100 protein-coding genes, 3 tRNA genes and 1 pseudogene (2 of these 104 cut by a window edge) are annotated in these 113,031 nt (G+C 67.5%); 49 read left to right on the top strand and 55 right to left on the bottom strand.

Annotation, left to right across the window (positions count from 1 at the left end):
* From ACFC4D_RS36255 to ACFC4D_RS36245, 3 genes are all read left to right on the top strand, one after another.
* Window positions 1-491 carry the 3' portion of an MAB_1171c family putative transporter gene (locus tag ACFC4D_RS36255; RefSeq protein WP_376070154.1) on the top strand. It extends 751 nt beyond the left edge of the window, so the window shows 491 of its 1,242 coding nt (coding positions 752-1,242); its start codon lies off the left edge, out of view; the stop codon is at window positions 489-491.
* 283 nt (window positions 492-774) lie between these two features.
* Entirely contained in the window at window positions 775-2,394 is a 1,620-nt protein-coding gene (locus tag ACFC4D_RS36250; RefSeq protein ID WP_376070152.1) for a hypothetical protein, read from the top strand.
* 236 nt (window positions 2,395-2,630) lie between these two features.
* On the top strand, window positions 2,631-3,602 hold the full coding sequence (locus tag ACFC4D_RS36245; protein ID WP_376070407.1) for an alpha/beta hydrolase: 972 nt from the start codon (window positions 2,631-2,633) through the stop codon (window positions 3,600-3,602).
* Here the strand turns inward: ACFC4D_RS36245 and ACFC4D_RS36240 are convergent.
* Both ACFC4D_RS36240 and ACFC4D_RS36235 read right to left on the bottom strand, forming a co-directional pair.
* Window positions 3,599-4,588, bottom strand: coding sequence for an isopenicillin N synthase family dioxygenase (locus ACFC4D_RS36240; protein WP_376070149.1), 990 nt, complete (start codon window positions 4,586-4,588; stop codon window positions 3,599-3,601). The genes ACFC4D_RS36245 and ACFC4D_RS36240 overlap by 4 nt on opposite strands.
* 11 nt (window positions 4,589-4,599) lie before the next feature.
* Window positions 4,600-6,015 carry an MFS transporter gene (locus ACFC4D_RS36235; protein ID WP_376070146.1) on the bottom strand — a complete coding sequence of 472 codons (1,416 nt, stop codon included), beginning with the start codon at window positions 6,013-6,015 and terminating at the stop codon, window positions 4,600-4,602.
* 96 nt (window positions 6,016-6,111) lie between these two features.
* On the opposite strand from ACFC4D_RS36235, the gene ACFC4D_RS36230 reads away from it, so the two are divergent.
* On the top strand, window positions 6,112-7,194 hold the full coding sequence (locus ACFC4D_RS36230; protein WP_376070144.1) for an Lrp/AsnC family transcriptional regulator: 1,083 nt from the start codon (window positions 6,112-6,114) through the stop codon (window positions 7,192-7,194).
* A gap of 24 nt (window positions 7,195-7,218) precedes the next feature.
* On the opposite strand, the gene ACFC4D_RS36225 is transcribed toward ACFC4D_RS36230, so the two are convergent.
* A complete protein-coding gene (locus ACFC4D_RS36225; protein WP_364629083.1) occupies window positions 7,219-7,734 on the bottom strand; it encodes a TrmH family RNA methyltransferase in 516 nt (171 codons plus the stop codon).
* A 107-nt stretch (window positions 7,735-7,841) separates the two neighbouring features.
* Window positions 7,842-8,438, bottom strand: coding sequence for a phosphoribosylanthranilate isomerase (locus ACFC4D_RS36220; RefSeq protein WP_376070141.1), 597 nt, complete (start codon window positions 8,436-8,438; stop codon window positions 7,842-7,844).
* Between the two features lie 109 nt (window positions 8,439-8,547).
* On the opposite strand from ACFC4D_RS36220, the gene ACFC4D_RS36215 reads away from it, so the two are divergent.
* Window positions 8,548-10,296, top strand: coding sequence for a hypothetical protein (locus ACFC4D_RS36215; protein WP_376070138.1), 1,749 nt, complete (start codon window positions 8,548-8,550; stop codon window positions 10,294-10,296).
* A 7-nt stretch (window positions 10,297-10,303) separates the two neighbouring features.
* Here ACFC4D_RS36215 and ACFC4D_RS36210 read toward each other — a convergent pair whose 3' ends face one another.
* Entirely contained in the window at window positions 10,304-11,362 is a 1,059-nt protein-coding gene (locus tag ACFC4D_RS36210; protein WP_376070135.1) for a zinc-dependent dehydrogenase, read from the bottom strand.
* 195 nt (window positions 11,363-11,557) lie between these two features.
* On the opposite strand from ACFC4D_RS36210, the gene ACFC4D_RS36205 reads away from it, so the two are divergent.
* Entirely contained in the window at window positions 11,558-13,513 is a 1,956-nt protein-coding gene (locus ACFC4D_RS36205; RefSeq protein WP_376070132.1) for a PTS mannitol transporter subunit IICBA, read from the top strand.
* Window positions 13,514-13,558: 45 nt separating this feature from the next.
* On the opposite strand, the gene ACFC4D_RS36200 is transcribed toward ACFC4D_RS36205, so the two are convergent.
* Window positions 13,559-15,247 (bottom strand): phosphoenolpyruvate--protein phosphotransferase, encoded by a 1,689-nt coding sequence (locus ACFC4D_RS36200; protein WP_376070130.1) that lies wholly within the window; start codon window positions 15,245-15,247, stop codon window positions 13,559-13,561.
* A gap of 145 nt (window positions 15,248-15,392) precedes the next feature.
* Here ACFC4D_RS36200 and ACFC4D_RS36195 point away from each other — a divergent pair, with 145 nt between their 5' ends.
* From ACFC4D_RS36195 to ACFC4D_RS36185, 3 genes are read left to right on the top strand one after another with little or no spacing between them, the layout of a single operon-like run.
* Window positions 15,393-16,160: a DeoR/GlpR family DNA-binding transcription regulator gene (locus ACFC4D_RS36195; RefSeq protein WP_375955524.1), complete on the top strand. Its 768-nt coding sequence runs from the start codon at window positions 15,393-15,395 to the stop codon at window positions 16,158-16,160.
* Complete coding sequence (locus ACFC4D_RS36190; protein WP_376070128.1) at window positions 16,157-17,107, top strand: 1-phosphofructokinase family hexose kinase; 951 nt, start codon at window positions 16,157-16,159, stop codon at window positions 17,105-17,107. The genes ACFC4D_RS36195 and ACFC4D_RS36190 overlap by 4 nt, the downstream gene beginning before the upstream one ends.
* 37 nt (window positions 17,108-17,144) lie before the next feature.
* Window positions 17,145-17,402, top strand: coding sequence for an HPr family phosphocarrier protein (locus ACFC4D_RS36185; RefSeq protein WP_375955520.1), 258 nt, complete (start codon window positions 17,145-17,147; stop codon window positions 17,400-17,402).
* 133 nt (window positions 17,403-17,535) lie between these two features.
* On the opposite strand, the gene ACFC4D_RS36180 is transcribed toward ACFC4D_RS36185, so the two are convergent.
* Window positions 17,536-17,617: transfer RNA gene (locus tag ACFC4D_RS36180), tRNA-Leu, on the bottom strand.
* A 389-nt stretch (window positions 17,618-18,006) separates the two neighbouring features.
* Between ACFC4D_RS36180 and ACFC4D_RS36175 the strand changes: the two genes are divergently transcribed.
* A complete protein-coding gene (locus ACFC4D_RS36175; protein ID WP_376070125.1) occupies window positions 18,007-27,327 on the top strand; it encodes a fatty acid synthase subunit beta domain-containing protein in 9,321 nt (3,106 codons plus the stop codon).
* Between the two features lie 122 nt (window positions 27,328-27,449).
* A complete protein-coding gene (locus ACFC4D_RS36170) occupies window positions 27,450-27,872 on the top strand; it encodes a holo-ACP synthase (RefSeq protein WP_309231616.1) in 423 nt (140 codons plus the stop codon).
* Here ACFC4D_RS36170 and ACFC4D_RS36165 read toward each other — a convergent pair.
* On the bottom strand, window positions 27,849-28,496 hold the full coding sequence (locus ACFC4D_RS36165) for a TetR/AcrR family transcriptional regulator (protein ID WP_364632705.1): 648 nt from the start codon (window positions 28,494-28,496) through the stop codon (window positions 27,849-27,851). The two genes, ACFC4D_RS36170 and ACFC4D_RS36165, sit on opposite strands and share 24 nt — an antisense overlap.
* 310 nt (window positions 28,497-28,806) lie before the next feature.
* Between ACFC4D_RS36165 and ACFC4D_RS36160 the strand changes: the two genes are divergently transcribed.
* Entirely contained in the window at window positions 28,807-30,132 is a 1,326-nt protein-coding gene (locus tag ACFC4D_RS36160) for a hypothetical protein (protein WP_376070122.1), read from the top strand.
* A 97-nt stretch (window positions 30,133-30,229) separates the two neighbouring features.
* On the opposite strand, the gene bcp is transcribed toward ACFC4D_RS36160, so the two are convergent.
* The gene (bcp, locus tag ACFC4D_RS36155) at window positions 30,230-30,703 is read right to left on the bottom strand and encodes a thioredoxin-dependent thiol peroxidase (protein ID WP_376070119.1); all 474 of its coding nucleotides are present in this window, start codon (window positions 30,701-30,703) and stop codon (window positions 30,230-30,232) included.
* A 130-nt stretch (window positions 30,704-30,833) separates the two neighbouring features.
* Here bcp and ACFC4D_RS36150 point away from each other — a divergent pair, with 130 nt between their 5' ends.
* Complete coding sequence (locus ACFC4D_RS36150) at window positions 30,834-31,055, top strand: DUF3618 domain-containing protein (protein WP_067574554.1); 222 nt, start codon at window positions 30,834-30,836, stop codon at window positions 31,053-31,055.
* A 73-nt stretch (window positions 31,056-31,128) separates the two neighbouring features.
* On the opposite strand, the gene ACFC4D_RS36145 is transcribed toward ACFC4D_RS36150, so the two are convergent.
* On the bottom strand, window positions 31,129-31,431 hold the full coding sequence (locus ACFC4D_RS36145; protein ID WP_364629103.1) for an excalibur calcium-binding domain-containing protein: 303 nt from the start codon (window positions 31,429-31,431) through the stop codon (window positions 31,129-31,131).
* 387 nt (window positions 31,432-31,818) lie between these two features.
* Here ACFC4D_RS36145 and ACFC4D_RS36140 point away from each other — a divergent pair, with 387 nt between their 5' ends.
* On the top strand, window positions 31,819-32,283 hold the full coding sequence (locus ACFC4D_RS36140) for a MarR family winged helix-turn-helix transcriptional regulator (protein WP_364629106.1): 465 nt from the start codon (window positions 31,819-31,821) through the stop codon (window positions 32,281-32,283).
* Between the two features lie 9 nt (window positions 32,284-32,292).
* Here the strand turns inward: ACFC4D_RS36140 and ACFC4D_RS36135 are convergent, their stop codons facing one another.
* Together ACFC4D_RS36135 and ACFC4D_RS36130 are read right to left on the bottom strand one after the other, a co-directional pair.
* Complete coding sequence (locus ACFC4D_RS36135; RefSeq protein WP_375955509.1) at window positions 32,293-33,351, bottom strand: crotonase/enoyl-CoA hydratase family protein; 1,059 nt, start codon at window positions 33,349-33,351, stop codon at window positions 32,293-32,295.
* 68 nt (window positions 33,352-33,419) lie between these two features.
* Window positions 33,420-33,737, bottom strand: coding sequence for a hypothetical protein (locus tag ACFC4D_RS36130; protein WP_375955507.1), 318 nt, complete (start codon window positions 33,735-33,737; stop codon window positions 33,420-33,422).
* 124 nt (window positions 33,738-33,861) lie between these two features.
* Between ACFC4D_RS36130 and ACFC4D_RS36125 the strand changes: the two genes are divergently transcribed.
* Complete coding sequence (locus tag ACFC4D_RS36125) at window positions 33,862-34,710, top strand: GNAT family N-acetyltransferase (protein WP_376070116.1); 849 nt, start codon at window positions 33,862-33,864, stop codon at window positions 34,708-34,710.
* Here the strand turns inward: ACFC4D_RS36125 and ACFC4D_RS36120 are convergent, their stop codons facing one another.
* Both ACFC4D_RS36120 and ACFC4D_RS36115 read right to left on the bottom strand, forming a co-directional pair.
* Window positions 34,711-35,337 carry an APA family fibronectin-binding glycoprotein gene (locus ACFC4D_RS36120; RefSeq protein ID WP_376070114.1) on the bottom strand — a complete coding sequence of 209 codons (627 nt, stop codon included), beginning with the start codon at window positions 35,335-35,337 and terminating at the stop codon, window positions 34,711-34,713.
* 89 nt (window positions 35,338-35,426) lie between these two features.
* On the bottom strand, window positions 35,427-35,867 hold the full coding sequence (locus ACFC4D_RS36115) for a MarR family winged helix-turn-helix transcriptional regulator (protein ID WP_376070112.1): 441 nt from the start codon (window positions 35,865-35,867) through the stop codon (window positions 35,427-35,429).
* Between the two features lie 80 nt (window positions 35,868-35,947).
* Here ACFC4D_RS36115 and ACFC4D_RS36110 point away from each other — a divergent pair, with 80 nt between their 5' ends.
* Window positions 35,948-36,319: a cupin domain-containing protein gene (locus tag ACFC4D_RS36110; RefSeq protein ID WP_376070109.1), complete on the top strand. Its 372-nt coding sequence runs from the start codon at window positions 35,948-35,950 to the stop codon at window positions 36,317-36,319.
* An 18-nt stretch (window positions 36,320-36,337) separates the two neighbouring features.
* On the opposite strand, the gene ACFC4D_RS36105 is transcribed toward ACFC4D_RS36110, so the two are convergent.
* On the bottom strand, window positions 36,338-36,709 hold the full coding sequence (locus ACFC4D_RS36105) for a MerR family transcriptional regulator (protein ID WP_375955500.1): 372 nt from the start codon (window positions 36,707-36,709) through the stop codon (window positions 36,338-36,340).
* Window positions 36,710-36,774: 65 nt separating this feature from the next.
* Here ACFC4D_RS36105 and ACFC4D_RS36100 point away from each other — a divergent pair, with 65 nt between their 5' ends.
* The gene (locus ACFC4D_RS36100) at window positions 36,775-37,890 is read left to right on the top strand and encodes an alkene reductase (RefSeq protein ID WP_376070106.1); all 1,116 of its coding nucleotides are present in this window, start codon (window positions 36,775-36,777) and stop codon (window positions 37,888-37,890) included.
* Here ACFC4D_RS36100 and ACFC4D_RS36095 read toward each other — a convergent pair whose 3' ends face one another.
* Both ACFC4D_RS36095 and ACFC4D_RS36090 read right to left on the bottom strand, forming a co-directional pair.
* On the bottom strand, window positions 37,891-39,102 hold the full coding sequence (locus ACFC4D_RS36095; protein WP_376070103.1) for an MFS transporter: 1,212 nt from the start codon (window positions 39,100-39,102) through the stop codon (window positions 37,891-37,893).
* A 78-nt stretch (window positions 39,103-39,180) separates the two neighbouring features.
* Window positions 39,181-40,863 (bottom strand): ABC-F family ATP-binding cassette domain-containing protein, encoded by a 1,683-nt coding sequence (locus ACFC4D_RS36090; protein WP_376070100.1) that lies wholly within the window; start codon window positions 40,861-40,863, stop codon window positions 39,181-39,183.
* 118 nt (window positions 40,864-40,981) lie between these two features.
* On the opposite strand from ACFC4D_RS36090, the gene ACFC4D_RS36085 reads away from it, so the two are divergent.
* From ACFC4D_RS36085 to ACFC4D_RS36070, 4 genes and pseudogenes are all read left to right on the top strand, one after another.
* Window positions 40,982-41,629, top strand: a complete 648-nt coding sequence (locus ACFC4D_RS36085; protein WP_376070097.1) for an NUDIX hydrolase — start codon at window positions 40,982-40,984, stop codon at window positions 41,627-41,629.
* A gap of 81 nt (window positions 41,630-41,710) precedes the next feature.
* Window positions 41,711-42,079: a hypothetical protein gene (locus ACFC4D_RS36080; RefSeq protein ID WP_375955491.1), complete on the top strand. Its 369-nt coding sequence runs from the start codon at window positions 41,711-41,713 to the stop codon at window positions 42,077-42,079.
* Between the two features lie 117 nt (window positions 42,080-42,196).
* Window positions 42,197-42,391: an RGCVC family protein gene (locus ACFC4D_RS36075; RefSeq protein ID WP_375955489.1), complete on the top strand. Its 195-nt coding sequence runs from the start codon at window positions 42,197-42,199 to the stop codon at window positions 42,389-42,391.
* Window positions 42,340-42,486, top strand: a pseudogene (locus ACFC4D_RS36070) (hypothetical protein); the annotation flags it as partial. The gene ACFC4D_RS36075 and the pseudogene ACFC4D_RS36070, both read left to right, overlap by 52 nt.
* Here the strand turns inward: ACFC4D_RS36070 and ACFC4D_RS36065 are convergent.
* Window positions 42,420-43,667: a fatty acid desaturase family protein gene (locus ACFC4D_RS36065; protein ID WP_376070095.1), complete on the bottom strand. Its 1,248-nt coding sequence runs from the start codon at window positions 43,665-43,667 to the stop codon at window positions 42,420-42,422. The pseudogene ACFC4D_RS36070 and the gene ACFC4D_RS36065 sit on opposite strands and share 67 nt — an antisense overlap.
* Window positions 43,668-43,724: 57 nt before the next feature.
* Entirely contained in the window at window positions 43,725-44,450 is a 726-nt protein-coding gene (locus ACFC4D_RS36060) for a TetR/AcrR family transcriptional regulator C-terminal domain-containing protein (RefSeq protein WP_375955485.1), read from the bottom strand.
* 204 nt (window positions 44,451-44,654) lie between these two features.
* Between ACFC4D_RS36060 and ACFC4D_RS36055 the strand changes: the two genes are divergently transcribed.
* Both ACFC4D_RS36055 and ACFC4D_RS36050 read left to right on the top strand, forming a co-directional pair.
* On the top strand, window positions 44,655-46,109 hold the full coding sequence (locus ACFC4D_RS36055; RefSeq protein ID WP_376070092.1) for an aldehyde dehydrogenase: 1,455 nt from the start codon (window positions 44,655-44,657) through the stop codon (window positions 46,107-46,109).
* 172 nt (window positions 46,110-46,281) lie between these two features.
* Complete coding sequence (locus ACFC4D_RS36050) at window positions 46,282-47,883, top strand: ABC-F family ATP-binding cassette domain-containing protein (protein ID WP_376070089.1); 1,602 nt, start codon at window positions 46,282-46,284, stop codon at window positions 47,881-47,883.
* A gap of 46 nt (window positions 47,884-47,929) precedes the next feature.
* Here the strand turns inward: ACFC4D_RS36050 and ACFC4D_RS36045 are convergent, their stop codons facing one another.
* Both ACFC4D_RS36045 and ACFC4D_RS36040 read right to left on the bottom strand, forming a co-directional pair.
* Entirely contained in the window at window positions 47,930-48,964 is a 1,035-nt protein-coding gene (locus ACFC4D_RS36045) for an alpha/beta hydrolase (RefSeq protein WP_364629151.1), read from the bottom strand.
* A 72-nt stretch (window positions 48,965-49,036) separates the two neighbouring features.
* Complete coding sequence (locus ACFC4D_RS36040; protein ID WP_376070085.1) at window positions 49,037-51,751, bottom strand: AAA family ATPase; 2,715 nt, start codon at window positions 51,749-51,751, stop codon at window positions 49,037-49,039.
* A 123-nt stretch (window positions 51,752-51,874) separates the two neighbouring features.
* Between ACFC4D_RS36040 and ACFC4D_RS36035 the strand changes: the two genes are divergently transcribed.
* The 3 genes from ACFC4D_RS36035 (at window position 51,875) to ACFC4D_RS36025 (ending at window position 54,386) form a co-directional block, all read left to right on the top strand.
* Window positions 51,875-52,303 carry a hypothetical protein gene (locus ACFC4D_RS36035; RefSeq protein ID WP_376070082.1) on the top strand — a complete coding sequence of 143 codons (429 nt, stop codon included), beginning with the start codon at window positions 51,875-51,877 and terminating at the stop codon, window positions 52,301-52,303.
* Complete coding sequence (locus ACFC4D_RS36030) at window positions 52,303-52,425, top strand: hypothetical protein (protein WP_376070079.1); 123 nt, start codon at window positions 52,303-52,305, stop codon at window positions 52,423-52,425. The genes ACFC4D_RS36035 and ACFC4D_RS36030 overlap by 1 nt, the downstream gene beginning before the upstream one ends.
* A 101-nt stretch (window positions 52,426-52,526) precedes the next feature.
* Window positions 52,527-54,386: a glycosyl transferase gene (locus ACFC4D_RS36025; protein ID WP_376070076.1), complete on the top strand. Its 1,860-nt coding sequence runs from the start codon at window positions 52,527-52,529 to the stop codon at window positions 54,384-54,386.
* A gap of 103 nt (window positions 54,387-54,489) precedes the next feature.
* Here ACFC4D_RS36025 and ACFC4D_RS36020 read toward each other — a convergent pair.
* Window positions 54,490-54,565: transfer RNA gene (locus ACFC4D_RS36020), tRNA-Lys, on the bottom strand.
* Between the two features lie 342 nt (window positions 54,566-54,907).
* Between ACFC4D_RS36020 and ACFC4D_RS36015 the strand changes: the two genes are divergently transcribed.
* Window positions 54,908-56,119 (top strand): Ig-like domain-containing protein, encoded by a 1,212-nt coding sequence (locus ACFC4D_RS36015; protein ID WP_376070074.1) that lies wholly within the window; start codon window positions 54,908-54,910, stop codon window positions 56,117-56,119.
* Between the two features lie 77 nt (window positions 56,120-56,196).
* Here ACFC4D_RS36015 and ACFC4D_RS36010 read toward each other — a convergent pair whose 3' ends face one another.
* The 3 genes from ACFC4D_RS36010 to ACFC4D_RS36000 form a co-directional block, all read right to left on the bottom strand.
* Window positions 56,197-56,562: a hypothetical protein gene (locus ACFC4D_RS36010; RefSeq protein WP_376070071.1), complete on the bottom strand. Its 366-nt coding sequence runs from the start codon at window positions 56,560-56,562 to the stop codon at window positions 56,197-56,199.
* Between the two features lie 135 nt (window positions 56,563-56,697).
* Entirely contained in the window at window positions 56,698-57,342 is a 645-nt protein-coding gene (locus ACFC4D_RS36005; RefSeq protein ID WP_376070068.1) for a cyclase family protein, read from the bottom strand.
* 23 nt (window positions 57,343-57,365) lie between these two features.
* Window positions 57,366-58,841 (bottom strand): FAD-dependent monooxygenase, encoded by a 1,476-nt coding sequence (locus tag ACFC4D_RS36000; RefSeq protein WP_376070065.1) that lies wholly within the window; start codon window positions 58,839-58,841, stop codon window positions 57,366-57,368.
* A gap of 70 nt (window positions 58,842-58,911) precedes the next feature.
* Between ACFC4D_RS36000 and ACFC4D_RS35995 the strand changes: the two genes are divergently transcribed.
* Complete coding sequence (locus ACFC4D_RS35995; RefSeq protein ID WP_375955464.1) at window positions 58,912-59,565, top strand: TetR/AcrR family transcriptional regulator C-terminal domain-containing protein; 654 nt, start codon at window positions 58,912-58,914, stop codon at window positions 59,563-59,565.
* Between the two features lie 97 nt (window positions 59,566-59,662).
* Here the strand turns inward: ACFC4D_RS35995 and ACFC4D_RS35990 are convergent, their stop codons facing one another.
* The 6 genes from ACFC4D_RS35990 to ACFC4D_RS35965 all read right to left on the bottom strand — a co-directional run bounded on the left by ACFC4D_RS35990 (window position 59,663) and on the right by ACFC4D_RS35965 (window position 67,971).
* The gene (locus tag ACFC4D_RS35990; RefSeq protein ID WP_375955463.1) at window positions 59,663-60,031 is read right to left on the bottom strand and encodes a YbjQ family protein; all 369 of its coding nucleotides are present in this window, start codon (window positions 60,029-60,031) and stop codon (window positions 59,663-59,665) included.
* Between the two features lie 167 nt (window positions 60,032-60,198).
* Window positions 60,199-61,689 carry an amino acid permease gene (locus tag ACFC4D_RS35985; protein ID WP_376070062.1) on the bottom strand — a complete coding sequence of 497 codons (1,491 nt, stop codon included), beginning with the start codon at window positions 61,687-61,689 and terminating at the stop codon, window positions 60,199-60,201.
* 34 nt (window positions 61,690-61,723) lie between these two features.
* Window positions 61,724-62,794: a Glu/Leu/Phe/Val dehydrogenase gene (locus tag ACFC4D_RS35980; RefSeq protein ID WP_376070059.1), complete on the bottom strand. Its 1,071-nt coding sequence runs from the start codon at window positions 62,792-62,794 to the stop codon at window positions 61,724-61,726.
* Between the two features lie 375 nt (window positions 62,795-63,169).
* Window positions 63,170-66,640 (bottom strand): indolepyruvate ferredoxin oxidoreductase family protein, encoded by a 3,471-nt coding sequence (locus ACFC4D_RS35975; protein WP_376070056.1) that lies wholly within the window; start codon window positions 66,638-66,640, stop codon window positions 63,170-63,172.
* A 199-nt stretch (window positions 66,641-66,839) separates the two neighbouring features.
* Window positions 66,840-67,325, bottom strand: coding sequence for an Lrp/AsnC family transcriptional regulator (locus ACFC4D_RS35970; RefSeq protein WP_375955457.1), 486 nt, complete (start codon window positions 67,323-67,325; stop codon window positions 66,840-66,842).
* Window positions 67,326-67,428: 103 nt separating this feature from the next.
* Window positions 67,429-67,971 carry a hypothetical protein gene (locus ACFC4D_RS35965; RefSeq protein ID WP_376070053.1) on the bottom strand — a complete coding sequence of 181 codons (543 nt, stop codon included), beginning with the start codon at window positions 67,969-67,971 and terminating at the stop codon, window positions 67,429-67,431.
* Between the two features lie 182 nt (window positions 67,972-68,153).
* Between ACFC4D_RS35965 and ACFC4D_RS35960 the strand changes: the two genes are divergently transcribed.
* Window positions 68,154-68,870 (top strand): GNAT family N-acetyltransferase, encoded by a 717-nt coding sequence (locus ACFC4D_RS35960; protein WP_375955454.1) that lies wholly within the window; start codon window positions 68,154-68,156, stop codon window positions 68,868-68,870.
* A 60-nt stretch (window positions 68,871-68,930) separates the two neighbouring features.
* Here ACFC4D_RS35960 and ACFC4D_RS35955 read toward each other — a convergent pair.
* Together ACFC4D_RS35955 and orn are read right to left on the bottom strand one after the other, a co-directional pair.
* Window positions 68,931-69,003: transfer RNA gene (locus ACFC4D_RS35955), tRNA-His, on the bottom strand.
* Window positions 69,004-69,069: 66 nt separating this feature from the next.
* A complete protein-coding gene (gene orn, locus ACFC4D_RS35950; RefSeq protein ID WP_376070051.1) occupies window positions 69,070-69,687 on the bottom strand; it encodes an oligoribonuclease in 618 nt (205 codons plus the stop codon).
* Window positions 69,688-69,830: 143 nt separating this feature from the next.
* Between orn and ACFC4D_RS35945 the strand changes: the two genes are divergently transcribed.
* Window positions 69,831-71,579, top strand: coding sequence for a helicase HerA-like domain-containing protein (locus ACFC4D_RS35945; RefSeq protein ID WP_376070048.1), 1,749 nt, complete (start codon window positions 69,831-69,833; stop codon window positions 71,577-71,579).
* Window positions 71,580-71,600: 21 nt separating this feature from the next.
* Here ACFC4D_RS35945 and lysA read toward each other — a convergent pair whose 3' ends face one another.
* The 6 genes from lysA to ACFC4D_RS35915 all read right to left on the bottom strand — a co-directional run bounded on the left by lysA (window position 71,601) and on the right by ACFC4D_RS35915 (window position 78,720).
* Complete coding sequence (gene lysA / locus ACFC4D_RS35940) at window positions 71,601-72,947, bottom strand: diaminopimelate decarboxylase (protein WP_376070045.1); 1,347 nt, start codon at window positions 72,945-72,947, stop codon at window positions 71,601-71,603.
* Window positions 72,948-73,076: 129 nt separating this feature from the next.
* The gene (gene cmrA / locus ACFC4D_RS35935) at window positions 73,077-73,871 is read right to left on the bottom strand and encodes a mycolate reductase (protein WP_364629215.1); all 795 of its coding nucleotides are present in this window, start codon (window positions 73,869-73,871) and stop codon (window positions 73,077-73,079) included.
* Between the two features lie 37 nt (window positions 73,872-73,908).
* Window positions 73,909-74,541: a hypothetical protein gene (locus ACFC4D_RS35930; protein WP_376070042.1), complete on the bottom strand. Its 633-nt coding sequence runs from the start codon at window positions 74,539-74,541 to the stop codon at window positions 73,909-73,911.
* Window positions 74,541-76,568 (bottom strand): FAD-dependent oxidoreductase, encoded by a 2,028-nt coding sequence (locus ACFC4D_RS35925; RefSeq protein WP_375955444.1) that lies wholly within the window; start codon window positions 76,566-76,568, stop codon window positions 74,541-74,543. The genes ACFC4D_RS35930 and ACFC4D_RS35925 overlap by 1 nt, the downstream gene beginning before the upstream one ends.
* On the bottom strand, window positions 76,565-77,158 hold the full coding sequence (locus ACFC4D_RS35920; RefSeq protein ID WP_375955442.1) for a PadR family transcriptional regulator: 594 nt from the start codon (window positions 77,156-77,158) through the stop codon (window positions 76,565-76,567). The genes ACFC4D_RS35925 and ACFC4D_RS35920 overlap by 4 nt, the downstream gene beginning before the upstream one ends.
* A 134-nt stretch (window positions 77,159-77,292) precedes the next feature.
* Window positions 77,293-78,720, bottom strand: coding sequence for an MFS transporter (locus ACFC4D_RS35915; protein ID WP_376070039.1), 1,428 nt, complete (start codon window positions 78,718-78,720; stop codon window positions 77,293-77,295).
* 338 nt (window positions 78,721-79,058) lie between these two features.
* On the opposite strand from ACFC4D_RS35915, the gene ACFC4D_RS35910 reads away from it, so the two are divergent.
* Both ACFC4D_RS35910 and ACFC4D_RS35905 read left to right on the top strand, forming a co-directional pair.
* The gene (locus ACFC4D_RS35910) at window positions 79,059-79,994 is read left to right on the top strand and encodes a helix-turn-helix transcriptional regulator (RefSeq protein WP_376070036.1); all 936 of its coding nucleotides are present in this window, start codon (window positions 79,059-79,061) and stop codon (window positions 79,992-79,994) included.
* A gap of 19 nt (window positions 79,995-80,013) precedes the next feature.
* On the top strand, window positions 80,014-81,333 hold the full coding sequence (locus ACFC4D_RS35905; protein ID WP_376070033.1) for an MFS transporter: 1,320 nt from the start codon (window positions 80,014-80,016) through the stop codon (window positions 81,331-81,333).
* Here ACFC4D_RS35905 and ACFC4D_RS35900 read toward each other — a convergent pair whose 3' ends face one another.
* On the bottom strand, window positions 81,334-81,972 hold the full coding sequence (locus tag ACFC4D_RS35900; protein ID WP_375956095.1) for a TetR family transcriptional regulator: 639 nt from the start codon (window positions 81,970-81,972) through the stop codon (window positions 81,334-81,336).
* 189 nt (window positions 81,973-82,161) lie between these two features.
* Here ACFC4D_RS35900 and ACFC4D_RS35895 point away from each other — a divergent pair, with 189 nt between their 5' ends.
* Genes ACFC4D_RS35895 through ACFC4D_RS35885 form a run of 3 tightly spaced genes read left to right on the top strand, consistent with a single transcriptional unit; the run spans window position 82,162 to window position 84,742 of the window.
* Window positions 82,162-83,223, top strand: a complete 1,062-nt coding sequence (locus tag ACFC4D_RS35895; RefSeq protein ID WP_364629242.1) for a ferredoxin reductase — start codon at window positions 82,162-82,164, stop codon at window positions 83,221-83,223.
* A 13-nt stretch (window positions 83,224-83,236) separates the two neighbouring features.
* The gene (locus ACFC4D_RS35890; RefSeq protein WP_375955436.1) at window positions 83,237-84,385 is read left to right on the top strand and encodes a fatty acid desaturase family protein; all 1,149 of its coding nucleotides are present in this window, start codon (window positions 83,237-83,239) and stop codon (window positions 84,383-84,385) included.
* Window positions 84,386-84,742 (top strand): hypothetical protein, encoded by a 357-nt coding sequence (locus tag ACFC4D_RS35885; protein WP_376070031.1) that lies wholly within the window; start codon window positions 84,386-84,388, stop codon window positions 84,740-84,742.
* On the opposite strand, the gene ACFC4D_RS35880 is transcribed toward ACFC4D_RS35885, so the two are convergent.
* Window positions 84,736-85,296 carry a DUF4254 domain-containing protein gene (locus ACFC4D_RS35880; protein WP_376070029.1) on the bottom strand — a complete coding sequence of 187 codons (561 nt, stop codon included), beginning with the start codon at window positions 85,294-85,296 and terminating at the stop codon, window positions 84,736-84,738. The two genes, ACFC4D_RS35885 and ACFC4D_RS35880, sit on opposite strands and share 7 nt — an antisense overlap.
* Window positions 85,297-85,811: 515 nt before the next feature.
* Here ACFC4D_RS35880 and ACFC4D_RS35875 point away from each other — a divergent pair.
* Complete coding sequence (locus tag ACFC4D_RS35875; RefSeq protein WP_364629254.1) at window positions 85,812-86,132, top strand: hypothetical protein; 321 nt, start codon at window positions 85,812-85,814, stop codon at window positions 86,130-86,132.
* A 348-nt stretch (window positions 86,133-86,480) separates the two neighbouring features.
* Here the strand turns inward: ACFC4D_RS35875 and ACFC4D_RS35870 are convergent, their stop codons facing one another.
* From ACFC4D_RS35870 to ACFC4D_RS35840, 7 genes are all read right to left on the bottom strand, one after another.
* The gene (locus ACFC4D_RS35870; RefSeq protein ID WP_364632711.1) at window positions 86,481-87,080 is read right to left on the bottom strand and encodes an ATP/GTP-binding protein; all 600 of its coding nucleotides are present in this window, start codon (window positions 87,078-87,080) and stop codon (window positions 86,481-86,483) included.
* A complete protein-coding gene (locus ACFC4D_RS35865) occupies window positions 87,061-87,489 on the bottom strand; it encodes a DUF742 domain-containing protein (protein ID WP_364629257.1) in 429 nt (142 codons plus the stop codon). The genes ACFC4D_RS35870 and ACFC4D_RS35865 overlap by 20 nt, the downstream gene beginning before the upstream one ends.
* A complete protein-coding gene (locus tag ACFC4D_RS35860; protein ID WP_364629260.1) occupies window positions 87,486-87,914 on the bottom strand; it encodes a roadblock/LC7 domain-containing protein in 429 nt (142 codons plus the stop codon). Before ACFC4D_RS35860 ends, ACFC4D_RS35865 begins: the two co-directional genes overlap by 4 nt.
* Window positions 87,911-90,673: a nitrate- and nitrite sensing domain-containing protein gene (locus ACFC4D_RS35855; RefSeq protein WP_376070403.1), complete on the bottom strand. Its 2,763-nt coding sequence runs from the start codon at window positions 90,671-90,673 to the stop codon at window positions 87,911-87,913. The genes ACFC4D_RS35860 and ACFC4D_RS35855 overlap by 4 nt, the downstream gene beginning before the upstream one ends.
* Window positions 90,674-90,863: 190 nt before the next feature.
* Entirely contained in the window at window positions 90,864-91,847 is a 984-nt protein-coding gene (locus ACFC4D_RS35850; protein ID WP_376070026.1) for an ATP-binding cassette domain-containing protein, read from the bottom strand.
* A complete protein-coding gene (locus ACFC4D_RS35845; protein WP_375955431.1) occupies window positions 91,844-92,662 on the bottom strand; it encodes an ABC transporter permease in 819 nt (272 codons plus the stop codon). Before ACFC4D_RS35845 ends, ACFC4D_RS35850 begins: the two co-directional genes overlap by 4 nt.
* Window positions 92,655-93,458 carry an ABC transporter permease gene (locus ACFC4D_RS35840; protein ID WP_376070024.1) on the bottom strand — a complete coding sequence of 268 codons (804 nt, stop codon included), beginning with the start codon at window positions 93,456-93,458 and terminating at the stop codon, window positions 92,655-92,657. The genes ACFC4D_RS35845 and ACFC4D_RS35840 overlap by 8 nt, the downstream gene beginning before the upstream one ends.
* A 319-nt stretch (window positions 93,459-93,777) precedes the next feature.
* Between ACFC4D_RS35840 and ectB the strand changes: the two genes are divergently transcribed.
* Window positions 93,778-95,040: a diaminobutyrate--2-oxoglutarate transaminase gene (ectB, locus tag ACFC4D_RS35835; RefSeq protein WP_376070023.1), complete on the top strand. Its 1,263-nt coding sequence runs from the start codon at window positions 93,778-93,780 to the stop codon at window positions 95,038-95,040.
* Between the two features lie 145 nt (window positions 95,041-95,185).
* Here the strand turns inward: ectB and ACFC4D_RS35830 are convergent, their stop codons facing one another.
* Together ACFC4D_RS35830 and ACFC4D_RS35825 are read right to left on the bottom strand one after the other, a co-directional pair.
* Window positions 95,186-97,294 carry a protein kinase gene (locus ACFC4D_RS35830; RefSeq protein WP_376070022.1) on the bottom strand — a complete coding sequence of 703 codons (2,109 nt, stop codon included), beginning with the start codon at window positions 97,292-97,294 and terminating at the stop codon, window positions 95,186-95,188.
* Window positions 97,295-97,301: 7 nt separating this feature from the next.
* Window positions 97,302-99,278: a serine/threonine-protein kinase gene (locus tag ACFC4D_RS35825; RefSeq protein ID WP_376070020.1), complete on the bottom strand. Its 1,977-nt coding sequence runs from the start codon at window positions 99,276-99,278 to the stop codon at window positions 97,302-97,304.
* Between the two features lie 172 nt (window positions 99,279-99,450).
* Here ACFC4D_RS35825 and ACFC4D_RS35820 point away from each other — a divergent pair, with 172 nt between their 5' ends.
* Genes ACFC4D_RS35820 through ACFC4D_RS35805 form a run of 4 tightly spaced genes read left to right on the top strand, consistent with a single transcriptional unit; the run spans window position 99,451 to window position 103,138 of the window.
* Window positions 99,451-100,272 (top strand): ABC transporter permease, encoded by an 822-nt coding sequence (locus tag ACFC4D_RS35820; protein WP_376070017.1) that lies wholly within the window; start codon window positions 99,451-99,453, stop codon window positions 100,270-100,272.
* Window positions 100,248-100,985: an ABC transporter ATP-binding protein gene (locus ACFC4D_RS35815; protein ID WP_376070014.1), complete on the top strand. Its 738-nt coding sequence runs from the start codon at window positions 100,248-100,250 to the stop codon at window positions 100,983-100,985. The genes ACFC4D_RS35820 and ACFC4D_RS35815 overlap by 25 nt, the downstream gene beginning before the upstream one ends.
* Entirely contained in the window at window positions 100,982-101,983 is a 1,002-nt protein-coding gene (locus tag ACFC4D_RS35810; RefSeq protein WP_364629284.1) for an ABC transporter substrate-binding protein, read from the top strand. Before ACFC4D_RS35815 ends, ACFC4D_RS35810 begins: the two co-directional genes overlap by 4 nt.
* 9 nt (window positions 101,984-101,992) lie before the next feature.
* A complete protein-coding gene (locus ACFC4D_RS35805) occupies window positions 101,993-103,138 on the top strand; it encodes an LLM class flavin-dependent oxidoreductase (RefSeq protein ID WP_376070011.1) in 1,146 nt (381 codons plus the stop codon).
* Here the strand turns inward: ACFC4D_RS35805 and ACFC4D_RS35800 are convergent.
* Window positions 103,135-104,415, bottom strand: a complete 1,281-nt coding sequence (locus tag ACFC4D_RS35800; protein WP_376070009.1) for an oxygenase MpaB family protein — start codon at window positions 104,413-104,415, stop codon at window positions 103,135-103,137. The two genes, ACFC4D_RS35805 and ACFC4D_RS35800, sit on opposite strands and share 4 nt — an antisense overlap.
* A gap of 62 nt (window positions 104,416-104,477) precedes the next feature.
* On the opposite strand from ACFC4D_RS35800, the gene ACFC4D_RS35795 reads away from it, so the two are divergent.
* Window positions 104,478-105,092 (top strand): TetR/AcrR family transcriptional regulator, encoded by a 615-nt coding sequence (locus tag ACFC4D_RS35795; protein WP_376070006.1) that lies wholly within the window; start codon window positions 104,478-104,480, stop codon window positions 105,090-105,092.
* A gap of 98 nt (window positions 105,093-105,190) precedes the next feature.
* Here the strand turns inward: ACFC4D_RS35795 and ACFC4D_RS35790 are convergent, their stop codons facing one another.
* On the bottom strand, window positions 105,191-105,745 hold the full coding sequence (locus ACFC4D_RS35790; protein ID WP_376070004.1) for an HD domain-containing protein: 555 nt from the start codon (window positions 105,743-105,745) through the stop codon (window positions 105,191-105,193).
* Between the two features lie 113 nt (window positions 105,746-105,858).
* On the opposite strand from ACFC4D_RS35790, the gene ACFC4D_RS35785 reads away from it, so the two are divergent.
* Together ACFC4D_RS35785 and ACFC4D_RS35780 are read left to right on the top strand one after the other, a co-directional pair.
* Window positions 105,859-106,767, top strand: coding sequence for a LysR family transcriptional regulator (locus ACFC4D_RS35785; protein ID WP_376070002.1), 909 nt, complete (start codon window positions 105,859-105,861; stop codon window positions 106,765-106,767).
* A gap of 97 nt (window positions 106,768-106,864) precedes the next feature.
* Window positions 106,865-107,140 carry a hypothetical protein gene (locus tag ACFC4D_RS35780; RefSeq protein ID WP_364629302.1) on the top strand — a complete coding sequence of 92 codons (276 nt, stop codon included), beginning with the start codon at window positions 106,865-106,867 and terminating at the stop codon, window positions 107,138-107,140.
* A gap of 31 nt (window positions 107,141-107,171) precedes the next feature.
* On the opposite strand, the gene ACFC4D_RS35775 is transcribed toward ACFC4D_RS35780, so the two are convergent.
* On the bottom strand, window positions 107,172-107,762 hold the full coding sequence (locus ACFC4D_RS35775; RefSeq protein ID WP_364629305.1) for a hypothetical protein: 591 nt from the start codon (window positions 107,760-107,762) through the stop codon (window positions 107,172-107,174).
* A gap of 326 nt (window positions 107,763-108,088) precedes the next feature.
* Here ACFC4D_RS35775 and ACFC4D_RS35770 point away from each other — a divergent pair, with 326 nt between their 5' ends.
* From ACFC4D_RS35770 to ACFC4D_RS35760, 3 genes are all read left to right on the top strand, one after another.
* Window positions 108,089-108,583 carry a hypothetical protein gene (locus tag ACFC4D_RS35770; RefSeq protein WP_376069999.1) on the top strand — a complete coding sequence of 165 codons (495 nt, stop codon included), beginning with the start codon at window positions 108,089-108,091 and terminating at the stop codon, window positions 108,581-108,583.
* A 153-nt stretch (window positions 108,584-108,736) separates the two neighbouring features.
* The gene (locus ACFC4D_RS35765) at window positions 108,737-109,516 is read left to right on the top strand and encodes an ANTAR domain-containing protein (protein ID WP_376069997.1); all 780 of its coding nucleotides are present in this window, start codon (window positions 108,737-108,739) and stop codon (window positions 109,514-109,516) included.
* A 53-nt stretch (window positions 109,517-109,569) separates the two neighbouring features.
* Window positions 109,570-110,307, top strand: a complete 738-nt coding sequence (locus tag ACFC4D_RS35760; RefSeq protein WP_376069995.1) for a GAF and ANTAR domain-containing protein — start codon at window positions 109,570-109,572, stop codon at window positions 110,305-110,307.
* Between the two features lie 227 nt (window positions 110,308-110,534).
* Here ACFC4D_RS35760 and ACFC4D_RS35755 read toward each other — a convergent pair whose 3' ends face one another.
* Window positions 110,535-110,885: a hypothetical protein gene (locus ACFC4D_RS35755; RefSeq protein ID WP_376069992.1), complete on the bottom strand. Its 351-nt coding sequence runs from the start codon at window positions 110,883-110,885 to the stop codon at window positions 110,535-110,537.
* Between the two features lie 394 nt (window positions 110,886-111,279).
* On the opposite strand from ACFC4D_RS35755, the gene ACFC4D_RS35750 reads away from it, so the two are divergent.
* Together ACFC4D_RS35750 and ACFC4D_RS35745 are read left to right on the top strand one after the other, a co-directional pair.
* Entirely contained in the window at window positions 111,280-111,711 is a 432-nt protein-coding gene (locus ACFC4D_RS35750) for a hypothetical protein (RefSeq protein WP_376069989.1), read from the top strand.
* 45 nt (window positions 111,712-111,756) lie between these two features.
* Entirely contained in the window at window positions 111,757-112,455 is a 699-nt protein-coding gene (locus ACFC4D_RS35745; protein WP_376069987.1) for a TetR/AcrR family transcriptional regulator, read from the top strand.
* Here ACFC4D_RS35745 and ACFC4D_RS35740 read toward each other — a convergent pair.
* On the bottom strand, window positions 112,452-113,031 hold the 3' portion of the coding sequence (locus ACFC4D_RS35740) for a TetR/AcrR family transcriptional regulator (protein WP_364629325.1). The gene runs 2 nt beyond the window's last position; only the last 580 of its 582 coding nucleotides appear in the window; only part of the start codon is in view: it crosses the right edge, with 1 base visible at window position 113,031; the stop codon is at window positions 112,452-112,454. The two genes, ACFC4D_RS35745 and ACFC4D_RS35740, sit on opposite strands and share 4 nt — an antisense overlap.

The raw sequence follows: 113,031 nt of genomic DNA, 5'->3' as shown, positions 1-113,031 counted from the left end.
TGCTCCTCGGTTATCTATGCCCCTCACTGCTGCCGCAGGCGATGGCGGCGATCCAGCGGGCGCGGGCGCTGCCCCGGCTGCGTCCGCTGTGGCTGGCGTTGCGAGCGGCGGCTCCCGAGGTGGCGGCGGCCGCACCGGTGACCCGGCGCGCGGCGCGGGACCGGCTGTATCGCCGGGTCATCGAGATCCGGGACGGCCTGCTGCTGTTGCAACCGCACCTGAGTCCCGAAATCACCGCGCGCGCAATCGAAATCGTGGACGGCCTGCACGTGCGAAGCGCGGATCGCGAGGCGGCCGTCGAGGCGGCGCGCATCGCCCTCGCGCTCGATGCGTTCGGGCGTGGGGATACCCCGATCGATCGCGGTGAGATCTTTCGTCGGCCCGCCAAGCCCACCTTCCTGGGGGAAATCACCTGGTTGGGGGCGGTTTCGGAGGCATACCGCAAATATCCTGTCGCCGCAGCGGCCGTGGGCGACGCAACTCGCACCTGACGAAATCGCCTGTTACCGCTATCCTTTCCGGTGCGGGCGTGATGTTCGGTATCCCCTTCTCGAACATCACGCCCGTCCAAATGCTTTGACCCGCAGTGTGTTCCGAATATTCGACCGCCACCGCCGAGTTCTCGTAGCCGGGCTGCGGGCCGGTTGCGGCGCTGTGCCCGCATTTGTGCACGGGCACGGTAGCGCACCTGTTCTCCTGGCAATCTGCCCGATGACCGTGCACTCGGGGCCTGGAAGTGTGCAGTGCAATACCGCGCCACACCACCGGAGCACAATGAAGAATCGCACCCCCGCCCGCATCTGCGCGCTCGCCCTGCTCGCCTGTGCGCCGCACGTGGCGGGAATCGCTCAGGCGCAACCGGATTCGGCGACATGGTACGTCAGCGCGGCCGCCGCACCGGGCGGCACCGGCACCGTGGACGCGCCGTTCGATTCGCTGGCGGCCGTCGAGGCGGCTGCGGGGCCCGGGGACACCATTGTCGTTCAGCCGGTCGCCACCGGCGTGCGTCCGTTGGACGGCGGTATCACGCTGAAACCCGCTCAGCGGCTCATCGGCGGCGGTGACGCGGTCATCGGCGCGGCGAATGACGCTCCGCTGCCGCGCATTACGAACAGCACCGGCGCGCATGACGGTGACGCGGTGCGCCTGGCTCCCGGTGCACAGGTGCGCAACCTCGTCATCGACGGGGCGCGGCGGGGCGGTATCTACGGCAGCGATGCCGCCGATGTGGTGATCAGCGGCAACAGCGTGTCCGCCACCAATCAGCAGTGCGCGGACGGGTTCATGATCGGCCCGTTCAGTCTGCCGCCGACCATTCCGCTCGGGGTCGCCATCGATCCGCTGCCGGACTTCATCACGCTGAACAACGGCTGGGCGGGCATCATGACCGATTTCGCCACGGCGGCGGGCACCGTGCGCATCGAGGGAAATACCGTGCACGACACCGCCTGCGGGGACGGCATCGATATTCGCGCCCACGGCGTCAGCCGGGTGACCGCACAGGTAATCGGCAATACCACCCGCGATATCAACCTCGGATTGGCGAAACTGTCCGTCCTCGCGCTGGGGTTGCAGGCCGATGATGACGCGCGGCTCACCGCCGAACTGTCGGGGAACAGACAGCTCGATATCGCGCCGCCGAGTTCACCGCTCAACCACCTCGCCGACAGCGAAGGGGTGTTCATCAATCCGCTCGGTCGCGCGCGGCTGGATGTCACCGTCGACCGCAATGAGTTCCGCGATGGCGACGGCAATTTCTCCGCCAACGGACTCGAATACGTCACCACGAGCGGTGCGCCCGAGAGCCGGGTGACCGTCACCGACAGCACTTTCGACAATGTCAGCGGTGACGTGATCGAGAACTACAACCTCAGCCCAGGCGGCGCTCGCCAATCGCTGACCCTCGACGGTGTGCGCGCCCGGCACTCGTCATTTCCGGGGGCGGCGCTCAATCCGCTGATCCCCGCCAATCTCGGCACCTGCCTGGTGACCACCAACTTCGGCCGCACCGCGCACACCGATCTCACCGTCACCGATTCCGAATTCGGTCAGTGCAGCGCCGATGGGATCGGCCTGATCGGCTACACCCCGACCGGTCCCGGCCCGGCCACCGCCGAACTGGTCTTCGATATTCGGGAGAGTTCCATCAGCGGTACGGCGGCCAATGGCCTCGCCATCATCAATATCGGTGACACCGATATGCGCGGCAGCGTCACCCGCACCGCCATCGCCGGGGCGGGCGGCTCGCTCATCCACGCCCGCAACAGCGGCGGAAACACCCGTCCGGCGGTGCGATTCGGGCCGGGCACGCTGGACGGCATCGCCCAGCCCTGCCTCGCCGCCGGCGGTCCCCGCATCGATCTCGCCGCCATCCCGGTGAACTGTCAGCCCTGAGACCTCCGCGCGTCCCCTGCCCGACAGCCCTCCGAAACCTGCCGTTGGCCACGGGGTGCCAGACTCGCCGCGCCACCGCCCGTACCGCTCCCATCGCGGTGCGGGCGGCGGCGGCAATCGGTGGTTTCACCGCGGCGCTTCCGAGTGCGGCGGCGCAGTAGAAATAGGGCTCGAACGTGCGTATTCGCTGGATAATTCGGGGCGCGGCCGTACTCCTGGCCGTAGCCGTCGCCGCGATGACGCCGCAGTCGATCGCACCGCTGCCCGTGGCCGCCGCCGATCCGGAGACGAACGCGCCCGGTGATTCGCACGTGGTGAGCATTCACGTCGACGATGTCCGGCACTGGGTCATCACCGTCTTCTCCGCCTCGATGGACAGTGAATTCACCGTCGAGGTGCAGCGCCCCTCCGACACGTCCGTACCGCGCCCGGTGCTGTATCTGCTCAGTGGCGGCAGCGGCGGCGTCGGGCCCGGCTCCTGGGATCGGCAGACCCACGCGACGGATTTCCTGGCCGATAAGCAGGTCAATGTCGTGCAGCCCATCGGCGGCGCGGCATCCTATTACGCGGACTGGCGGAATCCGGATCCTCGGCTGGGCATCGTCAAATGGAAAACCTTCCTCACCGATGAACTCCCGCCGCTGCTCGATACCGCCCTGGGCGCGAACGGCCGCAATGCCATTGCGGGCGTATCGATGTCGGGCACCTCGGTGCTGCAACTCCCCATCGCCCGCCCCGGCCTGTATCGGGCCGTCGCCGCCTACAGCGGCTGCGCCCAGATCTCGGACCCCCTCGGCCAGGCGTACGTTCGCCTCACCGTCGCCTACAGCGCCGGTGACGCCGCCAATATGTACGGCCCGCCCGGCGACCCCATGTGGGCCGCCAACGACCCCTACCTCAACGCCGAATCCCTGCGCGGCCTCGATCTCTACCTCTCCAGCGGCAACGGCCTGCCCGGCCCCTACGACAAATCCGGCGGCCGCGGCCTGGTCGGCGCGGGCCCGGGCGCGCTGGTGAACCAGGTCCTGGTCGGCGGCATCATCGAAGCCGCCACCGACCAGTGCACCCGAATCCTCGCCGACCGCCTCACCTCCCTGAACATCCCCGCCACCGTCAACCTCCGCCCCTACGGCACCCACTCCTGGGGCTACTGGGACGACGAACTGAAAGCCTCCTGGCCGGTGCTGGCCCACGGCCTCGGCCTCTAGCTGAAGGTCTGCCGCATCTTGCGTGAAATCCACTGTCCGGCAGTGGATGTTCCGTGCGGCTCGGAAGCCGCGCCCGCGGCGAAGCCCGAGACGGCATCGAGCGGGGCGTCGTGGTTGGGGAGGTAGAAGAACGGAATCGACAGGCGGGCAGCGGTATTGCCGGATTCGGGGTTGACGACCCGATGCATGGTGGAGACCCAGTGCCCCGCGGTCCACAGTGACATCAGGTCACCGATATTGACGATGAAGCCGCCGGGAATCATCGGTACGTCCCGCCATTCGCCGGTTTCGGTCTGTACCTGCAGGCCGTCGATATCGGTGTCCTGGTACAGGATGGTGAGGCTGCCCCAATCGGTGTGCGCGCCGCGGCGGAGCTGACCGGGCAGCGGGGTGCGGTGCTGAGGGTAGTAGTGGTTTACCGCGATCGACGAGACGTGACGATCGAATTTGTCCTCGAAGAATTGCTCGGGTAGGTCCAAAGCCAGTGCGAACAGGCGCATTACGTCGGCTGACAGGTCGGTGAGGGCAGCCATGTAATCGTGCCAGATCGCCTCGAACGCGGGTGGATTGTGCGGCCAGATATTGGCCAGCTTCCAGGACGCCCAATAGTCGCCCAGTAGAGCGCGTTCGGGTTCGGTCAGATCGCCGGTCACGTGCGCGGAGAAGACCTCGCAGAGATCGGGCGGGGTCTGGTGACCGAGGCTTTGCGCGGTCGCGCCGCCCATGCGCCGGAAGCCGGAGACGCCGGGCCGGTGCGCCACCAGGTCTTTCTCGTGATCGGGCAGGCTGAAGAATTCACGGGTGGTGGTGGCCATTCGGTCGATGAGGTCGGCGGGGATGCCGTGGCCGACGATGCTGAAGAAGCCCGAGGTTCGGCAGGCTCGGTCGATGGCGGTGGCGATGGCTCGCCGGCCGGGTTCGGTATGCCGGTTCGAGAGATCGATGACCGGGACGAAACCGGCTGCCGGGGTGACGGTTCGGTTCATGGTGGGAATCCCTACTGTGCGTCGGCGAGTTCGGTTGCGGTGCTGGCGGATTCGTTTGCCGGGTGTCGCGGGCGGCGCATCAGGAAGGGGACCAGGAGTGCGCCGAGTAGGGCGATCGCGCCACTGACCGCGAGGGTGAGTTGGACTCCGGCGGCGGTGGTGGTGGGGTTGTCCAGGATGTGGTGGGTGCGGTGGGTGAAGAGGCCGCCGAGGGCCGCTATGCCTAGGGCGAAGCTGAGTTGCTGTGCGGTATTGAGTGCGCCCGTTGCCATTCCGGCGCGATGCCAGGGGACCGCGGACATGGCTGCCGAGCTGAGGGTGGCGGTGGCGAGGCCGACGCCCGCGCCTACCAGCAGGGAGCCGGGGATGAGAGCGGGCCAGCTCGCATCGCCGTGCACGAGTAGGGCTCCGATCGCGCCGCCGAGGGCGATCAGGGCCAGGCCCGCGCCGATGATCCGGCCGGGATTGTCGCCGTGCAGGTATTTGCCGAGGGAGCCCGAGACCAGGAATGCCATGAGGGACAGGGGGAGTCCCACCGCGCCCGCGGCGATGGGGGTCAGGCCGAGGCTGGATTGCATCCAGATCTGGGTGTACATCAGGGCGGCGAAGGCGGCGAAATAGAGGGTCGCGCCCGCGATGAGCACGCCGGTGAAGAAGCGGTCGCGGAGCAGGGTGAGATCCAATATCGGTTGCTCCGTGCGGATTTCGATCGCGACGAAGGCCGCGAGGGCGATGGCCGAGCCGAGCAGCAGCCACCAGGTGAGCGCGTTGGTCCAGCCGTGCTCATTGGCGCGGATGAGGGCGTAGGTCGCGGTGGCGGCGCTCGCGGTGAAGATCGCCATTCCTGCCAAGTCGATCCGGTTGCGCTGTGCGCGTTCACCTTCGGTGAGCACCAGCAGGCACAGCGCGATGGCGAGCACGCTGAACGGCAGATTCACGAAGAAGATCCAGCGCCAGGACGCGATCTCGGTGAGCAGACCGCCTATGATCGGGCCGATGGCCGAGGACGCACCCGCCACCGCACCCCACATGCCATATGCCGCACCGCGATCCCGGCCCGCGTAAGCGGCGTTCAACAGCGCGAACGTGGTGCAGGACATGATGGCCGCGCCGATGCCCTGCACGATCCGCGCGGCGATGAGCACCGTGGGATTCGGGGCCAGCCCGCAGATCAGGGACGCGGTCGCGAACAGGGCCAGCCCGGCCAGATAGGTGCGGCGATGTCCGGCCAGATCGGCGATCGCACCCGCGCCGAGCATGAGCGCCGCCATGGCGAGGGCGTAACCGTCGACCACCCATTGCAGTGCACCGAAGGAGGCGTCCAGATCGGTCCGCATATCGGGTAGCGCGACGTTCACGATGGTGACGTCGATCAGCAGCATGAAGGTGCCCAGGCACACCGTCAGCAGCGGTAACCATTTACGCAATGTCGTTGTCCTCTCGAAGCATTGATGAGGCGTCGAGTATCGGAATCGAGGACGCATTCGGTCGCCCGGCAGTGGATTCGGCGTACATTTCGTGCTGTGACAGCCGCTCCGACGCCTGAAACCGCCATGCTGGACACGCTGGATGCGCGAATCGTGCATGCCCTCCAGCTGGAACCCCGTATCCCGTTCGCACATATCGCCGCCGGGCTGGGCGTCGCCGAACAGACCGTCGCCCGGCGCTACCGGCGGCTGCGGCGGGACGGCATAGTCCGGGTGATCGGTGCGGTCGACGCCCGTGCGCTCGGCGAGAGCGACTGGATCATTCGCCTGCACTGCCGCCCGGACGGCGCGCTCGCGGTGGCCGAGGCACTTGCCCAGCGTGATGACGCGGCCTGGATCAGCATCGCCGACGCGGGGGCGGAGATCGTCTTCTCACTGCACCCGCGCAGTCAGCGGGACCGTGACGATCTCCTGGTGCAGCGGTTGCAGCGTAGCGCCCCGGTGCACGACATCACCGCCGCGATGATCCTGCACCGCTTCGTGCGCGGCGATGTAATCGACTGGCGTGGACGCCAATTCGCCGCGAACGCTGGCGTGGGCGGCGAGTCGATTCCAGGCGCTGACGGCGAATCCAGTTACAGCGCAGCGGAATACGCCGAGGCCGAACTCCGTATCGGAGAGTCGGATCACGTCCTGCTCGAACTGCTGGCCCGCGACGGCCGCACCAGCTACACCGTGCTGGCCCGGGCCACCGGGATGAGCATCGGCCGCGTCACCCGCCGCATAGCCGCGCTGCGGGCGGGCGGCGTGCTGTACTTCGATCTCGATATCGCACCCGCCGTGGCCGGTTCGGGCACCGCGGCGTTCCTGTGGCTGCGCGTCGCTCCCGCGCACCTCGAGGCGGTCGGCCGCGCCATCGCCGAACACGACGAAATCACCTATGCCGCAGCCATATCCGGTTCATTCAATATCTTCGCCGTACTCCAGACGGACAGCACCACCGCGCTCTACCGGTACGTGACCACCGAAATGTCAGCGCTGGAGGGCATTCACGGTTTCGAGCTCTCCCCGGTCCTGCACCGCCTGAAGCAGGCCGGGGCCCGCACCACCGGCGGCAAGCTGGCGCATCCGAAACCACTTTCCGCCCGCCCGGCCCGCACCCGTTCCGCCGCGAAATGAGCGACATACAAAAAACGCTGCGCCTCAACACAGTCCGGCGAGTTTGTAGAGCACCAGTGAACCCGCCACCGCCACATTGAGACTCGATCCGGTGCCCACCATCGGAATCTCCACCGCCACGTGCAGCAGCTCCAAACCCTCCGGCGGAATCCCGTCTCCCTCATTGCCCAGCACCATCACGGTCCGCCGCCGCGCCACCGGCAGATCCGCCAGCCGAATCGATTCATCGGTGAGCTCCACCCCGACCACCGCGGACCCCGCCCGCTGCCGTTCCAGCCAGCGATCCACCCGGCCGTCGACCCAGTGCACACACTGGTGATGCCGCAGGGTGTTGCCGCGGCTCAAAGCCTCGGGCACCCAAGGTAATCGGGGCACCGCCAAACAGGCTCCCACCGCATCGCAGGTGCGCAGCAGCGTGCCCAGGTTCACCCCGTGCTTGGGCCACAGCGGGGCGGCGATCAGATGATTCCAGCAACCGTGCGCACCCGGCCGCCGCTGTCTGCGCAACTCACCTCGCGACCGCAGTCGCGCGGCGGTCATCGGCGGGAGGGAACGCTCTTCCCCTGGGAGAAAACAAGTTTCATAGGAACGATGCTTGGCGGCGCATCGGGGCCATCGTCGAGAACAATCGGTGCGTCCACGATACCTCAGGAACCGGCGCGGGCCGCCGCGACGAATTCGCGCATGCGGCCGTGATCCTTCACACCGCGACTGGACTCGACACCGCTCGACACATCCACACCCCACGGTTGTGCGGCGGCGATGGCCTCGGCCACATTCGACGGGGACAGCCCGCCCGCGAGCAGCCATTGCCCGCTGGGCCGGGTCCGCTCCAGCGCGCCGAGATCCCAGCGCTCGCCGGAACCCGCCTGCGGTGAGTCCAGTAGCAGCCACTCCTCGCCGTACGCGCCGGTGCGCACATCGGTATCGGCGGTCAGCGCGGTCGCGCGCAACAGCCGGAAATCGGAGAGTTCGGCGAAGGCGGCCGCATCGTACGACCCGTGCAGTTGCAGGGCGTCCACACCCGCCGAACGCGCCAGCTCGCCCGCCTCCGCCGCCGAGATACCGTGTACGACACCGACGGACAGCACATGCGCGGGCACCCCGGTCAGCAGCTTGCGCACCTGCTCCACCTCGACCTGGCGTGGGCTCGCGGTGAAGACGAACCCCACCGCATCGGCTCCGGCCGTCACGGCGGTGACCACATCGGCCTCGGTGCGCAGACCACACAGCTTCACGAACATGCCGAAAACCGTATCCCGGCGCGAGTTGGGCACTGTGCCGGGTGCCGCGGGGTGTTTCTCGGGGGATTCCCCATGGCGGCCGCCCGAATTCGTTGGCAGCGTGCAACACATGAACAAAGTTGTTCGGCGCGTGCGTATTTCGGCGGGCGCGCTGATGGCGGTGCTGCTGGCGGCGGGCGGGGTCACCGGCGTTGCCGCCGCCGATCCGGAACCGGTGAGCGCGGCGACCGATCGGCAGGAACAGGAGCTGTCCACGCGGGACGGCATCGTCACCTCCTACGTGAGCTTCGCGCTCCCGCTGCCCGCCGACGCGCCCGCGCATCCGGCGAGCTGTGACCGGGTCGGATTCCTGCGCTATCGCCCGGCGGACGGTTCGACGGACCCGGTCGACGCCGCGCGCGTGGTGATCCAGCAGCAGGGGTTGCACGGCGGTGCGGTCAATTCCGACAGCGTGGCCTTCAACACCGTGCATTCGGCGATCGCGCAGGGGCAGCGCATCGAATACTGGGCGCTGGCCCGGCGCAGCGCCTGCCTCGACGAAACCCGCGGCTTCGATTACGCGCTGCGCACCGGCAATTACCTCGACGCCGTCGACTACTACTTCAACGGCCTGCCCATCGACGGTGAACGCTTCGCGGGCTTCCGCACCTCCGCGGATCTGCCCGTGCTCGATTACATGGGCCTGGACCGCGTCCTGCGCGACCAGTACGAGGTCATGCTGCACGAGATCCCCGCCCTGGCCGATCGGCAGCGCAAATTCGTCTGCACCGGAATCTCACTGGGCGGCTTGGTCACCGGCTTCTTCTCCGATTGGGATTTCGACGGCCGTCCCGGCGCGGATCAATGCGCCGCCTTCGCCGCGCAGGACTCCATGGTCTCCTCGGACCCGGTCGCGCTGCAGAACACCCCGATCCTGCACGACATCACCAATGCCCTTGTCGGCCCGCTGGATTCGATCCTGCAGGGCGGATTCAAGGTCAATGTCCTGCCTCGTATCTTCGGCCCCGTCCCCGGCCTGGGCACCCGCGCCTTCTTCCTGCTCCGCCTGGCCGGACTCGCCGCGCACCTGGACCCCGACGGCGAAAGCCAACTGCTGTCCCATCTTCCGCACGATGCGGATATCGACGGCACCTTGAATCTGCTCGGTGCTCCCACCTGGTCGGCCTTCGCCACCGGCGGTGCGGACGGCTCCGGCACCCTGCGCGACTACCGCTTCACCAATACCGCACTGCTCGGCGTGCTGATCGACAACAACTCTTCCAACTTCTCCCTCTTCCAACAGGGCGTGGGCGCACTGGCGGGCGGGCCGGTTCAGGACAAGACGTTCCCGAATCCGGGTGAGTTGACCCAACTTCCGCTGCTGGGCAACTACCTGCGCATCACCGCCGGAATCCAGCATCGCGTCGCCCCTGCCGACCGCGGCGCTCTCTACACCTGGCGCAACTACAACGATGTCGCCGGCGTGCCCTACACCGCTCCCGGCCATGAAGTGGCCGATATCCGTGACGTGGCAAGGCAATTGGCCTCCGGCTCCCCGGGCGGCTACTGGGAGACCTACTTCCCGCTGCGCGTGATCACCGATATCGCTGCCGGTTACGGTGGCGCTCGCAGCGGCGACCGCGCCGTCCTGCGGTACCACGGCATGAGCCGCCTCAAGCCCAATTTCGTTGCCTGGGCGGGCGACAGCCCCGTCCCGCCCGCCACCGGAACCCTCTTTCCCACCCCGGCCCTGGCCACCGTGGTAACCCTCCCCGGCTACAACCACGTCGACACCATCGGCGCGGCCCTCACCCAGAACGACGGCCAACCCGATCACAGCGCCTGGCAGCTGGCCCTGTTCATCCGCGGCCTCGGCTGACCCGGTTTCAGGGCTCGACGGTGACCTTGATGGCCGCGCCGCTCTCGACGATCGTGAATGCGTCGAGCACCTCGCCGAGCGGGATGCGATCGGTGATGAGGTCCGCGACCGGCACCTGACCCGTGGAGATATAGGTGAGGGCGCGCCGATTGTGCTCGGGCGCGGATCCATTGGCCCCGTGGATGTGCAGCTGGCGGTAGTGCACCACATTGGAATCGCAGCTGATGACCGGATTGGTCTTGGGCAGCCCGCCGAAGAAGGAGATGCGGCCGTTGCGCGCGGCCATGGCGATGGCCTGCTCCTGCGTGATGTTGGCGGCGGTCGCGGTGATGATGACATCCGCGCCGCGGCCGCCGGTCAGTTCCATGACCCGGGCGACGGGGTCTACGTCGGCGGCGTTGATCACTTCGTCGGGCCGCACCGCGGCCGCTGACAGGGCCAGTCGCTGCGCGTTCACATCGACCAGATAGACCGGGCCGCAACGATGTACGCCGCGCGCGATGCGAATGTGCATACAGCCGATCGGACCCGCGCCGAAGACCACGACGGTATCGCCCGGTTCGATGCCGAGCAGCTCCTGCGCGTTGATCGCACAGGCCAGCGGTTCGGCCGCGGACGCCTCCGGGAATCCGACGTTCTCCGGAATGCGGTTGAGACCGTCGACCCGCAGCACCTGACTGGGCACGATCATGAACTCGGCGAATCCGCCGTCGTACTGGTATCCGACCGAGGTCTGGTTCTGGCAGACCGCCATCCAGCCCTTCTCGCATTCGTGGCACTTACCGCACGGCACGGCCGCGATGACCTGCGCGCGATCGCCGATCCGCCATTCGGTTCCGTACAGCTCGTTCACCGCCGCGCCCACCTCGACGATCTCGCCCGCGATCTCATGTCCGAGAGTGCGTGGGGGAGTGAGGTTCTGGTGCCCGTTGTGCCGGATCTTCACATCGGTTCCGCAGGTCGAACAGTTGCGCACCCGGAGTTTGATCTCATCCGGACCGCATTCGGGCTCGGCGATGTCCTCGAGGCGGATGTCCTCGGGTGCGTAAAAGCGCAGGGCCTTCATGAGGCTCTCTTCCTTCCCACCATTGCTGTGAGCTGACCGCTCGAGTCCACCGTAACGGTCATGCGGGCGCAAAGCCACACGGATTTGTGCCCATTTATGCCCGTTCTCTTGTCATTGTGCCCGATTATGCGGTCTACTACCACAAGAGATGTGGCCCGGGTCACATGCTCGGTCGAGTTGTTCAGAGGAAGTCTTATGTCTATCTCCCCACCGGCCACCCGCGGCGGCGCCCGAGTGCGCGTGCAGCGGGTCGGCACATTCCTGTCCAGCATGGTGATGCCGAATATCGGCGCCTTCATCGCCTGGGGCCTGCTCACCGCCCTGTTCATCGAGAAGGGCTGGATCCGGTCCGTCACCGATCAGTGGGGCGCGGGCAGTTGGGTCGCGCATATCGGCGGCTGGGGCGACTACGCCAGCGGCGGCATAGTCGCTCCCACCATCACCTATCTGCTGCCGATCCTGATCGGCGCGACCGGCGGCCGCATCGTCTACGACACCCGGGGCGCGGTGGTCGGCGCGATCGCCACCATGGGCGTGATCGCGGGCGCGGATGTGCCCATGTTCATGGGCGCGATGATCATGGGGCCGTTCGGCGGCTGGGTCATCAAGAAGCTGGATGCGCTGTGGGAGGGCAAGATTCGCCCCGGCTTCGAGATGCTGGTGAACAATTTCTCGGCGGGCATCGCGGGTGCGGCGCTGGCGGTCGTCGGCTTCTTCGGCATCGGCCCGCTGGTATCCGCGTTCAGCCGGCTGGCCAGCAATGTCGTGAACTTCCTGGTGAATCACGATCTGCTGCCGCTGACTTCGCTGTTCATCGAACCGGCGAAGGTGCTGTTCCTCAATAACGCGGTCAATCACGGCATCCTGACACCGCTGGGCACCAGCCAGGCCGCCGCCAACGGCAAATCGATTCTCTTTCTGCTGGAAGCCAATCCGGGTCCGGGTCTCGGACTGCTGGTGGCCTTCGCACTGTTCGGCAAGGGTGCGGCGAAACTGTCCGCGCCCGGCGCGATCATCATTCACTTCCTCGGCGGCATCCACGAGATCTACTTCCCGTACGTGCTGATGAAGCCGAAGCTCATCCTCGCCACCATCGCGGGCGGTATGACCGGGGTGCTGATCAATGTGGTGTTCAGCTCCGGGCTGCGCGCCCCGGCCGCGCCGGGATCGATCATCGCGGTGTACGCGCAGACCGCCGGCGACAGCTATCTCGGCGTGACGCTGTCCGTACTCGGCGCCGCCGGAGTGTCTTTCGCGGTCGCGGCGCTGCTGCTGCGGACCGACCGCGGCGACAGCGATCAGGATCTGGCCGGAGCCACCGCCGCCATGGAGGCGCTCAAGGGTAAGCGCTCCATTGCCTCTTCCGTCCTGACGGCACCCGCCAAGATCTCCACCATTGTGTTCGCCTGCGATGCGGGCATGGGGTCCTCCGCCATGGGAGCCTCGGTGCTGCGCAGGAAGATTCGGGACGCGGGCTTCGCCGATGTCAGCGTCGTCAACCAGGCGATCGCGAATCTCACCGACAGCTACGACCTCGTCGTCACCCATACCGATCTGGCCGAGCGGGCGCGCGAGCGGACACCGTCCGCCATCCACGTGGCCGTGGACGATTTCATGAACAGTCCGGAGTACGACGAGATCGTCGGATTGGTCAGCCGGGCCGGGAAATCCGTCGCCCCGAAGACGCCGGAACCGATTGCGCAGGAAGCTGATTCGGACGGTGAGATGCTCGCCCTCGATTCCATCGTGCTGTCCGGTGTCGCCCGCAGCAGTGCCGAGGCCATCGACGAGGCCGGTGGATTACTGGTCGCGGCGGGCGCGGTCGACGCCGCCTATGTCGAGGCGATGCACGAGCGGGAGCGTTCCGTCTCGACCTTCATGGGCAACGGTCTCGCCATTCCGCACGGCACCAACGAGGCGAAGACGGGTATCCGGCACACCGGGATCTCGGTGGTGCGCTATCCGCAGCCCATCGACTGGAACGGTAAGCCGGTCGAATTCGTCATCGGCATCGCCGGAGCCGGGGACGATCATCTGGCGCTGCTCACCCGCATCGCCCAGATATTCGTGAACAAGGAACAGATCGAGCGGCTGCGGACGGCGAGCACACCCGCCGAGATCCAGGCGGTGCTCGGCAGCGTGCGCGTCTGAGCGCGCCCACTGTGGCCGGTGGCAGTCGCCACCGGCCACATCCGTTCAGAGCGGGATGATCGCGGCGGCGGCCGCGCGGGCGGCCCGCGGATCGGCCGTAGAGAGCACGGCCGCGGCGGCGCGGCGGCAGTCGTCCATGGTGACGGCCGCCAGCGCGGCCCCCACGGCACTCACCGCCGAAGCCGCCGCCGACAGCGAGGTGATGCCGAAACCCGCCAGCACACCGGCCAGCAGCGGATCGGCCGCGGCCTCGCCGCAGACGCCCACCGGCTTGCCGAGCCGCTGACCGGCGGCCGCGGTCTGCGCGACCAGGCGCAGCACCGCGGGCTGCCAGGGATCGGTGAATCCGGCCAGCTGCGGGGACATGCGATCGGCGGCCATGGTGTACTGCGCCAGGTCATTGGTGCCGATCGAGGCGAAGTCGACCTCGGCGAGGATCGCCTCGGCCAGCAGCGCGGCGGCCGGGACCTCGATCATCACCCCGGGGATCAGGCCGCGGTCCCGGACCTCGGCCGCGAACGATTTCGCCTCCGCCACGGTCGAGATCATCGGGGCCATCACCCACGGGATACGGTCACGCCCCTGCGCCGTCACCGCGATGGCATCGAGCTGGCGATCCATGATGCCGCTGTCCCGCACCGTGATTCGAATGCCGCGCACGCCAAGCGCGGGGTTGGCCTCCGCCGGATGGGTGACGAAGCGCAGTGGCTTGTCCGAACCCGCGTCGAGGGTGCGGACCACCACCTTGCCGTCCGGATACGCGTCCAGGACCTGCCGGTACAGCTGCGCCTGCTCGGTCACCGACGGCTCGGATTCCCGGTCCAGGAAACACAATTCGGTGCGGAACAGGCCGATGCCCTCGGCCGGGCTGCCGGTGGCGGCGCGTGCTCCGGCACCGTCCTGCACATTCGCCAGCACCTCGACGCGCTGTCCGTCCGCGGTCGCGCCGGGGCCGGACCATTGCGCGGCGCGGGCCGTCGAGACCTGATATTCGGCGACGGCCGTGGCGACCTGCTCGGCATCGGGATGCAGGATGACCCGGCCCTGGGTGCCGTCGACCAGCATGTCGGTCCCGGCGGGCACCTCATCGAGGCCCTCGACCGCGACCACGCACGGAATCCCCAACTGACGGGCGATGATGGCGGTGTGGCCGGTCGGCCCGCCCAGCGACATGGCAAGTCCGACAATCAGTTTCGGGTCGAGCCCGGCGGTATCGGCGGGTGCGAGGTCGGTGGCCAGCAGAATCGCGGGCTCGGCCGGGGTGGGAATCCCGGGTTCGGGCGCGCCCAGCAGTTCGGCCACCACGCGGTCGCGGACATCGCGCAGATCCGTCACCCGCTCCGCCATCAGACCGCCGAGCTTGGTGAACAGCGCCGCGAATTGTTCGGTCGCGGTGATCGCGGCAGCGGCGGCGGGCGTGCCCGTGGCGATCAGTTTCTCGGCCGCGCCCAGCCAGCCGCGGTCGGTGGCCATGGCGGCATTCGCGCTCAGCACCTCCGCGGCCGCACCCGAGGCCGCGCCCGCGCGCAGTCGCAGGCGCTCGGCGACGGTGTCGGCGGCCTGCCGCAGGGTTTCGGCCTGTGCTGCCCGTTCGGACTCCGCCAGCGGTTCGGACCCGATCTCCGGGCGCACCCGGGGCGTGGGCCGCACCGCGAGCCCCGCGACCACCCCGGGCACCGCCGGTGTGCCGTGCAACACCGTCGAACCGTCGTTTTCCTGCAATGATCGCGTCATGATCGGTCTCCTCCACGCCATTCGCGAGCCCGATCCGGCCACGCCATCGGCCCGATCGGTGTGACCCAGGTTACTCGCGGCACTTGACAAAGCAACACGTTCGGGCATAAAACAACACTAAACAACAACGCCATCGGAGGTTCGGATGTACGCCGAGGAGCGGCAGGAGGCGATCGCCGCGCTGGTCGTCCAGCGCGGCCGGGTATCGGTCACCGAACTCTCGGAACAGTTCGACGTGACCACCGAAACCGTGCGCCGCGATCTGGCCGCACTCGACCGCGCGGGCGTGCTCCGCCGCGTGCACGGCGGGGCCATGCCGGCCGCTGCGCTCACCGCGGTCGAGCTCGGCACCGGCGAGCGCGAGCACACCCGCGCGGCCGAGAAGGACCGGATCGCCAAGGCCGCCTTGGCTTTCCTGCCGCCCACCGGCGGCAGCATCCTGCTCGACGCGGGCACCACGACCTCCCGGATCGCCGCCCAGCTGCCCGCCGATCGCGAACTCGTCGCGGTCACCAATTGCGTTCCCATCGCCGCGCGGCTGTGCGGCTATCCGGGCGTCCGGCTGCATCTGCTCGGCGGGCGGGTGCGCGGGGTCACCCAGGCCGCGGTCGGCGCGGAAACCCTGCGCGCGCTCGGCGATCTGCGGGTCGACGTGGCGTTCATCGGCGCCAACGCGTTCACCATCGCCCACGGGCTATCCACCCCCGATCCGGACGAGGCGGCGGTCAAGCGCGCCATGGTGGCCGGTGCGCACCGGGTGGTGGTGGTCGCGGACTCCGCCAAGGCCGGACGCGAGGACCTGATGCGGTTCGCGCCCATCACCGATATCGACGTGCTGATCACCGATGACGAACTGCGGCCCGCGCTGCGCGATGGACTGTCCGAGAGCGGGATCGAAGTGGTGATCGCATGATCGTCACGCTCACCGCCAATCCCAGCATCGACCACACCGTCGCACTGGCGGAGCCGCTGCGCCGCGGTGACCTGCAGCGCGCCCGCGCGGCCACCTCGTATCCGGGTGGTAAGGGCGTCAACGTCTCTCGCGTGGTCGCCGCGGCCGGGGTGGCCACCATCGCGGTACTGCCCGGCAGTCCCGGCGATCCGCTGCTGCGGGCGCTGACCGAGACCGGGCTCGACTTTCGCGCGGTGCCGTGTGGCGGCCCGGCCCGCACCAATCTGACCCTCACCGAAACCGACGGCACCACAACGAAAATCAACGAACCGGGCACCCCGCTGGCCGAGGGCGAGCGGAATGCCCTGGCCGATACGCTCATCGGCCTGGCTCACGATGCCGACTGGGTCGTGCTGTCCGGCTCGCTGCCGCCGCTGGTGCCGCCGGACTGGTACGTCGAACTGCTGCGGCGGCTGCCCGGAACCCGGGTCGCCGTGGATACCTCGGACGCGCCGCTGCTGGCCCTGGCCGAGCATTTCGATTCCGCCGCACCGCGATTGCTCAAGCCCAATGCCGAGGAACTGGCCCAGCTCACCGGGGCCGACCCTGGCGAACTGCACGATCCGGCGGCCGCCGCCCGCGCGGCCGGGGCGCTGGTGGCGCGCGGTGTGGACGCCGTACTCGCCACGCTCGGCGCGGCCGGAGCCGTCCTGGTCACCGTCGAAGGGGCCTGGTACGCAACCGCTCCCGCGATCACCGCCCGCAGCACCGTGGGCGCGGGTGACTCCGCCCTCGCGGGATACCTGCTCGCGGATCTCGACGGCGCGACCCCCGCGGATCGCCTGCGCCGCGCCGTGGCCTGCGGCACCGCCGCCGCGGCCCTGCCCGGCACCGGCCTGCCCGGCCCGCACCACCTCGATCCGGCCGCCGTGACCGTCACGGCCCTGAACCTCCAGCCACATCGCTGACAGACGCCGTAATCACCTGTCACACAAAGGAGTCGAAATGCCCAGCAAAACCGTCGAGGTGGGTTCCGCGGTCGGCCTGCACGCCCGCCCGGCCAATATCATCGCCGAAACCGTCCAGGCCACGGGCATTCCCGTCACCCTCGCCGTGGCCGGGGGCGACCCGGTGGACGCGGGCTCCGCCCTCATGATCATGACCCTGGGCGCGGCCAAGGGCACTGCCGTCACCGTCGCCAGTGACGACGAGCCCACCCTGGACCGCATCGCCGAACTGGTCGCCACCGACCTCGACGCCTGACCGAATCGTCCGATACCCAAAGCGAAGTCGCATTTGCCTGAAGATTGCAGGCGAGCGTCGAGGGCGGCTGGCAACCGGTCTGAAATGGGAAATCCCGGCTACTGCCCGATGGGCGGTATGCCGGGATTTCTTGTGCGCGAGGCGGGACTTGAACCCGCACGTCCGTGGACACCAGAACCTAAATCTGGCGCGTATGCCAATTTCGCCACTCGCGCTAACGGTACGACCGTCCAAACTTTACCGGGCGAAACGAGGATCGCGAAGCATCGGGTCGGTGTGGCGTACTGGTCGGTAACCCTACCAGGGATTATAACGATTTGATAAATGGCAATGTGAGGAGCCCTCATATTTCCTACACGGGTGTAACCGGCCTCACCAGCGGGTTCAAACATGAGGGAGGGTCATGTTTGCGGGCGTTCTGGTACGACCGTGCCGAAATACTCGAGGGTAGGTCTTGGGGCGGTAACCAAACATGAGGAGAACCTCATGATTTTGTGGAATCCTCGGCGTCTACCAGGGCCAGTTGGCCGGAGGAACACCTGCGCACCGTGAGCGCGGCCCAGTCCTGTGGGGACGGGGACGCCAGGAGAAGGAAGTCGAAGTCTTGACGATCAACGAGAGCACCGGAACCGGATCGAAGGCCGAACGGGCCCGACAGAACCGGGATAGTGGAGTCAGGTCGTCGCTGCTCGATCGGTTGCTGGGGGGTGCGCCCTACGCGCTGGCCTTCGGTGGACAGGGCGCCGCCTGGCTCACCGAGCTCGAGGAAATCGGGCGGGACAGTGCGCTCGAGCCCGAATTGACCGCACTGGTCAACGAGGCCGCCGCCAAACTGGAACCGGTTGCCGCGCAACTGCTCGTGGTGCGCCCGGTCGGTTTCGACCCCGTCGGCTGGATGCTCGAGGAAGAGCTCGCCGACCCGGATCAGGGGGAGGTGTCGGCGGCGCCCTCCGCGCAGGTGTTGCGTTCCGCCGCGGTCTCCATGCCCGGTGTGTTCCTCACCCAGATCGCCGCACTGCGGGCGCTGCGCCTGCAGGGCCTCGATATCGTCACCCAGGCTCCGGCCGCAGTTATCGGGCACTCACAGGGCCGGATTGCCGCCACCGCCGCGCAGGCGCACGGACAGCGCGATGCCGAACTGCTGGCCATCGCCCAATTGATCGGCGCCGCAGCCGGACTGGTTGCCCGTCGTCGCGGTCTCATGCCGATCGGCGACCGCTCGCCCATGGTCGCGGTCTCCAATGTCGACCCCGAGCGTTTGCAGGCCGTCGTTGACGAGGTCTCGCGCGGAGTGGACGCCGAGAAGGCCGCCGTACTCTCCATCCGCAACGGCCGTCGCCGCGCCGTGCTGAGCGGTCCGGTCGCCCAGCTCGATCGAGTTCGCCGCCGCGCCGCCGAGATTCACGATGAGCAGTCCGCCGAGCGCGATGCCAAGAAGCGCGGCGGTTCGGTCTTCGCCCCGGTCTTCGAGGACATTCCGGTCGAGGTCGCCTTCCATCACCCCGCGCTCGCCGAGACCGTCGATCTGGTCACCGGCTGGGCCGGGCAGTGCGGCCTGGACGCCGAACTGGCCGGTGCCCTCGCGCAGGAAGTGCTCGTCGATCCCATCGACTGGGTCGCCATCGTCGATGACACCGTCGCCCAGGGCGCGCAGTGGATTCTGGACCTCGGCCCGGGCGATCTGCTCACCCGCCTCACCGCCGGATCGCTCAAGGGCACAGGCGTCGGCGTGCTCGCCGCCTCCACCCGCCCGGGCCAGCGCAGCCTGTTCACCCCCGGCGCGGCCCCCGAAATCGCCCCCGCCTGGGCCGAATTCGCGCCCAAGCCGGTCCGCCTGCCCAATGGCCGGGTGGTCGTGGAGACCGCGTTCACCAAGCTCACCGGTCGCTCGCCGATCCTGCTCGCGGGCATGACCCCCACCACCGTCGACGCGAAAATCGTTGCGGCGGCGGCCAATGCGGGCCACTGGGCCGAGCTGGCCGGTGGCGGTCAGGTCACCGAGCAGATCTTCGCCGACCGCGTGGCCGAGCTGAAGACGCTGCTGCATCCGGGCCGCTCGGTGCAGTTCAACTCGCTGTTCCTGGACCCGTACCTGTGGAAGCTGCAGCTGGGCGGAAAGCGCCTGGTGCAGAAGGCCCGTAGCGCGGGCGCGCCGTTCGACGGCGTCATCGTCACCGCCGGTATTCCGGAGCTGGACGAGGCCGTCGCCCTCATCGAGGAGCTGACCGAGGTCGGCATCACGCACGTCGCGTTCAAGCCGGGCACCGTGGCGCAGATCCGCGCCGTGCTCCGAATCGCCGACGCCGCACCGGATTACGCGGTCATCATGCATATCGAGGGCGGCCGCGCCGGTGGCCACCACTCCTGGGAGGACCTCGACGACCTCCTGCTCGAGACCTACGGCGAACTGCGCGGCCGCGCCAATGTGATCGTCTGCGTCGGCGGCGGCATCGGCACCCCCGAGCGCGCCACCCAGTACCTCACCGGCTCCTGGTCGCAGGGCTACGGCTACCCGGTCATGCCGCTGGACGGCGTGCTGGTCGGCACCGCCGCCATGGCCGCCCTGGAGGCCACCACCACCCCCGAGGTCAAGCAGCTGCTGGTCGATACGCCCGGCACCCCCGATTGGGTCGGCGCGGGCACCGCCATCGGCGGAATGGCTTCCGGCCGCAGCCAATTGGGCGCGGACATCCACGAGATCGACAACTCCGCCTCGCGCACCGGCCGCCTGCTGGACGAGGTCGCCGGTGACGCCGACGCCGTGGCCGCGCGCCGCGACGAGATCATCACCGCCCTCAACGGCACCGCCAAGCCGTACTTCGGCGATGTCGCCACCATGACCTACCTGGAATGGCTGGAGCGCTACGTCGAGCTCGCCGTCGGCCTGGACCGGCGCAGGGATTTCGACTGCGGCGGCGATTTCGCCTCCGCCATCGCCGACGCCACCGCCTCGGTCTGGCTGGACATCACCTGGCGCGACCGGTTCGCGGAAATGGTGCGCCGCACCGAATCCCGTCTCAACCCGGCCGACCGCGGGCAGATCGACACCCTCTTCGCGGATGACGCGGATTTCGAGACCCCGGTCAAGGCCATCTGCACCCTGAAGGAGCAGTACCCGGCCATCGCCGAGGCCGTGCTGCACCCCGCGGACGTTCCGTTCTTCACCAGCCTGTGCAAGACCCCCGGCAAGCCGGTCAACTTCGTACCCGTCGTCGACGGCGATGTGCGCCGCTGGTGGCGCTCGGATTCGCTGTGGCAGGCTCATGATCCGCGCTACAGCGCCGATCAGGTGTGCGTCATCCCCGGCACCGTCGCCGTCGCGGGCATCACCCGCGTGGACGAGCCGGTCGGTGAACTGCTGGACCGCTTCGAACAGGACACCGCCTACTCGCTGGTGCGCGCGGGCGTCGTCCCGGCCGCCGTGGACGGCCGCCGCCGCGCCGCCGTCACCGCCGGAGCCATCGATATCGTGCTGGCCGCACCGGATGTGCAGTGGTCGGGTCGCACCACCGTCAACCCGGTGCACCGTCTCGGTGATCTCGGCGAGTGGACCCTGAACGGACAGGGCGCGATTCACCCGCCGACGGGCGCCACCCTGACCCCGATCGCCGGTCCCGAGGACGATCACGCCTACGTCGAGCTGGCCGTCCCGCTGCTCGGCCGCGACGCCGTGCGCATTCGCGTCACCGTGCCCGTGAGCGTGTACAACGGTGGCGCACCGGTCATCACCGAGGACGACGCCACCACCGCCATGTCGGCGCTGCTGGCCGTGGCCGCCGGGCAGTCGCTGCCCGAGGTCAAGAACGTCGACGGCGCGAAGGTCGCGCACTTCAATGTCGCGTGGAGCCCGGACCTGATCGCCGATCACGCCGGTGTGACCGGTTCCGGCCTGCCGGACAGCCTCAGCACCCTCGGCCGCACCGTGCCCGATGTGCTCGTGGGCGCTTGCTGGCCGGCCGTTTTCGCGGTGCTCGGCGCGACCCGCACCGCCGATGACCGCAGCGTCATCGAGGGCATGCTGGACCTGGTGCACCTGGATCATCAGATCCAGCTCATCGGCGAACTGCCCTCCGCCGCAAGCGTTCTCGCCGTCCGCGCGGAAGCGGGCGAGACCATCGACACCGATATGGGCCGCGTCGTCGAGGTACGCGTGCGCATCTCCGGCATGCTCGACAAGCCGGAGACCGGCATGTCCATGCCGACCGTCGCCACCCTCACCGAGCGCTTCGCCATTCGCGGCCGCACCGGTGCCGGCGAACTCTCCGATCCGCCGCGCGCCGGTGGCTCGCTGTCGGACAAGACCTCCGACACCCCGCGTCGCCGCCGCCGCGATGTCACCCTGACCGCACCGCGCGCCATGGCCGCGTTCGCTCAGGTCTCCGGCGACCACAACCCGATCCACACCTCCGACGCCGCCGCCAAGCTGGCCGGTCTCGGCAGCCCGATCGTGCACGGCATGTGGCTGTCCGCCGCTGCGCAGCATGCTGTTTCGGCCATCGACTCCGGTGACAAGGTGCCCCCGCGCACCCTCACCGCCTGGACCACCCGCTTCCTCGGCATGGTGCGCCCCGGTGCGCAGATCGATGTGCGCGTGGAGCGCGTCGCGGTGGATCAGGGCACCGAGATCATCGAGGTCTCCTGCCGCATCGAGGGCGATCTCGTCATGACCGGCACCGGCCGCGTCGCACCGCCCAAGACCGTCTACGCCTTCCCGGGCCAGGGCATTCAGACCAAGGGGATGGGTCTGGACGCGCGCACCCGCTCGAAGGCCGCCAAGGAGGTCTGGGACGAGGCGGACAAGCACACCCGCGAGGCCCTGGGCTTCTCCATTCTCGCCGTGGTGCGCGATAACCCGACCTACCTCAAGGCGCGGGGCGTGGAATACCGCCACCCGCAGGGCGTCCTGCACCTGACCCAGTTCACCCAGGTCGCCATGGCGACCCTCGGCGTGGCCCAGGTCGCGGAACTGCGCGAGGCCGGTGCCTTCATCGAAGGGGCAATGCTCGCCGGGCATTCCGTCGGTGAGTACAACGCGCTCTCGGCCGTGGCCGGGGTGCTGCCGCTGCACGCCGTGCTCGAGGTGGTGTTCCAGCGCGGATCCGCCATGCACGAGCTGGTGCCGCGTAATGCCCAGGGCCTGAGCGACTATCGGATGGCCGCCATCCGCCCGTCGCAGATCGGCATCGCCGATCACGAGGTCATCCCGTTCGTGAACCGCATCGGCGAGCAGGCCGGTGAGTTCCTGGAGGTGGTGAACCTCAACCTGCGCGGTTCGCAGTACGCCATCGCGGGCACCGTCGCCGGACTCGAGGCCCTCGAAACCGAAATCGAGCGGCTGCGTGCCGAAACCGGCGGTAAGCGCGCCTTCGTGGTGATCCCGGGCATCGATGTGCCGTTCCACTCCACCGTGCTGCGCGCCGGTGTGCCGGAATTCCGGATCAAGCTGGAGGGCCTGCTGCCCGCCGACCTGCACCCGGAACTCCTTGTCGGACGCTACATTCCGAACCTGGTGCCGCGACTGTTCAACCTGGAGCGCGATTTCATCCAGGAGATCGCCGACCTGGTGCCGTCCGAGCCGCTCGCCGAAGTGCTTGCGAATTGGGATGATTGGGCCGCCCGGCCGACCGAGCTGTGCCGCGTGGTGCTGGTCGAGCTGCTGGCCTGGCAGTTCGCCAGCCCGGTGCGCTGGATCGAGACCCAGGATCTGCTGTTCACCGATGCCGAGCACGGTGGCCTGGGCGTCGAGCGGTTCGTCGAGGTCGGTTTGGCCGCGACGCCCACCGTCGCGAACCTGGCCTCGAACACGCTCAAGCTGCCCGCGTTCTCGGACACCACGGTGGAGGTGCTCAATATCGAGCGCGAAGCCGCCATCGTGTACTCGACCGACACCGATCCCGCACCCGTGGACGAGCCGGAGGACACCCCGGCCGAGACCGCTTCCGCCGCAACGGCTCCCGCCGCTGCCGCCGCCCCCGCGGCCGCCCCGGCCGCCACCGGCGGCCCGCGCCCGGACGACATCGGCTTCGCCGCCGCCGACGCCACCCGCGTGCTCATCGCGCTGTGGACCAAGCTGCGGATGGATCAGATCGGCCCGGTCGACACCATCGAGGGCCTGTGCGACGGCGTCTCCTCGCGCCGCAATCAGCTGCTCGTCGACCTCGGCGCGGAACTCTCGCTGGGCGCGATCGACGGTGCGGCCGATGCGGATATGGGCGCGCTGGCCAATACGGTCGACCGCCTGGCCCGCACCTACAAGCCGTTCGGCTCGGTGCTGTCCGATTCCATCGGCGATCACCTGCGCAAGGTCTTCGGCCCGTCCGGTAAGCGGCCCGCCGCCATCGCCGAACGCGTCAAGAAGGTCTGGGAACTGGGCGACGGCTGGGCCAGCCATGTCACCGCCGAGGTGTCGCTCGGCACCCGCGAGGGCGCTTCCGTACGCGGCGGCGATCTGGGCGGACTGGTCTCCGGTGGCCTCAATGACGGTGCGGCCGTTGACGCCGCCATCGATGCCGCCGTGCAGGCCGTGGCCGCGCGCCGGGGTGTCGCGGTATCCATGCCGTCCGCCGGTGGCGGTGGCGGTGCGACCGTCGACGCCGCCGCGCTGGGCGAATTCACCGAGCAGATCACCGGTTCGAACGGTGTGCTGGCCACCGCCGCCCGCGTGGTGCTGGAGCAGCTGGGCCTGAGCGAGCAGGTGTCCGCGCCGGAAGCCTCCGACGATTCGCTCGTCGATCTGGTCTCCGCCGAACTCGGCACCGACTGGCCGCGTCTGGTCGCCCCCGCGTTCGACGCCCGGAAGGCGCTGCTCATCGACGACCGCTGGGCCAGTGCGCGTGAGGATCTCGCGCGCCTGTGGTTCGGCAGCGATGGCGAGCACGACGTCGACGGTTACATCGGCGCCGGGGAAGCCGTTGCGGCACAGGCCACCTGGTGGCGCACCCGCGCCATGGGCGAGGCCCGCTCGGTGCTGGCCGGGCTCTACGGCAAGATCGCCGAGGCCGCGCTGACCAAGGCCGATCCGGGCGTCTGGTCCGATGACATCGCCGTGATCACCGGCGCGAGCAAGGGTTCCATCGCGGCCGCCGCGACCGGACGCCTGCTCGCCGGCGGCGCGACCGTGGTCGTCACCACGTCCTCGCTGAACGACGATCGCATCGCCTTCTACAAGAAGCTGTACCGCGAGAACGCTCGCAACGGCGCGGCCCTCTGGGTGGTGCCCGCGAATATGGCCTCCTACGCCGATATCGACGCCCTCATGGACTGGGTCGGCAATGAGCAGGTCGACAATGCCGGTGGCGCGAAGGTTCTGGTCAAGGAGGCCATGATCCCGACGCTGCTGCTGCCGTTCGCCGCACCTCGCGTCGCCGGTGATCTGGCCGACGCCGGGGCCCGCGCCGAAATGGAGATGCGCGTTCTGCTCTGGTCGGTGGAGCGCCTCATCGGCGGTCTGTCCAAGCTCGGCGCGGATCACAATGTCGAAGCCAAACTGCATGTGGTGCTGCCGGGTTCGCCCAACCGCGGCATGTTCGGCGGCGACGGCGCGTACGGCGAATCCAAGGCCGCGCTCGATGCCGTGGTCGCCAAGTGGCGCGCGGAGAAGACCTGGTCCGAGCGGGTCACCCTGGTGCACGCGCTCATCGGCTGGGTGCGCGGCACCGGGCTCATGGGCGGTAACGATCCGCTGGTCGAGGCCGTGGAAGCGGCGGGCGTGCACACCTGGTCCACCCTGGAGATGGCCGATGAGCTGCTCAAGTGGTGCACCTCGCGGGCTCGCATCGTCACCGCGTCCGGACCGCAGCAGATCGATCTGACCGGCGGCCTGGCGCGCGCCAAGCTGGACCTGCCCGCGCTCGCCAAGCAGGCGCGCGAACAGGCCGAGGCGGCCGAGGATGCCGAAGCCGTTGCCGCCAAGACGATTTCGGCGCTGCCCGCACCGCCGACGCTGTCCTCCAAGCTGCCCGTCCCCGAATGGGGTTCGGTCACAGCCGATCTCGACGATATGGTCGTCATCGTCGGCGCGGGCGAGCTGGGCCCCTACGGTTCGGCGCGCACCCGCTTCGAGATGGAGGTCTCCGATCAGCTCTCCGCCGCGGGCGTGCTGGAGCTGGCCTGGACCACCGGCCTGGTCACCTGGGAGAACGATCCCAAGCCCGGCTGGTACGACGTCGAATCCGGTGACTACGTAGACGAATCCGAGCTCGCCGAGCGCTACCACGACACCGTGGTGGAGCGCTGTGGTGTGCGCCGGTACGCCGACGACGGTCAGATGCTGGACAACACCGCGCCGTTGCTCACCTCGGTGTTCCTGGACAAGGACCTGTCCTTCGTGGTGAACAGCGAGTCCGAGGCCCGCTCGTTCTACGCCGCCAACCCGGAGCAGACGGTCGTCACACCCGTCGAGGGCACCGGCGACTGGCAGGTGACGCGCAAGGCGGGCACCGAGATTCGGGTGCCGCGCAAGGCCAAGCTGTCCCGCGTGGTCGGCGGCCAGATCCCGACCGGCTGGGATCCGACCCGCTTCGGCATCTCCGCCGATATGGCGAATTCGGTTGACCGCGTGGCGCTGTGGAACATCGTCTGCACCGTGGACGCGTTCCTGGGCTCGGGCTTCAGCCCCGCCGAGCTGATGCAGTGGGTGCACCCGTCGCTGGTGGCCAACACCCAGGGCACCGGTATGGGCGGCATGTCCTCCATGCGCTCGCTGTACATCGACAACCTGCTCGGTGAGCCGCACGCCAACGACATCCTGCAGGAGGCGCTGCCGAACGTCGCTCTGGCGCATGTGGTTCAGAGCTACGTGGGCTCCTACGGCGGCATGATCCACCCGGTCGCCGCCTGCGCCACCGCGGCGGTCTCCGTCGAGGAGGGTGTGGACAAGATCAAGCTGGGCAAGGCCGATCTGGTCGTGGCCGGTGGATACGACGATCTCGGCATCGAGGGCATCGTCGGCTTCGGTGATATGTCCGCCACCGCCGATTCGGCCGTCATGTCCGCCAAGGGCATCAGCGACCGCTACTTCTCCCGGGCCAACGATCGCCGTCGCGGCGGCTTCGTCGAATCCATGGGCGGCGGAACGGTATTGCTCGCTCGCGGCACCGTCGCGCTGGAGATGGGCCTGCCGGTGCTCGGTGTGGTCGCGTACGCCCAGTCCTTCGCGGACGGCGTGCACACCTCCATCCCGGCCCCCGGACTGGGTGCGCTCGGCGCGGGTCGCGGCGGCGCGGAATCCAAGCTGGCCAAGGAACTTCGCAAGCTCGGCGTCACCCCGGACGAGATCGCGGTGATCTCCAAGCACGACACATCCACCGCGGCAAACGATCCCAACGAGTCCGAGCTGCACGAGCGCCTCGCCGATGCCATCGGCCGCTCGGAAGGCGCTCCGCTGTTCGTGATTTCGCAGAAGACCCTCACCGGTCACGCGAAGGGCGGCGCGGCCTCCTTCCAGATGATCGGCCTGTGCCAGGTGCTGGAACAGGGCGTCATCCCGCCCAACCGCAGCCTGGACTGCGTGGACGAGAAGATGCGGGCGTACCCGCACCTGGTGTGGGTCCGCGAGGCCATGGAGATGGGAGATCGCTTCCCGCTCAAGGCCGGTCTGGTCACCTCGCTCGGCTTCGGCCACGTATCGGGACTGGTCGCCATCGTGCATCCGCAGGCGTTCATCGCGGCGCTGGATCCGGATAAGCGCGAGGCGTACCAGCGTCAGGCGCAAGAGCGTCAGCTCGCCGGACGTCAGCGCCTCACCGAGGCCATGTGCGGCGGCGCGCCGCTGTACGAGCGCCCGGCGGATCGCCGCCTCGGCGGAGACGGCACCCCGGCCAAGAAGTCGCGTCAGCTCGAAGCGGATCTGCTGCTCTCGCCGCAGGCCCGATTGGGTTCGGACGCAACCTATGTCGCGGTCCCGCCGGGACCGGCCTGCCGGTAATCCGGTAGTACTCAGCCCGCATAGCTGAACATCCCAACCAGCGGAGCCTACGGAACCGTAGGCTCCGCTGTTATGTATGTTGCAGGAATCTGCACTCATCAGGAATCGAGGAGTCCCGCGCTGTGACAATCCTTGGCATCGGCCTGGATTTGGTTTGCATCTCCGAATTCGCCGAACAGCTGGAACGCACCGGCACCACCATGATCCGGGAGAGTTTCACCGCCGGCGAGCGGCGCTATTGCCAGAGCAAAGGCACCGATCCGGCCCGCAGCTACGCCGCCCGCTGGGCCGCGAAGGAAGCGGTCATCAAGGCGTGGGCGTCATCTCGCTTCGCCCGCAGCCCGCAGATCGGCGACAATCCCTACCCGTTGATCGAGGTGGTGAATGACGCCTGGGGCCGCCCCAGCATCAAATTGCACGGCCTCGCAGCGGAATTCCTGCCCCGGGTGCGAGTTCACCTCTCGCTCACCCACGATGGCGATACCGCCGCCGCCATGGTGGTGCTGGAGGATCCGGGCGAACTAGCCGACCTCATCCAGGGGTGAGGGTGTGCGCTGACCGCCGCTGCGGGATTCCTTCTCGGCGATCAGCAGATACGCGACCATGAGGCGCTTGAGCTCGGCGACGGCGTCCTCATGGCTGAGTCCGTCCTGCACCGAGAAATTCAGCATCGAATAGACCACGTGCACCAGCACCTGCGCCATCATCGAGCGGCGGATGCGGGGGGTGCGCGGCATCAGCGAGCGCAGCATCTGCGCCACCGCCTCGGCGAATTCCTTCTCGTGGATCGCCCCGGTGGCCCGCGTCGACGGCGTCGACTGCATGGCCAGCCACACCTCGCGGCGGGACGGATCGGTCATCCACAGATCCGCCAGATGATCGACCAGCGAATTCATATGGCGTAGCCAGTCCATGGACGGGATCTCGCCGTGGAAGTCCTTGAGCTCCTGCGAAACCGCGACCAGGTCCTGGCGATTCAGCTCGCAGACGATCACGTACTTGTTGGCGAAGAACTGGTAGAGGGTGCCGATGGGGACTTCCGCGCGGGCCGCGACTTCCTCACAGGTGAACGACTCGAAGCCGACCTCGACGAGCAATTCGCGCGAGGACTGCAACAGCGCGTCGAACTTGCGTTTGCTCCGTTCCTGCGTCGGGCGGCGACGGGGCATCAGCTCTTGCGGGTCGTCCTGCAACTCCAACGCAGGGTCCGGTCGTCGAGTCGACCTGGTTCCCGTGCGTGCTTCCACGTTCAACAGCCTAGAGGTAGCGACACTCCGATGACACGCTGCGGTAGTTCGTGTGTCCCTCTGTCGGTCCGGAAACTCACCAATCCGCAACCGGGAACGGCGACGAACATTCATCGCAGCTGCCTCCCGGCCGCGTGCTCGCACACTCCTCGGGGGCTTTATCCGAACGCTGTTTTCGTCTCGAGAACCGTGTCCCGGCAAAGGGGACACGACGACGTTGGAAGGCTGATCTGTGGTTGCTTCTGCTGTTGTCCGATCCACGGTGACCATCGGTGTCGCCACCGAGCGCGGCATCGTGCGTGCGGTGGCCCTCGCCGACGACGGCGACAGGCTGCCGGAACGCGTGGTGATGGAACGCGTCGAGCGGATCACCGGCGATACGAAGGCCGATCTGGCCGCGGCGGTCGAGCTGGTGCTGGAGGAGATCGCGGGCAAGCTCAGCCCCGATCGCGATATCGTCGGCGCGGCCGTCGCCTACCGGGACGCCGCCGAGCGCCGGGCCATCGTGACCCGCCTGGCATCGGGCGCGTGGCATGAGGCCTCGCTGGTATCCGCCAAGGCCGCGCACCTGTCCGTGGCCCGCGCCATGACCTGGGTCGACGAATTCGAGGATCTCGCCATCTGCGAGGTGGTGCCGGGTTCGCAGGCCTTCTCGCTCATCGATTCCGAGCGCAACCGGGTGCTGGCCGCGGTCAGCCTGACCGGCGGCGCGACCAATGACGAGGCAATGAGCACCGCCGTCACCGCCGCCTGGGATCAGTTCGACGCGGCCGGGGTGAAGCCGGACGCGGTGGTGCTGATCGGTTCCGCCGCAACCGAACCCGCCGTCGTCGCCGCGCTCGAAGCGGGCTTCGGCGCACCGGTGATCCCGTGCTCGGTGGCCGCGAACGCACCCGCCATCGGTGCGGCGCTGTCCGCCATGCCGGAGGCCGAATACGCGGGCGAGGCCGCCGAGCGGATTCGCCGGGCGCGCGGTACCGCCGCGCTGTTCGCGGCGGCCAGTGTGCTCGCGGGCGGTCTGGTCGCGGGTGGCGTGTACGCGGCGAGCAATAACTCCAAGTCCGTACCCGAGCCCATGCTCACCGATGCCCGGGTGTCCGCCGACGCGCGCACCCAGGGCGTCGAACATCCGATCGGCGAGCCGGGTATCGATACCGGTTCCGCCTCGCCGGTGGAAGGCGTTCCGGGCGACGCGCCCATGACGACCGAGGCCGCCGCGCCGCTGTCGGCCGAGCCCGCGCCGGAGCCGCCCGCGCCGGATGTGGTGACCATCGATCCGGCCACCCTCAACTGGGGTCCGAAGAATCCCGAAGCGAAGCAGATGCGGCCGTCCAAGCCGCTGCTGATGGCGCAACCGGAGACCGAACCCGCTGCGCTGCAAGCGGATTCCATCATTCCGGCGCCGGCGCATTCGGCCGCGCTCACCGATACCGGTCTCTTCGCGGGGGAGCAGGCACCGCCCGCGCTGGATTCCCCGGAATTCGGGAAATGGTGGGATAACCACTTCCGCATGATGATGCAGTGGGCGGCAGCGCAATTGGTGCCGCGCGGGGTCTAGAGCTGGCCGCCGTCCCCCGCCGCCGCCTGCGCGGGGGACAGGTCCAGGTTCGAGTCCCGGCCCGTTGTGGGCCGGGGCTCTTCCTATTTTCCGGGCTCTATACCGACAGGTCGCGGCGCAACTTCGCCACGTGTCCGGTGGCGCGCACGTTGTACTGCGCGACCTCGATCTTGCCGCTCTCGTCCACCAGGAAGGTGGACCGAATGACGCCGGTGACGGTCTTGCCGTACATGGTCTTCTCGCCGAATGCCCCGTACGCCTGCAATGTGGCCTTGTCCGGATCGGACAGCAGCGGGAAGGTGAGCGCTTCCGCATCGCGGAACTTGGCCAGCTTCGCGGGCTTATCGGGGGAGATGCCGATGACTTCCAGTCCGGCTTCGTTCAATTCGGCCAGGCTGTCCCGGAAATCGCAGGCCTGCTTGGTGCAGCCGGGCGTACTCGCGGCCGGATAGAAGTAGATGATCACCTTGCGTCCGCGGTAATCGCTCAGCGACACATCCTTGCCATCGGCATCGGGAAGTGTGAAGGCGGGCGCGGCGTCGCCGGGACTGAGTCGATGGTTCTCGGTCATGCCGCCACCGTAGTAGACGGGTCCGACGGCATGCGGGCGATACACTCCAGAGCAGGTCGGCAGCCCGGCGTGGCTTGCCGCCTCGAGACAACGGTGCCGCCGGTGCGCGGCTTTCAGACAGGAGTGTGACGTGGCGAGAGATACCGAGGCCATCGAGCGTGAGATCGAGGCCGCCCGGAGCAGGCTCGCGAACACCCTCGACGAACTCGCGGTGCGGGCCGATCCGCAGCGGTTGGCGGACAACACCAAGCAGGCGCTGGTCGCCAAGGTGAACGAGCCGAAGATCAAGTACAGCCTGATCGGTGCGGGCGTGGTCGTGGTCGGCCTGATCCTGATCAAGGTGTTCCGCTGAATCCAGCGAGTTGAGTTCGAATGAAAAAACACCCGGTGCGCTGGCACCGGGTGTTTCTCGTTATCGGGGCGAATCAGACCGTGGGGCAGGCCATTCCGTCGCCGTCGGGGTCCAGGTGCGGGCCGTAACCGGGCTCGCCGCGGAAGAGCGGAGCGTGCCCGGCGGCGCGGGCCTCATCGCAGTTCTTGTAAGCGCCACCGGCGGAACCGGTCTGCGCGAGATTGGCCGAGCCGGTCGCGCCGGAACCGGTGTCGATGGCGGAGGAGCCGGTACCGGAGGAGCCGGTCGGCACATCGGCGAGGGCAAGGGCGGAGGGGGCTGCAAGAATCGTCAGTCCCGCGACGCTGGCGGTGACGAGAAGCCGGCGAACGTTCATGTATTCCTCAATGTCGGCGCAATAGGGTTGGCAGCGGCCCGATTCGGCGCGGATGCCACCGCCGTCGCGTGGGGTGCGACTCGGTGGCCGGTTCGGGTCCGGCGTCTACAGTTCCGGCGCAACGTTGCATTGTCAACCGGATGAGCTATTCATCCAGGTAAATGACTATGCGCCGGGTGCCTGCCGGGAGATGTTCTGCCAGAACATGTCCCATTCGTCCTACTCGGAAATCAACTACGCGCTCGTTGATCTCCGCCCTCGCATTACGACGAACGGACGGTACCGCACTCCGGTTCCCGAATCGCGCGGCGCGTTCGGCAATAGCATTTCCATAATGCGTGACGGCTGTTAGTGTCCATGTCAACCAAGAGGGGATACTATGTATTCATGACCCGCTGGTTGAGCGAAGAGGAACAGGCGACCTGGCAGTCCTATATCCGTATGCGGCAGCGGCTCGAAGCCGCCATCGCCGCCGGGCTTTCCAAGGACGGCTTGTCCACCTCGGACTATGAAGTACTGGTCGCGCTGTCCGGGGCGGGCGGACAACTGCGCGCCAAGGAATTGGGCGCGGAGATCTGCTGGGACAAGAGCAGGTTGTCCAAGCATTTATCGCGGATGGCCGCGCGCGGACTGGTCGATCGGTGTCAGGCCGTCGACGACGCCCGCGGCCGCGAGGTCCGATTGACCGAGCAGGGGCGGCGGGCGCTGGAAACCGCCGCACCCAATCACGTGGAATTGGTGCGGCAGTTGTTCATCGACGATATGGGTCCGGCCGAAGCCGCCGCGCTGCGCTCACTGTCCGAGCGAGTGGTTTTGCGCGCCGAGCGCACCGACGTACCCGGAATCGGCTGAGCTACGGCCTCATTTGGATTGGCCCTTCCAATCGCCGAACGGCTCGTCACGTTCCCGGACCGCTTCGCGGAAACCGGCGGTGGCGGCGCGCAATTGGAAGGCATAACCCTCGCGGGTATGCCGGGAAACACCGTCGAATACGGTGCTGACCATGCCGGAATTCGCCACGCCCTGATTGAGCAGTGCGCTGTTGAGCGCCAGCTTGGCCATGATGAGCTGATTGATCGGCACCAGTGAAATACGGTGCAGCAGTTCCTCGGTGCGCGCGTCGAGTTCGTCGGCGGGCGCGGATTCCACGGCCAGCCCCCACTCCCGCGCCTGCGTGCCGGTGAGGCTGTCACCGGTGAAGAGCAGGCGTTTGGCGCGCTGATCGCCGATGCGATGCGCCCACATGCCCGCCGCCGGAATACCCCAGGTGCGGGTGGGCGGATAACCGATGCGGGCGTCATCGGCGCAGATGATCTGATCGGCGTACAGCGCGATATCGGTGCCGCCCGCGATGGCGAAGCCGTGCACCTTGGCGACCGTCGGCTTATTGGCGTACAGCAGGCTGGCGAAACCGCGGTTGAACCGCGACATCATGGCGTAGTCGACCATGGGATCCCAAGTGCCCCAGGGATTGTGGTTGCTCGCCTGTACGACCGGATCGAGCACGGTGCCCTCGACCGGCTGCGCGCCCTCGGCGGGGGCGAAGCTGTTCTCGGCGAAGATCGACAGGTCGTAGCCGCCGCAGAAGCCCTTACCGCGCCCGCTCACCACCATGACGTGCACGCGCGGGTCCAGATCGGCGCGTTCCACCGCGGCCGCCAATTCGATCGGGGTGTCCGCGGTGATGGCATTGCCGTGCTCGGGGCGATTGAAGGTGATCCGCGCGATCCGCCCGGTCACCTCGTAAGTCAGTGTGCGACCGGCGATTTCGCCCTCGGGCTGGGGGCGGCCGGTGAACAGGGAATCGTCGCCGCCGGTCAGATCGTCGCGCCAGGCGGCGGGGCGGGTTCCGGCGTGCTCGGCGGTCGGTCCGGGGCGCTGCGCCGCGGGGCCGGGATGCTGCTCGTGATCGGGGGACACGCAAGCAGTGAACCCCCGTTCATTTCTTGCTGTCAAGGGGTGACCGGCGGCGCGCGGTGTTCGGATGGTCAGTCGGTCCAAGGGCGGACCGGGGGTTTCACCCACAGGATCTTCTCGTCCGCGTGCGCGCGGGCAGCGGCCGGATGGCCGGGATGGCGTGCGGCCCAGGCATCCTTCTCGGCCAGCAGTTGCGCCACCACCTGCCAGGTCTCATCGGTGCTCGGGGGATTGGTGTCGGCCGCCCGGGCGAGCTTGCGCTGCTGCGCCTGGGGGAGATCCAGCAATTCCGGTCCGGTGATGGCGCGAGCCCAGATGTACGCCGCCAATCGCCGGGCCTTGTCCTCCCGGCTGCGGCTCGCATGATCAGAGTGCGCGTAGTCGGCCATATCGCAACTCCGCAGGTAGTCCACTATGTCGAGCCCGACCCTACCGCAGCGCGCCGACAGTCTTGCCGGGTGATCCGGCGCAACACCGGTGAGCCGCGGGCGGTGTGCGGTTACCGTGGATCGCATGCCGGATGCCGCCGATCTCGTCATCGACCGCGCCACCCTCGCCGATTGGGCGACCGTCACCGCCTGGGCCGATGCCGAGGGCTGGAATCCGGGGCTACGCGACGGCGTGCCGTTCTTCGCGCAGGATCGCGACGGATTCTTCCTCGGGCGGCTGGACGGCGAACCCGTCAGCGCGGTCTCGGTTGTCAACTACGGCAGTGAATTCGCGTTTCTGGGGTTCTACCTCGTCCGGCCGGATATGCGCGGCGCAGGATTGGGCCTGGCCACCTGGAAAGCGGGGCTGGCGCACGCGGGGGAGCGGGTGGTCGGACTGGACGGGGTGCCCGATCAGCAGGACAACTACCGGCGCAGCGGGTTCGAACTCGCCTATCGCACTGCGCGTTTCACCGGGAGCCCGGCACTGCCCGCACCGGATTCGAGCGTGCGGGTGCTCGCCGAGCGTGATGTGCCGGAACTGCGCGGCTACGATTCCGCCTGTCTCCCAGCCGATCGCCCGGAATTCCTCACCGCCTGGCTGAGCAATCCCGGTCACCGCACGGTGGTGCGGATCGTCGACGGCGTCCTCACCGGCTACGGAACCATCCGTCCCGCACGGGATTCGCATCGCATCGGACCGCTGTTCGCCGATACCGAGACCGACGCGCGGCACCTGCTGGCCGCATTGGCCGTCGAGGCGCAGGGCGGGCCGGTGGCGATCGACGTCCCGCTGCACAATGCCGCCGCGGTGCTGCTGGCGGAGGAAGCGGGTCTGAAGCCGAGCTTCGAGACCGCCCGCATGTACACCGGTGCGCCCCGAACCCATTCCGGCGACAAGGTTTTCGGCACCACCACGCTCGAACTCGGCTGATCAGATGGGCCGCAGCGAGGCGGCCAGTCGCTGTGCGGCGGCGCGATCGACGGGTGCTTTCGCGCTGCCGAGCCAGCAGACCCACCAGCGCCGGGTGTCGGACTGCACGACCGCGGCGTAGACCTCGGCGGCGGGGGTGCCGGGATCGTTGAAGTCGACCCGGTAGAAGCATGACTTGCCGGTCACCTCACCGCCTTTCACGTCCAGGATTTCCTGGTCGACGCGGGTGCCGCTGTCCGGGAAGAAGAATTCCCCCATCCCCGATCCCAATGAGCAGGCGGCGCGGGTGTCATCGGGTTCGGCTGCGGCGAACAGTGATTCGTCGAGTTTGCCGAGCAGGATCATGCCGTCCCCGCCGCCCTGCTTCTCCAGTGCGGCCTGTCCGAAGATCAGGTGGTCGTCGCCCTGCTCGGGCATCTGCTGCCAGCCGTCCGGTGCGACGAAACTCATGCCCGCCGCGCTGCTGCGGATCCGATCGGCCTCATCGTGCCTGCGGTGCGCCTGATCGACGATCGAATATCCGATCCCGGCCAGCGATGCCACCAATCCCAGTACGCACAGCGCGATCACCCAGCGCGCGGTGCGCGCGGACACCGGCCGCTCGGCGTCGATCTGGTTCGGTTCCACCCCGCGACGCTAACAACAGTGCTGGTCAGGGGCTTTGTGGCGGGTGACGCGGCGCGCCGGACGGGTTTATCACGATCGGGCTACCCGGGTCACCAGGCCGAAGGGCGCACTCGGCCGGGCGTCACCACGTGGGCGAGCATATTGCGCAGTTCGACGGTCGCGCCCGGCCCGAGCGCCCGCGCCCACCGCTCGGTGAACCGGGCGGCGGCGGCATCGGCGGCGCGGGTGCAGGCCCAGCCGCGCTCGGTCAGCGTGATCACCTTCGCGCGGGCGTCCGAAGGATGCGGATTGCGTTCGGCGTAACCCTTTTTCACGAGCTCCTCGACCAGCTGGCTGGCCGCCTGCTTGGTCACCCCGAGATGTTCGGCCAGCTCCCCGACGGTGGCCCCGTTCGGAGCCATCCGCACGAACGCGAATCCGTGCGTGGGCCGGATATCGGTGAACCCGGCCGCGACGGTGCCGTCGTGAACGGCATCGGTGACCTCGGCCGCCGCCGCGAGCAAGAGCATCGGCAAATCCTGAGCGGGCATGAATGCATCTTGGCACTTGACAAGAAAGACAACAAGCTTGACTATATAGTCAATCTGCTTGACTAAAGGGAGTCATCGAAATGCCAGTCGTCCGTACCGCAGACCTCCAGTCCCACCAACTGCACGGCTCCACCTTCACCCCGCTGATCCGCCCTGCCACCGGTAGCGCCGAACTCTGCGTCTGGCGGCTGGAAGTGGGCCCCGCCACCACCGGCGTCAGCCACCGCATTCTCCGCGAGGAAGCCTTCGTCCTGCTCTCCGGCTCCATCGCCCTCACCATCGAAGGCGAATCCCACACCCTCACCCCCGGCGACGCCGCCGTGGCCCCCGCCGGCTCCACCATCAGCCTCACCACCACCGACCTCCCCGCCACCGTAATGGTCACCGCCCCAGTCGGTTTCACCGGCGAACTCCCCGACGGCACCATCGTCAACCCACCCTGGGTCAACTGACCGGGCCGCTATCGGAACTCAGGGCGTGGCGAAGCGGTCCGATGCGCGTTCGATCACGTCGTTCAGTACTTCGCGGGAGCGCATCAGGTCGGTGATGGTGCGGTCGATGCGGGTGCGTTCGGATTCGAGTTCGGTGACCAGTTCGGGGGTCGCGAATTCGTTCGCGCCGCCGTCCGCGTCACGCATACAGGGGAGGATCTGGGCGATCTTCCTACTGGACAGGCCCGCGGCGAAGAGTTCCTGGATGTGGATGACGCGGTCAACCGCCCATTCCGGGTAGTCGCGGTGGCCGCCGGGCGTGCGATTCGCGGCCAGCAGGGTCTGCTCCTCGTAGTAGCGCAGCGAGCGTTCGCTGACCCCGGTGCGTTGCGCCAATTCGCCAATTCGCATCTACTACCTCGTATTTCGCCGAAAGGCTTGCATCTCACATCGGTGTCAGGTTTTACGGTACCGGCATGATCACCACAGCAGCCACCCGCAGCCTCTTCGAACCGGCCGAGCTGGGCTCGCTCCGGCTACCGCATCGGCTGGCCATGGCCCCGATGACCCGTAATCGCGCGGCGGCCGACGGCACCCCGACCGACCTCATGACCACCTACTACACGCAGCGCGCCGGAGCGGGCCTGATCATCGCCGAGGCCGCCACCCCGAGCCGGGTCGGCCAGACCTACGCCAACATCCCCGCGATCTACACCGGTGAGCAGGTGGCGGGCTGGCGGCGGGTGACCGATGCCGTACACGCCGCCGACGGGCACATCTTCCTGCAATTGCAGCATGGCGGCCGGGTGGGGCATCCCGATAACAGCGGCCTGACTCCCGTTGCGCCGTCGCCCATCCCGCTCACCGATGCCATCCACACCCCGGGCGGCAGTAGGCCCGCCGTGGTACCCAAGGAACTGACCGTCGACGAAATCCACGCCACCGTCGAGGATTTCGCCGCAGCCGCCCGCAATGCCATCGCCGCCGGATTCGACGGTGTGGAAGTGCACAGCGCCAATGGCTATCTGCTGCACCAGTTCCTGTCCCGGAACACCAATCACCGCACCGACGCGTACGGCGGTTCCATCGCCAACCGCATTCGCTTCACCCTCGAGGTCGTCGATGCCGTGGCCGCCGCCATCGGCCCCGATAAGGTCGGCGTCCGAATCTCTCCCGCGGTGACCGCCAACAATATCGAGGAGGGCGATACCGAGACCCTCTACCCGCCCCTGATCGCCGCGCTCGCCGAGAAGCGCCTCGCCTACCTGCACGTGGTCTTCGCCGATCCGGATCAGCCACTCTTCCAGCACATTCGGCAATCCTGGCCCGGCGTTCTCATCGCCAACCCCAACCTGGGCTGGGGCGTCCCGCTGCCGGCTGACGGCGGCAAACACGCCGCGGAACGCCTGCTGGCCGCCGGAGCCGATATCGTGTCGCTGGGTCGCGCCTTCCTGGCCAATCCGGATCTGGTCGATCGGCTGCGCGCCGGAGCCGCCATCAACCAGGTGCGCGATTCCCACCTCATGTATGTCGGCGGCTCGGAGGGTTACACCGATTACCCAACGCTGGCGGAACAACTCCGTGCCGCCTGATTACGCGCCGTGCCGGGCGGGGAAACCGTGTGCCCGTGCCGAGATCACCACCGCGGCAACGGGAGCCAGCAGTAGCAGGACGCTCCAGGGCAGTGCGGTGGCGGAGATCCGGTCGAGCAGCACACCGCCGATGACCCCGCCCAGCGCCATGGCGACATTCCACAGCGTCACCAACATGGCCTGGGCCGAATCTGCTGCGGGGCCACCGGCATTGGCCGCGGCGGTTTGCAGGAGGGTGGGGAGGCCGCCCCAGCCCAGGCCCCATAGGGCGGCTGCGGCGTAGACGAGGGTGGGGTGGTGGGCGAGGGTGGCGAGGGTTGTTGCCGCGAGGGCGACCAGGAGCACGCTTGCGATGGTGAGGGTGCGGAGGCGGCGGTCGATGTGTGCGCCGACTAGCCAGATGCCGGCCAGTGAGGCCGCGCCGAAGACGAGGAGTATCGCGCCGGTGGCGTCGGTCATGCCCGCGTGGTCCAGGAATGCGGCGATGTAGGTGTACAGAATCGTGTGCGCCAGTACGAAAGTCAGGGTTACGAAGAGCACCGCGGCCACGCCGGGGACGGTCAGGGCGCGGGTCATCGGCGGGCGTTCGCCGGACGGTTGGCCGGGCTGGTCGGGGACGCCGAGGCCGATCCAGCCGAGCAGGATGACGGTGAGGCCGGTCATGATCAGGAACGCCACTCGCCAGCCGACCGCCTGTCCGATGAAGGTGCCCGCGGGTACGCCGAGGGAGAGCGCGACCGGGATTCCCGCCATCGCGATGGCAACCGCCTTGCCCTGCAGGTGATCCGGGGCCAGTCGCCGGGCGTAGCCCGCCAGCAGCGCCCAGGCCAGTCCGGCCGCCACCCCGGCCAGGAAGCGGGCGGTCATGGTCACGCTGTAGTTCGAGGACAGCGCGGTGACGGTATTGGCGGCCGCGAATCCCGTCATCGCGGTGAGCAGCAGCCGTTTACGGCTCCAGCTCGCGGTCGCGGCGGTCAGCGGAATCGCGGTGAGCGCGGTCCCCAGCGCGTAAACGGTCACCGACTGTCCCGCCGCGGATTCGCCGACCCCGAGATCCGCGCTCAGCGCGGGCAGCACGCCCGCTGGAAGAGTTTCGGTGAGGCTGGTGATGAACACCGCCTGCGCCAATGCCAGCAGGGCGAACGTATTGAGTTTCGTGACCCGTTGCGGCGCAGCGGATGCGGTGCGCGGGGCCGTATTCGGTGTTGTCATGAACCGAATGCTCGAACCCTCACACGTATGTGAGGGTCAACCCGGATCGCTGTGAGCTACGCCATATTCGCGCGGACCCTAGCGTGCGCGCTGTACCCGGGTCTCGTTCCACACCGGCGTGCTGGACTCGTAAACGACTCCGTCGGAGCCGAATACGAGGAAGCGATCGAATTCGCGCGCGAACCAGCGGTCGTGGGTGACGGTGACGACCGTCCCCGCGAATTCGGCGATGGCCTGTTCCAGTGCGTCGGCGGAGGCCAGGTCCAGGTTATCGGTCGGCTCATCGAGCAAAAGCATGGTGACGCCGGACAATTCGAGCAGCAGGATCTGCACGCGGGCCTGCTGCCCGCCGGACAGATCGTCGAAGAGGTTTTCGGCGGCCCGCGCCAGCCCGTATCGATCCAGCACCCGGCTGGCGGCCTCGCGTCCCATCCCGTCGCGATGTTCATCGCCGCTGTGCAGGATCTCGAGCAGGGTGCGCCCGGAAAGGTCGGGGCGGGAATGGGTTTGCGCGAAATACCCGGGACGCACCCGGGCGCCCAGCGCGGCGGTGCCGGTATGCGGCACCGGTGCGATCTCACGATCACTCACCGGACGATGCTCGATATCGGGATCGGAGCCACCGGCGGCCAGCAGCCGCAGGAAGTGCGATTTCCCGGATCCATTGGCGCCCAATACCGCAACGCGATCGCCGAACCAGATCTCGGTGTCGAACGGCCGCATCAGACCGGTCAGCTCCAGCTGCTCGCACACCAGCGCGCGCTTACCGGTCTGCCCGCCGCGCAGGCGCACCGAAATGCGCTGCCGGATCGGGGTGGCCTCGGGCGGCCCGGCGGCCTCGAATTTGGCCAGCCGGGTCTGGGCGGCGTGATACCGCGCCGCGATACCGTCATTGAACTTCGCCTTCTCCCGCAGGCGCAGTACCAGTGCGCGCAGTTTGGCGTTGTCCTCCTCCCAGCGGCGGCGCAGTTCCGCCAGCCGTGCGGTGCGGTCCTCGCGGGCCTGCTGGTACCCGGAGAAGCCGCCGCCGTGGATCCAGGCCGTCGCGCCGTTCACACCGGGTTCGAGGGTGACGATGCGCGTGGCCGCGTTCGCGATCAACTCGCGGTCGTGGCTGATGAACAGGACCGACTTACTCGATTCGGCGATCGTGCGTTCCAGCCACTGCTTGCCCGGGACGTCCAGATAGTTGTCGGGCTCATCGAGCAGCAGCACATCGTCGGGACCCGCGAACAGGGCCTCGAGCACGACGCGCTTCTGCTCACCGCCGCTCAGGCTGCGCACCGAACGCCATTTGGCGCGGTCGAAGTCGATGCCGAGGGCGGCCATGGTGACCTTGTCCCAGAACCCCTCGATCTCGTATCCGCCGACGTCGCCCCACCCGGTGAGGGCGTGCGCGTACGCCAATTGGGTTGTCTCGTCATCGGTTTCGATCATGGCGTCCTCGGCCGCGTCCAGCGCCCGCGCGGCCGCCCCGACGGCGGGGTCCGCCACCGACAGCAGCAGATCGCGCACCGTCGACTCGTCATCGATCTGACCGATGAACTGCCGCATGATGCCCAGTGATCCGGAACGCGTCACCGCGCCCTCATCGGCGGTGAGGTCCCCGGCGATGATCTTCATCAGGGTCGTCTTACCGGTGCCGTTGGGCCCGATGAGCGCGGCCTTCACCCCGTCGCCGATGCGGAAGCTCACTCCGCTGAGCAGCTGTCGTCCATCGGCGAGGAAATACTCGATCTCGGAAACGTTCACGTGGGCCACGGGACCCCAGGCAACCGCAAACGCTCAGGTAAAGCAACCCGATTCCACCGCGAGCGCCGGTACTGCTGGCCGGGCCGCCGCGTTGACGCCGATCGGCGCGGCGAATTAGGTTCGGCATATGCGGGTCGATGCGGACGGTGGCGAGTATCGCTGGAGTGATGTGCCCGCCGACCAGCTGCGCGCGGCGATATCCGGCGCGCTGGACGGGTTCGCGCGCCGGGCCGCCGAACTCGACGGCCGCAAAGCCGCCGCGGTCCTGATCGCGGTCGCCGAATACGCCGGGGGACAGGGCATCTGGCTGACCGAACGATCCCCGGGCCTGCGCGCCCACGCCGGACAGCTGGCCCTGCCCGGCGGCAAATTGGATCCCGGCGAGGACGCGGAAACCGCGGCCCTGCGCGAACTGCACGAAGAACTGGGCATCGCCGTCCCGCGCGATGCCGTGCTCGGGCTGCTCGACGACTATCCCACCCGCTCGGGCTATGTGATGACCCCCGTCGTGGCCTGGCTCGGCGCCGCCCCCGCACCGACCCCGAATCCCGCCGAAGTGGCTGCGGTGCATTGGATTCCGCTGTCGGAATTGGATGTCGAACCCCGCTTCGTCCCCGTTCCCGGCTCCGATCGTCCCGCGATCCAGCTCCCACTTCTCGGCGGCCACCTGCACGCCCCCACCGCCGCGATCCTGCACCAGTTCCGCGAGGTGGCGCTGCATCGCCGCCCCACCCGGGTCGATCAGATGGACCAACCACGGTTCGCCTGGGAGTAATCTGCCGCCGGTAACGCCCCGTTCCACGGGCACGACAGTCCCAAGACCGCGTTTGAGGCATCTCGACCGAGAGGGATTCGAATGAGGAAATCGATAGTCGTCAGCACCCGGGTCCTGGCCGCCGCGACGGTGGGTCTGGGTTTCGCCGCCGTAATCGGCTCCGGCACGGCGCAGGCCGCGCCGCAGGATTGCCAGATCACCCGGGATCTGACCGGGGCCACGGCGATCTGCCATGACGACGACGCGCCCGCCGGGCGTGAATACGCTTTGATCGTCGACTGTTTCGGCCTGCACGGTGTGCCCAATGCCTTCCCGTTGATGGCCATCGGCCCGTACAGCGGGTCGTGGAGCGGCTCCTTCAGCCCGTCGGGTCAGGGCACGGCCTCCTGTCTGGGGCCCTACAGCGTGGGGACCGCGACCGGCGCTCACGTGGCCATTTATCGCGACTGACCGGGTGCGCTGACCGTCCGGGTTATTCGACCGGCTCGCGCGGATCCTGTGTCCGGAGCGTGTAGCCTGGACGTCAGCGACGTATATCTACAGTGTAGGTCTACGGAAGGGAGCGAAATGTCCTCGAACGAGAGCGCCACTTCCGTGGCCGCCGATTCGACCGAATTCTCTTGTGCGGTATGTCCGCACGATCAGGAAGCCCACGGCCGGATCGGACTTCGGTACTGCTCCGCGACCCTGGCGAGCGGACTGGAACGCGCATGCGCCTGTGCTCGCCCGGCCGATCACCAGGACACCTACTACCGTCGATAGGAAGCATGACCATGGCAGTGCAAACGCCCTACGAGCGTCGAGTGATTCGAGTCCGGGATGTGGTGCGGGCCAACTCGGGGCTCGATGAAGAATCCGCGACCGCGCTCGCGGTACGGGTATTGCACGAACTCGACACGATCCCCGAGAAGATTCGCTGATCGGCCGTCCCCGGGGCCGGCGGTTCGGACTCGGGGACGACGGAGGCCGGATCACGGTCCGGCAGCGCGAGCTCGTTGATCAGCCGCCAGGTCTGAAAGTACTGGCGCGGTAGGGAACCCGTGGTGTACGGGATGTCGTACTTATCGCACAGCGCCCGCACCCGCACCGCGATTTCGGCATAGCGATTACTGGGCAGATCCGGGAACAGGTGATGCTCGATCTGGTAGCAAAGGTTGCCGCTGAGGAAGGCCAGCGCCGGCCCCGCGTCGAAGTTCGCGCTCCCCAGCATCTGCCGCAGATACCAGTCCGCCTTGGTCTCGTGCTCCAGCGCCTCGGGGGTGAACTTCTCCGCGCCGTCGGGGAAGTGGCCGCAGAAGATCACCAGGTAGGCCCATAGATTGCGGGCGAGATTGGCGGTCACGTTCGCCGTCAGGGTGCGTCGCCAGCGACGTCCGCTCAGGACCGGCAGCAGTACGTAGTCCTTACCGGTCTGCCGGACCACCTTGCGGATGAGCGCCCTGGTCTCGGCGGTCCGCGCGGCGGGGGTTTCGGCGCGGTCCTGTTCGGAGTAGAGATCGTGCAGGGCGATGCCCCATTCGAAAGTGGCTGCCAGGAAAAGGTTTTGCAGCGGTTGCAGCAGGAAGCGCGGCCGCCACGGCTGGTCGGTGGTGACCCGGATGACGCCGAAGCCGATGTCATCGTCCATGCCGAGCACATTGGTGTAGAAGTGATGCCGGAAGTTGTGCGAGTACCGCCACTGCGAGGACAGTCCGGCCATATCCCATTCCCAAGTGCTGGAACGGATTTCGGGATCGTTCATCCAATCCCATTGGCCGTGGCCGACATTGTGGCCGATCTCCATGTTCTCGATGCTCTTGGCCGTCGCCAGACCCGCTGTTCCGAGGAGCCAGCCGAGCCTGCCCCGGCTGAGGGCGATGGTCAGCCGGGAGGCGGCGTCGAGGGTGCGCTGCAATGCGATGGTGCGGCGGATATAGCGCGCATCGCGGGTGCCGCGCCGCTCCTCGATATCGCCGCGGATCTCATCGAGCTCCCGTCCGAGCGATTCGATATCGGAGGGGCTCAGATGTGCGTACACGGCGACATTGGTGATGGCCATTCTTCAGCCTATGCCGGAAGACAGCGTCTGTCTACATCGTAGAGTTACAACGTAGAATCAGTGCTGACCGGCACCGTTATCGCGCGGCAGGGTTGCGGCGAGACCGGTCAGCAGGATATCGAGCCCGCGTTCGAGTTCGGCCCCGCCGTCATAGGCCGCCAGCGCCGGTGCGAGCCCGCGCAGCAGCGGGAACTCCGCGATCGGCAGCCGATACAGGCCCAGGCGCAGCAGATCATCGGTCTCATCGGGGTTCTCCACGATTTCCTGGAGCTCGTTGAGCACATGCCCGTACAGGAAGCCGAATACGGCCCGATAGATGTGCAGGGCGTCCGGACCGGAGAATCCGGCATGCGTCAGCAGCGCCAGGATGTCCTCCAGCGGCCGCAGCACCGCCTGCGGCCGCAATCCCAGCGGCGTCGCCAGCGGCCGGGTCACCAGCAGCGGCACCACGCGCGGATGCTCCAGCGCGAGCTTGCGGAAATCCCTTGCCACCGAACGCAATTGCGACATCCAGTCCGGATCCGTCGCATCCACCGACAGCTCCGCGAAGACGACCTCGGCCACCCCGTCCAGCACCGCGGCCTTATTCGGCACATGCCGGTAGATCACCATCGGATCCCGTCGCACCGCCTCCGCGAGCCGCCGCATCGACAGTCCGTCCACCCCGTCCCGATCGACGATCCGCAGCGCCGCGTCCAATACCGCCGCCCGGGTGATCGGTCCCTCCACCGGCCCGTCCCCGGTGGAGCCGGATCGGCCGCGGTTGGTCGGCTTGTCAGCCATATCGGATGCCTCCTGCTTCGGAAGTTGGCCACTGTACCTATGCATCGTAGACCTACACCGTTGACAGACCGTTCATGTGACGTTCACCGACGTCGCGGTGTCGGATCAGCGTCGGAGAATACGTCATTCGACGCTCGCGGCCGGCGCTCGGCCGTCCCTAGCGTCGGAGTCATGGAAGACCCCATTCCCGCTCGGAGCGGACGAATGATCACCTACGATCGCCTCTATATCGGCGGTTCGTGGACCGAGCCCAGCGAACCGGCGCTGCTGGAGATTCTCTCGCCGCACGATCGGTCGCGCATCGGCCAGGCGGCGCAGGCGCATCCGGCCGATGTGGATCGCGCGGTGGCGGCTGCGCACGCCAGCTTCGACAGCCGGGTGTGGCGCGATACCGCACCCGCCGAGCGAATCACGGTGCTGCGCAAGTTCAATGAGCTGCGTGAAGAGCAAGCCGATCGGATCGCCGAACTCATCACCGCCGAAAACGGTTCCGCCGCATGGTTCACCGGGGCGGGTCAGGCCGCGCTGACCCGGCAGGCGAACGCCTACTTCGCGGCGGCCGAGCGTTTCGACTGGGAGCGCACCCTCACCCCGTCGGATCCGGACGCGCTGGTGCGCAGCGTGGTTCGGCGCGAGCCGGTGGGCGTGGTGGCCGCGGTGATTCCGTGGAATTCGCCGTTCTCCTCCGCGACCTCGAAGATCCTGCCCGCCCTGCTCGCCGGAAATTCGGTGGTGTTGAAGGTATCCCCGGAGAATTCCCTGAGCATGGGCCTGCTGGCCGAGTTGATCGATCGCGTCGAACTGCCCGCGGGCGTGCTCAGTGTGCTTCCCGCGGAACGGGAAACGAGCGAATATCTGATCTCGCATCCGCTGGTGGACAAGATCGCGTTCACCGGCTCGACCGCCGCCGGTCGGCGGATCGCGTCCATCGCGGGCGCGCAGCTCAAACGGGTCAGTCTCGAACTCGGCGGCAAATCGGCGGCGGTGATCCTGCCCGATGCCGAGCTGAGCGCGGTGATGCACGGCCTGAAGTTCGGTTCACTGTTGAACAATGGCGAATCCTGTATCGCGCAGACCAGGATCCTCGCGCCGAATTCCCGCTATGCGGAGGTGGTCGCGGCGCTGGCCGCACTGGTCGGCTCGCTGCCGGTCGGTGATCCGCGCGATCCGGGCACCTTCATCGGGCCGATGGTGCGCGGCGATCAGCAGCAGCGGGTTCGCGACTACATCGAGATCGGGATCGGTGAAGGCGCTCGCGCGGTCTGCGGCGGCCCGCACCTGCCGCCCGGCCTGCATGACGGCTTCTATGTCACGCCAACGGTTTTCGCCGATGTGACCCCGGATATGCGGATCGCCCGGGAGGAGATCTTCGGCCCGGTGCTGGTCGTCATCGGCTACGACGATATCGACGACGCCATCCGCATCGCCAACGATTCCGACTACGGGCTCTCCGGCGGCGTGTGGTCGGCGGACCGGGACGCGGCCATCGCCGTCGCGCGCCGGATTCGGGCCGGGACGGTCACGATCAACGGCGCACCCGTCGGATTCGACGGTCCCTTCGGCGGATTCAAGGCCAGCGGGATCGGCCGCGAATACGGCGCGGTCGGCCTGGGGCAGTACACCGAATACCAGACGATCACCGTCCCGGACCGCGGGTAGAGTGGCTGGGTGCTGATCGAGGAAGTCGACAGAATCCAGCCGCCCAGTCGAAGGCGGCGCTTCTCTCACGCATTCGCCCGGTAATTCGCACCGGGATCTTCGCCTTCGTCTGGCTCCGCCACGTCCGAAATCACGTGCGGCCGCTCTCACGAGCAGGAACGAGTCGACGATCATGTCCACATCCCTATCCACATCCGCTGCCGTCACCCTGCGGAAACTGTCCTTCGAATGGCCCGACGGCACCGTCGCCCTGGCGGGGCTCAACGGCACGCTGGGCACCGGGCGCACCGGTCTGGTCGGTCGCAACGGCGCCGGGAAATCAACGCTGTTGCGTTTGATCGCCGGACTGCTGACCCCGACCTCCGGCAGCGTCGAAACCACCGGCGCGGTGGGCTATCTCCCGCAGACGCTCACCCTCGGCCGCGAGACCACCGTCGCGGGTCTACTCGGGATCGCGGACAAGCTCGCGGCATTGCGCGCGATCGAATCCGGCGACACCGCGGACGAACACTTCGAGACGATCGGCGACGATTGGGACATCGAAGCCCGCGCCGATGAGTCATTGCACGAAATCGGTTTCAGCGCTGCGGATCTGGACCGCCGCGTCGGGGAGCTGTCCGGCGGTGAGGCCGTGCTGGTGGCGATCACCGGGCTGCGCATCCAGCGCACGCCCATCACACTGCTCGATGAGCCGACCAATAACCTCGATCGCGAAACCCGTGCCAAGCTGGCGGGATTCGTGGATTCCTGGCCCGGCGCCCTCATCGTGGTGAGCCACGATCTCGAACTGCTCGAACGCATGGACGCCACCGCGGAACTGCACGGCGCGGCCCTGGAGGTGTTCGGCGGGCCGTACAGCGCCTGGAAGGCGTACGTCGACCAGGAGCAGGCGGCCGCCGTTCAGGCGGCCCGAACCGCCGAACAGGCGTTGAAGGTCGAGAAACGGCAGCGCATCGAGGCCGAGACCAAACTCGCCAGACGCGAGCGCACCGCCCGCGCGACACAGCGGGACGGCGGAATCCCGCGGATTCTCGCGGGCAACCGGGCCAGTCGGGCACAGGGGTCGGCGGGCGCATTGCGCGGCACCCTCGATGCCAAAGTGCAAGCGGCCCAGAGCATTCTGGATACCGCGGCAGCGCGGGTGCGCCAGGACGAGCATATCCGCCTCGAACTGCCCGATCCGGAGGTGCCGCGCAGCCGCCGCATCGCGGAATTGGCGGACGGCGACCATCGCATCGTCATTCAGGGACCCGAACGCGTCGCCCTGATCGGCCCCAATGGGGCGGGCAAATCGACGCTGCTCGAGCAGTTGCGTGCGGGGAGCCATCCGGAACGCGGTGTGCTGCTCACCGATCGGGTGGGATATCTGCCGCAACGCCTGGACAATCTGGACGAGCGGGCCGGTGCCCTCGACAATGTGCGCGCGGTGGCCACCACCGTCGCGCCGGGCACGATCCGAAATCAGCTGGCCCGCCTGCTACTTCGCGGCAGCGGTGTGGATCGGCCGGTGTCGACGCTGTCGGGCGGTGAGCGTTTCCGGGTATCGCTGGCGCGCTTGCTGTTCGCCGATCCGCCGCCGCAACTGCTGATGCTCGACGAACCGACCAACAACCTCGACATCGCCAGTGTGGATCAGCTGGTCGAGGCCCTGGCCGACTACCGCGGCGCGATACTCGTTGTCAGCCATGACTTTCCGTTCCTGCGCCGGATCGGCATAGCGACGGTGGTCGAGCTCGATTCCGGCGGTGGTATGCGGCGTCGCGATTCGCTGTAGACGACAGTGCCGGGTCCGGCTGTATCGCCGGGCCCGGCGCTCACCGTCAGAGGTGGTCGGCGTCGATGATCGCCTGGGCGAACGGCTGCGGCGCTTCCTGCGGCACATTGTGCCCGATGCCGTCGAGGACGCGGTGTTCGTATTTCCCGGTGAACTTGGCGCGGTACGCCTTTCCGTCCTTGGCCGCACCGTCGAAGTCGCTCGCGATCGTGATGGCGGGCACCGATATCGCCGGTCCGGTGGCGAGCCGCTGTTCGTAGGCGTCGTACTGCGGTTCGCCCGGGGCCAGGCTCAAACGCCACCGGTAGTTGGAGATGACGACGTCCACCTGATCGGGGTTGTCGAAGGCGGCGGCGCTGCGGTTGTAGGTGGCGTCGTCGAAATTCCATGCCGGAGAGGCACGTTGCCAGATCAGCCGGTTGAAATCGCGGCGATTGCGTTCATAACCCAGGCGGCCGCGCTCGGTCGAGAAGTAATACTGGTACCACCAGCCCAATTCGGCCTCGGGCGGCAACGGCTGCTGCTGGGCCGCCTGCTGGGTGATGAGGTATCCGCTCACCGCGACCATGGCCTTGACCCGCTCCGGCCACAGCGCCGCGATGATATCGACCGTCCGTGCGCCCCAATCGAATCCGCCGAGCACGGCCCGGTCGATATGCAGCGCGTCCATGAAATCGACGATGTCGCGCGCGATGGCCGACTGCTGCCCGTTGCGCACGCTCTGCGCGGAGCGGAAGGTGGTCTCGCCGTAACCGCGCAGGTACGGCACCAGCACCCGGTAGCCGGACGCGGCCAGCAGCGGTGCCACATCGGCGTAGCTGTACGCGTCATAGGGCCAGCCGTGCAACAGGATCACCGGCTGTCCGGTGGCTGGCCCGAATTCGGCGTACGCCACGTTCAGCGCACCGGCATCGATCTTCTTGATCGGACCGAGGCTGGTATTCGCGCCCGATCCGGCCCGCAGGGCCGCACCCGGAACGGTGGTCGCGGGTGCGGGGTCGGTGGAGCAGGCGGTGAGCGAGGCCGCGGCCAGGCCCGCCGCCAGCGCTCCGGTGAAAAGTCCGCGTCGGTTGATGTTCATGCCGGCAACGCTAGGGAGCGCACCGGCCCCGCCGCGTGCGTCGGATGACGTAATCGGTGTCGGTCCGGACGATCAACCGGCGGTTTCGGCCAGGGTGGGCAGCAGCGCCGCCAGATCCCCGCGCGAGCTGATGCCGAGCTTGGGGAAGATGCGGTGCAGATGGGTGCTGACGGTCCGGTGCGACAGGTACAGCCGCTGCCCGATCTCCCGATTGGTCAGCCCCTGCGCCGCCAATTGCGCGATGCTCAGCTCATGCGGGGTGAGCCGCTCCCGTGCGTCCGGATCGCGGTTCGGGCTGGATTCGCCCGCGCTGCGCAGCTCCAGGCGAGCCCGCTCACTCCACGCGGTGAAGCCCAGGGCGTCGAAAATCTCACGGGCGGTGCGCAAATGCGTGCGGGACTCCACGACCCGGCGCTGTCGCCGCAGCCATTCGCCGTACGCCAGATGCAGGCGGCCGCGTTCGGCGGGCCAGCCGGTGAGATCGGCCGCCAAGGCCGCGGTGAACAGTTCCGCGGCCGACTCCCCGGCCAGAACCGCACGGGCATAGCGCATTCCGATATGCAGGGCGGGCGAGGAGGTGGCCGCCGCCACCGGTTCCAGATCGCGCAGCAGGGCGGTCGCGGCCTCGGTCTGCCCGGCGCGGACCGCGGCCTCGGCGAGTTCGGTGAGGAAGCACGCGCGCAGCGACAACGAATACGACGGGTCGAGGGGGTCGTGGATGCGGGCCAGATCGGTGAAGGCGTCATCGAATCGGCCCTCGCCGAGTGCGATGAGCCCCCGGGACAGTTGCACGTTCGCCAGTACGGGGCGTGCGCCCGCCGCGAGCGCGATCCGTTCGGCGTCCGTGGCGAGGGTCGCGGCCTGCGGGTAATCGCCACGCAGCGCGGCGATTTCGGCCTGGGTCGCGCTGATCGTGGCGTGCATGAAGGGCTGGGCGGTCTCCAGCGCGAAGGCCGCGGACTCCGCCGCGATGGGGGTGGCGGCGGTGAGGTCCCCGAGCCGGGTCAGGCTCGACGCCTGGATGGCGAGTGCCCGGGTGAGCAGCCCCAAGCGCCCGGCCGAACGGAAGCCGAGCGCGGCGGCCGCGGCGAAATGCGCTGCCAGGTCGAATGCGCCGACCTGGTAGGCGGCGCTGCTGAGATAGTGATCGGCCTCGGTATCGCGGCCGGTCGTCGCGGCCAGCACCCGGAGTTGATCCAGGACCTGGTCGCCGCGCTCGAACGGGGCCACGATCGAATCGATGCCGAGCTTGCGATGATCATCGTCGGGAATGCCGAAGGAATCGGCGACCGCGAGCACCGCGCGCCGGGTATCGGGTCCCGGTTCGGACCAGAAGCATCGCGCGGCCGCGCCCCAGAGAATGCGCAGCGCGGCATCGTGGAAACCATCGGCGGCCACCGAGGCGGCCAGCGCGGCCAGTTCACCGATATGCGAAGGGCTTTCGCGCATACCGTCCTCGAATCCGCTGAGCACCCATTTCGCGGTGGCCTCCTGGGCGGCCGTGAGGGGGAGCGCGCGGGCGGCGGCGACCAGTCGTTCGACCGTATCCCGGTGCCCGGAGTCGACGGCCAATTCCGCCGCGCGCAACAGCCGATCCGCGCGGCGGCCGGGCGAAACGCTCAGGGCCGCGGCGCGTTCCAGTGCGACGACCGCACCGCCGCGATGCCGAGACTGTTCGGCGGCCTGCTCCAGAGCCGCGGCCACGGCTTCGTCCGCGCCCGCCGTACCGGCCGCGCGATGCCACAGTTGGCGATCCGGTGACTCCTCGAGCGCTTCGGCCAGTGCCAGGTGTGCGCGGCGGCGTTCCGCATCGGTCGCCGCCGCCACCAGGGCGGACCGAACCAGCGGATGGCGGAAGGTCACCGTGCCCGAGCCGATGCTGATCAAGCGGGCGGTCACGGCCGGTGCGAATACCTCGGTGGTTACCGCGGATGCCAGCAGAATCCCCGTGGCGGTGAGTGTTTCGGTGGCCGAGTCGCCGTCGTCGAGTGCCGCGACCAACAAAGCCGATCGCGTCGGCCCGGGCAGTGCCGCGCCGCGGGCGGAGAAAGCCTGTTCGAGCCGCTCGGTCAAGGGCAGGACCGGGGCGGCATCACCGAGATCCACCGCCGCCGTGGGCAATTCGGTCAGCGCCAGCGGGTTGCCGTGCGACTCGGCGAGTACTCGCCGTCGCAGTTGCGCGGGCAGGTCCGGTGCGATGTCGTCGAGCAGTGCCGTCGCGGCGTCTTCGGGCAGCGGGCCGAGCCGCAGTACCGAGAGTCCGACGGTGCGCAGCGGCGACTCGGTGGCGGCGCGCAGGGTGGCCAGCATCGCGACGGCTTCGGAATCGATGCGCCGCGCCACGAAGGCCAGCACCTCGGCGCTGGCCGGATCGAGCCAGTGCGCGTCCTCGGCGACCACCAGCACCGCGCGCTCGGCTCCCGAGTCCGCGAGCAGGGTCAGGGCCGCCATGCCGACCAGGTGCACGCTCGGCTCGGCGGTGCTGTCCGACATGCCCAAAGCGGTTGTCAGCGCGTCGAACTGGCGCGGCGGCAGCGCGTCGAACTCGCGCCGCAGCGGGTACAGGAGCTGATGCAGTCCGGCGAACACCAGGGTGCTCTCGGCTTCCGCCCCGGCGGTGCGCAGCACCCGCAGCCCCGCGGCGTTCGCGGCGGTGACGGTCCGCTCCACCAGGGTCGACTTCCCGATGCCGGGTTCGCCCTCGAGCAGGATGCCGGCGTGCTCGCCGGGGCCGTCCACGAGCGCGGCCAGCTCTTTCAGTTCGCTGTCGCGTCCGAACAACGGCATGGTGACTCTCCTCCCGGTCCCGCGGGTACGAGTCCGGAGGCAGACCCTACCGAAACTGGATTACGTCAAGACAGCGTCATCCGACAGATTCGGCGCACCACCGTCGGAGGCCAAGGTAATTCCATGGCTACCGTTCGTTTTCACCTCATGTCCACGCTGTCTCACGCCGAAGTCCTGCACGTGCTCACCGACTTCGGCCCCACCCGCCCCGAGGCATGGCCGAGCATCGACGCCGAGCATTTCGTCGTCCATGCCCGCGGCGATGATTGGGCCGAGGTCACCGAGGGCACCGCCGCCGCCTGGGAGCGCGCCCGCTACCAGTGGGATCCGGCGGGCGACACCGTCACCATCACCACCCTGGATTCCAAACTCTTCGGCGCGGGCGGCGGCTGGGTCTTCCGCATCACCCCCGAGCTCTCCGGCAGCCGCGTCGACGTCGAATTGACCCGGACCCCAAAGGCATTCAAGGGCAAGCTGCTGGCGGCGCTCCTACCCCTGATCGGCCCGTCCTCGCTACGCAAGTCCTTCGCCACCCCACTGCGGGCCGCGTGATGTCGCACACCGAATACCCCACAATCGCAACCCTTTTCGTCTGCGGCCCGATCGCCATGCTGATCTGGTCCGAGACCGCGGTACTGCACGGCCGCGGACCCTCCGCGCGCGAACTCCGCTGACGGGGAACGGAACCCGGGCGCACACCGCTCGACAGCACGACCTCGGTCGAGCCCGGGTACCGTCAACGCCTGTTCATCGTGATGTTCAGAGGAGTTGACGCGTGGCACTGGGGTGGGTAACCGAACGGACCGTGGGGGACCGATCGGAGGGGGTGGTTCCGGACCGGTCGACACCGGACGGAAATCACCCCGGGGGTGGTCGCTTCACCTCGCTCGGGCGGCGAATCCGCTCGGCGCGAATCGATCTCATCGTCGCCGGCGGTTATCTGTCGCTGGCGGTGCTCGTACTTTCCCGGCTGTGGGCGCATCCGCGCAGCGGGTATCTGATCAAGAGCGATCAGGACCAAACCCTGTACGAGTGGTTCTTCGCGCTGACGGCGCACAAGATCACCAACTTCGAGAATCCGTTCAGCACGTCGATGCAGAACTTCCCCGACGGCGTGAACCTGATGGCCAACACCCTCATGTACGGGTTCGGCATACCGCTCACGCCCGTCACGCTGCTGTTCGGGCCGACCGTCACCTTCGCGCTGGCGCTCACCCTGGGGCTGTCCGGTACCGCGTTCGCCTGGTATCTGGTGTTCTCGCGTGAACTGGTGACATCGAAGTTCGCCGCGGCCGTCGGCGGTACGTTCTGCGGGTTCGCGCCCGCCATGATCTCGCACACCAACGGCCACCCGAATTACGTTGTTCTGGTCCTGCTTCCGTTCATCGCCATGCGGGTCATCCGGATGGCGCGGCGGGTGAACGACGCCCCGGAGCACGGCACGGCACCGCGGCCGCGGGATTCCATCGCGCTGGGTCTGCTGGTCGCCATGCAGATCGCGCTGGGTGAGGAGCCGCTGCTGCTGTTCGCATTGAGCTTCGCGGTCTTCGGACTGGCCTACCTGCGCACCCGCCGCGCCATCGCAGCCACGCTGCGCACCATCGCCCGGCCGGTACTGCTCGCGGCGCTGATCACCCTGACGCTCACCACGATTCCGCTGTGGTGGCAGTTCCTCGGCACGCAGTCCTATGGCTTCGTCGGCCACGGCCGCGTCGGCAACGACCTGCTGACGCTGTTCCAGTTCTCCTCGTTCTCGGCGGGCGGGACCTTCTCCTTCGGACCCGATGTGAGCATCAACCCGACCGAGCACAACACCTACTTCGGCTGGCCGCTGCTGCTGCTCGGTGCGGTCACCGCGTACTTCCTGCGGCACGAGCGCATCGTGCGAGCGGCCCTGACCGTCATCGTCGTGTTCATCGCCCTGTCCCTGGGCATCGTGCTGTTCATCGGCGGCTTCTTCACCGGGGTGCCCATGCCGTGGTTCGTCTTCGGCTGGATCCCACCGTTCAACGGGATGATCGAATCCCGCTTCGCCATGGCGGCCATCCCGCCGATCGCGATCATCCTGACCCTGGGCACACAGCGCGCGATCGATCACCGGCGCACCGCCACCACCCGGTGGCAGCCCATAGTCTGGTTCACCGCCCTGGCCTGCGCCCTACTGCCCATCACCCCGACCATGCTGCCGGTGGTGGAACGCACCGCCACCCCCGCCTTCTTCACCGATGGCGCTGTGCGCCGGTACATCTCGGACGGCTCCGTGGTGATCGTGCCCCCGCCCACCCCCGTCGACGCCGTCGCCCTGCGCTGGCAACTCGACTCCGACTTCACCTTCCCCCTGGTCGGCGGCTACTACGTCGGCCCCGGCGTGGACAAGTCGGCCCACTACGGCCCCGTAACCCGCCCCACCGGCAACATGCTCACCCTGATCCGCATGTTCGGCACAATCCCGGCAATCGACCCGCCCGCCCGCGACCAAGCCCTCGCGGACCTGCGCTTCTGGCACGCCGACGTGGTGGTCCTCCCACCCACCACCAACACCGACGCCCTCCGCAGCGCCATCGACCAACTCCTGGGCCTCCCCGCCCAACAGGTCGACGGCGTCTGGCTCTGGGACGTCCGCCCCCTGCTCTGACCCGCCTCCCGCCAATCACCCTCGACACCGAAAGTGATTGGCGGGGAACAGGTTCAGCACCAACGAAAGATGGCCCCGACCGTTGCCGGTCGGGGCCATCCTGTGGTGCGCCATCAGGGACTCGAACCCCGAACCCGCTGATTAAGAGTCAGCTGCTCTGCCAATTGAGCTAATGGCGCGTGTTTGCTCTGCTTCGGGGCTTTCCTGTCCGGTTGGCCTCTCTGCGGTGCGGAAGAAACATTAACAGGAGGTGTGGCAGAAAGTGAAATCGGTACGTTGAGCTGGGTTTTTGGGGGAGGGGGCGATCTTGCGGGTGGGTGTTAACGAATTGGGGGTTGGTACGGATGAACCGGTCGAGCCCTAGCGGGGGTGCGGTATCGGCGTGTGGTGAGGGCGTACGGCCTGGCAGAATGGTCGGGGCGTGGTCTCGGCCGAACCCCGTGGGCGTGGTGGTCGAGCAGGCGTGGTCGGGGCGAATTCTCCGGGCCGACACACGCACCGAGACATGGAGTGGGGTTGTAATGAGCAATGGTCAGGGCCGTTCGACGCGGTGGCGGGGATCCGTAGCCGTGCTGTCCGTGCTGGCGCTTGCGCTGGTGGGGTGCTCTTCGGGGAACTCGTCGAAGGATTCCTCCTCTGTCGCAATCGATTCCAATCCGGTCAGCGAATTGGTGAAGCCGAAGCTGGTCTCGCCCATCAAGGATGGGCAGAAGGGCGTCTCGCCCGGCGATCCGCTGGTGCTGCAGGTGCAGGACGGCAAGCTCACCAATGTGACGCTCACCAATCCCGAGGGCAAGGCGGTCGGCGGTGAACTCGCCAAGGACGGCCTGTCCTGGAAGCTGACCGAGCAGTTGGGCTTCGCACGCACCTACAAGCTGGCCGTGGAGGCCATCGGCCTGGGTGGTGCGAGCACCTCGACCATGAGTTTCAGCACCATCTCGCCGAATAACCGCACCCACCCGTACCTGCTGCCCGCCGAGAACGAAGTGGTCGGCATCGGCCAGCCGGTCGCCGTGCAGTTCGACGAGAACATCCCGGACCGCAAGGCCGCCCAGAATGCGATCAAAATCACCACGACCCCCGCAGTGGAGGGCGCCTTCTACTGGGTGAACAACCGCGAAGTGCGGTGGCGGCCCGAGCATTACTGGGCACCCGGCACCAAGATCGATATCGCCGTGAACGTCTACGGCAAGGATCTGGGCAACGGCCTGGTCGGCGACACCGACATCACCTCGAGCTTCACCATCGGCGAGGCGACGATCTTCTCCGCCGACGACAACACCAAGATGGTGACCGTCGAGAAGAACGGCCAGGTGGTCAAGACCATGCCGACCTCGATGGGCAAGGACTCCACCCCCACCGATAACGGCGTCTACATCGTCGGCGACCGCTTCGACAAGATCATCATGGATTCCTCCACCTACGGTGTGGCGGTCAACTCGCCCGCGGGCTACAAGACGCCGGTGGACTGGGCGACCCGAATCTCCTACTCCGGCATCTTCTTCCACTCCGCACCGTGGTCGGTCGGCCAGCAGGGCTACAGCAACACCAGCCACGGCTGCCTGAACCTGAGCCCCGCCGACGCCCGCTGGGTGTACGAGAACTCCAAGCGCGGTGACATCACCATCGTGAAGAACACCGTCGGCGGCACGCTGTCCGGTGTGGACGGTTTGGGCGACTGGAATATCCCGTGGACGCAGTGGAAGGCCGGCAACGCCGACGACAACCGCTGATCCACAGACGCGAAGAAGGGCTCCGGCGGTCAAGCCGGAGCCCTTCTTACTGCTCGATCGTGTGCCCCCCGAAGTACCTACAGGGTGGGCAGTCCGAGGCTGCCTTTGCCGTTCAGGCTGTCGCAGCCGAAGCTGGCATTGCCCAGGACGGTGGCCGCACTACCGGTGACCGCGCACAGTGACTTGTAGTCACCCAGCAGCATCTTGTCCAGATTCGGCAGGCCGAACGATCCGGTGCCGGTGGAGCCGGTGGTCGCGAGCCCGCCCGAGCTACCGGTCTTCGCCGATCCCGAGGCTGAGCCCGAAACCGACGCCTCCATGGGATCGTCGCTCTGAGTCTTGCTCGAGGCGTCCGTGAGAGTGATCTCCGCGGAGGCGACCGCGGGAGCGGCGCTCAGAATCGCCGCCGTGGCCAGCAGAGTTGTTACGGTACAACGCTTCACGTAATGGTCTTCCTTGATCGAGCCTGGGTCGGGGGCCCCGACCTCCCCCATGTGAGAAGCAGTCTACGAAGATCAAGTGGTATGCGCCACAAAATCAGGTCCAGTGCTGTTTCAGTCACAACCGGAGTGGGTAGATCACCCGATGCGAGCGATCGCTCGCACGGGCGCTCCATCCGCGCCGGGCAGGTTCAGGGGGAGTAGGGATACCTCCACGCGATGACCCAGCTGCTGTTCGCTCAGCACCCGGTCCAGCGCGGTGAGATTCTCGGCGATCACAGCGTGCGCGCCGCACAGGATCCTATGTGACGGAATGTCTTGCGCCGGAGTCGGATCCACACTCAGCGTATCGATCCCGACGGTCCGGATCCCGGACTCGACCAGGTAGGCGGCGGCCGCCGGATCCAGATACGGATGGGCCAGGTAATCCGGTGTTCCCCAGTGCTCCGACCAGCCGGTGGCGACCAGCACGATCTGCCCCGCGCCGATCTTGCCCTCGAAATACTCCCGGCCGATCGCCGTGCGCGGCCCCAGGCCCCGCGCGTCCACCACCACCGCCGGTCCGAGGAACTGCTCCAGCGGCAGCGCGTCCAGTGTGGGCAGGGCGTCATCGATATGCATCGGCGCGTCCACATGCGTCCCGGTCTGCGAGCCCATATCCACGTGCAGCACATTCACACCGTCGACGGCGACGGTCAGCGCCGGGCGAATGCTCACCTCGGGATCACCGGGATACACGGGCATTGCGGTCCGCAACGGGACCGACAGGTCGATGATGCGCACGCGCTCAGCCTAGAACCCGAAGCTCAGGCGGTCGCGCCGAACCAGTTCTCGAGGGCCTCACCGAGGCCCGGCAGCCCGGGTTCATCGGTTGCCCAGGTCGCGTAGCCGTCCGGGCGGATCAGGATTGCGGCGGGGACCGGGATCGGGCCCACGGCGGGGATGTGCCACGGCGTTCCCGGGGTTTCGGCGGTGACGATGTCGATGCGGTCACCCCATTCCGGGCTGATCGGGGCCTCGGTTCCATTGAGCAGCAGCAGGATTGGACGGGCCCGGCGCAGCAGTTCGTAGACGCGGGTGCGATCGGTGGTCGTCAGGGTGGCGTCGGGGACGCGGCGGCCCGCCAGGGGGTGCTCGCATTTGGTGTCGTAGTGGATATCCAGGGCGGTTATCTCCAGGCCGAGGCGGTGCCGGACCGGATCGGTGGCGATGAGGTCGCTCATGACATCGCGCAGGGCGTCGGAATGCGCGCCCGGGCGCATGAGGGCGGTCTGCGCGCGGGTGTTGTGCAGGACGCGAGCGGCGATGGGGTGGCGCTCGGATTCATAGGTGTCCAACAGGGTTTCGGGGGCGGTGCCGTGCACGGCGGCCGCGAGTTTCCAGCCGAGGTTGACCGCGTCCTGGATCCCGAGGTTCTGGCCCTGACCGCCCGCCGGATTGTGGATATGCGCGGCATCGCCCGCGAGGAAGACCCGGCCGGTTCGGTAGCGCTCGGCCTGGCGGGCCGAATCGCCGTAGTGGGTGACCCAGCGCGGGCTGTGCATACCGAAATCCGTGCCCGCGAGTTCGGTGAAGTGGGCGCGGAAATCCTCGAAGGTCAATTCGGTGCCGCGCGGCAGCACCAGATCGTGGCGTTGCACGATAAGCCGGTACCAGCCGGGCTCGAATTGGATGGCGGAGTAGTCGCCCGCGGCGCTGCGGCGGCCGAAGAACGGTGCGGCGGGCGGATCGGCGAGTTCGACATCGGCGAGCATGCCGGTGGCGGTGGCATCGGTGCCCGGAAAGCCGATCCCGGCGAGCTTGCGGACCGAACTGCGGCCGCCGTCGCAGCCGACCAGATAGGCGGCGCGCACGGTGCGCGGATGCGCGCCACCGAGCTCGACCCGCACGCCCGAATCATCCTGCGAGAAGCCGGTGACGGGTGAATCCCACACCGTGTCGACGCCCAATTCGATTGCGCGGCCTTCGAGTTCGCGTTCCATCACCGATTGCAGGATGGCCAGCATGTACGGGTGCTCGGTGTCGAAGTCGCTGAAGTCCAGCGGCAGTCCGCCGAAGTGACCGGCCTGCATGCGACGGCCCTGCGGGAGCAGCCGGTCGAGCAGGCCGCGCTGATCCAGGATCTCCATGCTGCGGGCGTGAATGCCACCGGCCCGCGATTCGCCGGTGCGGGCGGGGAGTCCATCGACCAGGGCCACCCGGACTCCGGCCAGGCGCAGTTCGCTGGCGAGCATGAGCCCGGTCGGTCCGCTACCGGCGATGACGACGTCCGTGGTCTCCATGACAATCTCCTTAACAACGTTAAATCCTTAACGTCGTTAAGGAGACCAGAACGCTGTTAAGGTGTCAAGGGTGAGCGAGAAACCGGCTGTGAAGCTCGATACCAAGGCCATTGCCCGGGCCGCCCTCGAGCTGCTGGACGAGGCCGGGCTCGACGGACTGACCATGCGCAAGGTCGCCGCCGCGCTGAATGTGCAAGCGCCCGCGCTGTATTGGCATGTCAAGAACAAACGCGAACTGCTCGACGCCATGGCCCAGCACATCTTCGTGGCCGCCGTGGAGGGGCTGGAAGCGCCGCGCCAAGGGGTGGACTGGCGGGACTGGCTCATCGAACTCGCACAGCGGCTGCGGCAGTCCATGCTGCGCTACCCGGACGGCGCGCGCGTGGCCGCGGGCACCTTCATCAGTGACGAAGCCATGTGGCGCACGGTGGAATTGACCCTGCGCACGCTGGAGGACGCCGGACTGGCCCGGGATTCGGCCGAACGCGTCTTCCCCATCCTGCTGCACTACACCACCGGATTCGTCATCGAGGAGCAGGCGCGGACGGGGGTGGAATACGCCGAAAACCCTTATGCGGAGGGACAACTGGAGCAGGCCGTCGATTCCGGCCGCTATCCGCGCACCGCTCGCATGATCGCCGGTTTCGCGGCCGTCGACCCGGATGTGGAATATCTCACCGGGCTCCGCGTCATACTCGCCGGGATCGAGGCCGCGCCGGAGTAGCGGGCGCGCCCGACCGTGAAAACGACTGTTCCGGAAACGGATTCAGCCGCGATCCGATGGGATCGCGGCTGACCGTCTGCGGGACTGTGGAATTCGATTACAGCTTGTCGGCGCGGATGCGGACCGCCGTGCCGTAGGCGCAGATCTCCTGGCCGATATCGGCGAAATCGTTGGCGTCGAAGCGCATTGCCAGTACGGCGTCCGCGCCGAGCTCCAGCGCGTGCTCGACCAGACGCTGCCTGGCCTCCTCGCGGCTGTCGGACAGCATCTTGGTCATACCCTTGAGTTCACCGCCGAACATGGACTTCAGGCCCGCGCCCAGCTGTGAGCCGAGGTGGCGGCTGCGCACGGTGAGGCCGAAGACATCGCCGAGCACCTCGGTCACCTGGTAGCCGGGCAGATCATTCATGGTGCTGACGATGACGTGGTCGGTCCCGATGCGGGAGTGGTCCTCATTGACGCTCATGGCGTTTCCTCTCGTCGATTCGTACCCCTCGATCCTCGGTAATCGGGGGTGCGCTCGACATCGCCCGCAGGTCCCGAGCCGATCGGTCTCAGGTCCCGAATCGGGTCATCCCCGAGTAGCGCGAAAGTGCGAATCACCCCCCTCATCAGGATGATTCGCACCCTTGGTCAGCTGACGGGCGAGGTTTCCGGCTCGTCCTGCGCGCTCTGCCGCCGCAGTACCGAATGCTTGCGGCTGTAGGCGAAGTACACGATCACGCCCAGCGCCATCCAGACCACGAAACGCAGCCAGGTCTCGATGGAGAGGTTGAGCATGAGCCACAGGCATGCCAGCGCCGCCAGGATCGGGACGACCGGAACGAAGGGGACGCGGAAGCCGCGCGGCAGATCCGGGCGGGTGCGGCGCAGGATCGGGACGCCGATCGACACCAGCACGAATGCGACCAGCGTGCCGATATTCACCATCTCCTCGAGCGTGCCGAAATCCACGAAACCGGCGAGCAGGGCGCAGACGATGCCGACGATGACCGTCAGGCGCACGGGCGTGCCGTGCTTACCGGTGCGCGCCAGACCGCGCGGCAACAGGCCGTCCCGGGCCATGGCGAACAGCACCCGGGTCTGACCCAGGAACATCACCATCACCACCGTGGACAGGCCCGCGAGCGCGCCGATGGAGATGATGTTCTTCACCCACATATCCCCGTGCAGGGCGAAAGCTGTTGCCAGGGTGGCATTTCCGTTAGCCAGCGCGGTGTACGGGACCATACCGGTCAGCACCAGCGAGACCGCGACGTAGAGCACGGTGACGATCGCGAGCGAACCGAAGATGCCGCGCGGCACATTGCGCTGCGGATCGCGCACCTCCTCGGCGGTGGTGGCCACGACATCGAATCCGATGAAGGCGAAGAACACCAGGCTGGCCGCGGCCAGCAGGCCGTACCATCCGAAACTCGTTCCGCCGGAACCGGTCAGGAAGCTGAACAGCGACTGATGCACCCCGCCCGCCTTCTCCGAGGGCTGCGACGGCGGAATGTACGGGGTGAGATTGGACGCCTTGAAATAGGTCGCGCCGACCACCAGCACCAGCGCGATCACCGCCAGTTTGATCCCGACCGCGATGGCCGACACCCGCGAGGAGAGCTTGGTGCCGGTCGCCAGCAGCACCCCGACCACGGCGATGATAAGTACTGCGCCCCAATCGAAATGGATCGAACCGAGTTCGAGGATGGGCGGGCGGGAACCCAGTACCTCACCGAGATACTGGGACCAGCCCTTGGCCACCACGGAGACCGCGAGCGCGAATTCCAGAATCAGATCCCAGCCGATGATCCACGCGATGATCTCGCCGAAGGTCGCGTACGCGAAGGTGTACGCACTGCCCGCCACCGGTACGGTCGAGGCGAATTCGGCGTAGCAGAGCGCGGTCAGCCCGCACGCGATCGCCGCGAAGACGAACGCCAGCGATACCGACGGCCCGGCCACCGTGCCCGCCGTGCGCGCGGTGAGGGTGAAGATGCCCGCGCCGATGACGACCGCGACGCCGAAGACGGTGAGGTCCTTGGCCGTTAGATCCTTGCGTAGCTTGGCATCCGGGTCATCGGTGTCCCGGATCGACTGTTCCACTGATTTGGTGCGGAATAACCCGCTGGTGATCGCCACTTCTGGTCTCCTCCTTGAAACTCCGGCGTCGCGGTCAGATGGTCCGCGGGATGGCGTCGAGCCGGCGCTCGGCGAAACGATTCGCCGCCGCCCCGGTGCCGATGCCGGAAGCCTGTGCCGCCGTGATGATGTCGCGGCAGCGGTCGTAGATGGCCGTCACATCGGATTCGATGGCGGCGGGATCGGCGGCGCGCAATTCGCCCGCCACCTGCATGAGGCCGCCGGCGTTGGCGACGAAATCGGGGACCCAGGTGATACCGCGTTCGTTCAGCGACCGCTCCACCTCCGGGGTCGCGAGCTGGTTGTTGGCCGCGCCGCACACCAGTTTCGCTTCGATGGTTTCGGCGGTGGTGGCGGTGAGAATGCCGCCGAGGGCGCACGGGGCGTAGATGTCCACGGGTGCGGTGGCGACGGTGCTCAGCAGGCGCACCGACGGGTGCTGCAGCGAAATGCGCTGTAGGGCAGAGTCATTCACATCGGTGGCGCATACCTCCGCGCCATCGGCGAGCAGCATGGCGATGAGCTCGCCGCCCACCTTGCCGACGCCTTCGACGCCGACCGTGCGACCGGCCATCGACGGTGCGCCCCAGACGGATTCGGCTCCGGCGCGCATGGCGTGGAAGACGCCGAGCGCGGTCAGCCGGGCACTGTCACCGGAGCCGCCCGCGGCGGTGCTGCGGCCGGTCACGAAGGCGGTGTGCTTGCCGATGACATCCAGGTCATCGGTATTGGTGCCGACATCGCCCGCCGTGATGTACCGGCCGCCAAGGGTATTGACGAACCGCGCGTACGCGGCCAGCAGTTCCTCGGTCTTCATGGTCGCCGGATCGCCGATGATGACGGCCTTGCCGCCGCCCAGATTCACCCCGGCCGCCGCGGCCTTGTACGTCATGCCCCAGGACAGCCGCAGCACATCCTCCAGCGCCGCCGATTCGCTCGCGTACGGGTAGAAACGGGTGCCGCCGAGCGCGGGCCCCAGCGCGGTCGAATGAATCGCGATGATCGCCTTCAGCCCGCTCTTATCGTCCTCGCAGAACACGACCTGTTCATGGCGTCGCGAGCTCAGTTCCTGCGAACGGCCGAAAACGCCTGTCTCGGTGTGCATTGCGGTCACAATCGATTCCTCTCTGAATGCCGCATGGTGGCGGCGGGGTGGTTGCCGCTTGTGGCGGCGTACCGGTCGCGCCGGGTGTGGCGCTTCCGGGTGTGGATCCCGGCCACAAGCACGCCGGGATGACGAGGGGTGAGTTCGCGCGAAGGTTCCTGGGCGGGCCCACCACCCCGTCGACGGTGGCCGTCCTCTGGGGCCCGTCCCCTTGGGGGGACTGTCGCCTTGGGGGACTGTCGCCTTGAGGGGGCTGTCCCCTTGGGGGGACCGTCCCCTCGGGGGGGCGTCCCCTTAGGGTGTGCCGCCCCGTCATCCCGGCATGTTTTTGGCCGGGATCCACACTCGCGGTGCGGAAACCTCACGCAGCGGATGTCAGTCGAGGCCCAGGTCGCGCAGACCCGACCAGTACAGGTCGACGTTGGCGAGTTTGACGTCCTCGTAGCCGCGGACCAGGTCGGGGAGGGTGGCGGCCGCGGTGGCGGTGTCGTAGGTGTCGGGGGTCAGGGTGGTGGCGAGGCGCTGCACGAGGGCGGTGTAGTGGGCGAGCAACTCGCGCTCCACCTTTCGGACGTGAGCGTATCCGAAGGGGTCCAGGCGGGTCCCGCGCAGCGACTTCCCCTTGGCGAGAAGTTTCAGCGCCACATGGGATTTGGGGCCGAGGCCGATCTTCTTCTTGCGGCCCATCGCCCGCAGGATCGGCGGATGCAGTTTGTAGGTGAGGTTCTCGCCGTCGGGCACCTGTTCGCTCACCTGGGCCAGGAAGGCGGGATCCACCAGCAGGCGGGCCACCTCGTACTCGTCCTTGTATGCGGTGAACTTGTGCAGGCCGCGGGCCACGGCCGCGCTGAACTCGGTGCGCTCGGTGACGGATCGTTCTGCCGCCCACACGGATTGGACCGTGTCCACGTATCGGCGAGCGACCTTGACGTTCTGGTATCGCACCAATTCGGCGGCGCGCAGTTCCACCAGTCGGCGCACCTCACCCTCGAAGCCGGTTCCGGCCAGCAGTTCCGGTGCGAGCGTCGCCGGGGCGCGCTGCGGCGCAATCGGTTCGACCGCGGCGGCGAAGGCGGCGGGATCCGCGATCGCGACCCGGCCCCAGCGGAAGGCGGCGATATTGGCCGCCACCGCGACACCGTTGATGCCGATGGCCTCCTCGATCGCCGCGGCGGGCAACCGGAGTCCGCCGGTCTGGAAGGCCGCGCCGACCATCAGGAAATTCGCGGCGGCGGTATTGCCGAAGAGCTTCTCGGCCGCTGCCAATGCGTCGAAGTGGCTCAGCGAATCCGACACCGCGGCAAGGCGATCCAGCAGTTGCGGCGTCTCCGGATAGCTGACCGACTTGTCGTACACCATGTCACCGGTGGGCGTACGGCTGGTGGAGGCGATCGCCACTGTGCCGGAGGGGTTTCCGTACTGGAGGTTCTTCGGATCGGCGGCCGTCAGCAGATCGATGGCGATGACGCAGTCCGCGCTGCCCGGGGTGAGCCGGTTCGACGGCTCCAGCGTCGTGGTCGAGAACCGCAGATGCGATACGACCGGCCCGGCCTTCTGGCTCAACCCGATCTGATCCAGGCTCTCGACCTCGTACCCGGCCCGCAGTGCGGCCGTGGCCAGCACCTGGTTGACCGTGACGATGCCGGTGCCGCCGATCCCGGCGAGCAGTACATTCTGCGTGCCCACCGGCGCGTCCAACCCCGGATCCGCCACCGCAGGCGGCTCGGCGCGCTTACGGGACTTCTTGCGTCCCTTGGTATCCGGCACCACCTCGACCGTCACGAACGATGGGCAGTCACCGTCCAGGCAGCTGTAATCGGTATTGCAGGAGGTCTGATCGATCCGCGTCTTGCGCCCGAATTCCGTCTCGACCGGTTGCACCGAAAGGCAATTGGACTTCACACCGCAATCACCGCAGCCCTCGCAGACCGCCTCGTTGATCACCACGCGGGTATTGCGCACCGGCAGCGTGCCGCGCTTGCGCTGCCGTCGCGCGTCGGCGGCGCAGTGCTGGTCGTAGATCAGCACGGTGACGCCCTCGATCTCGCGCAGCGCCCGCTGCGCCTCGTCCAGCCGGTCGCGATGCCACAGCAGCGTGCCCTTGGCCAGCGCGCGCCGATTGTGCCGCTTGGGTTCATCGGCGCAGATGATGATCTGCTTGACGCCCTCGGTGGTGAGCTTATGGGTCAGCTGCGCCACCGACAGGATGCCGATGGCATCCTGCGCGCCGGTCATGGCCACGACCTCGTTGTAGAGCAGTTTGTAGGTGATGTTCACCCCGGCCGCCACGCACGCCTGCACGGCCAACTGCCCGGAGTGGAAGAACGTGCCGTCCCCGATGTTCTGGAACAGATGCGGCACATCGGTGAACGGCGCCTGGCCGATCCACTGGCTGCCCTCGCCGCCCATCTGGGTGAGTCCGGTGACCGCGCTGTCGCTGCGGCCGGACATGGTCACCAGGGTGTGGCAGCCGATCCCGCCGCCGCCGATCGAACCCTCGGGAATCGCGGTGGAGCGATTGTGCGGGCAGCCGGAGCAGAAGTACGCGGTGCGCTTGGTGGACAGCACCTCCAGTGAAAGGGCGGGCGGGGCAGCCCTTTTCAGCTCGACGTGTGCGCGCAGCACCCGGCGCAGCGGAGCGAGGAGTCGCCCCGGGGTCAGTTCGCCGTCGGCGGGCATGAGCGGCGCACCGCGCTCGTCCAGCTTGCCCAGAATGCGCGGCGCATCGGCCGTGCCGTAGAGGATCTCGCGAATCTGCGTCTCGATGAACGCGGTCTTGTCCTCCACCACGATCACCTGCTCGAGCCCCCGGGCGAATGCGGTGACCTGCTGCGCCCCAACGGGATACGGCATACCGATGCGCAGTAGTCGAATCCCGGCGCGATGCAGGGCCGCCTCGTCGACGCCCAGATCCAGCAGCGCCTGCCGCACTGCGTCGAAGGTGGTGCCGGTGGCGGCGATGCCGATCTTGGCGTCCGCCGGATTCACCTCGATGACATCGAGATCGTTCAGCGCCCCGAACTCCCGCACCGTGGCCCAGCGCGGCCCGTACAGATCCGCCTCGGCCAGCACGCTGTCCGCGGGAGCCGCCATCGGCCGCTGGCGGTAGACGAAAGACTTTCCCTCCCACTGCACTTCGGGAATCGTGAGCGGCAGATCCGCGACCGCGGCATCCACCGTCCAGGCCCCGTCCGCGACATCGGCGACGATCTTCATGGCCACCACGCAGCCCGAAGCCCGCGACAGCGCGACCCCGGCCATACCCATGGTGATGATCTCTTCCGCATTGCGCGGGAACAGCACCGGCACACCCATGGCCGCCAGCGAGCGCTCACTCACGGCGGGCACGGTGGAGGATTTCGAGGCCGGATCATCGCCGACCAGCAGCAGTACGCCGCCGCGGGCATTGACCCCGTACATATTCGCGTGCCGGATGGCATCGGTGGCGCGATCCACGCCGGGGCCCTTGCCGTACCAGACCCCGATCACCCCGTCATGGGTGGCGCGCCCGGCGGGCAGATCAGCCTGACTGCCCCACACCGAGGTGGCGGCGAGTTCCTCATTGAGGCCGGGTACGAAGGTGATGTCGTGCTCGGACAGCACATTCGGCATGCCGAGCAGCATTTTGTCGACCCCGCCCAGGGGGCTGCCCTGATATCCGGAGACGAAGGTGGCGACTCGGCGGCCGGCGCGGATATCGCGCACATGCTGTTCCACCAGTAACCGTGCGATGGCCTGCACGCCGGTCAGCAGGACCGGTCCGGCGCCGGAGCGATAGCGGTCGGCGAGGTCGTACGGGGCGGCCGGTTCGGCCTGCTGCGATGAGGGGCAGGCAACACTGGTCATGAACGGTCACCACTCTTTCCACAGCCCAGATCGTGAGCTGCAAACGACAGGGACTAAGCAATCGGTGCTGCGAAATCTGCCGTTAAGGGGTGATCTGTGTCAACAGAAGGGCAAAAAGTTGATCAGACTGCTCAAAAGTGATCTGTGGCACTTCTGCGCGTACAACATTCTGCTCGAGCGAGGGGAGACCCGGGTCACATCATGTCGGGTTAGCCGGTTTTGTCAGATGCTCGACGAGCGGCAGTGACCGGTACTCGATCGGGGTGGCGAGCGCCAGCATGGTCTCGGTATGCCGCACCCCGTGAATGGCGTGCACCCGCTGGATGATCCCCAGCAGATCCTGCTGCGACTGCGCCGCGATCCGCACCAGCAGATCCGAACGTCCCGTGGTGGCGTGCACCTCGAGCACATTGGGGAATTCGCGCAGCGCCTCGACAATCCCGTCGATCTTGTTCTGATCCAGTTCCACCCCGAGGAACGCGTGCACCGCGAAGCCGATCGCCTGCAGATCCACCGATGGCGGATAGCCGCGCACCGCCCCCGATGCCTCCAGCCGTTTCATCCGCGCCTGCACCGTATTTCGCGCGATCTGCAACCGCTGCGCCAATTCCAGGATCGGCGCTCGCGGATCGGCCGCCAGCTCCGCCAGCAGTGCGGCATCGAGTGCGTCGATCTTGATGGTCATGCCGCATTTTCGCATGGCGGAGGCGGGCAACTCGGGTGTGCCGGGAATGCGGCCGCGTAGGGGAACGGATACGCGGCCCCCGTGCTGTTCCGGGGCGGGCCGGTTACGACACCGCTCCGATGAAGCCGCCGATAGCGGCACCGATGGCACAGCCGAATATGGCTCCGACCAGGAAGAACCAAATGCCGATCACAATGCCGACGAGACAGCCGACCGCTGCCCCGGCCAGTATCGCGCCGCCATTGGCATCGACGGTGTGCACGAAGGGCAGACCCTGGCTACTGGTCGCCGCGGCTGTCGGCCCGCCCACCGGGGTGAGGGTCAATTCCGTGGCACTGGCCAGAGTCGGTGTGACGGAGAGGGATTGACCCACATCCGTCTGCAGCGTCGTCGGTATGGCCCCGACGATCGTGCCGTCGTCCGCGACCACCTGTACCGCGTCCGGGGTCAGCACGAAGTGGCCGGAGGCGAGGGTGACGAGGGCGTTCGAATGATCGGCGGCGAGGGTTGTGGTGTAGCCGACCTGGCCGTCCACGCCGCTGAGAGTGATATCGGCGAGACCGGCTTCCCCGTGTGCCGTCGCCATGGTGGTTACGGTGGCTGCGATCGCGAGAACCGCTGTGGCCACCAATTTCTTGATGAACATTGTCTTTCCATCCGTCCGGGTTTTCCTTTGCTGTTCCCCCGACGAACGGCACCGGATGTCTGTCGATTATGCGCTTGCGGAGGGTTAGCTGTCGATGGTTTTCCGATCTTGTGAGCGTCAAGGATTGCAATCAGCTCGAGCGGTTGGAAATACGTTGCGGGCGAACCGGATTGAATGGCGTTGTGCAGATCAGCAACGGGACAGCCATCGATGTAGACACCTCGCTGCATCCACTCGACGATCCGGTGCGGGCGTCGCTGCGCGGCGTACACGCCCGATTCGCCACCTGGGTGGGGCGAATCGGCCGCTACGACCCGGAGGTCGCGCGCTTCATCGGCCATCCGCCCGAGCTGGACGAGCAGGACTGGGCCGATCTGGCCACCGTGCTCGGCCCCGGCGGCGGCACCGCCCTGCGCGGCCTCGGCCATGAACTGCCGCCCGGCTGGACCGTGCATCAGGTGCTGGATTCGGTGCAGATGGACGGTTCCGGCCTGCGCGTCGCACACGATCCCGAACTCGACATCCTCACGCCCGCCGACGTACCCGAGATGCTGGCCCTGATCGCCCGCACCGAACCAGGGCCGTTCGCACCCCGAACCATCGAAATGGGCACCTATCTCGGCCTGCGCGTGGACGGCCGCCTGGTAGCCATGGCGGGCGAGCGCATGCACCCGCCGGGCTGGACCGAGATCAGCGCCGTCTGCACCGACGCCGAATTCCGCGGCCGCGGCCTGGCTTCGCGTCTGGTGCGCGCGGTCGGCGCGGGCATCCGCGAACGCGGTGAAATCCCGTTCCTGCATGCGGTCGCGCACAACACCACCGCGATCAGCCTCTACGAAACTCTCGGCTTCACCCTGCGCAAGCGCGGACAGCTGACTTTGGTGCAGGCTCCGGACTGAGCGGTACCGGCTGGAGATACAGATCAGGCCCGAGGTGTAAACCTCGGGCCTGATCTTTTGGGTGACCGACGGGACTCGAACCCGCGACAGCCAGGATCACAACCTGGTGCTCTACCAACTGAACTACGGTCACCATTGCCGGTTGTTTCCGGCGCGGTAGATCGTATCGCGATCCGCCGCTGAGTACCTAATCGGCTGGTTAAGCGGTATTTCCGGTCGGTTTCCGGCTGAGTTCGGCCGCTACGGCGGCGATCTCGGCGGTGGAGGGGCCGGGGGGAGCCACGAAGGCGGTGCGGCGGTAGTACTGCAGTTCGCGGATGGATTCCTGGATATCGGCCAGGGCGCGGTGGGCCAGGCCCTTCTCCGGCTGGCCGAAGTAGATGCGCGGGTACCAGCGGCGCGCCAATTCCTTGATGGAGCTGACATCGATCATGCGGTAGTGCAGGTGGGCGTCGAGGATGGGCATATCGCGGGCCAGGAAGCCGCGATCGGTGGCGATGGAGTTACCGGCCAGCGGTACCGTGCGCGGTGCGGGCACGTACTGCTTGATGTAGTCCATGATTTGCTGCTCGGCCTCGGCCAGGGTCACGGTGGAGCGGCGGACCTCTTCGGTGAGCCCGGAGCGCGCGTGCATCTCGGTGACCACCGGCGGCATGGCCGCCAAGGCCGCGTCATCGGCGTGAATGACGATGTCCACGCCCTCGCCGAGAATATTGAGATCACTGTCCGTCACGAGTGCGGCCACCTCGATCAGCTTGTCGCTGTCCAGGCGTAGGCCCGTCATCTCGCAATCAATCCACACCACTTTGTCTGACACTCGGGACACGTTAGTCGTTTCCCGGTCGGCGGCCCCCGCGCCCGGCCGCGTCGGGTCCGGTTTGCCACCCGACCGGGCAGTATCCTTTCGGCAAGTTCCGCGATCGTTTGTCGGTTTGGCTAGAGCAGACGGAGGACAGCGCGATGACCACCCCGCAGGAGAAGGCAGCGGCGGCCCGTAAGGCCGCGGAGGAGGCCGCGCGGATCGCGGCGGAGGCGGTGGCGGCGGCCGATGCCGCTGAAAAGGAAGCTGCCGAACAGGAAGCCGCCGATAAGGCCGCGGCCGAGGGGAAGGCCGATACTCCCGCGAAGGCCGACGCCCCCGCGAAAGCCGCCGACGGCAAGGCGGATTCGGGCGCGGCGGACGCGGGCGCACCGGATGAGGTCGCGGCGCAGGGGATCGCGGCCGGATACGCGTTCGAGGGGCTCGCGCTGGAATTGGGCACCGTCATGGTGGACGGGAAGGTGCATCCCGATGCGCGGGTGCGGATTCCGATGAAGACCATGAACCGGCACGGGCTCATCGCGGGTGCGACCGGTACCGGTAAGACCAAGACGGTGCAGGGCATCGCCGAGCAGTTGTCGGCGGCGGGGGTGCCCGTCGTGGTCGCCGATATCAAGGGCGATCTGTCGGGGCTGGCGCAGCCCGGGCAGTCCAATGACAAGATCCTCACGCGCGCACAGGAAACCGGTGATCCGGACTGGAAGCCGTCCGGGTTCCCGTGTGAATTCGTCTCATTGGGCACCGAGGGGATCGGGGTGCCGATTCGCGCCACCATCACCTCGTTCGGGCCGATTCTGCTGTCGAAGGTGCTGGGGCTCAACGAGACTCAGGAATCCACGCTCGGGCTGATCTTCCACTGGTCGGATCAGAACGGTTTCCCGCTGCTGGATCTGAAGGATCTGCGCGCGGTCATCCAATTCCTCACCAGCCCGGAGGGCAAGGAGGAATTGAAGGGGATCGGCGGTGTGTCCGCGACCACGGCGGGCGTGATCCTGCGGGCGCTGGTGAATCTCGAGGCCGACGGCGGTGACACCTTCTTCGGTGAGCCGGAACTGGATCCGGCGGATCTGCTGCGGGTGGCGGGTGGACAGGGTGTGATCACGCTGTTCGAACTGGGTGCGCAGGCGTCCCGCCCGCAGATGTTCTCCACCTTCCTGATGTGGGTGCTGGCGGATCTGTTCCAGACGCTGCCGGAAATCGGCGATATGGATAAACCCAAGCTGGTCTTCATCTTCGATGAGGCGCATCTGCTCTTCACGGGTGCGTCGAAGGCGTTCCTGCAGCAGGTCGAGCAGACCGTGAAGCTCATCCGATCCAAGGGCGTGGGCGTGTTCTTCTGCACGCAGCTGCCCACCGATATCCCCAATGCCGTGCTCTCCCAGCTGGGTGCGCGCGTACAGCACGCGCTGCGCGCCTTCACCCCGGAAGATCAAGCGGCGCTGTCGAAGACGGTGCGCACCTATCCCAAGACCGCCACCTACGATCTCGAAAAGGCGTTGACCTCATTGGGAATCGGTGAGGCTGTGGTCACCGTGCTGTCGGAGAAGGGCGCGCCGACTCCGGTGGCGTGGGCGCGCATGCAGCCGCCGCGCTCGCTCATGGACACCATCGGCGACGATGGAATCCGTTCCAAGGCACAGCAATCCACGCTGTACAGCAAGTACGGGCAGACCATCGACCGGCAATCGGCCTACGAGATCCTGGCCAAGGCGGCCGAGGAGGCTCCCGAACCCGCGCCGTCGCGCGGGCGGGCCAAGGCGCAGCCGGTCGATGAGTCCATGGCCGAGAAGATCGTCAACAACACCGCTTTCAAGAATTTCCTGCGGTCGGCCGCCACCGTGGCCGGGCGCGAGATCGGCCGCAGCATCTTCGGCACCCGGAAGCGGTAGCGGCACTGCCGGTTTCGGTGCTCAGTGGCCGATATCGCGGCGCATCAGATCCTCGATGGTTTCGCGGCGGACCAGCTCCCGGGTGCTGCCGTCGCGGACCGCGATGATGGGCGGGCGGCCGACGCCGTTGTACGACGAGGACAGGCTGTGGTGGTAGGCCCCGGTGCAGGGCATGGCGAGCACTTCGCCGGGGCGCAGATCGGCGGGCAGGCGGACGTCGGTGGCCAGGATGTCACCGGCTTCGCAGTAGCGGCCCGCGATATTGGCGGTCATATGCGGGCCGGTGGGGTGCCGATTGGCGACTACGGCTTCGTAGCGTGCGCCGTAGAGGGTGACGCGGGGGTTGTCGCTCATCCCACCGTCGACGGTGACGAAGGTGTGGCCGCCTTCGACATGTTTGATGGACAGCACGCGGTAGAGCGTGATGCCCGCGCGGGCCACGATGGCGCGGCCGGGTTCCATGGCGATCGTGGGGCGCGGGAAGGCATAGCGCGCGCAGGCCGCGTCCAGTGAATCCTCGATGATGTCCGCGAGTTCGGCCAGATTCATCTCGGCGTCGCCGGGACGGTAGGCCACCGCGTGACCGCCACCGATATCGAGGGTGCCGAGGGTGACGCCGTAATCGTCACGGATCCTTGCCATTTCGCCGATCATGCGGCGGATGGCCTCACCGTAGGGGAAGGTGTCGTAGATCTGCGAGCCGATATGGCAGTGCAGTCCGGCGAATTCCAGATTGGGTTGGCGCACAATGCGTTCCACGGCTTCGCTGAGGGCGTGGCTGCCGATGGTGAAGCCGAACTTCTGATCGGCGACCCCGGTGCGCACGGCCGGATGCCCGTGCACGTCGACATCGGGGCATACCCGCAGCAGCACCCGCTGCGGTGTGCTCGCCAGCGCCGACAGCAGGGTGATCTCGGTCAGCGAGTCGATGACCACGCGGCCGATTCCGCAGTTGATCGCGGTCTCCAGTTCGGCGAAGGGTTTACCGTTGCCGTGCAACATGATTCGCTGCGGATTCACCCATGAGGACAGTGCGACGGCCAGTTCCCCGGCCGAGCACACATCGAGCGAGAGGCCCTCTTCGGTCACCCATTCCGCGACCGCGCGGGTGAGCAGCGCCTTGCCCGCGTAGAGCACCTCGGCGTCCGGGAATTGCCGCCGATACGCCTGGCAGCGGGAGCGGACTTCGGTCTCGTCCAGGATGTACGTGGGGGTGCCGTACTGGTCGGCGATATCGGCGAGCGCGACCCCGCCGACGGTGATGCGGCCGTCGGCGTCGTAGTGCGTTTCCTGCGGCCAGACCGAGGGGTCGAGGCGAGGAAGCACGCCCCCCGACCGCAGTGACGGGAAAATGTCGAGCAGCGTCACGATGTCTCCTGGATGCGTCCCCGCTATTCCGTAGGCGGGGCCGAATCCAGGACTACGCCGGATCGGGCAGCCGGGGCATATCGGCTACGCGTCCTTGACGATCGGTCGCGTGATCTTGACGGTTTGCGCTCAGCTGCCGAGCTTCTTGTACGCCGCGCCCGCCACCAGCGAGGTGATCGAGCGCGGGCCGAACTGCCCGGCCAGGCTCATACCCTTGCTGATCAGGCCCGGAACCACGCGCATCTTATTGCGGGCCAGGGCGTCGATGGTGATCTTGGCGGTATGCGCGGCGGTGACCCAGATGAACTCCGGGATCTTGTTGCCGACCTCTTCCTGATCCGGATTATCGGTGCGCACCGGGCCGGGGGCGAGCAGCGTGACGTGCACGCCGTGCTCCTTCATCTCCCCGCGCAGCGATTCGGCCCAGGTATTGGTGAACGCCTTGGACGCGGCGTAGGTGGCATTGTTCGGAATCGGCATATTGCCCGCCGCGGATCCGGTGACCAGGATGCCGCCGCTGCCGCGCTTGACCATATTCGGCAGCACCGCGAGCGAGAGGTCGTGCACGGCGACCGCGTTGAGCTCCATGATGTCCCGCTCGTAATCCAGGTCCAGCTTGGCCAGCGATCCGAAGGTGGCGACGCCCGCGTTATTGCACAGGATCGCGATATCGCGTTCGGCCAGTTCCTTGGCCAGCGGCGCGCGCTGTTCGCGGTTGGACAGGTCCACCGCGCGCACCTCGGCGGTGATGCCGTACCGCGTGCTCAGCCGGGTCGCCAGCTCCTGCAGCAGGTCCTCCCGGCGCGCGACCAGGATCAGCGAATACCCGCGAGAAGCGAGCTCCTCAGCGAGCGCGACCCCGATCCCCGAAGAGGACCCGGTCACAACGGCACGATTATCAGCGGTAGGCGCAGGCAAGCTCACGACCGAAACCCTACCCACTCCCACCCCGCCCGCACCCTCAGGTGCGGGGCTTGGGCTCCATGAAGGCGATGCCCCAGTCGAGGTGGCCGCGCCACACCGGGGCGATGCGGCCGCCCTGGACGGCGGGGCGGGGGTCGCCGATGGGTCCGCCCGCGGCGCGGATGGCCGCCACGGCGGCATCCAGGTCGGGGGTGAGGAAGGCTACGCCCGCGAGATCGGCGGGCAGGCCGGAGCCGACGGCTTCGATGAAGGGTTCGCCGACGCGGTAGAAGGCCATTTCCGGGCCTTCGGGACCGCGCGGGAAGAAGCGGCGGCGCGGCGGAATGCCCAGTACCGCCGTGAGATTGGCCGCGCCTTCGTCCAGGTTCGGCATCCAGTAGACGACGTGATCGACGATCGTCATGCCGTTCGGGTGCACGGTGTCCGATGCGGAGCCGTTCGAGGTCCGGTCCGGCCGTGCCGCGGCCGGGCGTTGCGCACCGGCATCGGCCGCCAGGTACGGAACGCCGAGAAGCTCTGGGGCGGCATGTGTTTCGTCGAAACCCCAGGCGGGTTCACCGATGGTGCAGGTGACGTGGCCGATTCGGAATTCACCGTCGGCGACGGTGAAACCCAGGGCCGCCCAGGCCTGCTCGGTTCCGGGCAGGCCCAGGCGGGTGAGGGTGGGCATCAGAGGGCTGCCGCCAGCCGCGTGCCCTGGTTGATGGCGCGCTTGGCGTCGAGTTCGGAGGCGAGATCCGCGCCGCCGATGAGGTGGATCTGCACACCCGCGGCTTTCAAGGGCTCCTCCAGATCCCGGACGGATTCCTGTCCGGCGCAGAGGATTACGTTATCGCATTCGATGACGGTGGGGCGCTGCCGCTTCTCACCGAAGCTGATGTGCAGGCCCTTGTCGTCGATGCGCTCGTAGTTGACGCCGCCGATCTGCTCCACGCCCTTGGCCTTGACGGCCGCGCGGTGCACCCAGCCCGAGGTCTTGCCCAGATCCTTGCCGAACGAAGAAGCCTTGCGCTGCAACAGCACAACCTCGCGGGCGGCGGGGGAGGGCTTGGGCGCGGTGAGGAAGCCGCGGGCGTTCGGATCGTCGGAGACGCCCCACTCTTCCTTCCACTCGTCCAGCTTGAGGCTGGGATGCCCTTCCACGGTGAGGAATTCGCTGACATCGAAGCCGATGCCGCCCGCGCCGATGACGGCGACCTTCTTGCCCACCGGCTTGCCCTCGCGCACCAGTTCGGCGTAGGTGAGCACCTTCGGATGGTCGACGCCCGGGATATTCGGGATGCGCGGCTTCACGCCGGTGGCCAGGATGACCTCGTCGTAGCGGCCCTCGATGAGCTGCTGTGCGGTGGCGCGGGTATTGAGATGGACGTTGACGCCGGTGATTTCGAGCTGGCGGGTGAAGTAGCGAACGGTCTCGCTGAACTCCTCCTTGCCCGGGATGCGGCGGGCGATATCGAACTGGCCGCCGATCTTGTCATCGGCCTCGAACAGATCCACGTGGTGGCCGCGCTGGGCCAGGCTCACCGCGGCCGAGAGTCCGGCCGGTCCCGCGCCGACGACCGCGAACCGGCGGGTGCGGCGGGTGGGCAGCAGCTTCAGTTCGGTTTCGTGTCCGGCGCGCGGATTCAGCAGGCAGGACACGGTTTTCATCTGGAAGGCGTGATCCAGGCAGGCCTGGTTGCAGGCGATGCAGGTATTGATCTCGTCCGTTCGCGCCTGCTGCGCCTTGCGCGCCCACTCCGGATCGGCCAGCAGCGGCCGGGCCAGCGACACCAGATGCGAATCGCCGCGGGTGAGGATCTCCTCGGCGGTCTCGGGCATATTGATGCGGTTCGACGCGCAGACCGGAATGCTGACAATGTCTTTGACCTTGGCGGTCCACTCCACGAACGCCGCGCGCGGGACCGAGGTCACGATGGTGGGGACGCGGGCCTCATGCCAGCCGATATCGGTATTGATGATGGTGGCGCCGGCGGCCTCCACATCCCGTGCGACATCCGCGATCTCGTCCCAGGTCTGGCCGTTCTCCACGAAATCGGCCATGGACAAACGGAATACGATGATGAAGTCCGGGCCGACGGCCTTGCGCACCTTGCGCACGATCTCCGAGGCGATGCGGCGGCGGTTCTCCGCCGAGCCGCCCCACTTGTCCTTGCGCTTATTGGTGCGCGGCGCCAGGAACTGGTTGATGAAATAGCCTTCACCACCCATGATCTCGACGCCGTCGTATCCGGCGAACTTGGCCAGGGCGGCGCAGCGCGCGTAATCGTCGATGGTCTGCTCGACGCCCTTGCTCGAAAGAGCGCGCGGGCGCAGCGGATTGATCGGGGCCTTGATGGAGGAGGCCGAAACACTGCCGGGCATATAGGAATAGCGGCCCGCGTGCAGGATCTGCAGCGCGATCTTGCCGCCCTCGGCGTGCACCGCCTTGGTGATGACGCGGTGCCGGTACGCCTCGGTCTTATTGGTCAGCTTCGCGCCCAGCGGCATCAGCCAGCCGGTGCGGTTGGGTGCGTAACCACCGGTGATGATAAGGCCCACACCGCCTTTGGCGCGTTCGGCGAAGTACGCCGCGAGCCGGTTGGTATGCCAGGCCCGATCTTCGAGACCGGTGTGCATGGAACCCATCACCACGCGATTGCGCAGGGTGGTGAATCCCAGGTCCAGGGGTTCGAACAGATGCGGATAAGCGCTCATTGCCGAGTGCCTTTCGGGTCGGACGCCTGCGACGGGGCTGTGTCGCGCGGCGGGTTGTCTTTGTGCAGAGCGGCAAGAATCTCGTCGCACCAGTCGATGAACCCCTCCTCGACGCGGATGCCACCGCGGAGGACGAGGTACTGGTGCAGGGTGCGGCCGGTGAGCTGATCCGGCGCGGGGTAGTCCTTCTTCTCGAAGGTGCGGTACAGGTCGAGCCGGTGCGCGTGCTCATCGCGATGGCGCTTGATCTCGGCGGCCAGGGCGGGGACGTCGCCGAGCGAGGCGGCGCGCAATTTCACGCCGAGCTCATTGCGCATCGGCGCGGTGTCCATGGGTTCGGCGATCCAGCGGGTCAGTTCCGCGCGGCCCGCGTCGCTGACGGTGTAGACCTTCTTATCGGGGCGGCCCGCCTGGGCGACGGCCTCGGCGGTGACCCAGCCCTGTTCCTCCATGCGCTTGAGCACACGGTAGATCTGCTGGTGGGTGGCGTTCCAGAAGAAGCCGATGGATTTGTCGAAGCGGCCCGCCAGGTCGTACCCGGAACTGGCGCGTTCGGTCAGCGATACCAGTAGCGCGTGTTCGAGGGCCATGCGGCCAGGGTAACTGAGACGGGACGTACTATGCAATTCAGTGCATAGGGAATGTCGTGCGGGAGAGTCGGTCGGAAAATACCGAAGCGGGGCACCCGCGATGGGGTGCCCCGCTGACCCGTATCGGGCCTGACTCAGCGTGCGGCGCGAGCCGCGAGCGCGGCGGCCACCAGCACCGTCACCCCCTCCACGATGGCGGTGGCGCCGACCGCGTGCGAGGCGGAGAGCGCGGTGGTTCCGGCCAGGCTCAGGAAGATCGAGCCGAAACTGGCGATGCCGACCACGATGCCCAACTGCACATTGGTGACCAGGATGCCGCTGGCGTCGGCGGCCAGGGCGAGCGGGATCCTGGCGGTGGTGCGGGCCATGAGCGGACTGAAGGACAGGCCGAAGCCGATGCCCATCAGGCCGAAGATCGTCAGCTCGAGCGGGCCCAGGTTGGCGCCGTCGCGCATGAGCAGGCCCATGATCACCATGGTGGCGGCGGCCAGCACCAGTCCCGCCGGAATCATGGTGGCGTGCAAGCGTTCCGGGATGCGCTGCCAGTTCAGGCTGGCCAGGGCGAAGGTGATGCCCATGGGCAGGAACAGCAGTCCGGCGTGCAGGGCGGAGTAGCCGAGTGTGCTCTGCAGGTGGATGGCCATCACGAACAGCCAGCCGCCGAAGGTGCACATCACCACGAAAAGCGTTGCGGCGGTGAGCACCAGCCCGGGTGCGCGCAGCACCCGATCCGCGAACAGGGGTTCACCGCCGCGGTGGTGCACCCAGCGTTCCACCAGCCAGAAGCCCGCGAATCCCGCTGCGGCGGCGGCCAATGCGATCCAGGTCCACACCGGCCAGTCCTGCTCGTGACCGAGCACCAGCGGCAGCACCAGCAGCAGGACCGCCGGGGTGAGCACCGCCAGACCCGCGAGATCCAGTTTGCGATCGGTGCGCGCGATGCTCGGCAGGATGCGCGGTGCGACGGCCAGCAGCGCCAGCCCGATCGGCACGTTCACCAGAAACACTCCGCGCCAGGTGGTTCCGGCCAGATCGGAGCTCACGATGAGCCCGCCGAGGATCTGCCCGACCATCATGCCGCCGGAGATGACGGCCGCGTACGCCGAAAGCGCCCGCGCCCGAGTGGTTCCCGTGAAAGTCAGCTGGATCAGGGTCATCACCTGCGGCACCATCGCCGCCGACCCGATGCCCTGCAGGAACCGGAATACGATGAGCGGCCCCGCACTCCAGGCCAGTCCGCACGCCAGCGACGCGACGGTGAAGATCGCCAGCCCGGCCACGAACATGGTCCGCTGCCCGAACCGATCACCCAGCCGCGCCCCCGTGACGAGCAGCACCGCATACGCGATCACATATCCGGAGACGATCAATTGCAGCCCGGAACCACTGGCGTGCAACGAGGTTCGCATGGCAGGAATGGCGACATTGACAATGGAGGCGTCCAGCACCGCCATGAACTGCCCGAGCAGGATCACGGTGAGAACGGCGAGCGAGCGGCGACCGGTTCCGGCGACAGCCGGAGCCGCCACCACCGGCGGGGATTGGGTCAGGCTCTGAGTCATGCCATGACCATCCGCCGCCCCGGAACCGGGTACCAGGAGCCTGCTTATGCTGGTACTACCACCACCTGGATACGGGTGCGGATTACGACCAGTATGGAAATGTGAATCCCGTAACCGGAAATGCCGCGCCCGCGAGCCATCGCGCCGCGCGAACGCGCGAGCGCCAGCGGCCGGTCGGTTCCGGCCCGACGGCAGCCACTCCCGACGCGAGCATCGACCGTGGTGCGGATGCGGCCGGAATCGGGTCCGGCGCGATCGGAAACGACCATATTGCGGCCGGGGGTGTGAGGCGCGGACGGGAGGCGGGGCCGTTCGCGGCGGACGGGACGATTGTGCGGATGGAGTTGGTTCCGATCGAGAATTCGCCCGCCGTGGCTGTTCCGCAGGATTCCCGGGAGGTGCGCAAGACGCGGCGGGATGAGTTGTCGGCCTTCCTGAAATCGCGGCGGGCGCGGATCACGCCGGGGGAGGTGGGGTTGCCCACCGGGTCGCGGCGGCGCACGCCCGGGCTGCGGCGGGAGGAGGTGGCGCAGCTCGCGGGGGTGGGGATCACCTGGTACACGTGGCTGGAGCAGGGCCGCGATATCAATGTGAGCATTCAAGTGCTGGACGCCATTTCGCGCACGCTGTGCCTGGACGGCGCGGAGCGGGCGCATCTGTACCGGCTGGCGGATGTGCCGACCATTCCCGCGCCGCAGTTCGATGAGCCGGTGCCGGAGGAAGTGCAGGTCATCCTCGATCACCTGACGCCGCTGCCCGCGGTGCTGCTGTCGGCGCGTTACGACGTGCTGGCGTACAACTCCGCGTATGCCGCGCTGTGCCCGGGTTTTCTGCTGGGTGAGAAGAACATTCTGCGCAAGGTGTTCCTGGCCCCGGAATGCTGCAATCCGTATGCGGCGCAATATGAATACTTGGCTCGCATGGTCGGGTATCTGCGCGCGGCGTATGTGAAGAACCTGCATGATCCGCTGTGGACGGGGTTCATCGATGATCTCGTCACCGCCAGCCCGCTATTCGCCGAGATGTGGGCGCGCAATGATGTGGCGTTCCCGCTGGGGCGGATTCGGGTGATCCGCAATGTGGTGACCGGCGATCTGGAGATGAGCATGACCAGCATGTCGCTGCCATCCATCGCGGGGGCGTGGATTCAGGTGCTGACGCCGGTGGACGAGAACGGCTGGACGAGACTGCGCGCGCTGCTGACCATGACCGCGGAACAGCGGCGCAAGCCCTGGCTGGCGCATTTCGCCGAGGCGCACCCGGAGGTCGGCTGAATTCGCCTAAGCTGCGCGCATGGCTGAGGTTTCCGGGCAGGAGACGATCGGGTCGGCTGCCGGGCGGGGGCCGGTGGTGTCGTGGGGGCTGTGGGATTGGGGTGGGGCCGCGTTCAATGCGGTGATCCTCACCTTCGTGTTCTCGGTGTATCTCACCGATAAGGTGGGTAAGGATCTGCCCGGGGGTGTGTCGTCGAGTGCCTGGCTGGGGTGGGCGCTGGGGCTGGCCGGGTTGGTGGTGGCGGTGACGGCGCCGGTGAGCGGGCAGTTCTTCGATGCCACGGCGAAACGCAAACTGTCGCTGGGCGTGCTGACCTCGTTCACGGTAATGCTGATGGCGGCAATGTTTTTCGTGCATCAGAACTACCACTACCTGTGGGTGGGGCTGGTGCTGCTGGGTATCGGCTCGGCGACGTTCGAGCTGTCGCATGTGCCGTACAACTCGATGCTGCGGCAGGTGTCGACGCCCGCCACCGTGGGGCGGGTGTCCGGATTCGGCTGGGCCATGGGCTATTTCGGCGGCATCATCCTGCTGCTCATCGTGTATTTCGGCTTCATCTCCGGTAAGGGCGACTATCGGGGCCTGCTCGGTGTGCCCACCGATGACGGCCTGAATATCCGGCTGGTGGCGCTGGTTGCGGCGGTCTGGTTCGCCGCCTTCGCGCTGCCGCTGTTCCTGTTCGTTCCCGAATTGCCGCGCACCACAGCCGATCCCGGCGCGGATACGCGCAAGCTCAGGGACGCGTATCGCATTCTGTGGCGTGATGTGCGTGAACTCTGGCGTGCCGACCGCCGCGCCGTCGGATTCCTGTTCGCCAGCGCCATCTTCCGCGATGGCCTGGCGGGCGTGTTCACCTTCGGCGCGGTGCTGGCGGTGCGCGTCTACGATATCGCCGACTCCGATGTGCTGCTGTTCGGCATCGCCGCGAATGTCGTTGCCGCCCTTGGCGCGATCACCGCCGGCCGGGTCGACGACCGCATCGGCCCGAAACCGGTGATCGTGGTCTCATTGGCCGCCATGATCGGGTGCGGACTGGTGTTGCTGGTGGTTTCCGGCCCGCTCATGTTCTGGATCTTCGGCCTACTGCTGACCGTATTCGTCGGTCCCGCACAGTCTTCCGCGCGCACCTTCCTGATCCGGGTGACGCCGCCGGGCCGGGAGGGGCAGATGTTCGGCCTCTACGCCACCACCGGTCGCGCCGTATCCTTCCTGGCCCCGGTGCTTTTCGGCTTCTTCGTCTGGGCGACGGGTTCGGAGCGGTTCGGCATCATCGGTCTGCTGCTGGTGCTCGCGCTGGGTCTGGCCGCGCTGCTCCCGGTTCGGCAGCCCGCGCTCTGATCACGGATGGGAGACGGCGTCCGGATCCCACGCACCCATACCCAGGGCGATCAGGCGCACATGCAGCACGGTGCGGTCGATGATGCGGGCGCGGTCGCGCGGGGTGGCGACGACGTAGTCGGCGATGCGGTCGGCGACCGTGGCGACGATCAGGTCGGCGGCCAGCTCCAGATCCTCGGGAGACCAGTGGTCGAGATTGCGCACCCGGGACAGGTCCACCACGAGTTCGCGCACGATGAGCTGCATTTCCACCGCGATGGCGCCGCGCAGCGCCGCCGATCCGCCGTGGCGTTCGCGAATCAGGAAGCCCCACAGATCGGTTTTGCTGTCGACCTGCTCGAAGACGAAGCGGACGGTCGCGGCCAGGCGCGCGTCGGGGGTGCGGCGCATCTGCCGCAGTGCCAGCCGGAGTTGGCGCACGCCCTCCTCGACGAGGGTGGTGCCGAGTTCGTCGAGTGAGGTGAAGTGCCGGTAGAACGCGGTCGGCACGATGCCCGCGGACCGGGCGATCTCACGCAGGCTCAGGGCGGCGAAGCCGCGTTCGGCGGCCAGGGCAAGGGTGCCGTCCAGTAGTGCCGCGCGGGTCCGTTCCTTGCGCTCACCCCTGGTTGCTGCCTGCTCGCTCACATCGATGAGCATACATTCGTTCACATTCGTTCCATTCGTGAGATGTCGTGTGGGTCACACGAACTGCCGGTTGAACTCGATGGCCTCCAAGCGGCACACTAGTTGAGTGTACAGATGTGCACCGAAATCAGCGCCCGCTGAGATCGTGCACATCGAAACGTGACAGCGTCGCCCAGCCCGGCGGCGCGACAGGAGGCCAGAATGGTTGGACTCATCGACCTCGTGGAGAAACTGACCACTCCGCATCAGCTGGACCGCTATCTCGAGCTGGTCCGCCCCAACTTCACCCTGCGCGATATGCGCGCCGAGATCACGCACGTGCGCCGCAGCGCCGTCGGCTCGGTGACGCTCACGCTGCGCCCGACCCGGCAGTGGCGCGGCCACCTCGCCGGTCAGTACGTGCAGATCGGCGTGGTCATCGACGGTGTGAAGCACACCCGCTGCTATTCGCCGGTGAACAATGACCGTCGCCGCGACAAGCACATCGAACTCACCATCAAGGCGCATCCGCACGGCCTGGTGTCGAATTACCTGCACGAGAACGCGATTCCCGGCATGGTGGTCGACCTGGCTCCGGCGTCCGGCGTCTTCCACCTGCCCGCCGAGCGGCCCGATCGCATCGTGCTGATCACCGGCGGCAGCGGTATCACCCCGGCGCTGTCCATGCTGCGCACGCTCGCCAGCGAGCGGTATCAGGGCCGGGTGCTGTTCCTGCACTACAACCGTTCACCGGAATGGGTGCCGCATCGCACCGAGCTGGAAGCTCTCGCATTGCAGCACAACAACTTCCGGGTCGAACTGCTCTACCCCGAGCTCGGCGGCGACGCGAACTTCAGCTATGACGAGCTGGAGCGGCTCGCGCCGTGGTTCCCGTTCGCGCAGACCTACCTGTGCGGCCCGCCCGGACTCATGAAGGCGGTACGCACCGTCTACGAGGCCGAACAGCTGGAAGAGCGGCTGCATTCGGAGGAGTTCACGCTCACCGTCGCGCCCAGCGATCCGGCCACGGCCGAAGGCGAGATCACCTTCTCCGGTACCGGCAAGACCGTCGAGAACAATGGCGCGAGCCTGCTCGAGCAGGCCGAATCCGCCGGTCTCACCCCGGAATACGGCTGCCGCATGGGTATCTGCTTCACCTGCACCGCGGTCAAGCGCAGCGGCTGCACCCGAAATCTACGCACCGGCGAGGTCGACGCGGACCCCGACCAGCCCATCCAACTCTGCATCAACGCCCCCGTCGGGGACGTCGACATCGCTATTTGAGGGGACAGAAATCATGGCGATACTTACCGAGACACCCGCGGGACCCGTCGTACTGAGCCAGGAGCAGGTCGAGGAGATCGGCCGCGCGCTGGACGAGATCCGCGCTCGCGTCACCGACGATCTGGGCGAGCGGGATCGCGAATACATCTACTCGATCATCAAGGCGCAGCGCGGTTTCGAGATCGCCGGCCGCGGCCTGATGTACCTCGGCTTCCTGCCGCCGTTCTGGCTGGCGGGCGTGGCCGCGCTGTCGGTGTCGAAGATTCTCGACAATATGGAGATCGGCCACAATGTCATGCACGGCCAGTACGACTGGATGCGTGAGCCGGGCCTGAACTCGCGGGTCTTCGAATGGGACACCGTCTGCCCGGCCGATCAGTGGCGGCACTCGCACAACTACATGCACCACACGTACACCAATATCCACGGCATGGACCGCGATATCGGCTACGGCATCCTGCGCGTGGACGAGCAGCAGCCCTGGAATCCGCTGCGGCTGGGCAACCCGCTGTACGCGTTCTTCCTCATGGTCGCGTTCGAATGGGGCGTGATGGGGCATGACCTGGAGGTTGAGAACATCATCCAGGGCAAGCGCAAGTGGTCCGATATCAAGGCGCTGGTCAAGGGTCAGGTCCGCAAGGCCGGGCGGCAGGTGCTCAAGGATTACGTGGTGTTCCCGGCGCTGACCGGGCCGCTGTTCCTGTCCACGCTGGCCGGTAACTTCACCGCCAATATCGTGCGCAACCTGTGGACGTTCTCGATCATCTTCTGCGGGCACTTCCCGTCGGGCGTACAGACGTTCACCGAGGAAGAGTGCACCGAGGAGACCCAGGGCGAGTGGTACGTGCGCCAGATGCTGGGCTCGGCCAATATCGACGGCAGCCGCCTGTTCCACATCATGAGCGGCAATCTCTCGCATCAGATCGAACACCACCTGTTCCCGGACCTGCCCGCGAACCGGTATCCGGAGATCGCGCCCGAGGTGAAGGCGCTGTGCGAGAAGCACGGTCTGCCCTACAACACCGGTAGCTTCAGCCAGCAGATCGGCTCGGTCTGGGCCAAGCTGTTCAAGCTCGCGCTGCCGCCGGTGCTCGCGGGGAAACCGCAACCCAACGGTGTTATCGTGATGCGCCGGGGGCAGGCTAGCGAAGTGGGCGTGTGAATGATCGGAAAATTCGAAAGCAATAAGGATCTGATCCAGGAACTGACGTCGTCCGGAGCCCGGCACGTCGGCAATATCGCATCGATCATCACCGGAACGGTCGCCGAGGTGACCAAGGAGATCGGCGACTGGATCACCGACGCCATCGAAATGCGCGAGGCGGCCGCGGCCGCCGCACAGGATGCCGCCAGTCAGCGCGCGTCCGCCGCGGATCTCGACGACTTCGATGATGATTTCGACGGCGACGCGGAACCCGTTGCGGCCCAGACTGATTCGCCCAAGGCCCAGCCTGGTGCGGCGAAGGTGGAGCCGGAGCCGGAGTTCATCGACGCCGAGATCGTGGAACCGCGTCAGTAGACGGGCAACCGCCTACGGTGCTGTGCCACTTCGGTAATCAGATCCTTATAGCCATCGGCGAGTTCGGCGAGGCGATACCACTGTAGGTGCGCCTCGCTGTCCGCGTGCCGCGGCGGCTCGCCCAGATGCGGGCTGCTGCGCCGCCGTGGGCGGCCGTCCGGATTCTGTTTGCGCACTGCGCCCTCCGACCGAGCAGTGTTCAAAGCCTGTTGCGCCGCAACCCATTTCGCCGCCATGCGGTCTATCACCGCGCCGAGCGTCTCGGTGTGCAGTGAGGCCCCGCCGCGATGCGGGATATGGATCGCCACCCATTCGTCGATGCGCGCCACCAGCTCGGTCCGCCGGGCGTCGATATCTTCCACCAGCCCGATATGGTCGGCCACGCGCTGCGGTGTGGCTCCGGCGGCGTGTGCCGCCTCCTGCGCCCGATGCCTGCCCTCATGGCATTGCACCAGGTCGTGGGCCGCGGCCAGCACCTCGCGATCGGGGTGGGCGGCGTCGGAAGGATCGGTGCCGAGTGTGGAGACCGGTTCCTGGAAGGCGCGCAACAGCATTCTGGGCGATGGTAGCTCGGCTCCGTACCCCGTACCGGTGTAGTCCGTTGCCATATTTCCCACCCTTAGCCAGTGCAGTTTGGATGCGCCAGAGCCGAGGAGGTTTCGGGGAGGGGCTCCCCTCGGCTCCGGCGCAGGCCCGCATGCCGGGACGCACAGCCCACCACAAACGGCACGGTGAAGAAACCGGGAAATTCGCGACGGTGCGATGGGGAGACTGTCCGAAATACGGGACTATTTCAGGAAAGCGCGATAGTCGGACGGGCGCAACCAAACGGCGCTCGATCGGCGAACCTGGCGGAGAATCGTTATACAGCATTACAACTGAGTCACGTGGGGGTTGTGAAAGGTGGCTGATCGACACCTCTTCGGGGGTGCATCTGCACGGGCTGGTCGGTCGGTTCCGGGCCGGTGCCGCGTTCGCCTCGATCGAGTCCGTTACTCAGGCTTATGAATAGCTATCGGCGCGGCGCGCCGGGAGCGCTGCGCGCCGCGCTCGATTAGCCTGGGTATTCGTGCCAGCCTATGCGTCCTCACCCGAGCTGCGCTTCGGATTCATGTTCGCGCTGGAAGACCCGGAGCGAATCGCCGAAGTCGTGCGCACCCTGATTGTTCGCCGGCGGGTGTCGGTGTTCCGGCTCGCGCACCTGTCCAATGATGACGGGCCGCCCGAACGCTATGTCGTGAACTGGGCTGCGGTACCGCAGATCTCGGTCACCACCGCCGCGCCGACCCCGGATGAGCTGCGTTCCTCGGGAACGATGCTGGTCAACGCGTTTCTGGGGGAAGACGGTGAAGTGAGCCTGTACGCGGCGGACGGGCACGCCCCGAACTAGTGTGTCGGGCGACACACGCCAACTTAGTTACCTCTCAGCAACAGGCAAGGGCGCTGTAAGGGAGCCCCTGCAAGGTGGGTCACGTCGCCGGTCGGAAATCCCGGACGGAGGCGAACCAACAGAGAGGTTGAAAATAATGATCCCGGTCATCATCGATACTGGTAGCGCCGCCCTGAACGGGCTCTTCAACACCGGTAGCGCTGCACTCAGCGGTATCCTCAACACCCTGTTCACCGGCTCCTTCGGCGGCCGTTAAACCTCATCTCCCGGAAGGGTTTTCGGGATACCGCCCCGAGTGCGCACGCACTCGGGGCGGTTTGCGGTCGCGGTGGGGCGGCCCGGGTGAATTCAGAGTGCCAGGGCGGGGGAGCGGCGGGCCTGCAGGATTTGTTCCAGTAGGGCAACGAGGATGGTTTTCACCGATTCCCGGTCGCGCGCATCGCAATCCAGCAATTGGATGGACGGGTCGATATCGAGGGCCTCGCGCACCTCGTCGAGTTCGAAGGCCGGTGCGGCCTCGAATCGGTTGACCGCCACCACGAATGGGGTGCGGCGCTGTTCGAAGTAGTCCAGTACCGGATAGCAGTCCTGGACCCGATCGGTGTCGACCAGGATGACGCCGCCGAGCGCACCGTCCAGCAGATCGTCCCAGAGGAATTCGAAGCGTTCCTGGCCGGGCGTGCCGAAGAGATAGAGCACCAGCGAGTGATCGAGGGTGATGCGGCCGAAGTCCAATGCCACCGTGGTGGTGGTCTTTCCGGTCGCGCGGCCGGGGGTGTCGACCCCGACCGAGACCTCGGTCATGGCGGCTTCGGTGGCGAGCGGCTCGATTTCGGAGATGGCGCCGATGAGCGTGGTCTTGCCGACGCCGAAACCGCCGCTGACCACGATTTTCACCGAGGAGGCGAGCGGGGCGGGGGCGGGAATGTCAGAGTGCCCGTACAAGATCCCGGATCCTTTCGATCGCGGAGGTGGACAGTTCACTACCCTGGCTCACCGCGACATGGCCGGCGGCGACCAGATCGCTGACCAGGACGCGCGCCACCCCGACCGGCACCCGCAGCGCGGCGCCGATCTCGGCGATGGAGTGCGGGCGCTGGCACAGCCGCACCACCCGTTCCAATTCGAAACGCAGTGGGGCGGACAGTGCGGCGGGTGAGGCGCGCACCAGGGTTTCGATGCGCAGTCCGTCGACCAGGGGCGTGGTGCGTCCGGCGGTCATCATGAAGGGGCGCACCACCTGTAGGTCGGCTTCCGCGGCTCCGGGCGAGGTGTCGATCTCATCGGCCGCGGCGCCCTGCCGCATCGGGAATCCGGTCATCATCCGGGCGTCGGGCAACCGGTGCGAATCATTCATCGGGCCAGCGATTCTCGCAGTTCGGTGATGAGCGCCGGGGTGAGCAGCGCGCCGGCGCGCTCGGCGAGCACGGCCATCTGATATCCGACCAGGCCCACATCGGCCTGGTGTTCGGCGATGACGCCGATGCAGCTGCCATTGGTCATTGCCGAGACCAGCAGGAACCCCCGCCCCATCTCGATCATGATGAGCCGCAGTCCGTCGAAATCGTAACTGCGCGAAGCGCTTCGACCGAGGCTGGTGAGCCCCGACACCATGGCCGCGAGCCGGTCGGCCCCATTGCGGTCCAGTCCCTGGGACATGGCCATGAGCAGCCCGTCCGAGGAGACCGCCACCGCATCGCGCACACCGTCGGTGCCGCGCACGAAATCGGCCAGCAGCCAATTGAACGCGTGCGGATCGGTGTCGGGGTAGTGGGTCGTCACCTGCGGTCCTCCTGATTCTTCGAGCCGGGTCGAGCCGATGCGCCCGTATCCTGCTGCGGCACAACGCGTTCACCGCGCTGATGCCCGGCCCGGAACCCGGCGAGCATGCCGCGCACCGCTTCCGGGGTGCGATCGGCCTGCGGAACGGCGGGCGGGGACGGCGGTGCGGGTTGGGCGCCACCCGGCGTGACACCCGAATTCTCCCGAGTCTTCCGGCTGCGCTTGACGAGACCGTTTCGTGTGCGTTGCACCTGCGGGACGGATCCCGGAACATCAGCCGCGTCCGTTGGTGAGGGCGACGTCGATCCCGGCGCGGCCGCCGCACCCGCGATGACGGCCCGCGCGGGGTCGACCGGCGTGCGCCGTCCGGCCGAACCGTCCGGGAATCCGGTGGCGGGCACCTCGCCGGTCACTTCGGATCCGCTGTGGCGGTTCGATACCGGTTGTCCCGCAGGGGGATCGGCTGGATCCGCGAGCGGGATGAGTTTGACGCCGCTGCCGCCGGTGGGGACCGAGCGCGCGCCGTTGGCGTATCTGTCGCGCGGGTCGGGCGGTTCGATGATGCCGCCGGTGGTCAGACCGCCGGAGGTGAACGCGATGTGCGCATTGCGGCCGGTGTCACCCGAGGCGGCGAATACCGTTGTGCTGAAGGGGAAGTCGCCGGTTGTCGTGGTCGGGTGCGGTTCAGTGGATTCCGGGGCGGTCGCCGCGGCCAGTGCTCTGGCGGGACTGTGGCGGCCGTAGCTGGGCTCGGGCATATCGTCGGCGGCGGGAAGTGCCGCGACGGCAGCGTGTTTCGAGTCCAGGCCCGGGGTCGCGGCGATTGGGGGTGGGGCCTGATCGCCCAGCAGGGATTCGGGGATCAGCAGACGCGCCACCACACCGCTGACGGGGGAGACGGTGAGTTCCACTTCGATGCCGAGGCGTTTGGCCAGGCGGCCGACGACGAAGTGGCCGAGGTAGCGGGTGGGGGCCACCAGGAAGTCGGCTTCGCCGCGCAGGCGGGCATTGGCCACGGCGAGTTGATCGGCGGGCATGCCCACGCCGTGATCCACCACGGCGAGCAGATAGCGCGGGCCGATGCGGCGGCCGTAGATCTCCACTTCGAGATCCGGTGGGCTGAAGGCCAATCCGTTCTCGATGAGTTCTGCGAGCATATGCGCGAGCTCACTGACCGCGGATCCGGCGATGGCGGCATCGTCGACGCGCCGCATGATGACGCGGCGGTAGTCGTCCACCTCGGACAGGCCGGCGCGAATGACATCGGTGAGCGGAATGGACTGCGACCAGCGGCGCGGACTGGATTCGCCGACCAGCACCAGCAGGCTTTCGGCATTGCGGCGCATGCGGGTGGCCAGATGGTCGAGCTCGAAGAGATTGGACAGCGCGCTGGGATCCAGTTCCTCGCGTTCGAAATCGCTGATCAGGCCGAGCTGGCGGCGTACCAGGTTCTGATTGCGGCGCGCCAGGTTGGCCAGTGATTCGGTGGTGTTGCGGCGCAGCCGGGCCTGGGCGGAGGCGAGTTCGAAGGCGGTGGCCTGGACGCGGTCCAGCGCGGTTGCCACCGAGGCGATCTCGGCGCCCGCGGCGGCGTTGGCGCGCACCGGTTCGGGTGGTTCGGGATCCTCGACCGCACTGTCGTGCCAGTCCGCCACCAACCGCGGCAGCCGCTCGTCGGCGACCGCGTCCGCCTCCCGGGCCAGCTCGGCGAGGGGTTGCACGATGGCCCGCACGGTCGTCACCACCAGCGCCACCATGGCCGCCACCGCGAGCAGTGCGGCCAGCGCGTACACGCCGAGCACCGTCGCGGCGTCGCGGCGCAATTCGGCGGCGCGAGCGTGGATCTCATCGCCGATGCCGCGCTGCACCCCGCGTTCGGCATCGATGACCGAGGTCATCTGCCGCCACCAGTCGGCCGGATTCACCGGTTCGGTCAGTGGTCCGCGCACCGATGCGATGGCGATCGATTCGGATTCGGCGGCCCGCACCGATTCATCGGTGCGCATGGCGGTGTACAGCCGGGACCGCTGTTCGGGGGTGGCCTCGCGTTCGAAAGCCGCGACGGCGCCCTGCTTTCCGGCGCGAATATCGAGGAACTGCACGTATTCGCCGGGCCCGAACCCGCCCGCGGCGAAGACGCCGTTGAGGAAGCCGCGCTGCTGCGCCGTGTACTCCTTGACGTCGCCGAGCGCGTACAGCGTCTGCAATCCGCGCCAGAGTTGGGTATCGCGGGCGTTGTCCAGTCCGGGCCGCGCCTGATTCAGGGCCAGGATCGCACCGGTGTAGAAGGTGAACGAGGCCGCTCGATCGATATGGCGGGCGTCGACGTCACCGCGATTGGCGCTGAGCCCGGACAGCCGCCCCAGCGCGTCGCGCACCTGCGCCGATCCGGGCGCACCGGTGCTCAGCACCCGATTCAATTGTTGCAGCGCGCCATCCACCGCGGCGCGCTGTGCGGTGACCGCGCCGCGCGCGGAATCGTCGCCGCCGAGCAGACCGTTGGTGAGACCGCGTTCGCGCTGCGCCTCGTGCACCAGATCCTGCACCGCCAGCGCGAGATCGACCGCGTGCGTGGTGGATCCGGTATCGCGATAGCGCGTCACCTCACCGGAGATGATGACGGTGAGCAGGGCCAGCACCAGCACCACCGAGAGCAGCAGAATGCGCCGCAGTCGGGCGCGAATAGTGCGCGGCCGGATGAATTCCAATGCGGGCGTGAGTTTTACGTTACCGCGCTGCAACAATCGCGCCGGACGCATATTCACACACACTCCTGAAAATCGAGCTTCCGCACTGCCCAGGACCGGGTGCACAGAGAATTACCAGCAAGATGTCAGAGGCAGATGTGGTCTTCGCGTCCAGGGGAAGACAATGGGGTGAACAACATCGAATTCACCTGTCGGTACGCGGCCGAATTGCTGCCGGGCCGTGATTCGATATCGCCGCGAATCACGAAAGCGGATGCGCCGCGGCCTCGTAGATGCGCCGCACCACATCCTCGATATCGGGTTCTTCGATGGACAGATCGCGCACCTCGGCCCGCGCCGACACCGCCGCGAGCAATTGCGCCGCCGTGGTGATCTCGGTGTCGAAGGCGAGTCGCTGGCGCATACCGCCGCCCTCGCTGGCGAGCAGTTTCGCGCCCGGCAGATCGGTGAGATCGGTTGTGGGTTCGGCCAAATCGACGGTCAGCACCCGATGCGCGCCGACGGTGGCGGCCAGTCCGGTCAGTGAACCGTCGTAGACCAGGCTGCCGTGATCGACCACCAGCACCCGTTCGCACAGCCGCTCGATATCGCCCATATCGTGCGTGGTGAGCAGCAGGGTGGTGCCGCGGCTGGTGCGCTCATACCGCAGGAATTCGCGTAATCGCTGTTTGGACAACACATCCAGGCCGATGGTCGGCTCGTCCAGGATCACCAGTTCCGGTGAATGCAGCAGTGCCGCAGCCACTTCCGCGCGCATGCGCTGGCCCAGTGAGAGCTGGCGCACGGGAGTGTCGAGGGTGCTGCTCATCTCCAGCTGTTCCACCAGCTCGTCCGTGCGCCGCCGCGCCGTGCCCGGTTCCAGCCGGTGAATGGCCGCCAGGATCGAAAACGATTCGCGCAGTGGCAGATCCCACCACAGTTGCGAGCGCTGTCCGAACACCACCCCGATGCGCGCCGCCAGTTCGCGGCGCTGCCGCACCGGATCGAGTCCGCAGGTGCGCAGTCGTCCGGCGCTGGGCACCAGAATGCCGGTGATCATCTTGATGGTGGTGGATTTGCCCGCGCCGTTCGCGCCGATGTATCCGACGGCCGCGCCGGGTTCGATCCGGAAGCTCATATCGTCGACCGCGGTCAGCACCTCGCGTCGCCGTCGCCAGCGGCCCTGTTTCCGGCTCAGGACGAAAGTCCTTGTCAGTCCGGCAATGTCGATGATGGGTTCGCTCATCCGCCGCCTCCCTGATAGTGCCTGGTGCCCAGCCGCCACGATGTCAGCGCGATCACCCACACCCACGCCGCCGCCAGTGGGGACGCCCAGGCCAGCCACGTGGTCAGCGGTGGCGATCCGGGCAGATCCAGCAGGGCGATGGTGGGCAGATAGGAGCTGAAGGCGACCGGAATGAGAAATCCGAAGATGAGTTTCATCGGTGTGGGGAATACCGAGGCCGGTTGCATGGACGCGTACGAGCCGCCGTAGGTGAAGGCATTGGTCAGTTCGGCCCCGTCGATGAGGAAGAACTGCACCCCGGCGGCGGTGATGAAGAGTCCGGCGAAGATCGTGATGCCGGATATCAGGGTCACCGTGAAGAGTGCGAGATGCGCTGCGGTCCAGTCGATGTCATTGCGGGCGATGCCGAATCCGAGCACGGTGGCCGCCACCGCGATGCGCGCCACCCGGCGCAATGCGATATCGCTGGTCATGAGTTGTAACAGCAGCGGTTGCGGGCGCAGGTAGAAGGCGTCCAGTTTGCCCATGCGGATATAGGTGGGCAGCGTGTCCGCGTGCCCGACCAGCATGTCGGCGATGGCGAAGCAGGTATTGCTCATTCCGAACAGCAGCAGCATCGAATTCAGGTGCAGTCCGCCCAGTTGCGGCACATTGTGGAAGATCACCCACATTTCGCCGAATTCGACGAGCCCGATCAGGAAGGCGCTGAACACATCGGTGGCGAAGGACAGTGGATAGGCCCGCTGCGCGCGTAGTCGGGAGGCGAGTACGGCGCGATAGGGCGCGAATCGGGAGGGGCGTAGGCCGTCAACCACCCTGCACCTCCAGTTTCCGGCGGCCCGCGCGCAGCAGCAGTTGACCCAGTGCCGTCAGGGTGGCGAGCCAGAAAGCCTGCGCCAGCACGATTCCCATCGCCGCCATACCGGTGGTGCGGCCGGACAGCACATCGATGGGCCATTGCAGCATCGAGGGGAACGGGGTGCAGTAGGCGATGGTGCGCAGCCAGTCCGGGAACAGGTGCACGGGCGCGAACAATCCGGCCAGGAACGTCCCGCAGATCATGTGCAGGGCCCGCAGTCCGCGCGTTTCCACCAGCCAGAATCCGGCCAGGCTCACCGCGAACATGGACAGGAACGACAGCGCGATGGCCATCGCGAGGCTGAAGATGCCCAGAATGTACGGTCCGGCGGTGGTGGGCAGCGCCAATCCGAAGGTGAGCGCGCCGACCAGCATGCTGGGCAGTCCGCGCGGCAGCAGCGAATAGGTTGCCCGGCCGATGTATTCGGCCAGGTGCGCGCCCTGGATATCGATGGGCCGCAGGAAGTCGATGGCCACATCGCCGGTGCGAATGCGTTCCACGATATCGGGCAGGGTCCAGAACGCGATGGCTCCGAGCAGCCCCTGGGACAGCCAGATGAACGCGCCGATGGTGCCCCGGTCGTAGCCGCCGAAGCCGTTATTGGCGTGCACGGCGGCCATCAGCACGGCCGCGCGGACGAAGCCGAACACCACGTTCGTGATGAGTCCGGCCAGCATTGCCAGGCGATAGTGCGACTGCCTGCGAAATCCGGCCTTGACCAGTTGCCAGTAAACCCCCACGTCGGCACGCACAAGAAGTTCACCTTACCGGACCCGGCGAAACCGGCAATGCCGCTGCCCCGCAGCGGTTTTCCAGCGAACCGCGAATCCGGGCGAAGGCGCACCGGGTGTTCGCGAGGTCTTCATCCTGAGGGGTTTGCTTCGTCCGGTTCGCCGGGGGTTATGCTCGTGCTGTCCCGGGCGAGACGATCGTCACTTCTGTCCGGTTCGGTGTGTGGCCCGCGCGATGGATTGCGCGAGATTGCCCGGTTTCACCGAAAACCCTCCGCGGCGCGAGCGATGGATGGTAGAAACGTCACTGTTTCACTTTGCTCCGACGCTAGGACGATCGATGACCGTGGCCGAGACGACTGTTTTCGAGACGCTCGAATCCAACGTGCGCGGTTACTGTCGTGCCTGGCCGACGGTGTTCGACACCGCGCGCGGCTGCTGGCTCACCGATGAGAACGGTAAGGAGTACCTGGACTTCTTCGCCGGTGCGGGCTCGCTCAACTACGGGCATAACAACCCCGTGCTCAAGCAGGCCCTGATCGACTATCTGGTCGGGGACGGCATCACGCACGGACTGGATATGTCCACCGTCGCCAAACGCCGTCTGCTGGAGACCATCCGCGATGTGCTGCTCATCCCGCGCGGGATGGACTACAAGGTGCAGTTCCCCGGCCCCACCGGCGCGAACGCCGTGGAGGCCGCACTCAAGCTGGCGCGCAAGATCACCGGGCGCACCGCGGTGCTGAACTTCACCAACGCCTTCCACGGTATGACCCTCGGCGCGCTGTCGGTCACCGGCAATGCCGCCAAGCGCGCGGGCGCGGGCGTACCGCTCATCCACGCCACCCCGATGCCCTACGACGGGTATCTCGAAGGCGTCGACGACTTCTCATGGATGCGCCGCACCCTGGACGACAGCTCCTCGGGCATCGACAAGCCCGCCGCGGTGATCGTGGAAACCGTGCAGGGTGAGGGCGGAGTGAATGTCGCCCGCGCCGAATGGCTGCGCGCCCTGGCCGATATGTGCGCCGCGCGCGGCATTCTGCTCATCGTCGACGATGTGCAGATGGGTTGCGGGCGCACCGGTCCGTTCTTCTCCTTCGAGGTCGCCGGCATCCAGCCCGATATCATCACGCTATCGAAATCCATTGGCGGCTATGGCCTGCCGATGGCGCTGGTGCTGATGAAGCCCGAACTCGACCAGTGGACACCGGGTGAGCACAACGGTACGTTCCGTGGGAACAATGCCGCCTTCATCACCGGTGAGGTCGCGCTGCGCGAGTACTGGACCGGTGCGGGCATGGAGGCCGCCACCCTCGCCAAGGGTGAGCACATTCGCAAACACCTCACCGCCATGACCGAAACCTTCAGCGGCACCTCCACCCGGGGCCGCGGCATGGTGCACGGCCTGGTGTTCGACGATGCCTCGCAGGCCGCCAAGGTCAGCAGCATCGCTTTCGAACTCGGGCTGCTGGTGGAGACCTCCGGTTCCAATGACGAAGTGGTGAAACTGCTGCCGCCGCTGGTCGCCACCGAGGACGAACTCACCCACGGGCTCGGGCTGCTGACCCGGGCGGTCGAGATAGTGCGCGACGCGCACTGAATAACCCGGTGCGTCATGCCGATCGAGCGGCGCACCCCCTGAACGTCGTCACCGCCCACACCGGTGCCGACCCTGATGCCGGGCTCCCAGCTGCGGAGGGAGCCCGGCATCTCCTATTTGCGGATGCCTTGGCGACCGCTGCGCGCTAGCCGAGTTTGCGCAGGAACCATTCCAGCAGTTGCTGTTCGGATTTGGGCCCCAGATGCGGATCCGCCTGCGGCAGTGCGCAGAAGATGGCGGCGGTATCGAATTCGTCGGGCAGCGCGAGCAGGCACGCACGGCCGTTCTGTGTCTGGTCCGGATCCGGATAGCAGTAGTACCGCCCGACGAGTTTGCCTTCCTGCCGCCAGACCGTATCGCCGCGCTCCGGCCCGCCGCCGCAGGCATGGCCTTTCAGCAGATCCAGATCCTGTTGATACAGCTGGGTCGCCGAGGCCCGATCGGCGAAACCGAGGAAGCCGGTCACCGGAAAGCCGTTGGCGTTCACACAATCCACCGTGGCGTTCGCGGCCGAACCCTGCGGCACCTCGCCGTGGCGGCAATTGCCGGTGCGCCAATCCTTGCCGAGATCGGTCAGCAGTTTGCGATCCGCGGGGGAGAAGACATCCGGATCGCGGGCGCGGTCGGCGGAGCGGAACTGCCAATAGTCCTGCCGCGCTTCCCAATCGCGCAGCGGCTGATCGGAGACATCGTCCCAGAGGTACATGGCCATGGCCGGAATCTCCTCGTTCGTCACGATGAACGCGGGCTTGGGCGCCGGGCCGATCTTGGTATTGGTGTAGCAGCCGCGCCGCCCCACCTCCTTGCCATCGCGCGTGGACGGCGCGTCCACGCCTGGCGGATCACCCGGGCACGCGCTGAGTTTGGTGACGTCCAGCACCGAGGTGTAGTACTCGTGGAGTTTGTCGGCATCGCGGAAACGCCAGAACCGGACGCCGGGATTGCCCGCGTGATAGTTCACGGCGCAGGACAGGATCGCCAGACTGTACTCGTCGGGCTCCTCGTGCACGCAGTTCGCGCGATTGAACGCCGGACGTTCGGTGAACGCCAGCAGATCGATATCGGCCTGCGTCAGCGCACCCGCGTTCGGCACCGCGTGCCCGGTCCGAAGCGGCTGCGCCGCGGCCCATCCCGCGAAGCCGAGCGCCGCCACGACCAGCGCGGTGACCGCGCCCAGCAGCACCGGCCGAGACGGGCGGTGGAACCGGCTCGTCACCCGGCGCGCCGCGGCAGAGGTTGGGGGCTCCTGCGCTGTCCCCGAACCATTTTCGGGCTTCGGCCGCGGCTCGGAACCGGAACCGCGCTCGGGTGCGGCCGTCGAATCCGTCGGCATATCCCGCGGCGCGGCAGCGGGTTTCGTTTCGTCGCCGCATTCGGAGTCCGCGCCCGTGAGGGTGGGCTCGCCCGGCTCCGGTGGTGCGGTGAGGGCGGCGCGTGCGGCTTCGGCCAGATCGCCCGCGGTGCGGTAGCGACCGGACGGGTTCTTGGCCATACCGCGCGCGACCACGGGATCGAAGGCCGCGGAGACGGTGGGACGAACCAGGCTGGGGCGGGGTACCGGGTCGAAGAGGTGGGCGCGCATGATCTGCGCGTCCGTATCGCCGATGAAAGGTCTTGTACCGGTGAGGCATTCGAACAGCACGCAGGCCAGTGCGTAGACGTCGGCGGCGGGGGTCAGGTCGCGGGAGGAGAAGCGTTCGGGGGCCATATAGCCGAAGGAGCCGACCGCCGAACCGTCGGCGGTGAGCGTGGCATCGGTGGCGGACTGGGCGATGCCGAAATCCACCAGGTAGGCGAAGCCCTCTGTGGTGAGCAGGATGTTGTCCGGCTTGATATCCCGGTGCAGCAGGCCGTCCGTGTGCGCGGCGTCCAGCGCCGCCGCCACCTGCTCGATGACCGCGACGGCGCGCTCCGGTGTGTCATATCCGATGCGGCGCAGTCGATCGCGCAGGCTCTCCCCGTCGACCAGGCGCATATCGATGTACAGGTGGCCGTCGATCTCGCCGTAATCGTGGATCGGAATCACATGCGCCTCGCGCAACCGGGCCGCGGCGTGCGATTCGCGCTGAAAACGCCTGCGGTACACCGGATCCTCGGCCAGCCGCGCGGGCAGCACCTTGATCGCGACGGTACGGTCCTTGACCGTGTCGTAGGCCTGATACACCTCGCCCATACCGCCGCGGCCGATCAGCCGATCCAGCCGGTAGGGCCCGAAACGAGCCCCGACGACCGGCGCGCGCTCCGGATTCGTCATATCCGCCTCATCCGAAATTCTGCTGGAACCAGGACTGCAGTGCCGCTTCGTCTTTCGGGCCGTTCTCCGGGGAATCCTGCGGCAGCACACAGGTGATGACGAACAGGCCGAGTGTGCTGTGCACCGCCACCAGACAGTTCTGCGCCGTATCGGAGGAGGCGTCGACGAAGCAGAAGAACCGCCCGGCCTGCCCGGAACCCTTGCGCCACACCGTGTCGGTTCCCGCACCGCCCCCGCACGCGTGCCCCGGGAACTGGCTCAGATCCCCCTGGTACAGCACATCGGCCGAACGCTGATCCGGGAAGCCGAAGAAGCTCACCCCGGGTGCGCCGATCTTGCTGCCGCACAACAGGTATGCGTTCGCCAGCGATCCGGGCGGATCGGCATGCCTGCAATTGCTCGCTCGATAATCCGGACCGGTATGCGTCAGCAGCGCCCGGTCTTCCGCGCTGAGGAAATCCGGATCCTGGGTGGCATCGGGGTGGAACTGCCCGCCGTTGTTCTTCGCGCGATAGTCGCGGAACGAGGTCTGGTCCGGACCCGCGTAGATATAGACGGCGATCGCCGCCAGTGCGGTATCGGTCACCAGCAGGGTCGGTTTGGGCGCGTTCGGGGTTTCGGCCTTATTGGCGAAGCAGGCTTTGCGGCCCACCTCCTTACCGTCGCGCATGGACGGTCCATCGTTTCCGGCGGGATCGGCCGGACAGCTGGTGAAGTGCAGGGTGGACACCATCGTCCGGTAGTAATCCCGCATGGCGTCGGTGCTGCGGAAGCGCCAGAAGCGCGCGGCCGGGGTGGAGGAGGCGGGCACCGCCGCGCACAGGAACACCGCGACGGTGGTGGAATCGGGGCGTTCATGGTTGCAGTTCTGCCGCTTGTACGCGAGTCCGTCCACCTTCGCGAGCAGTTCGATATCGGCCGGGGTCAACGCGGTGTCATCGGCCACCGCGATACCGGAGGTGTGTTTGGACGCCACCGCCCACCCCGCGAAACCCAGTGCGGCGGCGACCAATACGAGCACACCCAGTACCGACACCAGGCGGCGCAGGCGTCCCGCACGCGGACCCGAGCCGCCCGCGCTGGTGACGGTCCGTTCCTGCGCGGCTGTATCCACCGGTGCGGTCACCGCCGACGCACCCGGATCGGCGGGACCGAGCGCCGCGCGCGCGGCGGCGGCCAGTGCGCCCGCGCTGGGGTAGCGCTCCTGGGGACTCTTGGCGAGCCCGCGCGCGATGACCGGATCGAAGGTCGCGGGCACCGAGGCGCGCACCCGGCTGGGTCGGGGCGGGGTCTCGAACAGGTGCGCCCGCATGATCTGGGCGTCGTTCGCACCGGTGAACGGCCGCACGCCGGTGAGACATTCGTAGAGCACGCAGGCCAGCGCGTACACATCGGCGGCGGGCGTCAGCTCGGTGGCGGCGAAGCGTTCGGGGGCCATGTAGTGATAGGACCCGACCGCCGAACCATCCTTGGTCAGGGACGGATCGGTGGCCGACTGGGCGATGCCGAAATCCACCAGATAGGCGAAGCCGTCCCCGGTCAGCAGAATATTGTCGGGCTTGATATCGCGGTGCAGCAGGCCGTCATGATGTGCGGCGTCCAGGGCCGCGGCGATCTGCTCGATCAGTCCGACCGTGCGCTCCGGCGATCCCGGTCCGGCATCGCGCAGCAGCGCCCGCAGGCTGTCCCCGTCCACCAGGCGCATATCGATGAACAGTCGCCCGTCGATCTCGCCGTAATCGTGAATGGGAATCACATGCGCCTCGCGCAGCCGGGCCGCGGCATGGGATTCGCGTTGGAAGCGCTGCCGATACATCGGATCCTGGGCCAGCCGCTCCGGCAGCACCTTGATGGCCACCGTCCGGTCCTTGACCGTGTCGTAGGCCTGATACACCTCGCCCATGCCCCCGCGCCCGATCAACCGGTCCAGCCGATAGGGGCCGAACCTGGATCCGACGGTGAGCGGGTGATGCGGACTCGTCATGGCGTTTCGGCTCCTCGTCGCGGATCCATTGTGGCAGTCCGTGAATCCGGCTGATCAAGAATCACATGGATTACAACCGGTGACGAGCCGGGCGCGGGGCGGCAACCTCGAACGAGGCGGCCGTGGGTTGCGGTCGCCCGGTCCCCGTCCCCCATTCGCCCGAGGTGCTTTCGTGTCCTCAGTTGCCGTACAGGCCCGGCCCTTCGCCGTCCGGCCCCGTTTGGCGCGCCTGCCGCGCCCGCCCGCCTCCTGGGTCCGGTTGATCAGTCCGATCCTGCTGGTGGCGCTGTGGCAGATCGCCAGCGCCACCGGGGTGCTGTCCGAGCGCCTGCTGGCCTCGCCGGTCACCGTGGTGCACACCGCCGGTGACCTGCTCTCCGATGGCACCCTGGTCGACGCGCTGACGGTGTCGCTGCAGCGGGCCGCAGTCGGATTCGCCATCGGCGCGATCGCCGGTATCGCGCTGGCGCTCGCCGCCGGGCTGAGCCGGGTGGGCGAGAATCTGGTCGACCCGATTCTGCAGATGCTGCGCACGCTGCCGTTCTACGGACTGATCCCGCTGTTCATCCTGTGGTTCGGAATCGGTGAACTGCCCAAGATCGTGCTGGTGGCGTTCGGCGTGGCGATTCCGCTGTACCTCAATACCTTTGCCGGAATCCGCAGTGTGGACGGCAAACTCGCCGAGCTCGCGCAGGTGCAGCAGCTCGGGCGGGCCGCGCTCATTCGGCACATCGTGCTGCCGGGCGCGCTGCCGCAGGCGCTCGTCGGACTGCGGCAGTCCCTGGGTGTGGCGTGGCTGGCGCTGATCGTCGCCGAACAGGTCAATGCCGATGCGGGACTGGGCTACATGATCAATAACGCGCGCGAATTCCTGCGCACCGACGTGATCGTGGTCGGGCTGCTGGTCTACAGCGTGCTCGGACTGCTCACCGACGCCTTCGTTCGGCTCATCGAGAGAAGGGCGCTGTCATGGCGACGCGGCTTCCTGGCGTAGTAACGGCGGACACCGCCGCCCGAGTTCGCGGTCTGGTCAAGGACTTCGGCGAACGACGGGTACTGCACGGCATCGATCTGGATATCCGGCCCGGCGAGTTCGTGGCGCTGCTCGGTCGCAGCGGCTCGGGCAAGTCCACGCTGCTGCGCGCGCTCGCGGGACTCGACAAGGCCACCGAGGGTGAGCTCACCGTCCCCGGTGAAGTGGCCGTCGCTTTTCAGGAACCACGCCTGGTGCCGTGGAAGCGGGTCGCCGCCAATATCACTCTCGGTCTGCGGCAACCGAATCCGAAGCAGGCCGCGGCCGATGCCCTGGCCGAGGTCGGGCTGACCGAGCGCGCCGACGCCTGGCCGCTGACCCTGTCCGGCGGTGAGGCGCAGCGAGCCTCGCTGGCCCGCGCCCTGGTGCGGGAACCGGATCTGCTGCTGCTGGACGAACCTTTCAGTGCGCTGGATGCCCTGACCCGCATCACCATTCACAATCTGGTGCTCGAGCTGTGGGGCAAACATCAGCCCGGCGTACTGCTGGTCACTCACGATGTGGACGAGGCGCTGCTGCTCGCCGATCGCGCCCTGGTACTGGCCGACGGCCGCATCGCCCGGGAACTGCGCATCGAGCTGCCGCGCCCGCGCCGCCGTGACCACCCCGAATTTCTCGCCCTGCGAGCAAACCTGCTCGCGGAACTCGGCGTGACCCCGGAAGGAACCGCATGAAACCCGTCACCAGACGCCTGTTCGCCGCACTGGCGGTCACCACCGCCCTGGTCACCGCGGCCTGCGGCAGTGGTGACGACAACACCAAGGGCGTGAATGCCGATGGCTCGGTGGATCTTTCGCAGGTGACCCTGCATATCGGTGACCAGAAGGGGCAGGCGTTGCAGGCCCTGCTCGAGGTGTCCGGGGAGAGCAAGAACCTGCCCTACAAGCTGGAATGGTCCACCTTCACCGCCGGTCCGCCCATCCTCGAGGCCATCAATGCCGGATCGGTGGATCTGGGCGGCGTCGGCAATGCCCCGCCGGTCTTCGCGGCGGCCGCGAAATCGCAGATCAAGATTGTCGCCAGTTATTCCAGCGGATTGCAGGGCCAGGCCATCCTGGTGCCCAAGGACTCCACGCTGAAGGATCCGAAAGACCTGCGCGGCAAGAAGATCGCCGTCACCAAGGGCAGTTCGGCGCATCAGCACCTGTTGGCCGTGCTCGCCAAGAACGGGCTCACCTTCGCCGATATCGAGCCGCAGTACCTGCAGCCCGCCGATGCGCTGGCGGCACTGTCCACCGGACGGGTCGACGCCTGGGCGGTGTGGGATCCCTATGTGGCACAGGCCGAGCACGACGGCAATCGGGCGCTGGTGACCGGTGAGGGTTATGTGCGCGGTGACGCCTTCTTCGTGGCGGGCACCAAAGCCCTTGCCAATAAGGCGAGTTCGGCGGCGCTGAAGGATCTGCTGATCCGCATCCAGCGGGCGCACGCCTGGATCAAGTCCAATCCGGAGACCTGGGCCAAGCAGTCCGCCGATATCACCGGCGTGCCCTACGACGTCACCCTGGTCGCGGTGAAACGCGCCTCGTACCAGCATCATCCGCTCGATCAGGCGACCATCGCCGAGGAGCAGGCGGTGGCCGACGCGTTCACCGACGCCAAGCTCATTCCGAGCAAGGTGAACATCACCGACTTCGTCGACACCCGCTTCAATGACCGCTTCACCTCCTGAGGAGATCGAATGAGCCTGTCATTCCACTGGTTTCTGCCCACCTCCGGTGACTCGCGCGGCCTCGTGGTCGGCGGGCACGGCACCCCGATGTCCGGTGATCGCCCGGCGTCGCTGCACTATCTGAATCAGATCGCGGCGGCCTCGGAGACCAACGGCTTCGAAGCGGTGCTCACCCCGACCGGCTCCTGGTGCGAGGACGCCTGGCTGACCACCGCCATGCTGGCCGGGACCACCGAATCGCTGAAATTCCTTGTCGCGCTGCGGCCCGGACTGGTCAGCCCCACCCTCGCCGCGCAGATGGCGGGCACCTTCCAGCGCCATTCCAACGGGCGGCTGCTGCTCAATGTGGTGACCGGCGGCGAACCGGCCGAACAGGCGGCGTTCGGCGACTTCGCCGATAAGGAGACCCGGTACGCGCGCACCGGAGAATTCCTGCACGTGGTGAAGTCGCTGTGGAATTCGCATGAGCCGTTCTCCTTTGCGGGCGAACACATTCGGGTGGAGAACGCGCTGCTGTCCAACCATCCGGACCCGGTGCCGCCGGTGTTCTTCGGCGGATCCTCCGCACCCGCCGGGCCGGTCGCGGCCAAATACGCCGACACCTACCTCACCTGGGGTGAACCGGTGCTCGCGGTGAGCCGCAAACTGGAGTGGATTCGCGGGCTCGCGGTCGATCACGGGCGAAAGCTGGACTACGGCTTGCGCATTCACGTGATCACCCGCGATACCTCGGAGGAGGCGTGGGCGGTCGCGGACAAGCTGCTCGCGGGCATCGACCCGGCCGATATCGAACGCGTGCAGGCCGCCCTCGGCAAGAGCGAATCCGAAGGTCAGCGCCGGATGAGCGAACTGCACAACGGCAGCGTCGACCGCCTGGAGATCGCACCCAACCTGTGGGCGGGCGTCGGCCTGGTCCGCGGCGGCGCGGGCACCGCCCTGGTCGGCTCGCACGCCGAGGTCGCCGAACGACTGCTGGAATACGCGAAGGCCGGCATCAGCCAATTCGTGCTGTCCGGCTACCCGCACCTGGAAGAGGCCTACTGGTTCGGCGAGGGCGTCCTGCCCATCCTGGAACGAAAAGGCGTGTGGCAGCACCCGAACCGCCGCCCCGCACCTCCCGCCGCCATCCCCTTCGCAGGCGCGTCCAGCAGCTAGCGGCGGAATTCCTCCACAGGGTGGAACTCCGCGGCCCGGTCGCCGACTTCGTTGCGGTACCACCGTTCTCGGCGGTGGCGCTGCACGCGGTCGGCGATCGTGTCCAGGCCGGGGATGACGCGGCGCAGGGTTTCCGCGCCGAAGAGTATGGGGGCCTGGGCGATCGGGTGCAGGATCCAGGGGAAGCGGTGTGGCATGCGGTGCCGGGCGTAGGTGCCCGGTGGGAGCCAGAATCCGGTGTAGCCGATCTGTACGCGATAGTTGAACTCGTCCCGAATTCGCTTGGGCCACGGGCTGTCCGGCTTCGGTTCGAAGGCGGGCAGGTACGACTCCACCAGTTCCTCGCCATCCGCGCCCGCGGTGAACGCGCGCTTGACGAAGGCGGCGAACATGAGCTGCACCGATTCCCGGAAATCACGCGGATACCAGGCGGGCTGCACGCCCAGCAGATGGCCCACGTACCGCCAGAAGTGCAGCGTCGCTTCGATTTCGGTGATCGTGGTCTGATGCCCGACGCTCCACAGCGCCAGGCCCGGCACCACACTGCCGCCCATCAGGGTGAGCGTCGCATCGCCCACGCTGATCGGCACTCCCCAAGCGGCGTAATCCCATTCGGGCCGTTGCATGAGCTTGCGGCGAATGAAGACGTGCATGATGCGCACCCGCATGGCGGTCTGCCTGCCGCGCGCACCCGGATCCAGGCCGCCCGGATCGGAGACGTCGATCCAGAAGCGCACGGTCTCCAACTGCCGCTTATGCGCCTTGTCCCCGGCGTAGCCGCCCGCGTACGACAGCGGTTTGGCGATCGAACTCTCCGAATACATTTCCAGCGTGCTGGTGGTGGCGAAGCTGAAAACCGATGTGCCCCAGCGCCGGAACACCTTCGCGCCCGCCGCGACCAACTCCGGATCGAACCATTCCGGCGGCGTCTCGAACTCCTCGAACAGCCGGACCAGCGTGGCGGGCGCGTCCGGAACCGATTCGATACCGTGCGCCAGCGCCTGATCCAGCATCGCCCGGCCCGCCGCCGGACCGAGTTCGCCCAGGTACACCTCGTCCACGAAAGCCTCCGCCACCGGATCGGCGTGGTAGTACGCCTGGCCGAACTCACGCACCAGCGCATCGGAGGGCTGTGGATCGAATCGGAAGAAAGCGCGCCAGATCCGCCGTGCGCGTTGGACACTGGGATCGTCGCGCCGCTCCCAGTACCGGAATTCCGTCGGAATGCGGCCCGCCGCCGCGACTTCCATGGCGGCCGGAACCTTCTCGCGAGTCATAATTCGAGGATAAAGTGAGTAGATGCTCACCTTCTACTCACTTTTGCGCACCGGGTCGGCGGATGCCTGACGACCCCGCTGTGCAGCGCCGGAAGCCGAGTCAGGACCGCGCCCGGGAGACCCGCGAGCGGATTCTGGACTCGGCAGCTCAACTTTTCGCCGAGCACGGCATGGCCGAGATCTCCACCAATCGGATCGCCGCCCACGCGCACATCAGCATCGGCTCGCTCTACCGGTATTTCGACGATAAAGCCGCCATCATCGATGTGCTCCGCACCCGCCTGCTCACCGATTTGGAGGAGCGTTTCACCGAGGCGGTCCTCGGCAGCATCGGCCTGCCGCTGCGCGAATCGGTGGGTTCCAGCCTGCGTGTCATCATGCACGCCGTCGCCGACCGCCGAGATCTGGTGCGCGCCTTGGCCGCCGACGCCACCGTCGCGGGCATCGGCTTCGGCGGCCTCGAACGCCGCCTGCTCCTGCTCACCCGCGCCTACCTACTCCAGCAATTGGGCCCCCGCCCCGACGCCGAACTCGACACCCGAGCCTTCGTCATGGTCAACGCGGGCCTCGCCGCCAGCCTCCGCATGGCCCTGCAACCCCCACCCGGCCTCGACCCGGACCGCATCATCGAGGAAACCGCCACCATGCTCGGCGATTGGCTAACCGCCGCAACCTGATTCGCGACCGGATCGGCTGTGTCGACCGCTCGCGCAGGTCAGCCGGACCGCCCTAGGTCAGGCGGGTGTGCGGCAGACTGGACGGGTTGCCTCGCCGACTATGCGGCGGCGACGCGGGCGATGATGGGCCGCCACCACCCCAGCGGGTGCACGGTGAGGCCGATGACCTTGCCCGCGTCATCGGCACGGCGCAGGGTGAGCGCGGCTTCGAAGTCCGGGTCGGCTTCGAAGGCGGTGATCTCGGCCGGGGTCATCGGGCCGCCCTGGGCGATCAGGGTGCGCTGACTCGACGGCGAGAGCGCCGAAGCGTGTGCCGCATCGGTTGCGGCGAGGTAGCGCTTGGCGGTGACGTGCAATTCGACCAGCCGGGCCACCCGGTCGCCGAGCAGTTCGCGCACCGCGTTCGCGCCGTGCACACCGTGACCCGCGTCGTCGCCGGGGAACAGTACGTGGCCGATATCGTGCACGAGCCCGGCCACCTGGAGTTCCTCGTCATCGGGGTGCTGCTGCCGCAGGATCTCCGCGCATTGCCGGTCATGATCGAGGATGTCCACCGGATCGCCGCTGCGATCGGGCATATCCCAGGCGTCCTCGCAGTCGGCCAGCAGTGTCATCAGGTCATCCACCGTCGCGATATTCGTCACCCTGGTCACTTTGGCGCAGCATCGTGAACGACGGGTGAAGCCGTCGTATCGGCCCTGCTCGGCACGACGGCGAAGATGGTGGCGGGTCGCTGCGGGGTTGCGGTTGGGCATAGGGTTGTCCTATGACGCTGTCACCCAGGGTGCCCGATCTCGCCGCACTGGATCTGCTGCTGTCGGTGATCGAACTGGGGAGTCTGGGTAGGGCGGCGAAGGCGCACGGGATCAGTCAGCCGTCGGCGAGTTCGCGGATTCGGTATCTGGAGCAGCTGGTCGGGGTGCCGGTGCTGGAGCGGACGACGCTGGGATCGCGGGCCACGGCGGCGGGGGCGTTGATCGCGGAGTGGGCGCGCGATGTGGTGGAGGCGGCGCAGCGGCTCGACGCCGGCATCGATTCACTGCGGGAGCAGCGGGATTCGCGATTGCGGGTGGCGGCGAGCCAGACCATCGCCGAGTACCTGTTCCCGAAATGGTTGACCGCCTTGCGAACTCGTATGCCGGAAATGTCACTCGCACTGGAGTCCGGGAATTCGGCGGAGGTGGCGCGGGCGGTGCTGGACGGCCGCGCGGGCATCGGCTTCGTGGAGAGCCCGGCGGTGCCGGGGGAGCTGGAGACGCATCTGGTGGCGCGCGATCGGCTGGTGGTGGTGGTCGCGCCCGGTCATCGCTGGGCGCGCGGGCGGGAAATCACCGCGCGGGAGCTCGCCGATACCGCGCTCATCTACCGGGAATCCGGATCCGGCACTCGAATCTCCTTCGAGCGAGCCATGACTCGCGTTATCCCGGACTGGCGGCCCGAGGTCGCGCTGGAACTGTCCTCCACCACCGCCATCAAAACCGCGGTCGCCGACGGTATCGGCCCGGCGGTGCTGAGTTCGCTCGCCGTGGCCGGCGAACTCGCCGAGGGATTACTGGTGTCGCCCGAGGTGACCGGTCTGGATCTGAATCGGGAGCTGCGCGCGGTGTGGCCCCGGGGGCAGCGCCTCACCGGCCCGGCCCGAGACCTCTACAGCATCGCTGGTCGCCCGGCGTAACACCGCTCACTTACCGCGCGCCCGTACGGTTTGCATAGCGAAGGCTCAAGTGCGCCAACGCCTCACGCGCCGGTCGCCAACGGGTTATGGTCACGACATGGTGCGATCAGCCGTCGCCGCCGACCCGGACGAGCCAGACACTCCGGGGTCCGCGCAGCGTCCTCATCTCGAGGTGGTTCCCACCGATCCGGAGGGGGAGCCGCCACCGCAACCGCCGCTGGGCGCCAATCCGCTGGCCGCGGCCGATATCGCCCGACTACCGGCGGCGGCCCGGCATCGGATCGCCGCCTTCATTCATCTGCAGATCGCCGCGCTGGAGGAGATGCCGGATCCGCTGCCCGACAGCGATCCGAATCCCGAACCCGCACAGTGATTTCGCCGCACACGCGGCAATCGATAGAGCGTTACGCGCAGAAGTAACAGACGCCGTTCGCGGGCAACTGGATGAAACACTCCTGGCACAGCGCCTCGCGCACCGGCTCCGGCTTGACCTCGGCCTGGGGTGTGCTGATGGTCATGCTGCGCTTGGCAGCCACCTTCGGGGTGAGCGGGGGCACACCGCCGTCGGCGGGAATCGCGGCGCCGTAGAACTGGTAGCACTGCCAGCGGGCGTAGGCCGCGTGCAATTCCAGATCGACCGGAATCGGCAGCCCCGCCAATTCGAGTACGTATTTGTAGGCATCACCCACGGTGTGGTTCTGTCGCACGCACAGCGCGGGCAGCGGCGGTTCTCCCGCACTGTGGCAGCGCCGGGCCACCTTGCGCAGGATGGCGTCCATCCAGGTGCGCGTCGGGGCCTTGGTGTGCACGCCGGAGACTTCCTGCACCCGCTCGGCGAGTTCGTTCACTGTGACGAAATGTCCGTACCCGGTTGCGGTTTCGGCCAATTCGGCGTGCGCTGCCAGCGCCCAAGCCACTGTCGCCTCACGGAACGGTACCGCGGTGCCGTCACCTGCCCGCCATGCTCCTGCCGTGGTGGCTACGGAATCCTTCATCACCTGTCCAAGTTATCGCGTCGGTTGCCGAACAAGCCAATGGCCTCCCGTATCGCGGCCCGATCGGTCGGTGCGAATTCCGGCACGCGATTCGAGGGGGCCGAGAGATCGGTCTGCGATTTACCCGATGCATACCGACCGGTGTGGGGTGAGTTTACTTGCGCGGCAACGAGTTTTACTTCGTCGCACATACTACAACGATAGAATGGATTTGGTTCGGTCCGTCCCGACCCGTGGCTATCCAGCGGCTTTGGTGGCTCCGGACTGTGCCGCTCCAGACCCCGGCGGTTTCGACAGCTCGTTCGAACCTGCCCGAAGGGGGCGTGATGGACGGCACCGAGAACATCAGCGCCGGTATGGGATTCGACGGTGGCGCGGAATTCGATCATGTTTTCCCGAGCGCCCGGGTGACCCACCCCACTGTCATACCGCGCCCGAATTCCGACGCTCTCGCCGGTGACGACGATTTCCGGCAATGGACGGTGGTCGCGGTAATAGTCGAAGCCGACCGGGTCGGACTGCTGCCCATCGGCATGGTCATGGCCGCGGACCTGGAACTGGCCGCCGGACAGGTGTGCGATCGATTGCCCGCGCCGGGCGGGATACCCGGCGCGCGCTACCTGGTCGCATCGCCGTGCACCCTGGAAGTGGATATGCGCGCCGGACGCGTGGTCACCGTGCCGCAACTCACCTGGGTGAACCGCATGAACTGGGATGAGAACGCCTGGGCGGGCACCGAATGGGTTCCGGCCGAAGGCGGCCTGCGCATACTCGACCCCGAACGCTGGCGCCCCGCACAGCGCCGCAGCGCCGGATTGTGAACAGCGCAGCGCGCCCAGGCTCCCGGTGGTTTCCGTCATATCGCATAAAGTGGCGCGAATACACCACGGTTCAGCAGCCGTGATCCGGCAGGCCGAAGACGGACGGGAGCGAACCATGGTGTTCGACCGGCCGTGTTGTTCCGGCGGAACCCGATGAGCCCCGATCGTTCCGCGGTCGCCCGATTCCTAGCCGTGCTGCGCGAACTCGGCGCGGACGCCGAATCGGCCCCGGTGCACGGAGATCGCCTGTGCAGAGCCAGCGTTCGGGTACTGCCGGTGAGCGAAGCCGCGCTCACCCTCGCCATGCCGGAGAACCGGTGGGAGGTGCTCGGCGCGTCCGGTGCCGCCGCCGCACGGCTGGCCGATGCCCAGGCCGTGGTCGGCGAGGGGCCCGGACCGGAATCGAATCTGGCGGGCATACCGGTGCGCGTACCCGATTTCGGCGGCGCGGTGGCCGGGGGCCGCTGGCCGCTGCTGGCCCAGTGGGATCGACTGCCGCAGACCTTGGCGGCGATCTGCTCGGTGCCGCTGCGCCTGGGCGCGATCCGGGTCGGCTACCTCGACCTCATCGGCGCGGACGCGCTGCTCGGCGATGTCGAGGCGTATACCGATGCCGTGCGGATCGCCGATGTCATCACCACGGTGCTGCTGGCCGCACTCACCCCACCGGAGCGCAATGGCGGCCGTGAACTCAACGGGCTCGCGCTCGGTCCCTGGTGGGAACAGTCGGCCTCCGCCCGCGAAATCCATCAGGCCACCGGAATGGTTGCGGTGCAATTGGATTCGACGGCTGCGGTGGCCTATGCGAGATTGGTCGGACATGCCTTCGCCACCGGCGCCACGCTCGGTGATACCGCCGCCGATGTGGTTGCCCGCCGACTGCGCTTCCGCCCGGATCCCGACCCCGACCCGGAACCCGTTCCCGAGCGCTGAACCCGCCCGCAGGAACCCGCCCTAGGATTGACGAGAGAAGAGGTGAGCCGAGGATGGCAGCTCGAGACGGTGCGGTGACCGCGGCGCTGGTACGGATGGTGGATACCCTGGTAATCGATTACGACCCGGTGGAGTTGACCCAGGAACTGGTCGACACCAGCATCGATCTGCTGCCCGCCGACGCCGCCGGACTGCTGCTGGCCGACAGTCACGGTGATCTCCAGGTATTCGCCTCCACCTCCGAGGAGACCCGGCTGCTGGAGTTGCTTCAGGTCGAATCCGCCGCGGGACCCTGCTTACAGGCGTATCGCACCGGCGAACAGGTGCTGGTCGAGGATCTCGAACGCGGCGCACAGCGTTGGCCCGCCTTCGCCGAACGGGCGGCCATGGAGGGCTTCCGCAGTGTCTGCGCCCTGCCGCTGCGCCTGCGCAACGATCGGATCGGGGCGCTGAACCTCTTCACCACCCGCGCGGGCTCGCTCGGCCCCGACGATGTGCGGATCGGGCAGGCGCTGGCCGATTTCGCCACCATCGGCATCGTGCACGCCCGCATTCTCGCCGACTCGCTGACGGTGAACGATCAACTCAGCATCGCGCTGAACAGCCGGGTGGTCATCGAACAGGCCAAGGGCATGCTCGCCGAGCGCGCCGACCTCGATATGGACACCGCGTTCGGGTCGATGCGCAAATACGCCCGGGACCACAATCTGCGCCTGGCCGATGTGGCGCGCGGGCTGGTGGATCGCACCGTCGATCTCGAAACCGTTCTCGCGCACGGTATTCACAAGTGATTCCGCCGTACGCGGATTCGCGCCGAGGATTCATTGCGGTTAACTCGCGATGCGGCCTGCGGTAGAATCCATACCGCACGTCGAGTGCTCCGGACCCCGGTGGTCGATTTGCGCACGGCAGGGACAGTGGTTGTCCGCCGACGCGAATATGGAGCACCACAATGCATTTCCGTAAGTACAGTCGTATGTTCTCCTGCACGAACAGCGCGACGGACTCGAATCCCGTTTCAGCGCAGGCGTCTACGCGATCTCCCGTGATCAATGTGCAATTCGGTCATGACGAACCGATCCCCGGCGACCGCGAGCATGACCCGGCTCGCATCGTGAATCAGCAGATCCAGTTCCTCGATGACCTCCGAAACCGCGATCCCGGCGGCGCGGACCTGGGCCGGACTCGATTCTCTGCGGTGCAGGACATCCCGCAGTTCGTGCAACTCGACCTCGACGTCGAACAGTTGCCGCACCAGTCGCTCGCTGGAATCGGCGAAAATGGCGGTGATCAACGGTGATTGCGACGTCGACCGTGTACCGGTGGGCGCCTGCGGTGCGCCCGATGCTGACAATCCAGGGTCCGACATTTCGTTCTCCTGGGTCGATCGCACGAAATCCCGAGCGACGCTGCGGAACTCGGCGCGAGAATGCCTTCAATGCTACGCCCGTCCGGCGCCGCGCCGCGGACCTCGTACAGGGTTGCACCACTCTGCCGGGGAAGAGGGGGTGAGGACATGGTGGGCATCGGGGCCGAGCAGGCCGTAATCGCCGCGACGGCGAGATCGATGGCGCAGGCGCGTCGCGACCCGGCAGTCGATATCGATGCGGGTACGGACGAGGCCGCACCGGACATCGGCTGGCCCGGATTCCGGCTCGCGGTGAGTTTACTTGTGTGGCAACGCGTTTTATCTTTTCGGACACCGGGCCGCGCTAACGTCGGAAAGGTTCGGTACCAACGCGCGAATCCGCCCGGGGGGCGCGATGAACAGCACCGAAAATAGCGGTGGCCGTGAGAGATTCGGCTCGTTCCCGGCTCCTGTCGAGGACGATCCCGGCGATGCCTTCCGGCAGTGGACCGTGGTCGCGGTGCACGTCGACGCCGGACAGGTCGGTCTGCTGCCCATCGGCGTGGTGGTGGCCGCGGACCTCGCGCTCGCCGCCGGGCAGGTCTGCGAACGCGTCCCGGCCCCCGGCTCGATCGCCGGAACGCACTACCTCGTCGCCTCCTCCTGCGCACTGGAACTCGACCAGTTCCTCGGCAGGATCGTCGCGGTCCCGCAGGCCAGCTGGGTCAATCGCATGCAGTGGGCGGGCAATGCCTGGGTCCCCGGCGAATGGCTCCCCGCGGCAGGCGGCCTGGGCATGCTCGATCCGCAACGCTGGCGCAGCACCCCGGGTCGCCCCGCGCGCTGAATCCTCTATAAATATGGAGGCGGGTGGACGGCGGAAGGAACGCGAATGGGGCGAAACGTCGGCACTGCGGGAGGGTCTGCCGATCGATCGGCCCGGCGCGGGGCGATCTGCGGTGCCGCCCTCGAACTCGCGGCCCAGGGCGGGAATCGGGCCGTCACCCATCACGCCATCGACGATCGGCTCGCAATCGCGCGCGGGTCGACCTCGTATTACTACCGGACGCGGCAGGAATTGTTGCGGGCGGCGGTGATTCACCTCGCCACGACGTCACGGCGGGCGTTCCAGGCCGCGCTGGGCGACGGGGATGCGAGCGTGCCCACGGTGGAATCGGCCGCGGATCTCATGGCGGGACAGCTCGATCTGCTGCTGGGGCCGCGACGTCTGGACGCGCTCGCGCGCTATGCCCTGGCCGCCGATGCGGCGGGGGATGCGGAGCTGCGCGAGGCGCTGGCGGGCTGCCTCTTCTCGGTGCCCGCGGCCACCGGGCTGTTCGAGGCGCTCGCCGCGGCGGATTCGAAGCAGGTCACGCCGAGCCGGAAACGGGCCGTGCCGGAGTCGGGGCAGCTGTTCGGCCCGGAGCAAGCCGCGCGGGATCTGGTCAGCCTGCTCGAGGGTCTACTCCTCGATCGTTTGCACGGCACCCGCTCGCTGCTCGGGCTGGAGGCCGGGACACCCGCGAGCCTGGCGGATCTGCGTCCGCCGGTGCTGCGCTGGCTCACCGTGCTGGGCAACGGGATTCGCTAGCGCTCCGGTAGGTGGTGACGCAGCAGTACCGCGAGCTGATCGCGGGCGTCGTCGAACGGATGGCTGGATTTGAGCGCCCGGCTCTGCACGATCGCGCCCTCGATGACCGAGAGCAGCAGTCCCGATAGCGAATTCGCGGTGCCGCGGTTCAGGCCCGCGGCGACCAGGCCGTCAGCGAGCCGCGCGGTCCATTCGGTGAACGCCTGTCCGGCGGTGGCCTGCACCGAGAGGTCGAGTTCGTCCAGGGCGGCGGCCATCATGAACGAGCCCGCGCGATAGTCGCTGTTCTCCAGCCCCGTTCGCCAGAAGGCGAGCAGATCGTCCAGCCAGCGTTCGGCGGAGGGTGCGCCGGGCAGGGCGTCGGCCATCCGGCTCACATGCTGGTACACCACCCTGGACACGATTCGCGCCGCCGCCTCCACCAGTTCGCCCTTACCGGAGGGGAAGTGCTGATACAGCGAATTGCGGGAGGCGTTACTGCGCTTGAGCAGCTCACTCAGCCCCGCCGCGTGCACTCCGTGCTCCTGCACCGTGGCGATGGTGCTCGCGATCAACCGTGCGCGCGGTCCCGCCGTC

The organism is Nocardia sp. NPDC056000 (genome assembly GCF_042269265.1).
In the GTDB taxonomy this organism is placed as follows: domain Bacteria; phylum Actinomycetota; class Actinomycetes; order Mycobacteriales; family Mycobacteriaceae; genus Nocardia.
The sequence above is the reverse complement of the archived record's forward strand: the minus strand, read 5'-3'. Positions and strand labels throughout refer to the sequence as shown.

Excerpts from the sequence above, each read along its gene's own strand:
- ACFC4D_RS36250 (WP_376070152.1), top strand. The coding sequence starts at position 775 with ATGAAGAATCGCACCCCCGCCCGCATCTGCGCGCTCGCCCTGCTCGCC.
- ACFC4D_RS36245 (WP_376070407.1), top strand. The coding sequence starts at position 2,631 with ATGACGCCGCAGTCGATCGCACCGCTGCCCGTGGCCGCCGCCGATCCG.
- ACFC4D_RS36240 (WP_376070149.1), bottom strand. The coding sequence starts at position 4,588 with ATGAACCGAACCGTCACCCCGGCAGCCGGTTTCGTCCCGGTCATCGAT.
- ACFC4D_RS36225 (WP_364629083.1), bottom strand. The coding sequence starts at position 7,734 with ATGACCGCCGCGCGACTGCGGTCGCGAGGTGAGTTGCGCAGACAGCGG.
- ACFC4D_RS36220 (WP_376070141.1), bottom strand. The coding sequence starts at position 8,438 with ATGTTCGTGAAGCTGTGTGGTCTGCGCACCGAGGCCGATGTGGTCACC.
- ACFC4D_RS36215 (WP_376070138.1), top strand. The coding sequence starts at position 8,548 with ATGAACAAAGTTGTTCGGCGCGTGCGTATTTCGGCGGGCGCGCTGATG.
- ACFC4D_RS36210 (WP_376070135.1), bottom strand. The coding sequence starts at position 11,362 with ATGAAGGCCCTGCGCTTTTACGCACCCGAGGACATCCGCCTCGAGGAC.
- ACFC4D_RS36205 (WP_376070132.1), top strand. The coding sequence starts at position 11,558 with ATGTCTATCTCCCCACCGGCCACCCGCGGCGGCGCCCGAGTGCGCGTG.
- ACFC4D_RS36200 (WP_376070130.1), bottom strand. The coding sequence starts at position 15,247 with ATGACGCGATCATTGCAGGAAAACGACGGTTCGACGGTGTTGCACGGC.
- ACFC4D_RS36195 (WP_375955524.1), top strand. The coding sequence starts at position 15,393 with ATGTACGCCGAGGAGCGGCAGGAGGCGATCGCCGCGCTGGTCGTCCAG.
- ACFC4D_RS36190 (WP_376070128.1), top strand. The coding sequence starts at position 16,157 with ATGATCGTCACGCTCACCGCCAATCCCAGCATCGACCACACCGTCGCA.
- ACFC4D_RS36185 (WP_375955520.1), top strand. The coding sequence starts at position 17,145 with ATGCCCAGCAAAACCGTCGAGGTGGGTTCCGCGGTCGGCCTGCACGCC.
- ACFC4D_RS36165 (WP_364632705.1), bottom strand. The coding sequence starts at position 28,496 with ATGCCCCGTCGCCGCCCGACGCAGGAACGGAGCAAACGCAAGTTCGAC.
- bcp (WP_376070119.1), bottom strand. The coding sequence starts at position 30,703 with ATGACCGAGAACCATCGACTCAGTCCCGGCGACGCCGCGCCCGCCTTC.
- ACFC4D_RS36145 (WP_364629103.1), bottom strand. The coding sequence starts at position 31,431 with ATGAACGTTCGCCGGCTTCTCGTCACCGCCAGCGTCGCGGGACTGACG.
- ACFC4D_RS36140 (WP_364629106.1), top strand. The coding sequence starts at position 31,819 with ATGACCCGCTGGTTGAGCGAAGAGGAACAGGCGACCTGGCAGTCCTAT.
- ACFC4D_RS36130 (WP_375955507.1), bottom strand. The coding sequence starts at position 33,737 with ATGGCCGACTACGCGCACTCTGATCATGCGAGCCGCAGCCGGGAGGAC.
- ACFC4D_RS36125 (WP_376070116.1), top strand. The coding sequence starts at position 33,862 with ATGCCGGATGCCGCCGATCTCGTCATCGACCGCGCCACCCTCGCCGAT.
- ACFC4D_RS36115 (WP_376070112.1), bottom strand. The coding sequence starts at position 35,867 with ATGCCCGCTCAGGATTTGCCGATGCTCTTGCTCGCGGCGGCGGCCGAG.
- ACFC4D_RS36110 (WP_376070109.1), top strand. The coding sequence starts at position 35,948 with ATGCCAGTCGTCCGTACCGCAGACCTCCAGTCCCACCAACTGCACGGC.
- ACFC4D_RS36105 (WP_375955500.1), bottom strand. The coding sequence starts at position 36,709 with ATGCGAATTGGCGAATTGGCGCAACGCACCGGGGTCAGCGAACGCTCG.
- ACFC4D_RS36100 (WP_376070106.1), top strand. The coding sequence starts at position 36,775 with ATGATCACCACAGCAGCCACCCGCAGCCTCTTCGAACCGGCCGAGCTG.
- ACFC4D_RS36095 (WP_376070103.1), bottom strand. The coding sequence starts at position 39,102 with ATGACAACACCGAATACGGCCCCGCGCACCGCATCCGCTGCGCCGCAA.
- ACFC4D_RS36085 (WP_376070097.1), top strand. The coding sequence starts at position 40,982 with ATGCGGGTCGATGCGGACGGTGGCGAGTATCGCTGGAGTGATGTGCCC.
- ACFC4D_RS36080 (WP_375955491.1), top strand. The coding sequence starts at position 41,711 with ATGAGGAAATCGATAGTCGTCAGCACCCGGGTCCTGGCCGCCGCGACG.
- ACFC4D_RS36075 (WP_375955489.1), top strand. The coding sequence starts at position 42,197 with ATGTCCTCGAACGAGAGCGCCACTTCCGTGGCCGCCGATTCGACCGAA.
- ACFC4D_RS36065 (WP_376070095.1), bottom strand. The coding sequence starts at position 43,667 with ATGGCCATCACCAATGTCGCCGTGTACGCACATCTGAGCCCCTCCGAT.
- ACFC4D_RS36060 (WP_375955485.1), bottom strand. The coding sequence starts at position 44,450 with ATGGCTGACAAGCCGACCAACCGCGGCCGATCCGGCTCCACCGGGGAC.
- ACFC4D_RS36055 (WP_376070092.1), top strand. The coding sequence starts at position 44,655 with ATGATCACCTACGATCGCCTCTATATCGGCGGTTCGTGGACCGAGCCC.
- ACFC4D_RS36050 (WP_376070089.1), top strand. The coding sequence starts at position 46,282 with ATGTCCACATCCCTATCCACATCCGCTGCCGTCACCCTGCGGAAACTG.
- ACFC4D_RS36045 (WP_364629151.1), bottom strand. The coding sequence starts at position 48,964 with ATGAACATCAACCGACGCGGACTTTTCACCGGAGCGCTGGCGGCGGGC.
- ACFC4D_RS36040 (WP_376070085.1), bottom strand. The coding sequence starts at position 51,751 with ATGCCGTTGTTCGGACGCGACAGCGAACTGAAAGAGCTGGCCGCGCTC.
- ACFC4D_RS36035 (WP_376070082.1), top strand. The coding sequence starts at position 51,875 with ATGGCTACCGTTCGTTTTCACCTCATGTCCACGCTGTCTCACGCCGAA.
- ACFC4D_RS36030 (WP_376070079.1), top strand. The coding sequence starts at position 52,303 with ATGTCGCACACCGAATACCCCACAATCGCAACCCTTTTCGTCTGCGGC.
- ACFC4D_RS36015 (WP_376070074.1), top strand. The coding sequence starts at position 54,908 with ATGAGCAATGGTCAGGGCCGTTCGACGCGGTGGCGGGGATCCGTAGCC.
- ACFC4D_RS36000 (WP_376070065.1), bottom strand. The coding sequence starts at position 58,841 with ATGGAGACCACGGACGTCGTCATCGCCGGTAGCGGACCGACCGGGCTC.
- ACFC4D_RS35990 (WP_375955463.1), bottom strand. The coding sequence starts at position 60,031 with ATGAGCGTCAATGAGGACCACTCCCGCATCGGGACCGACCACGTCATC.
- ACFC4D_RS35980 (WP_376070059.1), bottom strand. The coding sequence starts at position 62,794 with ATGCACACCGAGACAGGCGTTTTCGGCCGTTCGCAGGAACTGAGCTCG.
- ACFC4D_RS35975 (WP_376070056.1), bottom strand. The coding sequence starts at position 66,640 with ATGACCAGTGTTGCCTGCCCCTCATCGCAGCAGGCCGAACCGGCCGCC.
- ACFC4D_RS35970 (WP_375955457.1), bottom strand. The coding sequence starts at position 67,325 with ATGACCATCAAGATCGACGCACTCGATGCCGCACTGCTGGCGGAGCTG.
- ACFC4D_RS35965 (WP_376070053.1), bottom strand. The coding sequence starts at position 67,971 with ATGTTCATCAAGAAATTGGTGGCCACAGCGGTTCTCGCGATCGCAGCC.
- ACFC4D_RS35945 (WP_376070048.1), top strand. The coding sequence starts at position 69,831 with ATGACCACCCCGCAGGAGAAGGCAGCGGCGGCCCGTAAGGCCGCGGAG.
- ACFC4D_RS35930 (WP_376070042.1), bottom strand. The coding sequence starts at position 74,541 with ATGCCCACCCTCACCCGCCTGGGCCTGCCCGGAACCGAGCAGGCCTGG.
- ACFC4D_RS35925 (WP_375955444.1), bottom strand. The coding sequence starts at position 76,568 with ATGAGCGCTTATCCGCATCTGTTCGAACCCCTGGACCTGGGATTCACC.
- ACFC4D_RS35920 (WP_375955442.1), bottom strand. The coding sequence starts at position 77,158 with ATGGCCCTCGAACACGCGCTACTGGTATCGCTGACCGAACGCGCCAGT.
- ACFC4D_RS35915 (WP_376070039.1), bottom strand. The coding sequence starts at position 78,720 with ATGACTCAGAGCCTGACCCAATCCCCGCCGGTGGTGGCGGCTCCGGCT.
- ACFC4D_RS35910 (WP_376070036.1), top strand. The coding sequence starts at position 79,059 with ATGGAGTTGGTTCCGATCGAGAATTCGCCCGCCGTGGCTGTTCCGCAG.
- ACFC4D_RS35905 (WP_376070033.1), top strand. The coding sequence starts at position 80,014 with ATGGCTGAGGTTTCCGGGCAGGAGACGATCGGGTCGGCTGCCGGGCGG.
- ACFC4D_RS35900 (WP_375956095.1), bottom strand. The coding sequence starts at position 81,972 with ATGCTCATCGATGTGAGCGAGCAGGCAGCAACCAGGGGTGAGCGCAAG.
- ACFC4D_RS35895 (WP_364629242.1), top strand. The coding sequence starts at position 82,162 with ATGGTTGGACTCATCGACCTCGTGGAGAAACTGACCACTCCGCATCAG.
- ACFC4D_RS35890 (WP_375955436.1), top strand. The coding sequence starts at position 83,237 with ATGGCGATACTTACCGAGACACCCGCGGGACCCGTCGTACTGAGCCAG.
- ACFC4D_RS35885 (WP_376070031.1), top strand. The coding sequence starts at position 84,386 with ATGATCGGAAAATTCGAAAGCAATAAGGATCTGATCCAGGAACTGACG.
- ACFC4D_RS35880 (WP_376070029.1), bottom strand. The coding sequence starts at position 85,296 with ATGCTGTTGCGCGCCTTCCAGGAACCGGTCTCCACACTCGGCACCGAT.
- ACFC4D_RS35865 (WP_364629257.1), bottom strand. The coding sequence starts at position 87,489 with ATGAATGATTCGCACCGGTTGCCCGACGCCCGGATGATGACCGGATTC.
- ACFC4D_RS35855 (WP_376070403.1), bottom strand. The coding sequence starts at position 90,673 with ATGCGTCCGGCGCGATTGTTGCAGCGCGGTAACGTAAAACTCACGCCC.
- ACFC4D_RS35850 (WP_376070026.1), bottom strand. The coding sequence starts at position 91,847 with ATGAGCGAACCCATCATCGACATTGCCGGACTGACAAGGACTTTCGTC.
- ectB (WP_376070023.1), top strand. The coding sequence starts at position 93,778 with ATGACCGTGGCCGAGACGACTGTTTTCGAGACGCTCGAATCCAACGTG.
- ACFC4D_RS35830 (WP_376070022.1), bottom strand. The coding sequence starts at position 97,294 with ATGACGAATCCGGAGCGCGCGCCGGTCGTCGGGGCTCGTTTCGGGCCC.
- ACFC4D_RS35825 (WP_376070020.1), bottom strand. The coding sequence starts at position 99,278 with ATGACGAGTCCGCATCACCCGCTCACCGTCGGATCCAGGTTCGGCCCC.
- ACFC4D_RS35815 (WP_376070014.1), top strand. The coding sequence starts at position 100,248 with ATGGCGACGCGGCTTCCTGGCGTAGTAACGGCGGACACCGCCGCCCGA.
- ACFC4D_RS35810 (WP_364629284.1), top strand. The coding sequence starts at position 100,982 with ATGAAACCCGTCACCAGACGCCTGTTCGCCGCACTGGCGGTCACCACC.
- ACFC4D_RS35805 (WP_376070011.1), top strand. The coding sequence starts at position 101,993 with ATGAGCCTGTCATTCCACTGGTTTCTGCCCACCTCCGGTGACTCGCGC.
- ACFC4D_RS35800 (WP_376070009.1), bottom strand. The coding sequence starts at position 104,415 with ATGACTCGCGAGAAGGTTCCGGCCGCCATGGAAGTCGCGGCGGCGGGC.
- ACFC4D_RS35795 (WP_376070006.1), top strand. The coding sequence starts at position 104,478 with ATGCCTGACGACCCCGCTGTGCAGCGCCGGAAGCCGAGTCAGGACCGC.
- ACFC4D_RS35785 (WP_376070002.1), top strand. The coding sequence starts at position 105,859 with ATGACGCTGTCACCCAGGGTGCCCGATCTCGCCGCACTGGATCTGCTG.
- ACFC4D_RS35780 (WP_364629302.1), top strand. The coding sequence starts at position 106,865 with ATGGTGCGATCAGCCGTCGCCGCCGACCCGGACGAGCCAGACACTCCG.
- ACFC4D_RS35775 (WP_364629305.1), bottom strand. The coding sequence starts at position 107,762 with ATGAAGGATTCCGTAGCCACCACGGCAGGAGCATGGCGGGCAGGTGAC.
- ACFC4D_RS35770 (WP_376069999.1), top strand. The coding sequence starts at position 108,089 with ATGGACGGCACCGAGAACATCAGCGCCGGTATGGGATTCGACGGTGGC.
- ACFC4D_RS35765 (WP_376069997.1), top strand. The coding sequence starts at position 108,737 with ATGAGCCCCGATCGTTCCGCGGTCGCCCGATTCCTAGCCGTGCTGCGC.
- ACFC4D_RS35760 (WP_376069995.1), top strand. The coding sequence starts at position 109,570 with ATGGCAGCTCGAGACGGTGCGGTGACCGCGGCGCTGGTACGGATGGTG.
- ACFC4D_RS35755 (WP_376069992.1), bottom strand. The coding sequence starts at position 110,885 with ATGTCGGACCCTGGATTGTCAGCATCGGGCGCACCGCAGGCGCCCACC.
- ACFC4D_RS35750 (WP_376069989.1), top strand. The coding sequence starts at position 111,280 with ATGAACAGCACCGAAAATAGCGGTGGCCGTGAGAGATTCGGCTCGTTC.
- ACFC4D_RS35745 (WP_376069987.1), top strand. The coding sequence starts at position 111,757 with ATGGGGCGAAACGTCGGCACTGCGGGAGGGTCTGCCGATCGATCGGCC.